This is a genomic window from Mycolicibacter algericus DSM 45454 (assembly GCF_002086455.1).
Taxonomy (GTDB): Bacteria; Actinomycetota; Actinomycetes; order Mycobacteriales; family Mycobacteriaceae; genus Mycobacterium; species Mycobacterium algericum.
Genome location: NZ_MVHC01000003.1, coordinates 1 through 113,554, shown reverse-complemented (window position 1 = coordinate 113,554; position 113,554 = coordinate 1). Strand labels below are relative to the sequence as shown.

Below are 113,554 nucleotides of genomic sequence, written 5' to 3'. Positions count from 1 at the left end.
TCGTGCTGATATGCGGTTGTGACCAGCAAGCGTTCTCGCTTCCGGGCCGACAACAGATACGCTAGGCGCAATGGTCCCGCTCTGGTTCACGCTGTCCGCGCTGTGCTTCGTCGGCGCGGGCGTCTTGCTGTACGTGGACCTCGACCAGCGTCGCGGCCGCAGCCGGCGCCGTAGATCCTGGGCCCGCTCCCAGGGCTTCGACTTCGAACTGGAGTCCACCGAAATCCTGCAGCGCTGGAAGCGCGGCGTGATATCGACGGCAGGCGATGCGCCCGTCCGCAACGTGGTGCTCGGTCAGATCCGCGGCGAGGCCGTCTACATCTTCGACCTGGACGAAGTCGCCACGGTGATCGCACTGCACCGCAAGGTCAGCACCAACGTCGTCGTCGACGTGCGGCTCAAAGGCCTCAAGGAGCCCCGCGAGAACGACATCTGGCTGCTCGGGGCGATCGGCCCGCGGATGGTCTACTCCACCAACCTCGACGCGGCGCGGCGCGCCTGCGACCGGCGGATGGTCACCTTCGCCCACACCGCCCCCGACTGCGCGGAGATCATGTGGAACGAGGCGAACTGGACGTTGGTGAGTATGCCCATCACCAGCACCCGCGCCCAGTGGGACGAGGGGCTGCGCAGCGTACGCCAGTTCAACGACTTGCTGCGGGTACTGCCCCCGACGCCGCGGCGCCAGCCGGTCGAAGCGGCGACCGGGGCAGCCAAGCCGGCGAGCCGACGCAACGGACAACCCAGCCGCCCGCTGGGTTCGGGCGGTGCCGCGGACTCCGCCGAGGACAGCGCGGCCGATCAGGCGTCGTCGCCGTCCCGGGCGTCCGCGCCGCCGGCAGGCAACACCGCCGCGGCCGCCGAGCCGCGGTCGCGGCGCCGCGCCGCCCGTGACGAGCCGTCGGGCATGCTGCACGCCCCGTCACCGGGCGCGGGCCGCAACGGCCGGCAGACAGCGCACTATCAGCGCTGACGTCCGGCTTCGTTACGCTGTGGGGCATGTCGCGTCCTGCCAGACCTACGGCCCTGGTCACCGGGCCTACCTCGGGACTTGGCGAAGGCTATGCGCGCCGTTACGCCGCCGACGGCTATGACCTGGTCCTGGTGGCCCGCGACGCCAAGCGGCTGAAGGCGCTGGCGGCCGAACTGCGCGGCAGTCACGGCGGTGACGTCGAGGTGCTGCCGGCCGATCTGGCCGACGCCGACGACCGGGCCAAGGTCGCCGAACGGCTTCGCGCCGGCGTGCGGGTGCTGGTCAACAACGCCGGTTTCGGCACCTCCGGGGAGTTCTGGACCGCCGACCCCGAGCTGCTGCAATCCCAGCTGGACGTCAACGTCACCGCGGTCATGCAGCTGACCCGCGCGGCACTGCCGGCGATGATCGAGGCCGGCACCGGAACCGTCATCAACGTGGCCAGCGTCGCCGGGCTGCTGTCCGGTCGCGGCTCGACATACTCGGCCTCCAAGGCCTGGGTGGTGTCGTTCACCGAGGGGCTGGCCGGCGGGCTGGCCGGCACCGGGGTCGGCATCCACGTGGTCTGTCCGGGCTATGTGCACACTGAGTTCCACGAGCGCGCCGGCATCGATATGGACACGCTGCCCTCGTTCATGTGGCTGAAGGTCGACGACGTCGTCGCGACCAGCCTGGCCGACATCGCCCGGGGCGACGTGATCAGTGTGCCGGGCCTGCAGTACAAGGCGATCACGACGGTCAGCCGGCTGATTCCGCGCGGGTTGTCGCGGACGCTGACCAAGACTTTCGGGCGGGGCAGTGGGCGTACTTGACAGCGGAGAGCGTGACGAATTGGCCGCGCTGGTCCGCGAACTGTCGGTGGTGCACGGGCGCGTAACGCTGTCGTCGGGCGCCGAAGCCGACTACTACGTCGACCTGCGCCGCTCCACCCTGCACCATCGGGCCGGTGCGCTGATCGGCCGGCTGGTCCGCCAGCTCACCGACGACTGGGAGTACGCGGCGGTCGGCGGCCTGACGCTGGGTGCGGACCCGGTGGCGACCGCCGTCATGCACGCCCCGGGCCGGCCGATCGACGCCTTCGTGGTGCGTAAGTCGGTGAAAGCCCATGGCATGCAACGACTTATCGAAGGAGCGGACGTGGCGGGGCGGTCGGTGCTGGTGGTGGAGGACACCAGCACCACCGGCGGGTCGGCGCTGACCGCGGTGCGTGCGGTGCGCGAGGCCGGTGGGCACGTCGTCGGTGTGGTGACCGTGGTGGACCGTGCCACCGGGGCGGCGGAGGCCATCGAGGCCGAAGGTGTGCCCTACCGCAGCGTGCTCGGCCTGGCCGAGCTGGGACTGGGCTGAGCCGGGTTGTGCGGACTCTGATCGCGGCGGTGCTGGCGCTGGCCGCCGCGTGTGCGGCGGCCTGTTCGGGTTCCGCTGCGAGCGGCCCCTACGGCGCCCAGGGCGCGCGGATCGGCGAGGCGCTGCCGTTGTTGGGCTGGGAGCTGACGCTGACCAACCTGCGCTGGGAGGTCGATCATGTCCTTATCGACGTCAAGGCGCACGTCCCGGATCCGGGCGGCCCGCACGCCGCGGCCGGCGAACTGCGGTTCGGGATCTACGGCACGCCCGCCCGCCCGGTCGAGGCGACCGGCCTGGGAAGCTGCGATGCGCTGGGGCAGCTGACGCCGGCGCCGCTGTCGACCCGCGAACCCGACCGGTTGGACGGCACCGTGTGCCTGGGGCCGCTCAAGGAACGCAGCGCGGTGCGCGGCGTCTACGCCTACTCGCCGGCCGACCGGATCAAGGACACCACGGTGGCCTACCCCGCGGCGTTCCCGGTAGGGCTGCCGCCGATCAACCCCTACGACACCGGTTTGGTGCTCACCCCGCAGGGGGTGGCGGCATACCGGGCCGACGGCGTCCCGCTGGCCCCGAGCGCCCTCGGCGACCCGAAAGCGTTCTCCGGCAACGGATACATGGTGCTGAGCCTGGCTGCCGACGCGGTCGCCGGACAGTACCGCGACGACGCGGACGCCCGCGGCGGGCCGCTGATGCTCGTCGCCGGTCCAGCGACGCCGATGCCCGGGCTGGGGCCGGATTGTCTGGCCTCCGGGTCGTCGGTGCTGATCCTGCCCGAGGCGTCGCTGAACTCGGTGCACGTACCGACGTCGCTGTGCACGCACGGTGAGATCAATGCCGCGGTGCTCTACGCCTCGGTGTCGGTGGTGGGCACCCACGCCGCCGTATGGACCACTTCGTGACCGAGCCGGTGGCCGAACCCGGTCCCACCGAGTGGTTCCCGCCGGCCAACGGCGTCGGGCCGTGGCAGGGTGAGCCGCCCACCGATTCCCGCTACGACCCGGAACTGCTGCGCGATGGTGACCGCCGTAACGTCGTCGACGCCTACCGTTACTGGACCCGCGAGGCGATCATCGCCGACATCGACTCCCGGCGGCACCGGCTGCACGTGGCGATCGAGAACTTCGAGCACGACGCCAACATCGGCTCGGTGGTACGCACTGCCAACGCGTTCGCCGTGGACACCGTGCACATCGTCGGGCGGCGGCGGTGGAACCGGCGCGGCGCCATGGTCACCGACCGCTACCAGCGGCTGCGGCATCACGACCAGGTGGCCGGACTGCTGGAGTTCGCCGCGCAACAGGGCCTGACCGTCGTCGCGGTGGACAACGTCGCCGGGGCGCAGCGGTTGGAGCAGACCGTGCTGCCGAGCGACTGCTTGCTGGTGTTCGGCAGCGAAGGCCCCGGCATCAGCGACGAGATGCGCGCCGGAGCCGGTCTGCTGGTGTCCATCGCCGCGTTCGGCTCGACCCGCAGCATCAACGTCGGGGTGGCGGCCGGCATCGTGATGCACACCTGGATCGCCCGGCATGGCAACCTGGAAAACGCCTGGTAAGAGTCGGGCCTTACTGAGACAGTCCTCGACCGCATGGTGTGCTGACGGCATGGCCGGCAGCACGTTCAGATCTCTGAAGGTCTTCAACTATCGGCTCTGGGCGGGCGGGGCGCTGGTCTCCAACATCGGAATCTGGATGCAGCGCACCGCGCAGGACTGGCTGGTGCTGACCGAGCTCACCGCCCGCAGCGGAACCGCGGTCGGGGTCGTCATGGGCCTGCAATTCGGGCCCCAGCTGCTCCTGCTGCCCTGGACCGGCTATGCCGCCGACCGTTTCGACCGGCGCAAACTGCTGATCGCCACCCAGACGGCGTTGGGCGTCTTGGCGCTCGTCCTCGGCCTGCTCACCGTGAGCGGCCTCGTCCAGCTGTGGCAGGTTTACGTCCTGGCGTTGCTGTCCGGCTGCATCAGCGCGGTCGATATGCCGGCGCGCCAGACGTTCGTCTCCGATCTGGTGGGAGACGACGACCTCTCCAATGCGGTGGCGCTGAATTCCGCGTCGATCAACGCCGCGCGGATGATCGGTCCTGCCGTCGCCGGTGCGCTGATCGCAGCCGTCGGCACGGGTTGGGCGTTTCTCATCAATGCGGCGTCCTTCGGTGCCGTGCTCGCCTCGCTGGCGCTGTTACGGGTGCGAGAGCTCTATCCCAACGCCCGTGCCGTCGGCCCGGCGCGGGGCAATCTCATGGCGGGTTTGCGCTACGTTTGGGCGCGTCCGGATCTGAAGGCGATCCTGTTGATGTTGTTTCTGATCGGTACCTTCGGGCTCAATTTCCCGATCTTCATCTCGACCATGTCGGTCACCGTCTTCCACGGCGGCGCGAACCAATACGGGCTGCTGTCCTCGGTGATGGCGGTCGGCACGCTCGCCGGAGCACTGCTCGCCGCGGGCTGGGAGAGGCCCCGCTTCCGGTCACTGCTCTTCAGCGCGGCGGTCTTGGGTGTCGGCTTCGCATTCGCCGCCGTCGCGCCGGATGTCTGGCTCTTCGGTGTCGCGCTCGCCGTGATCGGGGTGTCCACCCTGACGTTCACCAATGCAACGAACAGCCTGATGCAACTGACCACCGAGCCGGTGATGCGCGGGCGAGTGATGGCGCTGCGGCTGGCCATCGCCGTGGGCACCACGCCGATTGGTGCGCCCCTCATCGGCTGGATAGCCGACGCGTTCAGTCCGCGCTGGGCGCTCGGTGTCGGCGCGTTGTCCGGGTTGGCCGCGACCGCCGTGGCGCTGGCCTACCTCGCGGGTCAGCGTCGTGGCCCGGCTTCTCGGTAGTTGTGGGATGGCGCTGCCCGATGCGGCAGGATCAACCGCTATGGATCTGCTATGGGCCAATCGGGCCGAGAGCGCCGAGGCCGCTGTCACCGCGAGACATCTCAAACCGCTCTGGCACCTCCCGGGCACCCACCTCGGCGTGGTGGCCTGGCCGCCGATCCGCCGGGCGCCGCACTGGCACTACTGGTGGCAGGCGCACCTGCTGGACTGCCTGGTCGACGCGCAACTGCGTGACCCGCAGCCCGAACGCGTGACGTCGATCAAGCGCCAGATCCGCACCCACCGGTTGCGCAACGTGTTCCGCTGGACCAACGCCTACTACGACGACATGGCTTGGCTGGCGCTGGCCATCCAGCGCGCCTGCCGGGTCACGGGGATCGACCGGCACCGCGCGTTGCGCACCCTGACGCGCGAGCTGACCGACTCCTGGATGCCCGAGGCCGGCGGCGGGATCCCGTGGCGCAAGGACGAACAGTTCACCGGGCCGTTTTTCAATGCCCCCGCCAACGGGCCGGCCGGGATCTTCCTGGCGCGTGAACCCGAGTGGCTGCAGCGGGCCCAGCAGATGGGCGACTGGATCGACGCCACCCTGATCGACCCGGAGACCCACCTGGTGTTCGACGGCATCCGGTCCGGGTCGCTGGTGCGCGCCGAATACACCTACTGCCAGGGCGTGGTGCTCGGTCTGGAAACCGAACTGGCGGTGCGCACCGGCGCGCCGCGGCATGCGGAGCGGGTGCAGCGGCTGGTCGCCGCGGTCGACAAGCAAATGGCCCCCGGCGGGGTGCTCAAGGGCGCCGGTGGCGGCGACGGCGGGCTGTTCGCCGGAATCACCGCCCGGTACCTGGCATTGGTCGCCACCGATCTACCGGGGGAGTCCCCCGCCGACACCGAGGCGCGCAGCACCGCGGCCGAACTGGTGCTGAGGTCGGCGAGGTCGGCGTGGGACTACCGGCAGTCGGTGGACGGCCTGCCGCTGTTCGGGGCGTTCTGGGACCGGCCCGCCGACGTACCCCGGGCCGACGGCGCGGTGGCCGCTTCCGTCGCCGGGGCGGTGTACGAATCCGAGGTGCCCGAACGCGACCTGTCGGTGCAGTTGTCGGGCTGGATGCTGATGGAGGCCGCCCACGTCGTGGCTGCCGCCCGCCCGCCTGGCTGACCGGGTGCGGCGCTACTCGGGATTCTGCGTGCTGAGCGCGGACTCATCGTCGGCGGTCTCGGCCGCGCGATTCTGCCGGCGCGCCAGGTAGGCCCTGGTGGCCGAGAAGATCGCCGGCAGCAGCGAGACGAACAGGATCCCGATGATGATCAGTTCCAGGTGGTCGGTGATGCCCGGCACCTTGGTGCCCAGCAGGTAGCCCGTCAGGGTCATCCCGGCCCCCCACAGGATGCCGCCGACGATGTCGAAGGCCAGGTAGACGGGGTAGCGCATATAGGACACGCCGGCGATCGGCGGGACGAAGGTCCGGGCGAACGGCACGAAGCGGGCCAGGATGATCGCCACCGGACCGTACTTTTCGAAGAAGGCATGTGAGTCGGTCACATAGTGCTTCTTGAAAAAGCGGGAGTCCTCCTTCTTGAACAGCGCCGGACCGATACGACGGCCGATGAAATAGCCGCACTGGTCACCCAGCACCGCCACGACCGCCACGGACGGCGCCAGCACCCAGATGTCGGGGTTGCCGGCGGCGGCCAGCAGGCCACCGGTGACCAACAGTGATTCACCCGGCAGCAGCGGAAACAGCAGACCGGTCTCGATGAAGACGATCACCAGGATCGCCGGGAGTACGGCGTGCTCGAATACCCCGCCCTGCCCGATCCAGTACATCGGGTCCAAGATGTGGGGCATCGCCGCCACCGTCATGCTCATGACGCACCAACATACCGGGGGCCGTGAGCCAAACCGGCCCTGAGATACTTGATGTCAGTTTCGGTCAGCCAGGAGGAGAGTTCCATGCCCATCGCCACCCCCGAGGTCTACGCCGAGATGCTGGGCCGCGCCAAGGAGAACGCGTACGCGTTCCCGGCGATCAACTGCACGTCGTCGGAGACCATCAACGCCGCCATCAAGGGTTTCGCCGACGCCGGCAGTGACGGCATCATCCAGTTCTCCACCGGCGGCGCGGAGTTCGGCTCCGGTCTGGGCGTCAAGGACATGGTGACCGGCGCGGTGGCGCTGGCCGAGTTCACCCACGTGATCGCCGCCAAGTACCCGATCAACGTGGCGCTGCACACCGACCACTGCCCGAAGGACAAGCTGGACGGTTTCGTGCGTCCGCTGCTGGCGATCTCGACCGAGCGGGTCAAGGCGGGCAAGGACCCGCTGTTCCAGTCGCACATGTGGGACGGCTCGGCCGTGCCGATCGACGAGAACCTGGCCATCGCCGAGGAGCTGCTGGCCAAGGCGGCGGCCGCCAAGATCATCCTGGAGATCGAGATCGGCGTGGTCGGCGGCGAAGAGGACGGCGTGGAAGCCGAGATCAACGAGAAGCTCTACACCACCCCGGAGGACTTCGAGAAGACCATCGACGCCCTCGGTGTCGGCGACCACGGCGAGTACCTGCTGGCCGCCACGTTCGGCAACGTGCACGGCGTCTACAAGCCCGGCAACGTCAAGCTGCGTCCCGACATCCTGGGTGAGGGCCAGAAGGTGGCGGCGGCCAAGCTGGGCTTGGCGGCCGGCTCCAAGCCGTTCAACTTCGTCTTCCACGGCGGCTCGGGCTCGCTGAAGTCGGAGATCGAAGAGGCGTTGCAGCACGGCGTGGTGAAAATGAATGTCGACACCGACACCCAGTACGCGTTCACCCGCCCGATTGCGGCGCACATGTTCACCAACTACGACGGCGTATTCAAGATCGACGGCGAAGTGGGCAACAAGAAGGTCTACGACCCGCGCAGCTACCTCAAGAAGGCCGAGGCCGCCATGACCGAGCGGGTCATCGAGGCGTGCAACGACCTGCACAGCGCCGGCAAGACCCTGAGCTGAGGCGCCCTACACCAGATCAGCCGCCGTGGGACTGGCAGATCTTCCACTGGTCGTCGCGGAACTGCAGGTCGAAGCTGCGGGTTGAGCGGACCCGCGGCGCGTATGCCATGAACGCGGTGACGTTGGCTTCGGCGTGGCCGTCGTTGACCACGACCTCGTCGATGCTGGCGACCACCGGATACTGCTTGGCCGCCGCGATCCGGCGGTAGGTCTCGTCCCACGCCTTCTGGTCGTAGTTGACGTAGCGGTCGCGGATGTCGCCGCAGGTCAAGCTGCGCAGCGCCGCCAGGTCGCCGTTCTGCATGGCGATGTCGAAGTTCAAGATGGTGCCCCGGACCCGCTCTTCCTGCGAGGCGGCCTGCCGATCGTCGCGGGTCAGCCACAGCGTGCCCAGCACCGCGACCACCGCCAGCACCACGATGACCAGGATCAGCGCCAGCACCCAGCCCCAGCTGCGTGACACGGTGGCGGGCAGTCTGCCGCCCAGTCGCGGCGGAATCTGTTGCGGTATCGCCTTTCCCGCATCACCGGCCTGCCGGGCGATGAGCTCGGTGTCGGCGTCACCCACCGACGGCATGACCTCGGTCGCCCCGTCGAACCCGGGCGCGGTGAACCGTCGCTCCGGCGGTCCGTCCGGGCCGGAATCGGTGGTGGTGGGTGCGGCCTCGGTGGTGATCACCTCGGTGACGGCATCGGCATCGGCGTCGGGGGCATCCGCCGGTGCGGCGTCAGCGGCCTCTGGAATGACCGTGGTGGCGGTGTCGTCCTCCCCGGAGGGGACCGGGTGCACGTCGACGGCCTGATCGGGCTCGGTGGGTTGGATCGGGGGGCCATCGGGAGCGGGATCGTGACCGGATGCGGGCGGAACGGGGGTGTCGTCGCGGTCGGGGCCCGATGGGTTCGGCATAAGCTGCTGCTGTCCTCCCGTTAGCGAATCTGCTGGGCGCCAGCTTACTGAGCGAGGCGGCGCATTGTTGGAGTGGCTGGCCACCGACGGCACGGCAGAATGGGCGATGTGACTTTCTCCGGTGATCTCCTGCGCCCCGATCCGATCCTGCTGCCCGGCGACCCCGACGCCGAGGCCGGCCTGCGTGCCAACCAGGACCCCGCCGTTGTCGCGGCCGGGCATCCGTCGGCCTCGGTGGCGTGGGCGGCGCTGGCGGAAGCGGCATTGGCCGAGGGCAGGGCGGTCACCGCCTACGCCTACGCGCGCACCGGCTACCACCGGGGTCTGGACCAGCTACGCCGCAACGGGTGGAAGGGCTACGGCCCGGTGCCGTACACGCATGAACCCAACCGGGGCTTTTTGCGGTGTGTGGCCGCGCTGGCGCGTGCCGCCGATTCCATCGGGGAGACCGACGAGCGGGCCCGCTGCCTGGCTCTGCTCGACGATTGCGATCCCGGCGCCCGCTCGGAACTGGGGCTGAGCTGACCATGCGATAACGCGCGCAGGTCAGCATCCGATGGGGCAATCGCCGCCCTGCCCGGGCGGTTCCACCTGCACGGTGGCGTGGGTCAGGCCACGGGCTGCCAGCACCGCCCGCGCCTCGCCGAGCACCTGTCCTGGGTCGGCACTGGTGCGCAGATGGGCGGTGGCCATGTCCTGGCCCGGAACCAATGTCCAGACGTGGAGGTCGTGCACGTCGGTGACGCCGTCGACGGCGCACAGTGCCGCCCGCAGTTCGGCGACGTCGATGTGGCCGGGCGACGCCTCGGACAGGATCCGCAGCGCGTCGCGGGCCAGTGCGAACGCCCGCGGCAGCACCCACAGCGCGACGAACACGGCGACCACCACGTCGGCGTAGGGCCACTCGGTGGTGACGGTGACGACACCGGCGATCAGCACCGCGACGTTTCCGACCGTGTCGGCGACCACTTCCATGTAGGCGCCACGCACCGCCAGGCTGCGCTCGATGTGCGACCGCAACAGCAGGATGACCACGATGTTGACCGCCACACCGGCCAGCGCGATGACGATCAGCGGCACGCCCGGCACGTCCGGCGCGGTCCCGATGCGCCGGATCGCCTCGGTCAGGATGAACGTCGCCACTCCGACCAGCAGCACCGCGTTGGCGACCGCCGTGAACACCTCGGCGCGGTGCCAGCCGTAGGTGCGTGACGGTGACGTGCTGCCGCGCCGGGCCAGCATCACCGCGGCGACCCCCATGAACAGCGCGGCCAGGTCGGTGAGCAGGTGCCCGGCGTCGGCCAGCAGTGCGATCGAGTTGATGGAGATCGCGGTGCCCAGCTCGATGACGAAGAACGCGGTCAGGATCGCCGCCCCGATGACCATCCGGGACAGCCGGGCGTCGGTGTGATGGTGATCGTGACCGGTGGCCATGGCTAGCAAATATAGGTCGCGGCGCCGTCGTGGGTGCGGTGCGATCAGAACCAGCTGTTCCAGAACTGCGTCAGGCTCATGCCCCACGACACCAGCAGGCGCGGCACGGCGAACAGGTCGACGAACCAGAGCACCAACCCGAAGAATTTCTGGTTCAGCATCGGTGAGGAGATCAGCAGCACCAGCAGCACCAGCAGGCCCCACTGTGAGAACGGCGCCACCGCCCGCTGGGTGGCCGGGCTCAGATGCGGCTCCAACGCGCCGTAGCCGTCCAGCCCGGGCACCGGCAGCAGGTTCAGCAGCACCGCGGTGACCTGTAGGAAACCCAGGAACGCCAGACCGGAGAAGAACACCGGATGCGCGGGGTCGTAGCACACCCGGGTGGCGCCGAGCAGCAGCCCGGCCAACACCAGGTTGGCCGCCGGGCCGGCCAGGCTCACCAGGCTGCGCCGCAGCGGCGTCATGAACGACGTCTGCACGTACACCGCACCGCCCGGCAGGCCGATGCCACCCAGCGCGATGAACAGCAGCGGCAGCACCAGCGACAACCCCGGGTGGGTGTAGCGCAGCGGGTTGAGGGTCAGATAGCCGCGCATCTCCGCCCCGCGGTCACCGAAGCGCCAAGCGGTGAAGGCGTGGCCGAATTCATGCAGACACAGCGACACCAGCCAGCCGGCGATGACGAACACGAAGACCCCGGCATAGGCCATCGGCCCGATCTCGCCGGCCGCCCGCCAGGCCAGCACGCCGCCGAGCGCGGTCACGGCCACCAGCGCCAGGAAGACCGGGCTGGGCCGTACCGCCTGGCCACGCAGCGGGCGGACGTTCACCGCACGAACCTATCGGACCCCTCGGAGCTACCGGACCAGCAGCCAGTCGTCGACGTGGCGATAGAAGGTGGATCGCTTCACCGTCCGGGTGCCATAGACCCCGTCGCGCACCACCAGCGCACCGGTGGTGCCCAGTTGCGCGGCCCGGCCGGTCACCCAGCGGCGCACCCGCCGTCGCCGCCCCGGCACCCCGGCCCGCAATCCCGGCGCGGCGCCGATCGGTTCGATCAGCACTTCGGCCACGTCGCCGTCGAAGAGCGCGGCGTCGTCGACGATCCCCTCGCCGCGCAGCGTTTCGGCGCCGTCGACCGGTAGCCAGCGACCGGCGCCGGCCAGTGCGGTTCCGGCATCGTCGCGGATCAGCGGCACCGGGCCGGCGGTGCCGTGCCGGGCACGCCGCGCCGCCCACCAGCCGGCAGGCAGCCGGTAGGCCCGGGTGGCGGGGGTGCGCCGCAGCGGCGCGTACCCCAGCTCGACATCCAGCCGGTCGGAGCGCAGCAGCCGAGTCAGCACTCGGGCCAGGTCGGCGTCATCCCCGACCACCACCAACCGGTGGAAGTGTTCGATCGCCGCGGTTACGGCTTCGGCGGCGTCGTCGCTCACGGGCACGGTCGTGAGCCCCCGTAACGGGCGCGGTAAGGACCGCCCGGCAAACAGCAGAACGGCCGCGTCGGGGGCGTTGGTGGCGTTCAACACGCTCCTTGGGAATCGCTTCAGCCCGGCCCGATTGCCCGGCTCCTCCTCGGACTCGTGCCTCGTCCGCATCGTCGCCAGGCTAAGCTCATTCCCCGGCTGGACCACAGTAAGCCAAGACAGTTAGCGAGAAATCCATGCCGGCAATCGTCGTCATCGGCGCCCAGTGGGGTGACGAGGGCAAAGGGAAAGCCACCGACCTACTCGGCGAACGAGTGCAGTGGGTGGTGCGCTACCAGGGCGGCAACAACGCCGGCCACACCGTGGTGCTGCCCACCGGGGAGAACTTCGCGTTGCACCTGATCCCCTCTGGGGTGCTGACGCCGCACGTCACCAACGTCATCGGCAACGGTGTGGTGGTCGATCCCGGGGTGCTGCTCGACGAGCTGGCGGGGTTGGAGCGGCGCGGCGTGGACACCTCGCGGCTGTTGATCTCCGCCGACGCGCACCTGCTGATGCCCTATCACGTCGCCATCGACAAGGTGACCGAGCGGTACATGGGTTCCAAGAAGATCGGCACCACCGGCCGCGGCATCGGGCCCTGCTACCAGGACAAGATCGCCCGCATCGGGATCCGCGTGGCCGATGTGCTCGACGAAGAGTCGCTCGCCCAGAAGATCGAGGCCGCCCTGGAGTTCAAGAACCAGGTGCTGGTCAAGATCTACAACCGCAAGGCGCTGGAGCCGCAGCAGGTGCTCGAGGATCTGCTGGTGCAGGCCGAGGGCTTCAAGCACCGCATCGCCGACACCGCGCTGGCGCTGGGTGCTGCGCTGGACCGCGGCGAGCACGTGCTGCTGGAAGGCTCGCAGGGCACCCTGCTCGACGTCGACCACGGCACGTACCCGTTCGTGACGTCGAGCAACCCCACCGCCGGCGGCGCGGCCGTCGGCTCCGGCGTCGGGCCCACCCGCATCACCACGGTGCTGGGTATCTTGAAGGCCTACACCACCCGGGTGGGCTCGGGGCCGTTCCCCACCGAACTGTTCGATGCCAATGGTGAGTACTTGTCCAAGACCGGCGGCGAGGTCGGGGTGACCACCGGCCGACAACGGCGGTGCGGCTGGTTCGATGCGGTGATCGCGCGCTATGCGACCCGGGTCAACGGCATCACCGACTACTTCCTGACCAAGCTCGACGTGCTGTCCACCCTGGAGACCGTGCCGGTCTGCGTCGGCTACACCGTCGACGGCAAGCGCACCGACGAGTTGCCGATGACCCAGGAGGAATTCGCCCGCGCCGAACCGGTCTACGAAGAACTGCCCGGCTGGTGGGAGGACATCTCCGGCGCCCGCACCTTCGAGGCGCTGCCGGCCAATGCGCGTGACTACGTGTCGCGGCTGGAAGAGATCGCCGGGGCGCAGGTTTCGTGCATCGGGGTGGGACCCGGCCGAGAGCAGACCATCGTGCGTCGCGACGTGGTGCGGGGTCACGTTGTGCACGACATCGTGCAGGACCCCGCGTGAGTGAGCAGCGGCCGGAGGAACTCGACCCCGACTACGCCAGCCACGGCGGGTTCCCGGACTTCGCTGTCGTGGATCCGAGCCCGGGCTTCGCGCGATTCGTCACCACGATGCGGCGGTTGCAGGACCTGGCGGTGTCCACCGCGCCCGACGATGCGACCTGGGACGACGCCGCCGACCGCGCCGAAGCGCTGGTAGGGCTGCTGGAGAAGTTTCCGGCGCCGCAGGCTGTCGCCCCGGCCGGGCGGGCGCCGTCGCTGCCGGGCATGGGCAGCCTGCTGATGCCACCGTGGCGGATCACCCGCTTCGAACCCGACGGGGTGTCCATGGCGGGGCGGTTCAGCCGGTTCCACGTGGGCGGCAATTCCGCGGTGCACGGCGGCGTGCTGCCGCTGCTGTTCGACTGGATGTTCGGGATGGTGGTCCATGCCGCGAACCGCCCGATCAGCAGGACGGCGTTCCTGCATGTCGACTACCGCAACGTCACCCCGATCGACACCCCGCTGGTGGTTCACGGCCGGATCGACAAGGCCGAGGGGCGCAAGGCTTTCATCAGCGCCGAACTGACCGATACCGACGGCACGCTGCTGGCCGAGTCGCAGGGGCTGATGGTGCGATTACTGCCGGGGCAGCCTTAGCGTCGATCGCGAGCGCGGCGGAGCCGGGCGCTGCGGGTCGGCGCAATCAGGCTGAGCTCGGACCCTCGACGGTCATCGCGGCGAACAGCGCCAGGAACGACGCGGCGGGAACCGTGTTGGGGATGCTGTCGCGGACCCGGATGTGGGCGCCCACCGCGAGAATGAAGTACAGCGTCAACGCCGCCGTGGTCAGCCGGGCCAGCGCCGGGAAGCGGCGCGCCGACAGCAGGCCGACCGCCGACGCGACCTTGACGATCGGCAGGATCGGGCGGATCTGCTCGGGACACTCCACGGTGTCGAGAGCCTTGGCGATGTAGGGCACCGGGATGGCGCAGAGCGCGGCGTCGGCGGCCTGGAAGGCGGCCAGCCCGGTGTAGGTCTTCGGCGACGTGAGGGCACTCATGGGACCGACTCTAGGCGCGGACCACCCGAACCGCCCGCGCGGTCAGTCCAGATTCAGCGTCGCCTCTTCCAGATCCAGCCCGTGCAGCAGGGTGCGCAGCACCTGGTCGTCGATACGGCCGATGTCACGCTCGTAGATCAGCGCCGCACGCTCGGCGGCCAGCATCTCCAGCCGCAGCCGGCGAAATGCGGCGGCGGCGGTCTCGTCGCTGTCATCGTTGCCCGGATCCAACCGCCGCAGCCGTTCCCGGGCCGCGTTGCGACGCCGGGTGTTCCAGGTGCGCAGCGCCGCGGCGGCGCGTTCGCTGGCCGGTGACGGCTCGCTGGCCGCCAGCACCTCGTCGAGCCGGTCGGCGGCGGCCAGCGCCGCTTTGTCCTGCGCGGCGGCCGCGGCGATGGCGTCGCTGCGGTCCTCGTCGGTGCGGACCCCCAGCCGCCGGATCAGCCACGGCAGCGTCAGCCCGTGCAGCAGCAGGGTGCCGACGACCACCACGAAGGTCAGAAACACCAGCTGCGGCCGGCCCGGGAACCCCTGCCCGGCCAGCGTCGTCAACGGCACACCGAAGGCGGCCGCCAGCGACACCACACCGCGCATTCCCGCCCACGCCAGGATGAACACCGCCCCGGGAGTTGGCGCCGGCTCGCGTTGCCGAATCCTCGCCGAGAGCATCCGCGGCAGGTAGGAGAACGTCACCACCCACAGCGCGCGCACCAGCAGCGCCGTGATGAACACCGCGACCGATGCGACGGTCAGGGTCGAGAACCGCACGCCGTGCATGTTCTGCACCACCGTGGGCAGCTGCAGGCCGATCAGCAGAAATGCCAGCGACTCCAGCACCAGTTGAACCGCTCGCCACACCGCCTGGTCCTCCAGCCGGGTGGCGTAGTGGGCGCGGGTGAAACGCTGCCCGAGGATCAGGGCGGCGACCACCACCGCGAGCACCCCGGAGCCGTGGACCTCTTCGGCCACCAGATAGATGACGAACGGGGCCACCAGCCCGACCGCGCTCTCCACCAGCGGGTCGGTCAGCCGGTCGCGGATGATCACGATGAGCGCCCCGAAGACCACCCCGACCGCCACGCCGCCGACAGCCGCCAGCACGAAGGTCGCCAGCCCCATGCCCCAACCGGTCGCGGCGCCGATTGCCGCGGCCAGGGCCACTTTGTAGACCGTGAGCGCGGTGGCGTCGTTGAGCAGGCTCTCGCCGCCCAGCAGCGTCATGGTCCGCCGGGGCAGGCCGACCCCGGCGGCCGATAGCGGTGGCCGACACCGCATCCGGCGGGGCCACGACCGCTCCCAGCGTCAGCGCGGCCGCAACGGTGAACTCCGGCACGGTGTAGTAGGCGACCGCGCCGACGGCGACGGTGGTGGCCAGCGGCAGCCCCACCGCCAGCAGCATGATCGAACGCCGGTTGCGGCGCATGTTGATGAAAGAGCTCTCCAGCCCGGCCGACCACAGCAGTGGCGGCAGGATCACGAACAGCACCAGGTCGGGGCGCAACGCGATATCGGGTACCGCCGGGATCAGCCCGACCAACAGGCCGGCGATCACCAGTACCAGCGGCGCGGACAGCTGACGATGCCGAGCGATGGCTGCCACCAGTACCGCGCCCACCAGCGGTCAAGCAGCACCGCGTTCACCGTCGTCACACCCCCCTGCCGTTTTCACCCTTATCCTTGAGCACCATGCAACATTGCCTTGGCGCGGGAGGGTAGGGCAGTTGAACGGGGAGGCCGAGGAGGACCGGGCGTCCGAGACCGGGCGGTTGACCGCTGACGGCCCCGGGCGCACCAGGGTGGCGTTGCTCGGCTCCGGTGAGCTCAGCCGCGAACTGGTGACGGCGCTGCAGCGGCTGGGCGCCGAGGTGATCGCCGTCGACCGTTACGCCGACGCCGCGTTGCACCGGATCGCCGACCGCTCGATGGTGGTCGACCTGAGCGACAATGACGAACTCGCCGCGGCGATCCGGTGGTTGCAGCCGAAGTACGTGGTGGTCGGTTCCGATGTGGTGGCCACCGATGCGCTGACGGCCGTTGTCGACACGGGTTTCACCGAATTGGTGCCGGGCATCCGCGGCGCACGGCTGGCCGCGAACCCGGAGGGGCTGCGGCGCCTGGCGGCCGACGAGCTCGGGCTGCCCACCGCGCCGTTCTGGTTCGCCGGCTCGGTCGAGGAACTTCGGGCGGTGGCAGGGCATGCCGGGTTTCCGATGGTGGTCAAGCCGGTGGTGGGAGCGCTCGGCGAGGGCCGCTCGGTGATGGTGCGCGACAGCGACATCGAACCCGCCTGGCAACGCGCGGTCTCGGCCGCCGGCCCGGGCGCGCACCCGCGGGTGCTGGCCGAGCGGGTGGTGGAGTTCGACAGCGAGGTCACGTTGCTGGCCGCGCATCGCGACGGGGCCGACGGTCCGGCACTGGATTTCTGTGCACCGATCGGGCATCGCAGCGAAGAGGACCCGAATGGTCAACTGACGGTGGAGCTTTGGCAGCCCTATCCGATGACCGCGGTAGCGCTGGACGCGGCCAAATCGGTCGCCGCGCGGGTCGCGCGGGCGCTCGGCGGACGCGGCCTGTTCGGGGTGCAACTGCTGGTTCACGGTGACGAGGTGTACTTCACCGGCGTCGACGTGCGCCCCTACGACGCGGCCCTATTGACGCTGCGCACCCAGCGGCTTTCCGGCTTCGAACTGCAGGCACGAGCGATCCTCGGGCTGGCGATCGACCCCATCATGATCTCGCCCGGCGCGGCACGGCTGATCTACTCGCGGCGGCCGCCGGGAGCGCCCGCCCCCGAGGCCGCGCCCGACAGTGTGGCCGTGGTGGCCGACGCGCTCCGGGTGGCCGAAAGCGATGCGGTGGTGTTCTCCCACCACGAGGGCCACCCTCGCCGGAGGCTGGGTTTGGCACTGGCCACCGGCCCGGATGTGGCGGTCGCCCGCGACCGGGCCGGGCAGGTCGCGGCCGTTCTGGGCAAGCTGTGGCCGTGACCCCCGCGGTGGCGTGAGCCCGCCGCGGGTGCGACACTTCGGCAGGTGAGCTACGCAGGAGACATCACACCCGAGCAGGCCTGGGCGATGCTGCGCGACGACCCCACAGCGACGCTCGTCGACGTGCGCACCGACGCCGAATGGCGCTTCGTGGGTCTGCCGGATCTGGCCGGCCTGGGCCGCGAGGTGGTCTGCGTCGAATGGGTGCACTCCGACGGCAGCCCCAATCTGGACTTCGCTCAAGAGCTGACCGCCCGGGTACCGGCCGGGCCGGCGGTGTTTTTGTGCCGCTCCGGAAACCGCTCCATTCCCGCCGCCGAACTCGCGACCGCGGCCGGTATCGCCCCGTCCTACAACGTGCTGGACGGTTTCGAGGGCCACCTCGACGCGCAGTCCCACCGCGGCGGAACCGGTTGGCGCGCGGTGGGTCTGCCCTGGACGCAGTCGTGAGTGATTCGGGGCCCCGACACTCCGTGCGCGTTCCCAAGCCGTTGCCGGACGGTGTCAGTGCGGCCACCGTCGGGGTGCGCGGTGGCATCCTGCGCTCGCAGTTCGACGAGACCACCGAGGCACTGTTCCTCAGTTCCGGCTACATCTACGATTCCGCGGCCGCCGCCGAGCAGGCGTTCACCGGTGAGGTCGACCGGTTCGTCTACTCGCGGTACGGCAATCCGACCGTGTCGATGTTCGAGGAGCGGCTGCGGCTGATCGAGGGCGCCCCGGCGGCGTTCGCGACCGCCAGTGGCATGGCGGCGGTGTTCGTGGCGCTCGGTGCGCTGCTGGGCGCGGGCGACCGATTGGTGGCCGCGCGCAGCCTGTTCGGTTCGTGTTTCGTGGTCTGCAACGAGATCCTGCCCCGCTGGGGGGTCGAGACCGTCTTCGTCGACGGCGACGACATGGCGCAGTGGGAGCAGGCGCTGACCGACCCCGCCAAGCCCACTAAAGCGGTGTTCTTCGAGACGCCGTCCAACCCGATGCAGGCGCTGGTCGACATCGCCGCGGTCACCGAGCTGGCGCATGCTGCCGGCGCGAAAGTGGTGCTGGACAACGTGTTCGCCACCCCGCTGCTGCAGCAGGGCTTTCCGCTCGGAGTGGATGTGGTGGTGTACTCGGGCACCAAGCACCTCGACGGGCAGGGCAGGGTGCTCGGCGGGGCGATCCTGGGCGACCAGGAGTACATCGACGGTCCGGTGCAGAACCTGATGCGTCACACCGGCCCGGCGATCAGCGCGTTCAACGCCTGGTTGCTGTTGAAAGGTCTTGAAACACTGGCTGTTCGGGTCGACTACGCCAATGCTGCGGCGTTGCGGATCGCTGAGTACCTGGAACAGCACCGCGCGGTGCGCTGGGTGCGGTACCCGTTTCTGCCATCGCACCCGCAGTACGATCTGGCGCGCCGGCAGATGTCGGGCGGGGGAACCGTCATCACCTTCGAGCTCAGAACGCCGCGGGACGCCCCGGATGGCACGGCCAAACAGCGGGCGTTCGAGCTGTTGGACAAGCTGAGGCTGATCGACATCTCCAACAACCTCGGGGATGTGAAATCACTGATCACCCACCCGGCCACCACCACCCACCGAGCGATGGGGCCCGACGGGCGGGCCGCGATCGGGCTCGGTGACGGGGTGGTGCGGATCTCGGTGGGGTTGGAAGGCGTCGACGACCTGATCGCCGACCTGGATCAAGCGCTGGGATAGGTTTCCGGTCAGTCGTTTTCGATCACGCCGGTGGCGTGTTGGGCACGGTCCTCGTAGGCTCGCCGGGCCTCGGTGTCCAACTGCAGGAACACCGTGTTGTTGCCGGTTTTCTTGTTCAGCCAGCGGCGACCGCGATCCGGCAGCAGGGTCGCCAGGATCGCGGTGCGGCGCCCGAAGCTTGGCACCGACACCAGTGTCTTCGGCTTGTCGAGTACCTTGACCACCGCTGCCGCGACGTCTTGGGGCTCGACCGGCTTCTGCGCGGCCGACGGAGTGGTGCCCGAGATCAATTCGGTGTTGGTGAACGTCGGCAGCACCGCGCTCACCGCGACGCGCTGCGGGGCGAACTCGTCGGCCATCGCGGTGGTCAGGCCCACCACCGCAAATTTCGTTCCGGCGTAGAGCACTTGGCCGGGCACCGCCACGATCCCGGCCATCGAGGCGATGTTGATGATGTGGCCGCTTCGGCGTTTGACCATCTCCGGAAGCACCAGCTGGCAGCCGTTGAGCACGCCGTAGAAGTTGACCTCGGTGGCCGACCGGAAGGTCTCCGGCGTCTGCTCGAGGAAGGGGCCGACCGGCATCACGCCGGCATTGTTGATCAATACGTCGATGCGGCCGTCACCGTCGGCGCGGGCCTTGTCCAGGAACATCGAGAACGACTCGCGGTCGGTGACGTCGAGGGGGTGACCGGTGACCGGACTGCCGGCGCCGAGTTGCTTTACCGCCTCGTTGAGCGCATGGGTGTCGCGGTCGCCGATGACGACGCGGGCGCCGCGGCGCAGCAGGGCGGTGGCGGTCGCCAGCCCGATGCCACGGGCGGCGCCGGTGATGGCGATGGTCTTACCGCGGATGTTGTCCACACCGAGGAACTTAACAGGTGTCAAATTCTTCCGTCGCGGATCTCCCGATGTGGACCGCGGACCGGCGGGCCTCAGGCCCAGCGGCCGAGGATCTCGCCGGCGTGCTTACCCAGGCTGACCTGCAACAGCGGGCCGAAGCTGATTCGCCCGATGCCGAGCGGGCCGAACGAGGCCGGGTCGTCCTGGTCTGGTGCGGCGAGCGCGTTGACCGGCTTGGGCAGTCCGGCGGCCAGGGCGCGCAGGGTGTCCGCGTCGTGGCGGCCCACCGGGTAGAGCACGTCGGCACCTGCCTCGGCGCAGTCGGTGAGCCGGGCGATGGCACGGTCGATGCGATCGGCGTCGTCGCCGTCTTTGCGCAGGAACAGGTCGGTGCGGGCGTTGATCACGATGTGGGTGCCCACGGCATCGGCTGCTTGGCGCAGTGCGGCGACGTACTCGGCGTGCTCGGACGCCGAACGCAGCCGCTTGTCCTGGCTGTGCACCGAGTCCTCGATATTGGCCCCGACCACACCGGCGTCCAACAGCCCTTCGACCAGCCGCTGGGGGGACTCGCCGTAGCCGGATTCGATGTCGAGCGACACCGGCACGTCGACGGCCTCGGTGATCTGGCGGACCCTGCCCAGCACCTCGGCGAAGGACATGCCCTCGCCGTCGCTGCGGCCCATCGACTCGGCCACCGGCTTGCTGCCGACCGTCAAGGCGCTGAACCCGGCGTCCACGGCCAGCTTGGCCGACCACACATCCCACACGGTGGGCAGGACGACCGGATTGCCCGGCTGGTGCATCGCCAGGAACGCCGCCGCCCGCTGCCCAAGAACCTCGTGACTCGTCATTTCTCCAACTCTTCCATGTGGTATTTGCTGGCCGACTCTCGGGGCGTGTTTTGCGGCGAACCTTCCATCGATACGTGCCGACGGTCTGTCACCGCCCGCTCGAACTGTGGCATGAACTGTGAACTGCTGCATTGGTCTTCGGCTGAAGTCCGAATTTGTAGATTGAATTCCGTTGTAGCTCTTGGACTATGGGGTTTCGCCCGATCAGTGCATGGGTATAGGCTGGCTGAATTCCGGGCAGGGGGTATGGCAGTCCCGTGATTCACCAAAAGACCTGCAGTGTCGCAGGTCGTCGTTCACGCATGTGGTTTTCGATTCGCACGCAAAGAAAGTGGCACACATGACCGGTCAACGGCTCGCCCGCACGCTGGGCACGGGAGCGGCAGCAGCAGCGTTCATGGCGTTCACAGCCACTCCGTTGGGCGGTGCCCCCGCTGCGCAGGCTGACGAACTGGACTGGATCTTCGACCTGTTCAATCCGGCGGACTGGGCGGCGCCGGCCACCGATACCGCCGTCACCACCTACGACTGGGATGCGCTGATCGACGCCGACGCGGTGTCGGGCTCGGCGGACAGCGGTGCCTTCGACCTCGGCGGCCTATTCGGCAACTTCTCGATCGATGAGAGCACCTACGACATGATCCATACCTTCCAGCAGGGTTGGATCAACAGTGACTTCGGCCAGTTCGTCGACACCGCGATCAACACGCTTTCTGGCCAGTACCTGATCGGTAACGGTACCGACGGAATAGACGGCGGCTCGCTGGCTGAGGCTCAAGGCGGCGACGGCGGTCTGTGGTTCGGTGACGGCGGCGCCGGCGGTACCTCCGCCGAGGGCATCGGTGGCGACGGCGGCGACGCGGGCCTCAGCGGCAACGGTGGCACGGGCGGGGCCGGAGCCGACGGCGGCATCGGTGGTGACGGTGGTGCAGGCGGCACGCTGATGGGCACCGGCGGAGCCGGTGGCACCGGAGGTACCGGCCTGGACGGCGATCTCGGTGGTGATGGCGGCGCCGGTGGTGTCGGCTTGGGCACCATGTTCGGCGAGGGCGGCGTCGGTGGCACCGGCGGCGCCGGCGGCGTGGGGGTCGCGAACGGCACCGGAGGTGACGTCACCGCAGGTAACGGCGGCTCCGGTGGCGTGGGGGGCAGGGGCTCGGACATCGGCGGTAACGGCGGCGTCGGCGGTGCCGGCGGCGAGGCCACCTCCAACGGTTCGGACGGCACCGCGGTCGGCGGCGATGGCGGTGACGGCGGAGACGGCGGGATCGGCGGCCAGACCATGGGCGACGGCGGCGTCGGTGGGGCCGGCGGGGACGCCACGGCCAACGGCTCCGGCGGTAACACCGTCGGCGGTGACGCCGGCGACGGCGGCGACGGTACCGGCACGCCGGCCGGGGCGGTCGGGCCGGTCGGTGGTGACGGCGGTGCCGGTGGAGTCGGTGGCTACGCGCTGTCGCACGGTGAGGGCGGGACCGCGACCGGTGGCACCGGTGGCACCGGGGGAACCGGCGGTGAGGGCGGTACCGGCAACAATGGCGGGGCCGGCGGAGACGGTGGTGACGGGGGCGGCGCCCGGACCACGGGCACCGACGGTCACCCGACCGGCGGCGACGGCGGCGACGGCGGCACCGGTGGGGCCGGCGGCATCGGCGGGCAGGGCGGACCCGGTGGCGACCCCGGTGAGCCCGGGGCGACCAGCGCCAACGGCGGCAGCACCGGGACGCCCGGTTCGCCCGGTCAGCCCGGAGAGCCGGGTCCGGACGGCCCGCCGCCGAACAACCAGGACTGACGGCTCTCAGTCGTTCTGCTGATCCGAGATCACCGCGCGCAGCTGGTATTTCACAACCTTGCCGGACTGGGTGCGGGGTAGGGCGTCGACGAACTCCAGCCGAATGGGCAGTTTGAACGCCGCCAGCTTGTCGCGGGCGAATGCGCGCAGCTCATCCAGCGCCAACGTCGCACCCGGGCGTAGCGCCACCACGGCGGTCACCGCCTCGCCCCACTTCTCGTGCGGAGTGCCCAGCACGGCGACCTCGGCCACGGCCGGATGCCCGTAGAGCACATCTTCGACCTCGGCCGGGTAGACGTTCTCGCCGCCGGAGATCACCATGTCCTTCACCCGGTCGATCACCCAGATGTAGCCCTCGTCATCGGCCTGGCCGATGTCGCCGGTGTGAAACCACCCCTGCGCGTCGATCACCGCGGCGGTGGCTTCGGGATTGCGCCAGTAGCCGGCCATCACCTGCGGGCCGCGCACGCAGATCTCGCCGCGGGTGCCGGCCGGCACCGGGACGTTGTTGGCGTCGACCAGGCGCACATCCGACAATGGCAACACCTGATTGCCCGCGGCGCCGATCTTCACGCCGACCTCGTCGGTGCGCAGCACCAGCGCCAGCGGCGCCGTCTCGGTCAGTCCGTAGCCCTGCGCGAACGGGATGTCCCGCTCGCCGTAGCGGTGAATCAGCGCCTCGGGCACCGGGGCGCCGCCGCAGACGAAGTACCGCACGCTGGACAGGTCGGCCGCGGCGAACTGCGGTAGCTGGGCCATGAACAGGAACATCGCCGGTACCCCGAACATGGTGGTGACCCGGTGCTCGGCGATGAGCTTCAGCGCTTCGGCCGGATCGAAGGCCGGCATCAGCACGATCCGGCCTCCCTTTTGCAGGGTCAACAGGGTGGTGACGTTGAGTCCGCCGATGTGAAACAACGGTGCGCAGACCAGCGACACATCTTGTTGGCTGGTGTCGAACGACAACAGCGCATTGATGTTGTTCCAGAACAGGTTTGCGTGGGTGAGCATGGCGCCCTTGGGCCGCCCGGTGGTGCCCGAGGTGTACATGATCACCGCGATGTCGTCGGGCTCGGGGAACACCGGGTCGGCCAGCGGTGCACGGCCGGCGAGCAGTGCGTCGGCAACCTCCCAGCCCGGCACCGCGGTCAGCGCGATCGCGCGTCGCAGACCCGACTCGGCGCGTATCGGGTCGATCACCGTGGCGCGCTCGGCGTCGGCCAGCAGCGTGTGCACTCCCGCGTCGCCCAGGATGTAGCGGAGTTCGTCGGCGGTGAGCCGCCAGTTCAGCGGTACGAATGCGGCGCCGATCCGGGCGGCGGCGAACAGCGTGACCAGAAAGTCGGGGTGGTTGAGGCCCACATAACCGACCCGATCGCCGCGGCGCATGCCGCCGGCCACCAGTTCGGCTGCCAGACGGTCGATACGGTCCGCGAAGTCCCCATAGGTCCAAGTGTTTTCGCCGAAAGTGATCGCCGGCAGCCGCGGCGTTGCCGCCGCCCGCCTAGCGATCCAGGAGCCGAGGTCGATCGCAGCTGTGGTCACCGGGTGAACGCTAGCTGCGCAGACGTGCGCCGGGGCACGATTCGGCCGGGCCGACGTCCTGGCGCACGGTCGCGGCAATTAACGCTCGGGCTGATTTTTTATGTCGGCCGGCGCCGGCACTTCAGTAAAAGGTGAGAACGGTGAGCGCTTTTATGTGGGTAACGGAATTATTCCCGTTGATTTTAACTGTGAACCATTGTGACGACCGTCTCCATTGCCCTTATCACCTGGGAAAACGCGGGTCGATGTGCGGGCGGTGGCGTGCCGGGTGACGGTAGGTGAACGGCCATTGAACATTGTTATTCCGCGGACTTTTCGGCTCGCGCATTTGGACTTTGAAGCGCTAGGTTCATCCTCGCCGCGCTGACCATTGCCCGGCAGCTGAGGAAGGGCTTCGCAGATGAGCGGTCGCCGGGGTGGCGGTTCGGGTCGAGGGGTAGTCGCGGCGGTGTTGGCGTTGAGTTGCTGCCTGCTGGCCGCGCCGGCCGCGCATGCCGACTTCGACGACCTGCTCGACACCCTGCTCGGCGCCGGTGTCGACGTGGACCCGGGCGCTCTGCCGGCAGATTCGGCCGATATCGGCGACCTCGGTGTCCTGCAGGACCCGCTGAGCCAGCTCGACCAGTTGTTCCACGACTCGCCGAGCTCCGCCGACGGCACTCCCGAGGAGCCCGCCGAGCCGGCCCCCGAAGCGCCGAACGACGACCCGTCCGACTCGACCGCGGGTGGCGAACACAGCAGCGAGAGCGGCGGTTCCAACAACCTGCCGAGCCTGCCGAAGTTCGGCATGCCCGGCAGCGGCTCCGGCGGCAGCGGTGGCGGCCCCGGCGGCGGCAGCGGCGGCGGACCTGGCGGTTCCAGCCCGGGCGCCGCGAAGACCAAGGCCAACACCAGCGGCAGCAACGGCACCGGCGGCGCGCCGGTGACGCCGGCCCCACAGCCGTAAGCCGGGCGCCGGCGGCAGCCGGGCAACTGGCAGGCTGGCCGCGTGCCCGGTTCGATCTGCGACATCCTGCCGTCGGTGGCGGCCGCGCTCGGGGCGCCGGGCGCAACCGATCAGCTCGGCCTGCGCGAACAAATCGGCGAGGTGCGGCGCGTGGCGGTGGTGTTGGTCGACGGGCTGGGCTACCACCTGTTGCCGCAGCTGGCGCAAGACGCCCCGTTGCTGGCCTCGGTACTGGCCGGCACCACCGGGCAGCTGACCGAGCTGGCCTGCACGTTCCCCTCCACCACGCCGACCAGCCTGGTGTCGTTGGGAACCGGTGCGCCGCCGGGAGAACACGGGGTGCTGGGCTTCACGCTCAACGTCCCCGGCACCGACCGGGTGCTCACCCACATCTTCTGGCGAGACGACCCCCCGCCGGCGACCTGGCAGCCGGTGCCGACCTGGTTCGAGCGACTCCGCGACGCCGGCATCGCCGCCCGGGCGGTGCTGCCGGAGATGTTCATCGGCAGCGGGCTCACCGAGGCCGCCTACCGGGGCGCGGAGTTTCGCCCGACCGCCAAAGGCGAGCACTACGCCGCCCGGGTCGCCGCGGAACTGGTGGCGGCGCCCGGCCTGGTCTACGGCTACACCGCGGCGCTCGATCATGCCGCGCACGTCTCGGGCATCGGCTCGCCGCACTGGCAAACCGCGGCCGCCAAGGTCGACGCTCTGCTGCGGCATCTGGTCGAGCAGCTACCGGGTGATGCCGCGCTGGTGGTCACCGCCGATCACGGCGGGCTCAACGTGCCCCACCCCGCCCGGATCGACCTGGATGCCGATCCGCGGCTGCGCGCGGGTATTCGGGTGGTCGCCGGCGAGCCGCGGGTGCGCTACCTGCATACCGAGGCCGGCGCGACCGCGGACGTGCTGGCGGCCTGGACTGAACTGCTGGCCGGGCGGGCCGTGGTTCAAACCCGCGAGCAGGCCGTGGCCGCCGGCCTGTTCGGACCGGTGCGCGAAGAACATCTGGCGCGCATCGGCGACGTCGTCGTCACCTGCACCGGCGACACCGCGATCCTGGCGACCGAGCACGAGCCACCGCAGACGGCGCAACTGGTGGGCTTCCACGGCGGTCTGACCCCGGTGGAGACCGCGATCCCGCTGATCACTCTGCGTTGAGGGTGCCGGGCACTCGCACTTCTGCGCCCTGGATGCAGAGCCAACGGGAGCGGGCTACTCCGAGTCGCCGTACTCGTCGAACCAGTGCGCAAGTTTGCCGCGCCGGCTGACCGCGCGCAGCCGGCGTTCGGCCGACAAGCGGGTCTTGGTGGTGGTGACGATGAGCAGTTCGTCTCCGACGGTGATCCGGGTGTCGGGCTGCGGGACGAAGGTTTCGCCCTTGCGGATGATCAGCGTGATGACGCTCGGGTCGGGCAGCCGCAACTCGAGCACCGAGACGTTGTGCAGCCTCGATTCCGGCTGCACCGTCATCGTCAACAGCTCGGCCTCCAGGACGTCCAGTGGTGCCGCCTCCACCTGGATCTCGCGGGTGGCGTCCCGCGAGATCAGCCCCAGCCAATGCGCGAACAGTCCCAGACTCGGTCCCTGGACCACGGTGTACACCACCACCAGGATGAACACGATGTTGAGCAGTCGGTAGCTGTCCGGCACGCCCTCGACGATCGGGAACGTCGCGAGCACGATCGGAACCGCGCCGCGCAGGCCCGCCCAGGACAGGAAGATCTGTTCGCGCCACGGCACCTTGAACCAGATCAGCGATGCCACCACCGACAGCGGCCGGCTCAGCAACAGCAGCACCGCGCCGATCAGCAGCGCCGGGACCAGTTCCCCGGGCAGCTGGCTGGGGCTCACCAACAGGCCGAGCAACACGAACAGACCGATCTGCGCCAGCCAGCCCAGCCCCTCGGCGAACGAGCGGATGGCCGCGCGGTGCGGCAGGCCGGAGTTCGCCAGCACCACCCCGGCCAGGTAGGCGGCGATGAACCCGCTGCCGTGCACCCAAGCGGCCGCCGCGAACGCCACCATGCCCAGCCCGAACGTCGCCAACGGGTACAGGCCGGATGCCGGAAGGGCGGCACGACGCAGCGTCATCGCCCCGAGCAGCCCGGCAACCAAGCCGATCGCCGACCCCACCGCCAACTCGAAGACGACATCGACGATGGCGTGCACCGGGGCGATCGTCAGCGGTGTGGTGCTCAGCATCAGCACCACGATCGCCGCGGGTGCGTCGTTGAAGCCGGACTCGGCCTCCAGCAGACCGGCCACCCGCCGCGGCAGCGGCAACACGCGCAGGATGGAGAAAACTGCGGCCGCGTCGGTGGGTGAGACGATCGCGCCCAGCAGTAAGGCCAGCTGCCAGCTGATGCCCAGCAGCAGGTGCGCGGCCACCGCGATCACCGCCATGCTGACCACCACACCCACGGTGGCCAGCACCGCCGCCGGCGCGAGCAGCTTGCGGATGTTGGCGAACTTGGTCGTCAAACCACCTTCGACCAGGATCACCGCCAGCGCGGTGGTGCCCAGGTCGCTGGCCAGTTGTACGTCGGAGAAGTCCAGTCCCAGCCCGTCGTTGCCGATCGCCACCCCGACGAACAGGAACAGCAGCAGGCTGGGCAGGCCCACCCGGTCCGCGGCCCGGGTCGCGATGATGCTGGCGAGCAGAACCAGGCCCCCGATCAGCAGGGCCAGGTAGAGCTGCTCCAGGGTCATCTGATTCCCATTCGAACCGGCGGTGGTGGCCGAACCCGCTCGTGTGATTCGCTCAAGGACAGCGGGTTCGTGTTATCTGTCAGTAAATCAGTACTGCCGTCACGACTGTGGTACACCCGGAACAGCCGGGAGCGATGCGGGATGAGGTGAGCGATCATGCGGGTCGGGATCGCCGGTGCCGGCGCTGTCGGGCGGTCGGTGGCGCGGGAACTGATCGGCGACGGCCACCGGGTGCTGCTCATCGAGCGCAACCCGGCGCACTACGAACCCCATTCCGTCCCCGGAGCCGAGTGGCTGCTGGCCGACGCCTGCGAGTTGTCGGCGCTGCAGGAATGTGGCATCGAGATCTGTGATGTGGTGATCGCCGCCACCGGCGACGACAAGGCGAACCTGGCCACCGCGCTGCTGGCCAAGGCCGAGTTCGGGGTGGCCCGGGTGGTGGCCCGGGTCAACAACGCGCGCAACGAGCGGTTGTTCACCGAGGAGTGGGGCATCGACGTGGCGGTCTCCACACCCCGCGCGATGGTCGCCGCGGTGGAAGGCGCCATCGATGTCGGCCACCTGGTGCCGTTGATGGGCTTGCGGCGCGGTCAGGCCAGCCTGACCAAATTGACACTGCCCGAAGACAATCCGCTGATCGGCCGACAAATCTGCGATATCGCGCTGCCCGAGGGCGCGGCCTTGCTCGCGGTGCTGCGCGGCGACTCGGTCATCCTGCCGCGGGCCGCCGAAGCGCTGCGGGCCGGCGACGAGATGCTGTTCGCGTCGGTCAGCGGGATGGATGATCAGGTCCGGGCGGTCGTGCATGGGGTGCCGGCCGGCAGAAGAACGCTTTGACCGCCGTGCCGCCGCGGTGGACAGCCGTGAACACGCCAGCTGCTTCCGGGGATGACGCGGCCAGCCTGGCCGCCGGTGCCGGCGTCATCGCCACGGTGCTGGCCGCGGCGCGGGCCGCGGCGACGTCGCGCGAATTGATCAACGACCCGTTCGCCGCGCCGTTGGTGCACAAGGTCGGCCTGGAGTTCTGCATCCGGGTGGCCGACGGTGATCTGGACATCAGTCGGCTCGGCAGGGACGGCGGATTTCCGCGGCTGGCGGAGTTCTCCGCGGCGCGCACCAACTTCTTCGACGCGTTCGTCACCGACGCCGCGCGCGGCGGGATCCGCCAGGCCGTGATCCTGGGGTCGGGACTGGACACCCGCGCCTACCGGTTGTGGTGGCCGGCCGAGACCACCGTCTACGAGGTGGACCATCCCGCGGTGGTCGACTTCAAGGCCACCACCATGCGCGACTGGGGCTGCGTGCCCAGCGTCAACCGTCGCGCGGTCGGTGTCGATCTGCGCAGTGACTGGCCGGCCGCGCTGCGGCGAGTGGGTTTCGACGCCGCAGCGCCTACCGCGTGGGTCATCGAGGGTCTGCTGGTCTGGTATGTGCCGTCGGATGCCCAGAATCGGCTGCTCGACGGTGTCACCGCGCTCAGCGCCCCGGGTAGCCGGCTCGCCGCCGACCATGCGGTGCCGCCGAGTCGACCGCAGGCGGTGCATCATGAGTCGCTCGTGGAGCGTTGGCGGCGGCGCGGCCTGAGTTTGAGCGGGCCCGGACCGTTCTATTCCGGAGAGCACACCGACGTGGTGCGACACCTGAAGGAAAGCGGCTGGGCAACGGTTGAATCCGGGATCGCCGACCTGTTCTCCGTGGCGCGGCTGCCACGGCTGACCGACCGCGAGCTCGACGGCGCCCCGGCCGTGATCCGTTATGTCGCCGCCACCCGTTCCTAGCCGTCGCCCTCGAGAATTCACACAGCGCTGGATAGCAGCGCGTCCAACACCGAATAATGTTGGCTGCCAGTGTTGTTCGGGACGACGGGCCGGGGCCCCGGCGGGACTCGAGGGCTCACCCTCGGCCGCACCGGGGCCCCGGTTGCACCGTCAGTGTCGCGGCCGGTGTTATCCGGCCATGAATTCGGCGTAGGCCGAAGCCAATTCGGGCGGAAGCACCGTCGTCTGGCACTGCCGTTGCTTCTCACCGATCGGTGCCAGGATGCCACGCAGCTCGTAGTACTCCTGCGGGTTGGCGGTGAAATAGCTGCGCACGTCCGCCGCAGCCTGCGGCCGCGGTGCGCTGATCGCCTGGTTCACCACCGCATTGGCGCCGGGGTGAGTGCTCAGGTACTGCCGAGCCGAACCGGTGACCGAGTCGACGGTGCTCGTCACCGCCGCGTGACTGCAGTCCGGTGCCGCTGCGGCCGACGGTGCGGCGATCAGCGTGGCCGCAGTGGCGCCCAGCACTCCGGCGCCGAGGCCGAGTCGCCGAATCATGGTGACGCCGAGGGGTTTCGACATGGATGTTTCCTTCCGGGTGAATGAAATGCAATTCCCGTCCGGAGCCCAAGGTACGCGCGGGTGTGGGCAGCACCGTGTGTGCTGGAGCACACCCGAATACGCGCTGCGCCAATCGGTTCAGCACCCGCCGGTCAATTTCCGGTAAGCGCGCCGCAGATGCGGGACTAGTCGGTAAGGGCGCTCTTAAACTCCGGGATCAACGCTTATCGGATCGTGACCTTAAGGTTTGCTCGCACGGTCGATTGCGGCCTCGGCGGCCTCCCGGATCGGGCCCCGCCACACGTCGCCGTGACCGGGCGCCAGCACCTCGGTCTCCAGCAACGCCAGTGCCGACAAACTGCGGATGCAGTCCTGCTGGCTGTGGCTGAACAGTGCCGGCAGCAGCTGTGGCCCGGTGTGCGCCAGCACCGGGTGGCCGGTGATCAGCGCGTCCCCGCTGGCCAGCACACCGTCGACCAGATAGGAGCAGTGGCCACGGGTGTGGCCCGGTGTGGGGATGGCGGCCGGCTGGCCGGGCAGGCCGGCGGCGATCTCCCCGGTCAGCGGCTGCGCGGACGGGATGCCCTCGCGGTTCAGGCCACCGTTGCGCAGCACGTGCAGGCTCCACCGTGCCCAACTCGGCCGCCACAGCTGCGGGGCCACCGCCAGCGGCGAGGCCTGCTCCAGATACGCCCGCTTGGCGTGTCCCACTTCGTCGGCGTGGCAGTAGACCGGCGTTCCGTAGGTCTTGGCGAGCCAGATTGCCGCACCGAAGTGGTCGACGTGGGCATGGGTGAGCAGGACCGCGCGCACGTCGGCCGCGTGGTAGCCGAGGGCGCCCAGCGACGCCAGCACGTCGGTGCGGTCGCCGGGATAACCGGCATCGATGAGCAGTACGCCGGTCTCGTCGGTCACCAACAGCCAGTTGACCGCCTCACCACGGGCCAAGTAGACCCGCTCGGTCACCGGAACCACCTCGACCAGCCTCGCACCCATGCCCGTGAGTCTAGGAAGATCGCGGGAGAGTAGAAAAGGTGGACATGGTGGAACTGAAACTCGGATACAAGGCATCGGCGGAGCAGTTTGGACCGCGGGAACTGGTGGAACTCGGCGTGGCCGCCGAGTCTCACGGCATGGACAGCGCCACGGTCAGCGACCACTTCCAACCCTGGCGTCACGAAGGCGGGCACGCCCCGTTCTCGCTGGCCTGGATGACCGCGGTCGGCGAGCGCACCAAGAAGCTCCAGCTGGGCACCTCCGTGCTCACCCCGACGTTCCGGTACAACCCGGCCGTCATCGCGCAGGCCTTCGCCACGATGAGCTGCCTGTATCCCCAGCGGGTCTTCTTGGGGGTGGGCACCGGCGAGGCGTTGAACGAGATCGCCACCGGCTTCATCGGTGAGTGGCCGGCGTTCAAGGAGCGGTTCGCCCGGTTGCGCGAGTCGGTGCGGCTGATGCGCGAGCTGTGGCGGGGCGACCGGGTCGATTTCGACGGCGACTACTACACCCTCAAGGGAGCGTCGATCTACGACGTGCCCGACGGCGGTGTGCCGGTCTACATCGCGGCGGGCGGGCCGACGGTGGCCAAATACGCCGGACGGGCCGGCGACGGCTTCATCTGCACCTCCGGCAAGGGCGAAGAGCTCTACACCGAGAAGCTGATGCCGGCGGTGCGCGAAGGTGCGGCGGCCGCCGAGCGAGACGTCGACGGGATCGACAAGATGATCGAGATCAAGATCTCCTACGACCCGGACCCTGAGTTGGCGCTGAACAACACCCGGTTCTGGGCGCCGCTGTCGCTGACCCCCGAACAGAAGCACTCGATCGACGACCCGATCGAGATGGAGAAGGCCGCCGATGCGCTGCCGATCGAACAGATCGCCAAGCGCTGGATCGTCGCCTCGGATCCCGACGAGGCGGTGGAGCAGGTCGGCCAGTACGTGACGTGGGGCCTGAACCACCTGGTGTTCCACGCCCCCGGACACGACCAGCGGCGTTTCCTGGAGCTGTTCAAGACCGACCTGGAGCCGCGGCTGCGTCGGTTGGCCTGATCGCCCGGCGACCCTGCGGTTCTATGCCGAGTGTGCGGATTGGCACGCGACACGCCGAGACCGGCGTACCAAACCGCACACTCGACGGTCGCACCGGCCGGCGGAAGGGCGGCCGGGGTCAGAAGGTGCTCATCGGCCGCACCGCGTTGGCCATGTCGACCAGCGCGTAGCGGTGCGCCTGCGTCGGCGCCAGCCGGGCCAGGGCGCGCAGCGCCATCTCCACACCCAGCCGGAGCCCGTGTTCGGTGAACGGGAACCCGAGAATGTGGTTCGTGCTCGCCTCGTGCTCGGTCAGCCAGTCCATCGCCGCGCCCAGCACCAGCGCCCGGATCTGCAGCACCCGCGGCTCGGTGTCCGGCAATGCCTCCACGCGGCGGGCGGCGTCGCGGATCTGGGCCTCGGTGATCTCGTTCTTCGACGGCCCGGACAGCAGCGTCACCGCGCTGGTCAAGCGCGCCGTGGTGAAATGCCTTGAGGTGGCCGAGACTTCGTCGAGTGTCCGAACCGCTGCGGTGCGGTCACCCTCGACCGAAAGCGCGCGGGCCAGGCCGAAGGCGGCCGAGATCACGCTGTCGTCGGTGCGCCACACGCTCTCGTAGAACGCGCGTTCGTCCGCGGTGCCGGCCAGCTCGGCGGTGGCGGCCAGCGCCATCTTGGGCGCCAGCTCGCCGGGGAACATGTCGAGCACCTCGGTGAAATCCTTGCGCGCGGCTTCGTAGTCACCGGTGAGCAGCTGGGCCACGCCGCGGAACCACACCAGCCGCCACCGCCAGCCGACCTGCTCGGCAAGGTCGTCGAGCTTGCTGGTCGCCTTGGTGACGTTGCCCAGATCCAGCAGCGCGCGCACCTCCATCAGCGGCAGTCCGATGGACTCCGACAGGTCGATGCCCTCCGATTCCAGCGCGCTGTTGCGCACCGCACGCAGCGAATCCAGCGTCTGCACCGGTTCGCTCAGCTCCATCGACGTCAGCAGCGGCGCGGCGACGTCGCCGGGGTCGATGAGCGGCACCTGCAAGGCGGTGATGATCTCGCGGGCGGTCAGGTTCTGCGAGTGCACATGCCCGTCGAGGTAGACGTCGGTGTGCGCGACCAGCAGGTGCTCGCCGAACGTGGACCGCGACCTGGTGAAGACCGACGACAACCCGGGCCGGGGTATCCCGGTGTCCCTGGCGACCACCTCACGCAGCACGCCCATCAGCTGCGAGGACATCTCCTCCGCGGAGGTGAACCGCCGGCGCGGATCCGGGTCGATGGCACGGCGCAGCAGCCGGTGGTAGGAGTCGTACTTGGCCAGGACCGGGTCGTCGTCGGGTAGGCCGTCGACGTAACGGCCCTCCCGGGTGCGCAGCTTCAGCGTCAGCGCCGCCAGGGTGCGGCCCACGGTGTAGATGTCGGTGGCCACGGTCGGTCCGGTCCGGACGATGTCCGGTGCCTGGTAGCCGGGGGTGCCATAGAGGTATCCGAACGAGTTGATGCGCGACACCGCGCCGAGGTCGATCAGCTTGAGCTGCTCGGCGGTCAGCACGATGTTCTCCGGCTTGAGGTCGTTGTAGACCAGGCCCAGCGAATGCAGATATCCCAACGCCGGAAGGATCTCCAGCATGTAGGCGATGGCCTGGGCCACCGGCAGCCGGCTGTCGCGCCGCTGCTTGAGTGACTGGCCGCCGACGTACTCCATCACGATGTAGCCGACCGGATCGCCGTGCGAATCCGGGTGCTGGACGAAGTTGAAGATCTTCACGATCGACGGGTGGGTCACCTCGGCGAGGAACTGGCGCTCGGCCATCGCGATGGCCTGCGCCTCGGCGTCGCCGGAATGCACCAGGCCCTTGAGCACCACCGGGCGCTCGTTGACGTTGTGATCGACCGCCAGGTAGACCCAGCCCAGGCCGCCGTGCGCCACACAGCCTTTGATCTCGTACTGCCCGGCCACCATGTCTCCGGGTTTGAGTTGCGGCAGAAAGGAATACGGGCTCCCGCAATGCGGGCACCAGCCTTCGGAGGCGCCCTTGACGTCGCCGGTGGACCGGCCCACCGGCCGACCGCAGTTCCAGCAGAAGCGCTTGGCCTCGGCCACCACCGGGTCGGGCATCAGCGCCTCGAGGGGGTTGATCTCGGGAACCCGGGGGATCTCCACCAGGCCGCCGCCGAGCCGCCGCCGCGGCGCCACGGTACGCACCACCGCCGCGACGCGGGAGTCGTCGTCGGCCGAGATCGCCGCGTTCGAACCCTCGCGGGGGCGGAAGATCGCCTGGGTGGACATCGGCCGGCGCACCGACGACGATTCGGCCAGCACGTCGGCCCGCTGGGTGGCCGGGCCGTTATCGTCGAAGTCGTCGAACTCGGCGGCCGAGTGCTCGTCGGCGCCGCGGTCCGAATCGTCGCTTGCCATCAGTCCGAGTACCTCGGTGTAGGCGGCAGCGGTGCCGGTCCCAGCACCGTCAACCACTTGCGGTACAACGTGTTCCAGGTGCCGTCGCGGCGGATGCGTTCCAGGGTGCCGTTGACGAAGCGGACCAGCCCGGTGTTGTCCAGGTTGATCCCGATGCCGTAGGGCTCCTCGTCCATGCTCGGCCCGACGATGTGCAGATAGGGGTCCTGCGACATCAAACCCGCCAGGATCGAGTCGTCGGTGCTGACCGCGTCGACCTGACGCTGCTGCAGCGCGACCAGGCAGTCGGCCCAGTTGACCACCGAGACGATGATCGGCGCCGGGCTGATCTGCCGGATGCGGCGCAACGAGGTGGTGCCCTGCGCGACGCAGACCCGCCTGCCGGACAGATCGCCGGCCTGGCGGATCGAGGAGTCGCGCGGCACCAGCAGCCGCTGATTGGCGACGAGGTAGACCGTCGAGAAGTTCACCAGCTTCCGGCGCCCGCAGGTGATGCTCATGGTCTTGACAACGATATCGACTTCGGACTTCTGCAGCGCCTCAATGCGTTCGGCGGAGGCCAGGATTCGGTACTCGACCTGCGACGGGGTGCCGAAGATGTCGCGCGCCACCTCGCCGGCGATGTCGACGTCGAAGCCGGTGATCTCGCCGGTGATCGGATCGCGGAAGCTGAACAGGTTGCTGCCGATGTCCAGCCCGACGATCAGCCGGCCCCGGTGGCGGATCTTGGCCACTGCGGCGTCGGCTTCGGCCTTGCTGCGGAACGGGTGCAGGCTGGCGGTGGCGTCGCAGTTCTCGGCCGGCTCGGGCTGCCGCGGCGGCTCGGGCGGCAACTCCTGCATGCCGGCCGGAGTGGGCGGCGGCAGTGTCGGCACCGCGGTCGGCATCACGAACTCGGTGCGGCCGCACCCGGTCAACCCCGACAGCACCAGTATCGCGCTCAGTGCGCACACGATCAGTCGGGGCCTGCGCCGGCTCATCATTTGTACTCGTTCAGTCGAGGCCACAGGCCGAGCGCGACGGCGATCGCCGCCCCCAGGCTGAGCACCGCGCCCCCGACCGGGGCCACCGACAGCACCCGGCGGGCGTTGAGGACGTCGTTGCGCAACTGGTTGCGGCTGTGCTGCAGTGCCTTGTCCAGCGCCGCGTCGAGCTGGTCGAACGCCGGAGTGGAGTCATCGCCGCTGCCGCCCAGCGCCACCTGGGTGGCGGCCCGGTAGTTGCCGACGCCGATGTAGGAGTTCATCCGGTCGTTGGCCTGCCGCCATCGGGCCAGCAGCTGCCCGGCGTTGGCCAAGTCGGCCTTGTCGACGGCGTCACCGCGGTCCAGGTAGCCCTCCAGCTGCTGTTGCATCGTGTCGATGCGCTGGTAGAAGGTCTGCTTGCGCGCTTCCTCGTCGCCGCGGCGGATCAGCGACAGGGTCTCATCGGCGCGCGCCTGCTGCGCGGTGATCGCCAGGTTGGTGATCGCCTTGAGGGACTCGGCGCCGGTGTCCTTGGCGTTGCGGCTGCCCGCGGTGGAGATCACCAGGACGGTGCCGACCCAGATCACCATCAGCAGGATCGCCATCCCGCCCGCGACCAGGCCCGGGTTGATCCGGCGCCGGGTGTGCCGTGCCAGCCAGCGGTGCGCGAACGCGCCGAACAGCACGGTGGCCGCCACCACCAGGATCACCGGGGCGGGCACCCGGGTCGACGCGGTGGTCTGGCTGTCCACCGTCGCCGAGGTGGCCTGGTAGAGCCGCTGGGCGTCGGGCAGGATCGTGTGCTGCATCAGCTCGGAGGCTTCCGACAGGTAGGACGAACCGACCGGATCGCCCGACCGGTTGTTGGTCCGGGCCGTCTCGATCAGACCGGTGTAGACGGCCAGTCCGTCATTGATCCGCCCCAGCAGCTGCAGCAGCGGCTCGTCGCTCAGGCCCCCGGACGCCCGGGTCACCGCCACCGCGGCATCGGTGATGGCGTGTTCGTAGCGCTCCCGGACGGCTCGCGGCTCGCCCTGGGCGATGAACGCGGTGGCCGCCGCCGCATCGGCGACCGACAGCGTGATGTAGAGCCGTCCCGCCGCGTAGGCCAGCGGCTCGGTGTGGTCGAGCACCGTGGTCAGGGTGTTCTGCCGGTTGTTGATCGTGGTGGCCGTGGCGAAGGCGCTGATGCCGCCGAGGGTGGCCAAGATGATGCCGATGGCCAGGATCCGCCCCGGGGTGGTGGTGAAGAACCACCAGCGGGGCCGGGCCGATTCGATCGGCGACCGTAACCCCGCCGGCTCCGTTGACGGATGCGCCAACTCAACGGTCACGTCTATTCAGGCTCCATCCTGCGGTTGTTCGCGCCCCCAACGATAATAAAGGGATTCTAAGAGCGCAGCCGTCAGCCGTGCCGACCTGCGCGGTGGTTGTTGCCGAATTGGTCGCGCGATCTCACTACAACCGAGACATTGCTCGCCCGATACGCTTCCAGTCGTGCGTGGTGACGGCGATGGCTGGGCGTTTTCCGACACCGGCGTCCGCTTCTGGGGCCGGCACGGCGCGGCGGGCCTGCTGGTGCGCGCACCGCGGCCCGACGGGACCCGCACCGTGCTGCTGCAGCATCGCGCCTGGTGGAGTCATCAGGGCGGCACGTGGGCGTTGCCCGGCGGCGCCCGCGACAGTCACGAGACCGCCGAGGAGGCCGCGATCCGCGAAGCCCAGGAGGAGGCCGGGCTGCCCGCCGACCGCATCGTCGTGCGCGCGGCCGTGGTCACCGCGTCGGCCAGCGGCACCACCTGGACGTACACCACCGTGCTCGCCGACGCCGACGAACTGCTCCCGGTAGTGCCCAATCGGGAGAGCACCGAGTTGCGCTGGGTGGCCGAACACGAGGTGGCCGCCTTGCCGTTGCACCCGGGATTCGCCGCCAGCTGGCAGTCGCTGCGCGGGTTGCACCTACCGGGCTGAGCCCAGCGTGCGCACACCCGATGGGCAGCCACGTCACCCCGCTAGGCCCCGGTAAGCGCCGCAAGCAGCGCCGAGGCAGCCGCCTGCGGATCATCCGCGGCGGTGATCGCCCGCACCACCACCACCCGGCCGGCGCCGGCCGCCACCACCTGCGGCAGCCGCTCGGCATCGATCCCGCCGATGGCGAACCATGGCTTGTCGGCGCGCTGGTCCACGGCGAACCTCAGCAGCTCCAGACCCGGAGCGGGGCGCCCGGGTTTGGTGGGGGTGGGCCAGCACGGCCCGACGCAGAAGTAGTCGACCGGTTCGGTCAGCGCCGCTCTGACCTGCTGGCCGTCGTGGGTGGACCGGCCGATCAGCACGTCGGGCCCGACGATCTCACGCGCGATCGGCAGCGGCAGATCGTTCTGGCCCAGGTGCAGCACGTCGGCCTCGGCGGCACGGGCGATGTCGGCGCGGTCGTTGACCGCCAGCAGCGCACCGTGTCGGCGGGCGGCGGCGGACAGGATCTCCAACGCCGCCAACTCGTCGCGGGCCTCCAGCGGACCGAACTGCTGCTCGCCGGGCGAACCCTTGTCGCGCAGCTGGATGACATCCACCCCGCCGGCCAGTGCGGCCTCGGCGAATTCGGCCAGGTCCCCCTGTTCCCGGCGGGCGTCGGTGCACAGGTAGAGCCGGGCGTCGACGAGGCGGGTCAGCCGATCTGAGCGTTCGTGCATCCCTCGACGCTAGCGGCTAGCTTGGGGTGTTGACACCGAGGCGGAAGGGAGCAGCACATGCCCGGACCCTCGCTCGGGTCGCTGGCCGTGATCGGCGGCGGTGTCATCGGTCTGTCGGTGGCCAGGCAGGCCGCCCGCGCCGGGTGGTCGGTGCGGGTGCATCGCACCGCGGACCCGGGCGCCTCCTGGGTGGCCGGCGGAATGTTGGCCCCGCACAGTGAGGGCTGGCCGGGGGAGGACCGGCAGCTGCGGCTGGGGCTGCGCTCACTGGAGTTGTGGCACGACTTCCTCGTTCGGCTGCCGGCCGAGGTCGTCACCGCGCGCGAATCGCTGGTGGTGGCCGCCGACCGCGCCGATGTCGCCGACCTGCGCACCGTCGCCGACTGGCTGACCGCACAGGGGCACCCGGTGATCTGGGAATCGGCCGCGCGTGAGGTCGAACCGCTGTTGGCCGCCGGTATCCGGCACGGCTTCCGGGCGCCCACCGAGCTGGCGGTCGACAATCGCGCGGTGGTCACCGCTTTGATCACCGCCTGCGAGGAACTCGAGGTGGCGTGGGCGGGACCGGTGCACGATCTCGCCGAGGTGGCGGCCGACGCGGTGGTGATCGCCAACGGCATCGACGCCCCGGCGCTGTGGCCCGGCCTGGCGATCCGGCCGGTCAAGGGCGAGGTGCTGCGGCTGCGGTGGCGCAAAGGCTGTTTGCCGGTGCCGCAGCGGGTCATTCGGGCCCGGGTGCACGGCCGGCAGGTCTATCTGGTGCCGCGCCCCGACGGCGTGGTGGTGGGAGCCACCCAGTACGAGCACGGCCGGGACACCGCCCCGGTGGTCTCCGGGGTGCGCGACCTGCTCGACGACGCCTGCGCCCTGGTGCCGGCGCTGGGGGAGTACGAGCTGGCGGAATGCGGAGCCGGTCTGCGGCCGATGACACCGGACAACCTGCCGCTGGTACACCGGCTCGACGAACGGACTTATGTCGCCGCCGGCCACGGCCGCAACGGTTTTCTGTTGGCACCATGGACCGCCGAACAGGTTGTGTCCGAACTACTTCCGGTTGGAGTGCAATGATCATCCGCGACGCGACGATGCAGAGGAAGCGATGAGGAGGAGTGGCGCATGATCATCAACGTCAACGAGAAACAGGTCGAAGTGGCCGAGGCGACTACGGTCGCGGCGCTGCTGGCTTCGATGGGCTACCCGGACCGCGGTATCGCGGTGGCGGTGGACCAGGCAGTGCTGCCGCGGTCCCGGTGGGCCACCGCGCTGCGCGACGGCGCCCGACTCGAGGTGGTGACGGCGGTGCAAGGTGGTTGATGCCGCGAAGCTGACCATCGCCGGGCGCGAGTTCAGCTCCCGGCTCATCATGGGAACCGGTGGGGCGCAGAGCCTGACCGCACTCGAAGAGGCGCTGGTGGCATCCGGCACCGAGCTGACCACGGTCGCGATGCGCCGCGTCGATGCCGAGGGCGGCACCGGCATGCTGGATCTGCTCAGCCGGCTGGGCATCACGCCGCTGCCCAACACTGCCGGTTGCCGCAGCGCCGCCGAGGCGGTGCTGACCGCGCAGTTGGCCCGCGAGGCGCTGGGCACCGAGTGGGTCAAGCTGGAGGTGATCGGCGACGAGCGCACGCTGCTGCCTGACGCAGTCGAATTGGTCCGCGCCGCAGAGCAATTGGTGGACGACGGGTTCGTCGTGCTGCCGTACACCAACGATGACCCGGTGCTGGCCCGCCGTCTCGAGGACGCCGGGTGCGCCGCGGTGATGCCGCTGGGATCGCCGATCGGTACCGGGCTGGGTGTCGCCAACCCGCACAGCATCGAGATGATCGTGGCCGGCGCCGGTGTGCCGGTGGTGCTGGACGCCGGTATCGGCACCGCCAGCGATGCCGCGCTGGCCATGGAGCTGGGCTGTGACGCGGTGCTGCTGGCCACCGCGGTCACCCGGGCCGCCGATCCGGTGGCGATGGCCGCGGCGATGGCGGGTGCCGTCACCGCCGGCTATCTGGCCCGCCGAGCCGGCCGCATCCCCAAGCGGTTCTGGGCGCAGGCGTCGTCGCCGGACCTGTGACTCGCTATGTCGCCGTGGGCAGTTCGATGGCGGCCGGCCCGGGAATCCGGCCCGTGGTCCCCGGCGCCCCACGGGCGGCCGGGCGATCGGTGCGCAACTACCCGCACCTGGTCGCGCACGCACTGAGCCTCGACCTGGTCGATGTCACGTTCTCCGGCGCGACGACGGCCAACCTGTTGACCGAACGCCAGCGCGGGGCGCCACCGCAGCTCGACGCGCTCGACGGCTCGGAGACCCTGGTGACCATCACGATCGGCGGCAACGATGTCGGCTACGTGCCGCTGCTGATGGCCGCGGCGTTGCTGCCCCGGGCCGCCCGACTCCTGACGCCGGTCGGCACCCTCTTCGACCAGCGCGAGCGCCAGCGGGCGCTGGACGGCGTCGAATCCTCGCTGCAGGCGGTCGGAGCGGCGGTGCGGAGCCGGGCGCCGCGGGCGCGGGTGCTGTTCGTCGACTACCTGACCTTGCTGCCACCGGCCGGCTTACGGGCGGGGCGGCTGCCCGAACACGTCGTCGAGCTGGCCCGCCACGTCGCAGCCGAACTGGAGCGGCACACCGCCGACGCCGCGGCCGCGACCGGCTGCGAGATCGTGCGTGCCGGGAAGGCCAGTCGCGAACATCACCCGTGGTCGGCGCAGCCGTGGACGGTGGGGGCGCGGCTGCCGCTGCCGTGGCGGCCATGGCCGTTTCACCCCAATGCCGCGGGCATGGCCGCGGTCGCCGAGCTGGTGGTCGCGCGCTGGGCCGAGGCACGGTGAGGCTAGACGGCCCTTGTGCGGTGCTCCCGCCTTCGCCGGGAGCACTCGGCACCCGTCCGGCGGGCCGCCCGAACTCGCTCGCGATGCCCCTCCACTAACGTGGACGCGTGGATTACAAGTCGAAGTTGATGCCCGTCCTCGGCGTTGCGCTGGCCGCTGCGCTGTTCACCGGCGGGTGCAGCAGCAGCGCACCGCGCACCGCCGAGCAGGTACCGGATGCCGCCGCGGCCGCGGAGTTCGCCAAAACCCTGAGTGACAAGGTCACCATCGACGCGATGATGGGGCACCTGCAGAAGCTGCAGGACATCGCCAACGCGAACAAAGACACCCGCGCCGTCGGCACCCCGGGTTACGACGCCAGTGTCGACTACGTCGCCAACACATTGCGCGAGCGCGGTTACGACGTCCAGACTCCGGAGTTCATCGCCCGGGTGTTCAAAGCCGAGACGGGCTCGGTGCGACTCGGCGACAAGACCGTCGAGGCCCGGGCGCTGCAGTACAGCCTCGGAACCCCGCCCGAGGGTGTCACTGGGCCGCTGGTCGCCGCGCCGGCCGACGACAGCCCCGGCTGCAGCGCCGAGGATTACGACGGGCTGACCGTCTCCGGCGCCGTGGTGCTGGTGGACCGCGGAACCTGCCCGTTCAAGGAGAAGATGGCCATCGCCGTCGAGCAGGGCGCGGTGGCGATGGTGGTCGCCGACAGCGTCGACGAGGAGAAGATGGGCGGGACACTGGGGGAGAAGACCGAGGTCAAGATCCCCGTCGTGAGCGTGACGAAGGCCGAGGGTGCGATGCTGCGCGGCGGCCACGGCACCATGACCGTCAAACTCGACGCGCACACCGACGACATCCCCGCCCGCAACGTGATCGCCCAGACCAAGACCGGATCGACCGAGAACGTGGTCATGCTCGGCGCCCACCTGGACAGCGTTCCCGAGGGGCCCGGCATCAACGACAACGGCTCGGGGGTGGCAGCGGTACTGGAAACCGCGCTGCAATTGGGGGATTCACCGCAGGTGAACAACGCGGTGCGGTTCGGGTTCTGGGGCGCCGAAGAGCTGGGCCTGATCGGCTCGCGGAAGTACATCGAGTCACTCGACGTCGAGCAGCTCAAGAACATCGCGCTGTACCTGAACTTCGACATGCTCGCTTCGCCGAACCCGGGCTACTTCACCTACGACGGCGACCAGTCGCTGGACCCGACCAAGCGCGGCCAACCGGTGGTGCCGGAAGGCTCGGCCGGCATCGAGCGGACCCTGGTGGACTACCTCAAGTCCGCCGGCAAGGAACCGCGCGACACCTCCTTCGACGGTCGCTCCGACTACGACGGATTCACCCAGGCCGGCATCCCGTCCGGCGGGCTGTTCTCCGGGGCCGAGGTGAAGAAGTCGGAAGACGAGGCCAAGCTGTGGGGCGGTGCCGCCGATGAACCGTTCGACCCGAACTATCACCAAAAGGGCGACACCATCGACAACATCGACCGCGACGAGCTGGCCGTCAACGGCCGGGGCGTACCCTACGCGGTCGGAATCTACGCCCAGGATCTCAGCGGCCGCAACGGAGTTCCGATCCGGGACGACCGCACCCGTCACGTCGTCACCACGCCGTGATCCGTCCGGCGGGCGCCCTGCTGATGGGTGCCCGCCGCGCCGTGACGCCGGCGCGGACTGCCCGCGGTCGATAGCGGACCCCGACCGGGCTCGGCTCCGGCCGCCGGGACCGGGAGGACGCGCGCGCAGCACCTCGTGCGGCGCCGTTCACCTAGGTGTGTTAATAATGCTCTGAAAGTGACGGAGCTGGCCGGAGTTGTTAAGAGGTGGTTATCACGCTCGGTGCTACGAATGGCCCGGCCGGACGCACGGGTGGCCACATCAGACGGCGCCCGAAAGACCGCAAAGCCCAGATCACGCGTGCGGCTGCGGAGGCGTTCAGTGCACAGGGCTACCACGCGACCAGCATGGAGGCGATTGCCACCAAGGTTGGAATCTCGGCGCCGGCGCTTTACCGGCACTACCCGAGCAAGTACCAGATGTTCGCCGTCGTCGTCGGCGCGCTCGGTCAACAGCTGGAGGACCGTACCGCGTTCATCGACGAGATTCCCGACGCGGAATTGGAACAGGATCCCGGGGCGGTCCTGGACCAGATCATCAACACGCTCATCTCGTCAGCGCTCGACAACCGCGAGGCCGCCGGGCTCTACCGGTGGCAGGGCCGCTACCTGCAGCCTGCCGACAAGGCCACGCTGACGGCGCACATCCATCAGGTCAACCGGCGGGTGCAACGCCCGCTCAACGTGCTGCGTCCGGGATTGACCTCCATCGAGCGGTGGACCCTGTCCGCGGGCCTGCTCAGTATCGCGGGCAGCGTCGTCGGGCACCGGTTGCCGATCTCGGACGACGAGATCAGGCCGCTGATGCTGGACACCGCGCGGGCGCTGGCCGGCGCCGAACTGCCCCAACAGGGTGACGTCGGGGTCAATCGCCCATCGGTGTGGCGTATTTTCACGCCGGACGCCGGGCCGTACGAGGCGTTGCTGCATTCGGCGATCCTGCTGTTCGGTACCAAGGGCTACGCCGAGACCAGCGTCACCGAGATCGCCGACGCCGTGGGCGTCCCCGCCTCCGGCGTCTATCGGTACTTCTCCAGCAAGAGCGACATCTTGACCACGGGCCTACAGCGTGCCGTCGACCGGATCGGCGGGGAGATGTCGGCGATCGCGGGCGTCTTCAATGACCCGCGCGAGGTACTGGCCCGCCTGGTCGAGGCGTTCGTGGCCACCATCTTCGCCAATCCCGAACTGGCGGCGGTCTACGACACCGAGCGGGTCAATCTGGGGCCCGCGGAGCGGGACCTGTTGCGCGATTCGGAGCGCGCCTTCATCGACACCTGGGTGGGGCCACTGACGGCGGTACGGCCGGAGCTGGACGTCCTGCACGCGAGGTTCCTGGTGCACGCCTTGGCGGCGCTGGTGGACGACCTGGGCCGGCTGGACCGGGAAGGACGGTCGTACGGTGACGCAACAGCCACCGCGGCACCGGGTTACGCGCAGGCCGCGCTGCGCAAACTCATGGAGGCCGTCGCGATCGGCGACAACTGACGGGTCTGAAGCCGGATCAGCTTCCGGCTCAGGCGATCTGGTAGTCCTCCAGCGGGAACCGGGAGCCATCCCGCACCGCGTTGCGCACCGTGGTGGGCCGCAGCAAGGTTGCTTCGCCGCTCGGGTTGAAGTAGTAGGACCGTGACCCTGTGCAGCTGCCGGCGTAGAACACCGAGCGGTCCAGCCGCTTGGTCATGTCGTCGAGGAAGCGGGTATTGGCGGCCTCGGTGACTTCGAAGGTCGTCGCGCCGCGGCGCTGCAGCTCGCCGAACAACCGGCCCATGTGGCGCATCTGGTACTCCATCGTGTTGAAGAACGACAGGCCGCAGAACGCGTACGGGCTGGCCAGGCTCAGGAAGTTCGGAAAGGCCGGAATGGACACGCCCTGGTAGGCCTGGAACCGGTTCTCTCGCCACCACTTTCCCAGGTTGCGGCCGTCGCGTCCGACGATCTCGATCGCCGGGAAGTTGGCCTCCCACAGGTCGAAGCCGGTGGCCAGCACCAGGGTGTCGATCACGCTCTTGCGGCCGTCGACGGTGACGATCCCGTCCGGTTCGACGCGTTCGATCCCGGCCGTCTCCAGGTGCACGTGCGGCTTGTTGAAGCTGCGGTAGTAGTCGTTGGACCAGCTGGGCCGTTTACAACCGATGTCGTAGCTCGGGGTGAGCTTGGCCCGCAGTTCCTTGTCGCGGATCGAGATGAACCGGTGGATCTTGCACAGGTCCATCGCGCCGATCGAAAGCCGGCGGAAGTACGGAAAGTTGAGCACCCCGACGAACGTCATGAACTCCAGCAGGCTGTCGGTCACCCACCGCAGCGCCCGCTGGGCGAGCGGAACCCGCGCGAACAGTCGCTGCACGACGGGGGAGAACCCGAAGTCCAGTTTGGGTGCCACCCAGATCGGGGTGCGCTGGTAGACCGTGAGGTCGCCGACCGTCTTGGCCAGCTCCGGGATCAGCTGCACCGCGGTGGCGCCGGTGCCGATCAAGCCGACCGCCCGACCGTTGAAGTCGTGGTGAGCGTCCCACGCGGTGGTGTGCACCACCTTGCCGGCGAAGTCGGCGATGCCCGGGATGTCCGGGGTGTGGGGTTGCGACAGGAAACCGGTCGCGGTGATCAGGTACCGGGCGCTCAGCGTGGCGCCGTCGGCCAGGCTCACCTGCCAGCGCTGGGCTTCCTCGTCCCAGCGGGCGCCCTCGACGGTTGTGTTGAACCGCATGTGGCGGCGCACGTCGTACTTGTCGGCGACGTGCTCGGCGTAGCGCTTGAGCTCCGAACCGGTGGCGAACAGCCGCGTCCAGTGCGGGTTGGGCTCGAACCAGTACGAGTAGGTGGTCGAGGGGATGTCGACGGCCAGGCCGGGGTAGCGGTTGACGTGCCACGTTCCGCCCAGATCGTCCTCGCGCTCGAGCAGGACCATGTTGTCGTAGCCGAGCTTCTTCAGCTCGATCGCCGCACCCATCCCGCCGAAACCCGCGCCCACGATGACGACGTCGAACAGCTCGCTACTCATGAAAATCACGGTACCTGACTCACCGGTAACCAGCGAAGCTCACCGGCGGGTCTCAGCTCAGCAGTCGCAGGGCGGCGTCGACGGCCAGCGCCGGCACGTCCAGGGCCTTGGTGGCCAGATCATGGCGGGCACCGCTGATCTCGACGACGTCGTGCCGGGCCGGGATCAACGCGGCTGCGGCGTGAACCTCGGGCAGCGTCCCGAACGGATCCGAGCTGCCGTGGGTGAACACGGTGGGCACGCCGATGCCGGGCAGGTGTTCGGTACGGCGGCGCTCCGGCTTACCGGGCGGATGCAGCGGGTAGGAGAACAACGCCAGCAGGTCTACCGGCACGCCGCCGCCGGCCACCACCATCGAGGTCTGCCGGCCGCCGTAGGAATGACCGCCGGCGATCAGCGGACCGTCTGCCAAGCCGCGCGCGTACCCGATCGCCGCGGCGATGCCGTCCCGGTCGCCGGCCCCCGAACCCGACGGCGGGCCCTTCGGGCGGCGCCGGCGAAATGGCAGGTCGTAACGGATCGCCAGAAAGCCGCGTCGTGCCCATTCCTCGCAAATCCGCTGCAACATCGGCGAATCCCGGTTTCCGCCGGCGCCGTGGGTCAGTAATACGACGCCGGCCGGGCCGCTCGCTGGGGTGTGGGCTACCCCGGCGATCTCGTCGAGGCTCATCGGGTCAACCGGAACAGCGGCGACACCGGGCCGTGCCCGTGGCCCAGCGGGTAGGCGGCGCGCAGGCACTCGGTGACCCAGCCCTTGGCGAACGCCACCGCGTCGGGGACGGTGAACCCGTGCGCCAGCGCGCACGCGGTGGCCGCGGCCAGCGTGTCACCGGCGCCGTGGTCGTCGGAGGTGGCCACGCGGGGCCCGGGGAACTCCCGGAAGACGGTGCCGTCGAAAAGCAGATCGGGGCTGTGCCGCGCCGACGGCAGGTGTCCGCCTTTGACCAGTACCCACTGCGGACCGAGGGCGTGCAGCGCCCGGGCGGCCGTCCGCTGGGTCTCGACGTCGACCACCTCGACGCCGACCAGCAGTCGCACCTCGTGCAGGTTGGGCGTCACCAGCGTCGCCAGCGGAAACAGATTGTCGCGCATAGCATCCAGTGCTGACGACGCCAGCAGCGCATCACCGTGCATGGACGCCGACACCGGATCGACCACCAGCGGCACCCTCAGCCCTAGTTCCCGCCAGGTCGCCGACACTGCTGTGATGATCTGCGCCGACGCCAGCATCCCGGTCTTGGCGGCCTGGATTCCGATGTCGGGCACCACCGTTTCGATCTGGGCGGCGACGGTGTCGGCGGGGACCTCGTGAAAGCTCTTGACGCCGACGGTGTTCTGCACCGTCACCGCCGTCACCGCGACGCAGGCGTGGACACCGAGCATCGCGCAGGTGCGCATGTCGGCCTGAATGCCGGCGCCGCCGCCGGAATCCGACCCGGCGATGGTCAAGACGCGCGCCGGGGTCGATCCGGGCGGCGCCGGCGGCAGGAACTCCACTGTGCTGGATGAGTGGCGACCCGCTTCCCCCGGCTCCGCCGCGCTTGCGATCACCACTAGGTGGAGATCGGAAGGTACACCCGGTTGCCGTGCTCGGCGAACTCGGCTGACTTCTCCTCCATGCCCTTGGCGATCGCGGCGTCGATGTCCTCCTGGGTTTGTAACCCGTGCTCGTCTGCGTAGTCGCGAACGTCCTGGCTGATCCGCATCGAGCAGAACTTCGGACCGCACATCGAGCAGAAGTGCGCGGACTTGGCCGGCTCGGCGGGCAGCGTCTCGTCGTGGTACTCGCGCGCGGTGTCCGGGTCCAGTGACAACGCAAACTGGTCATACCAGCGGAACTCGAAGCGCGCCTTGGACAATGCGTTGTCGCGGTCCTGCGCATGCGGGTGGCCTTTGGCCAGGTCGGCGGCGTGCGCGGCGATCTTGTAGGCGATCACCCCGTCCTTGACGTCCTTGCGGTCCGGCAGCCCGAGGTGCTCCTTGGGCGTCACGTAGCACAGCATCGCGGTACCGGCCTGGGCGATGATCGCCGCGCCGATCGCCGAGGTGATGTGGTCGTAGGCCGGTGCGATGTCGGTGGCCAGCGGTCCGAGCGTGTAGAACGGCGCCTCGTCGCACCACTCCTCCTCCAGCCGCACGTTCTCCACGATCTTGTGCATCGGGACGTGCCCCGGGCCTTCGATCATCACTTGGGCGCCACGGGATTTGGCGATCTTGGTCAGCTCGCCCAGGGTGCGCAGCTCGGCGAACTGCGCCTCGTCGTTGGCATCGGCGATGGAACCGGGCCGCAGCCCGTCGCCGAGGGAGAAGGTCACGTCGTAGCTGGCCAGGATGTCGGCCAGCTCTTCGAAGTTGGTGTAGAGGAACGACTCCCGGTGGCGCGACAGGCACCACGACGCCATGATCGAGCCACCGCGTGACACGATGCCGGTGACCCGCTTGGCGGTCAGCGGCACGTAGCGCAACAGCACCCCGGCGTGCACGGTCATGTAGTCGACGCCCTGCTCGCACTGTTCGATCACGGTGTCGCGGTACAACTCCCAGCTCAGCTTGGTCGGGTCGCCGTTGACCTTCTCCAGCGCCTGGTAGATCGGCACCGTGCCGACCGGCACCGGGGAGTTGCGCAGGATCCACTCCCGGGTCTCGTGGATGTCCTTGCCGGTGGACAGGTCCATGATGTTGTCGGCACCCCAGCGGGTGGCCCACACCATCTTGTCGACCTCTTCGCCGATCGAGCTGGTCACCGCGGAGTTGCCGATGTTGGCGTTGATCTTCACTTTGAACGCCTTGCCGATGATCATCGGCTCCAGCTCGGGATGGTTGTGGTTGGCGGGGATCACCGCGCGGCCGCGGGCCACCTCGTCGCGAACCAGCTCGGCGGGGAAACCTTCGCGGGCGGCGATGAAGGCCATTTCGGCGGTGATCTCACCGGCCTGCGCGCGCTGCAACTGGGTGCCGCGGTCTCGCACCACGCCCGGCCGGGCCGGCAGGCCGCGGTGTAGGTCGATCACCGCGTCGGTGTCGGTGTACGGGCCGGAGGTGTCATAGAGGTCGAAGTGCTCGCCGTTGGTCAGGTTGACCCGCCGGAACGGCACTTTCATCACCGCGCCCCCGGGGGCTTCGATCTCGCGGTAAATCTTCTCGCTGTAGGGGATCGGCCCGGTGGTCACCTGCGGCTCGATGACGACATCAGTCATTTTCTTCCTCTCCCTCGCCGGAATTACCCGGTCAGGTTCGTACGGTCGACGGCCCCGGCCGTCCTCTCAGCGCACAGGTTGCGCTCCCGCGGTGTGGATTTTCCGTACTGCGATCACTGCACTGCCACGCTAGCGCAGTGTGACGCCCGACGTAAGGCGCCGACCAGGGCGCCGACGCCGCCGATTAGGCACCCGATCCTTTGCATAGCTAATATATGCGCTTTGGGTCGGAGAACCGCGGGAGATGACGATGACGGCGCGCGTCGAGGGGGTGAGCGTCGACTCCGGTGCTGTCGCGGCCGGCGGTCGCCGGTTGCGCTACGGCCGCGATCACCCGCGCTACAAGTGGATAGCACTGTCCAACACCACGCTGGGTGTGCTGCTGGCCACCGTCAACGGCTCGATCGTGCTGATCTCATTGCCGGCGATCTTCCGCGGCATCGGGCTGAACCCGCTGGATCCGGCGAACGTGAGCTACCTGCTGTGGATGCTGATGGGCTACCTGTTGGTGTCGGCTGTGCTGGTGGTGTTCTTCGGCCGGCTCGGCGACATGTTCGGCCGGGTGCGCATCTACAACGCCGGCTTCGTGGTGTTCACGGTGGCGGCGATCGCGCTGTCGATCGATCCGTTCGACCTCGGCGCCGGCGCCCGGTGGCTGATCGGCTGGCGGGTGGTGCAGGGCGTCGGCGGGGCGATGCTGTTCGCGTCCTCGGCGGCGATCATCACCGACGCCTTCCCGGCCAATCAGCGTGGCATGGCGCTGGGGGTCAACCAGGTGGCGGCGGTCGCCGGCTCCTTCGTCGGCCTGCTGATCGGCGGGCTGTTGTCGGAGTGGGATTGGCGGGCGGTGTTCTGGGTCGGGGTGCCGATCGGGGTGCTGGGCACCGTCTGGTCGATGCGTTCGCTGCACGAACTCGGCGAGCGTGCACCGGCCAAGCTGGACTGGGCGGGAACGGTGACGCTGGGTCTGGGGCTGACCGTGGTGCTGACCGCGATCACCTACAGCATTCAGCCGCATGGTGATTCGCCGACTAGTTGGACAAGTCCGGTGGTGCTGGGTTCGCTGGCGCTGGGGGTGGCGCTGCTGGCGCTGTTCTGCGTCATCGAACTGCAGGTCGCCGCGCCGCTGCTCGATGTGCGGCTGTTCAAGATCCCGGCGTTCGGCATGGCCAACGCGGCCGGGCTACTGGCGGCGATCGGGCGCGGCGGCATGCAGTTCATGCTGATCATCTGGCTGCAGGGGATCTGGTTGCCGCTGCACGGCTACAGCTTCGAATCCACCCCGCTGTGGTCGGGCATCTACCTGCTGCCGATGACGGTGGGCTTCCTGTTGGCCGGTCCGGTGGCCGGGTCGCTGTCCGACCGGCACGGCGCCCGCCCGTTCGCCGTCGGTGGGATGGCGCTGATGGCGGTGACGTTCGTGGCGCTGGTGCTGCTTCCGGTCGACTTCGACTATCGGATCTTCGCGGCGCTGGTCTTCCTCAACGGACTCGGCGGCGGGATTTTCACCGCGCCCAACACGGCTGTGGTCATGTCCAGCGTCCCGGCCGCGCAGCGCGGTGCCGCCTCGGGTGTGCGGGCCACGTTCTTCAACGCCGGCACGTCATTGTCGATCGGTATCTTCTTCTCCCTCATGGTGATCGGCCTGGCGAACACGTTGCCGGAGGCGATGGGTGCGGGGTTGCAGCAGCGGGGAGTGCCCGCCGAGGTCGCCGAACAGGTGGCCAACACCCCGCCGGTGGGCAGCCTGTTCGCGGCGTTTCTGGGTTACAACCCGATCGGCGAATTGCTGGGGCCCTCCGGTGCGCTGGACCATCCCGGTGTCGACGCCCAGATGTTGACCGGGCACAGCTTCTTCCCGCAACTGATCTCCGGGCCGTTCCATACCGGGTTGGCGGTGGTGTTCGCCGCCGCGGCGGTGATGATGGTGCTCGGTGCGCTGACGTCGTGGGCGGCGCCGGGGCGTTACGCCGGCGAGCCGGTGAAGTGGTCCGACGGCACCCCGGGCGCCCGAGGAACCCGTGCGACGGTGCACTTCGACGATGCCGCCGGGTCGTGACCGAACCGTGTGGAAACCGGTGGGTGAGTTGAATTGACCCGGGCGCATTCCTGATGCACTATGGACCATGCAAGCACCTCGTTAGGTGAGGCGTCTGCACGGACACAGGCCACTGACCCCGAACGTCGAAAGACGCCCCGGGTCAGGACAGCTCCTCCCGGCTTAAGGGTTGAGCCCAAGTGGCTTCCGGCTCGCAAATCTGAGCGGGCGGGACACGCCGTGCAGTGTCGAAGCTCTGACGAGAGGGGTGCGGTCTTCCGACAGTCGTCGGAGCTGCCTCCAAAGCCTGCGGTGAAACCGGCACGCCGACGCGTGCCCGCGACCGAGAGGAGGTGAGGGACGCATGAGTTCCGGTGATAGTCCGAGCCGATATCTGACTTCTGTTCCGTCCCCATCCGAACGGTCGCATACCGCCTCCAGTTGAGCCCCGATTCCGGCCTCCAGCTGAGCGCGTAGCGGCGTTACGCGACTAGGAGGCCATCATCATGGTTGCAATCGCCTACACCGACATCCAGGCGCCGGCCCCGCGTGCCGTCAGCACGGCGAAGAAGGTGGACACCCGCCGGGGTGCACCGGCCGCGCCCGCCTCAGACCCGGTGGTCGACATGGCCACCCGGCTGCTCAGTGGCCCCCTGCACCAGATGTATGCACTCTTGTGGCGCGTCGGGGTGCTGACCGTCGACCACTGAGTCGACCGAGGCCGCGGACAGACGTCTTCGCTAGGCGTCTTCCATGGCCTCGCCGAGTTGCTCGAGTACCTCGCTGCGGTGGTTGTTGGCCAGAATGTGGCCGGCGGCCACCGCAGCGGCTACCGGCCAGTCGATGATCTCGAACGCGGCCAGCAGCGCCAGCCCGCCGTAGTAGGCCAGCTGCTCGGGTCGCGGCACCGTCACCTTGCCGAACAGCGGCAATTCGACCGCGAAGCCCTCGGCATCCCGGATGTGGGCCACCGCTTCCCGCTGGGATGCGCTGCGCCGCGTCTTGTCCGCCATCATGAGCCTCCTGGTGGCGACGGGTCGCCGGATGATCGGGCCGCGGCCGTTCCGCGACGAGAGCCGGTGTCCCCATTGTGCACAAGCCGCAGCCGTGGCGCGGAGTGGCCGTCGGAGGTCGGGGTGCCGTCCGGCTGGCGCGGCACGGGCACCATGAACTGGGTGGGCTTGTCCGCGGACTCCTGCAAGCCGGACAGCAGCCTCGGCACCACGGCCGCGCCGGCGGTGGCCACCGTCGCCGCCCCCAGCGCCTGAGCCCAGCCCAGCGGACCCAGCGGAGTGCAGCCCAGCAGCTGGCTGACGCCCGGGATGGAGATCAACGTCCCCATCGCGGCGAGCGAGCCGACCGCGGTCGCCACCACCAGCGGGTCATGCGAGTCCAGCAGCGTCTGGCCCAGCTGGGCGGCGACCAGCGACACCAGCGCGACCGTGGAGGCCCGCTGTTGGCGGCCGGTCATCGAGGCCAGCGCCCAGGCGCCCACCGCGGCCGACGCGGTCGTCACCCCGCGCACCGCCACCGCGCGCCACAGCGCGTCGGGATCCGGGCCACGCGCCGTGGCGGCCGCCGAGTCGTTCAGTTCACTGACCGCCAGCGCGGTCGCCGGCAGTGCGTCGGTGAGCATGTTCACCAGCAGCAGCTGGCGGGCGTTGAGCGGTGAGCGCCCGGTGAGCGCGCTGCCGATGATCGCGAACGCCACCTCGCCGGCGTTGCCGCCCAGCAGCACCCCGACCGCTGCCTGCACCCGCTGCCACAGTTCCCGGCCCTCGTCCAACGCGTCGAGCAGGGTGTGGATCCGGCCATCGAGCAATACCACGTCGGCGGCGGTGCTGGCGGCCTCGCTGCCGTGGGCGACGACCGCGATCCCGACGGTGGCGGCGCGGATGGCCGCGGCATCGTTGGCGCCGTCACCGACCATCGCCGACACCTTGCCGGTGCGCTCCAAGGTCTGCACGATCTGCACCTTGTTCTCCGGTGACATCCGGGCGAACACCACCCGCTCGGCTACCGCGACTTCCTGGCCCTTGCGGGACAACGCATCCCACTCCGCGCCGCTGATCACCTGATCGGCGCTGATCGGTAGGCCGAGCTCCCGGGCGATCGCGGTGGCGGTGACCGGGTGGTCGCCGGTGATGAGCCGCACCGGGATCTGCCAGCGGTCCAGGTCGGCCAGCAGGGCGGCGGCCTCCGGCCGGGGTGTGTCGGCGATACCGATCAACCCGACGAACGTCAGCCCGTCGCCGCAGAACTGGCCGATGTCCTCCGGATCCGGATCCTCACCCAGGGCGGTGACCTGCGCTGCGGAGAGTTCCCGCCGGGCGACGGCGATCACCCGCAGCCCCTCGCCGGCCATACCCAGCACCGTCTTGCGGATCGCCGGGTCCCCGCCGCAGGCGGGCCCGACAACCTCCGGCGCACCCTTGACGGCCAACTCGGCGCCGACGATCGTCGCCGAGTAGCTGCGGCCGGACCGGAACGGCAGATGGGCGACCTCGCCGCGATCGGGATCCACCACGCCGGCAGCCGTCGCGGCCTCGATGATCGCGGCATCGGTGGCGTGCACCTGCCGGCCGTTGGTGGCCGGGGCGGCCTGCGCCGCGAACGCCAGCACCTCATCGGTGCTGTACCCCGACGCAGGTGTCAGCTGTGTCACCCGCAGCCGGTTCTGGCTCAGCGTCCCGGTCTTGTCGAAGCACACCACGTCGACGCGGCCGAGCGCCTCCACCGAGCGCGGCACCCGAACCAGCACACCGGATTTGGTCAGCCGCCTGGCGGACGCCTGCTGCGCCAGGGTGGCCACCAGCGGCAGGCCCTCCGGGATCGCCGCGACGGCGATGGCGATGCCGGAGGCCACCGACTGTCGCAACCCGATCCGCCGCAGCACGCCCAAACCGGTCACCAGGGTGCCCCCGGCCAGGCTGATCCGCCAGGCCTTGCTGGTCAGCAGGCTCAGCTGGTGCTGCAATCCGACCGCCGACTGCTCGCCGGCGACCAGGTCGGCGGCGCGGCGACTGTAGGTGTCGGCACCCACGGCGGTCACCAGCGCCAGGGCGGTACCGGTGATGACCGTGGTGCCCGCATAGATCATGCATTCGCGCTCGGCCAGGTCCGCTCCCGGCGTGGCCTCGACCTGCTTGACCACCGACAGCGACTCGCCGGTCAGCGACGACTCGTCGACCTCGAGATCGTCGGCGTCGATCAAGCGCCCGTCGGCGGGCACCACCTCGTGCGCCCGCACCTCGATCACGTCACCGAGACGCAACTCCTCGGCGGGGACCTCGCAGTAGCCGCCATCGGGCAGTAGCCGGCGCGCCGGCGGAACCTGTTCGTTCAACAGCACATTGAGCCGCCGCTCGGCCACCAGGCGCTGCGCGGCCGCCAGCATCGCGTTGCCGCCCAGCACCGAGCCGACCAGTACCGCGTCGACCGGTGAACCGAGCACCGCGCTGGCGGCGGCTCCCAGCGCCAGCACCGGCGTGATCGGGTCGGACAGCTCGCTGCGGACTGCCTGCGCGAACTGCCAGATCATCCGCGGCGGTGCGCTGCGCTGGGCGCCGCGACGGGCCAGGTCGACCGCCGCCAGCGCGGCCGCCGCAGCAGGGGCGTGTTGGTCCCCGGCCGGGATCTCCGGCTCGGGCGGCGGCAGCATCGCGCGCACCTGGTCCACCGACATGGCATGCCACTCGTGCACCGCCGCCGGCCGTGGCATCGGGGCGTCCACGGCGCGCCTGGCCAGCCAGTAGCCGGACAGTGCGCCGGCCGCCGCGCCGGTGGTCACCGGGCCCGGTCCCTGGCCGCGCACTCCCGGCAGCATCAACAGCGCGCCCAATGTCGACGCACCGGTGGCGATCTCGACGCCACGGCGGCTGGCGGATCGGGCCGCCGGCAAAGCGTGCAATACCCGCCACGCCGCGCCCAGGTCGCTCAGCAACACATCGGCGCACCACGGCGGGGCGCCCGCCTGCCCCGGCAGCACGCCCAGCGCCACGTCGGCCGCGGCCAGGGCCCCGACGGCCGCCGTCGACAGCACCGCGACGTCATGACCGTCGGCCTGGTAAGCGGTCACCGCGGCGGTCAGCGCCTCGTCCACCGCCGCACCGTCGAGCGGGCGGATGTCGTCGAAGACCGGCCGCAACTCGCCGAGCGCCTCGGCTTCGACGGTGACCACCTCGACGTCGGCGTGTCGGGCCTCGGTCACCACTGCGGCGGCCAGTGGCAGCAGTGCGGGCTGGAACGAGGCCTGCACCCCGGGGCGCTGACCGATCCGGTGCCAGCCCGGTTCGAGTCCGGCGTCATCCAGCCGGGCCTGGGCCTGTGCCCACACCGCCCGCAGTTCGTCGTCGTCGGCGCCGCGCACCTGCATCACCCGCAGGGTTTTGCCGCACAGCACCCGCGGGTCGATGACCACGGTGTCTACCCGGTCGAGCTCACGCAGACTGCTCGGGCGCAGCACCACCGCGCCGTGCTGGTTGGCCAGTCCGCGTCCGAAGGTGGCGGCGAACGACTCGCGTGCGGCGCGGGTGCCCTTGGGTGCGGCCACCGCCGCGGCGGTGCCGGCGAGGTCGGGGCTGCCGGTCGCGGCGCCGATCACCCCTGCTCCGATCGCCTGCATCAAGGCGCTGCGGCTCAGGTGGCGTTCGACCGGACCCGGCGGCCGGGGAACCGGCCGTGGTGGGATGAGCACCGGCGGATGGTCGGCGTAGTCGGCGAGCTCCGGTTCCCGCCGGCGCCAGGCGCGCTCGGCGGCACGTTCTTCGCCGGCGCGCATCGCCTCCACCGACAGGTCCACCGCCAGCGCGGTGGGCGCCTGGTTGAGCGTGTGCACGCCCGCGCCGGCCAGCGACAACAGGGCGTCGGTCGCCTGCTTGCCGATGCTGTCCTCGAGCAGTCGCCGCAGCCGCGGCTGGTAGTCGACGACGACGACGCCGGCCTCCAAGCCCAGCGGCAGCACCGGCAACCGCAACAGCCGACCGACCGTCGCCATGCCCAGGCCGGCGACGTTGGCGCCGAGGGTGAGGGCGCGCAGCGCCTGCGTCATGCCATCGCCGGGCAGGGTGGCCGGTGGGCGTCCGCGCCGGGTCGGCCGGCGGTTCAGCGAGGCTCGACGAAGGAGAGGTGAAGCTGGGACCGCCGCATGAACCCGACGGTGCTGGGCCTCGGTGTCGCTGACCACCCGGCACAGCTCACGCAACGAGACCCCGCCGCCGCCGGCGTCAGGGTCCAGCCCGACCACCAGCCGGGACAGTGGGTGATTCAAGCGGACCGAGGTGACCCCGGGCAATGCCCGGGCCGCGCTGAGCACGGCAGTCGCCAGTTCGTCCCCGGCCGGCCCATTGAGCCCGCGCACCTCGACCCAGGCCCGGCCCTCGCCGCGGAAGCACCGCCGGGACAACGCCCAGCCGTTATCGCCACTCGGCAGGGCAGCGCCCGCGATGCCGGTCGCGGTCTGAACAGACGCGTCGACCAATGCGGAGGTCAGCTGGACACCGAAGTTTGCCGCGCGCAGCGGAAGAGAGTGCCTGACGGCACGACCTAAATCCACGCGGGCCCGTTCAGTGGCGCGCGCGAGCGCTGCTGCTGCCGCTACGGGCCGGTCGCGCTGCCGCCTTCTTCGGCTGCGAGCTGCGCCGCGTGGTCGACGAGCCCGACGGCTTCGTCGACTTCGCCGATTTCACCGACTTCAACGGCCGGGCCGTCGCGGTCGAAGCGGCCGGCGCCTTCGCCGACGACTTCGCCGAAGGCTGCGCCGGCGGCGCGCCGTTATCGGAGCGGTTCAGCTGCTTGAGCACCAGGGCGGTGCCGCCCACCGCCACCAGCAGTGGCCACTCGACCAATCCGGTGACGCCGAGGGCGCCCAGGGTCAGTGCGGCCGCGGGGGTCGAGTGGCTGCCGGTGCTCAGGCCGCGCTGCGCGCCGCTCGCCGCCCCCTTCAAGCCACCGATTACCCCGTTGAGTGCGGCCCCGCCGACTGCGCCGGCCGCCTCGGTTGTCATGGTCGCCGCGCGAGTCGCCGCTCCGGCCACCTTCCGTACCGTCCCTGCGACGGCGTTCATGGGTATTCCCTGCCCTTCAAACGAGGCAAATTGGTTAACCCGATCCATCCTATGCGAATTTCGGGTGAACCCGCGGAATCCACAACGAATTCATATAACCCGAGGTTTCGGAGCCGGCTGGATATCCACCAGCACCGGCGCGTGATCGCTGGGCGACTTGCCCTTGCGTTCCTCCCGGACGATCTCGGCGTGCGCGACGCGGGTGGCCAGCGCGGGCGAGCCCAGGATGAAGTCGATTCGCATGCCCTGCTTCTTGGGGAACCGTAGTTGGGTGTAGTCCCAATAGGTGTAGACACCGGGGCCCGGCGTGAACGGTCGCACCACGTCGAGGTACTGCGCCTCGGTCAGCGCGTGAAACGCCCGGCGCTCGGGCTCCGAGACGTGGGTCGCGCCGTCGAAGAACTCCATGCTCCACACGTCGTCGTCCTGCGGGGCGATATTCCAGTCGCCCGTCAACGCGATCGGCGCCGAGGGATCGTCACGCAGCCAGCCTTCGGCGGTATCGCGCAACGCGGCAAGCCATTCCAGCTTGTAGGTGTAGTGCGGGTCGTTCAGGGCGCGGCCATTGGGCACATACAGACTCCACACCCGGACTCCGCCGCAGCTGGCGCCCAGCGCGCGAGCCTCGACCGTCGGGTCGGCGTCCGCCTTGGCCCAGGTGGGTTGCCCGGGAAACCCGATCTCGACGGCGTCCAGACCGACCCGGGAGGCGATCGCCACCCCGTTCCACTGGTTGTGGCCGACATGTGCCACCTCGTAGCCGAGTTCGTGAAACGGCAAGGTGGGGAACTGCGCGTCGGTGCACTTGGTCTCCTGCATCGTCAGCACGTCGACGTCGGCGCGGGCCAGCCAGTCGGTAACCCGGCCCACGCGTGTGCGGATGGAGTTGACGTTCCAGGTGGCCAGTCGCAGCGCAGTCACGCAGTCACCCTAGATCGACGGCGGCTACCCGCGGCGCCTGACTTCGTCGCGGTTGCGATCGCCGCTACCGCAGCATCCGGGCGTCGAGGTAGCGGGTGCGGTGCTGACCGGCGAACCCGATCGCCTCGCAGAACGCGAAGGCGCCGGCGTCATCGCTCGGTACCTGCGCGTAACCGCGGGCGACCCCCCGCTCGGCGCCCCAGGCATGCAGTGCGGTGCAGATCGCCCGCCCGTGGCCTTGCCGGCGCCTGCCCTCGGCCACGCGCAGGGCGGTCACCCCCAGCCAGCGGGTGCCGTCCGGGGCCTCGGTCGCCGCGCCGCGCCCGACCGCCACCCCGGGTATCGAGGCGAACACCAGCTCACCGTCGACCACCGCGGTCAGCGGCCCCACCGGGTCGTCGGCGGGCCAGTCAGGGCCGGGCCGGTCGGTCAGCGTCACCTGCTCGGGCATCGTCTCGAGAGTCGACGACCCGGCGGTCAACTCGCACACCAAGGTGCGGATCTCCAACCGTGCGGGGATGTCTTCCGGCAGTCGCAGCAGCCGCTCCGGGACCGCCAGGGTCGGGGCCAGATCCCGTCGGGCATACCAGTCGATGATCGCCGGGATGGTACTGGTGTGGGCGAACATGTCCAGGGGCACAGCCGAATTCGTCGCCAATGCGGTACCGGGCCCGGCCCGCAGCAACCAGCCGTCGAGCCACTGGTGTTCGCTGCCCGGCCAGGCCAGCGCGGCAGCGTGCTCCACGGCGCGGATCGCTGAGTTCTTCACCGGCCGATCGGTGAGCCGGCGCACGTACAGCACGTCGGCGTGCCGGCAATCGTGGACCACCCCGTCCGACGAGCGGACCCGCACCACCGTCCCGGCCGCCTCCAGGTGCCCCACCACGTCGCCCATCGGCGGCTCCGAACCGGGCGGCCGCAGATAGCGCAGGCTCACCCGGGTGCCGACCGGGGGCAGCTCGACAGGTGGCCGGTTCATCACCGGACCCTCAGTGACCGAACGGATCGGGCACGTCGCCTGGCATCCAGGACAGGCCGGGCACGCCCCAGCCGTTGGACTTCACCGTCCGCTTCGCCGCTCGGGCGTGACGGCCCACCAGCATGTCCAGATACAGCAGGCCGTCCAGATGCCCGGTCTCGTGCTGCAGCATCCTCGCGAACAAACCGGTGCCCTCCAGTGTGACCGGGTTGCCGTCGGCGTCCAGGCCGGTGACGCGGGCCCATTCCGCGCGGCCGGTCGGGAACGACTCACCGGGCACCGACAGGCAGCCCTCGTCGTCGTCATCGGGGTCGGGCATGGTCTCGGGCCGTTCGGAGGTCTCCAACACCGGGTTGACCACCACGCCGCGGCGCCGCGTGGTCGAGCGGCGGTCATCGGCGCAGTCATAGACGAAGACCCGCAGCCCCACACCGATCTGATTGGCGGCCAAGCCGACGCCGTTGGCGGCGTCCATCGTGGCGTACATCGTGGTGATCAACTCGGCCAGGTCGGCCGGCAGCGAGCCGTCATCGGCGACGGGGACCGGGCTGGTCGGGGTGTGCAGGACGGGATCGCCGACAATGCGGATGGGTACGACGGCCATGACCGAAAAGCTTAAGTGCCCGCCGCCGGCACAGTGCAGCGGCCACGGCGACTCGCGGGGCCGGCTCCCGGTTCAACACCGTGTGCCGTGATTGAATATTCGCTCAGGACAGGCCGCCGAAAACGCAACGAACGTTCGACCAAAGAACTTTCCGGAAGGGTCCAGGAAACGATATGGACGGCGCCATGGCGCAAGCGAATCGATCAGGGGACGATTCGGAACCCACTGACGGCTTGAGCCGTCGCGAACACGACATCCTGTCCTTCGAGCGGGACTGGTGGAAGTACGCCGGCGCCAAGGAAGAGGCCATCAAGGAGCGGTTCTCGCTGTCGGCAACCCGCTACTACCAGGTGCTCAACGCTCTCGTCGACCGGCCTGAGGCGCTGGCCGCCGACCCGATGCTGGTCAAACGGCTGCGCAGGCTGCGATCGAGTCGGCAGAAGGCGCGCGCCGCGCGGCGTCTCGGGTTCGATATCACTTGAGTCGCCCGGAACCCCTGATTGCTGGGGGTTTAGAGGTCGTGGCCTGCTCGTCGATACAGTGGGCGCAATGAGCGACCACGTTCCCGACTCCTCCAGACTCCCGCTGCGGGCCATGGTGATGGTCCTGCTGTTTTTGGGCACCATCTTCCTGCTGGTCGGATTTCAGGCGCTCGGATCGTCCGGCAACGACGACGACACCGGCCACTCGCCGGCGTCGAAACCCGTGACCACCACCTCCGCGGCGGCCACCACCGACCGCCCCGCCCACCGGTCCGAGGTGCGCGTCTACAACATCTCTGAGCAGGCGGGCCTGGCCGGGCACACCGCGGAAGTGCTGCGGGAAGCCGGCTGGAATGTGACCGACGTCGGCAACCTCGAGCTGCCCGAGGTCACCGAGACCACCGTCTACTTCGGTGACGGCCCGGGTGAGCACGACTCGGCCAACGCCGTGGCCGAGGTGCTGCACGCGGCCGCACAGCCACGCATCCCCGACGTGGCCGAGCAGCCACCGGGCGTGATCGTGGTGGTCGCGGGTTAAGCTCCTCGCATGGTCAAAGGTCACCGCAGAGTTGTTGCCGCCGCTGTCTTCGCCGCCCCGGTTGTGCTGTTGGCGGCGTGCAGCCCCAACGAGCCGCCCTCCGACGTGCCGGGCACCACGCCGGCCATCTGGACCGGGTCGCCGGCGCCGTCCGGCGCGGCGAGCGAGCCGGGCGAGTCGGGCGGTTCCGACAACCTGGTGGCGCGCCTGACGACCGTCGACGGCGGCCAGGTCGCCACCGCGACGTTCGAGTTCAGCAAGGCCGGCGGGAAAGAATTCGCCACGATCACCGTGGAGACCACCAGCACCGGCGTGCTGACGCCGGGCTTCCACGGCATGCACATCCACGGCGTGGGTAAGTGCGAAGCCGACTCGGTCGCGCCCGGCGGCGGCGCACCCGGCGCCTTCCTGTCGGCCGGTGGGCACTTCCAGGCGCCCGGCCACAACGAGCACCCGCAGAGCGGCGACCTGACCTCGCTGCAGGTCCGCTCCGACGGCAGCGCGCTGCTGGTGACCACCACCGATGCGTTCACCCGGCAGGAATTGCTGGACGGCGAGGGGACGTCGTTGATCATCCACGCCGACGACGACAATTTCGCCAACATCCCGGCGGACCGCTACACCCAGGTCAACGGCACGCCAGGCCCGGACCAGACCACGCTGACCACCGGAGACGCCGGCAAACGAGTTGCGTGTGGTGTCATCGGCGCCGGATAGCCTGCCGAACAACAGGGCTTCGTCCAAAGCCCGAATCGAGTTCGCCCACTGCGCCCGACCCACCCTCGGTGTGGAGTGGGAGTTCGCACTGGTCGACGCGGCGACCCGCGACCTGAGCAACGAAGCCAGCGCAGTGCTGGCAGAGCTCGGCGAAAACCCGCGCGTGCACAACGAATTGCTGCGCAACACCGTCGAACTCGTCACCGGCATCTGTGACAGCACCGGCGAGGCGATCGAGGATCTGCGCCAAACGCTGGCGGCCACCCGGCCCATCGTGCACAGCCGGGGCATGGAACTGTTCGGCGCCGGAACCCATCCGTTTGCGCAGTGGTCGGCGCAGAAACTGACCGACGCGCCGCGCTACGCCGAGCTGATCAAGCGCACCCAGTGGTGGGGCCGGCAGATGATGATCTGGGGAGTGCACGTCCACGTCGGAATCTCTTCGGCCTACAAGGTCATGCCGATCATCTCGTCGCTGCTGCTGTACTACCCGCACCTGCTGGCGTTGTCGGCGTCGTCGCCGTGGTGGGCCGGCGAGGACACCGGCTACGCCAGCAACCGGGCGATGATGTTTCAGCAGCTGCCCACCGCGGGATTGCCGTTCCAGTTCCAGACCTGGTCGGAGTTCGAGGGCTTCGTCTACGACCAGAAGAAGACCGGGATCATCGACCACATCAACGAGATTCGTTGGGACATCAGGCCATCCCCGCACCTGGGCACCATCGAGGTACGAGTCTGCGACGGGGTGTCCAACCTGCGCGAACTGGGCTCGCTGGTCGCGCTGACCCACTGCCTGATCGTCGACCTGGACCGGCGGCTGGACGCCGACCAATCGCTGCCCACCATGCCGCCGTGGCACGTGCAGGAGAACAAGTGGCGCGCGGCGCGTTACGGGCTGGACGCCGAGATCATCCTCGACGCCGACAGCAACGAGCGCCTGGTCACCGAGGACCTCGACGAGCTGCTCAACCGGCTGGAGCCGATCGCGGCGCGACTCCACTGTGCCGACGAACTGGCCGGCGTCGCCGACATCTATCGAACCGGTGCGTCCTACCAGCGGCAGCGCCGGGTCGCCGAGGAGCACGACGGCGATCTGCGCGCTGTCGTCGACGCGCTGGTCGCCGAACTGGACATCGAGTGATGGAACTGCCGATGTTCCCGCTGGAGTGGGTGCTGCTGCCCGGCGAGGAACTGTCGCTGCGGATCTTCGAGAGGCGCTACACCGTGCTGGTCGGGGACCTGATGCACAGCGGCGATCCGCGGTTCGGGGTGGTGCTCATCGCCCGCGGCCGCGAAGTGGGCGGTGGCGAGCAGCGCAACGACATCGGCGCGATGGCGGCCATCACCGACTGCACCGAGCTCGGCGGCGGCCGCTACGCGCTGCGGTGCCTGACCGGCGAGCGGATCCGGGTCAGCCAGTGGCTCCCCGACGACCCCTATCCGCGGGCCGACATCGAGGTATGGCGCGACGAGCCGGGGGAACCGGTGAGCGACAGGCAGTTCGGGGAGTTGGAAGAACGCATCGTCGCGCTGCACAAGCGGATGGCGGTGGCCCGCCGGCGGTGGGTGACGGCCGGGCGCGACGCCATGCTGGGCGGCCGCCGGCTGCGCTCGCTGGACCCGGTGCAGCGGCTGTACTCGCTGGCCTGCCGGGTCCCGATGGGCGAGGCCGACCGCTACGCGGTGCTGGCGGCGCCGTCGCTGTCCGACCGGCTAACGGCACTGTACGAGGCGATCGAGACCGTCTCGGCCCGAGTCGAATTCGATATTCCTCGTTGATCCTCCCCTTGGCGCGAGCGTGCGTGTTTGCACACGACACGCCGCTTCCTGACGTGCAACTGCGCACGCTCGCGACCAGAGGGCCGGCGCTATTTCAGGCAGCTGCCCGCATCGACGGTGAGCGGAAGCCCGGTGACGTAACGGGACTCGTCTGAGGCCAGAAACAACACGGCGTTGCTGATGTCGACCGGGTCCACCCAGCCGATCGGCAGCACGTGCATCAGCTGCGCCACCACGGCCATGTCGTCTGGGCCGGGGTTCTCCAGGTCGGGGCGGAACAGCTTCATCGTGCCCTCGTTCATGAACAGCGGGGTGTTCACGTTGGTGGGGTGAACCGAGTTGACCCGGATGAAGTGCTGGCCGAGTTCGACGGCGAACGTGCGCATCAAGCCGACCACACCGTGCTTGGCCGCGATGTAGTGACCGGTGTGGGGGTAGGCTTTGAGACCGCCCACCGAGCTGGTCAAGATGATCGACCCGCCGTTGCCGCCGGCGATCAGATGCGGCACACCGGCTTTGACGGTCTTCCAGACACCGGACAGGTTGACGTCGATCATGTCCTGCCAGTCGGCTTCGCTGGTCTTGTCCAAGGTGTCGCCGCCGTTGCCGATCCCGGCGTTGGCCGCGATGATGTCCAGCCGGCCCAACTGCTCGACACCGCTGTCGACCGCGGCCTTGAGCGCGTCGAAGTCCCGCACGTCGACCTGTGCCGTCACGATACGGCGGTCCAGTCCCTTGACCAGGTCGGCGGTCTCGGCGAGGTCGTCGGGGGTGGCTGCGGGGATCTCCTTGCTACTGCTGATCCGGGCGCACACATCTACGGCGATGATGTCGGCACCTTCCTGCGCCAGTCGCACCGCGTGGCTGCGGCCCTGTCCGCGGGCCGCGCCGGTGATGAGCGCGACCTTTCCTTCGACTCGTCCAGCCATGTCTGCACCTCCGTCTGTTGTTGGTCGATCGATCAGCAAGGCTGGCACCAAGCCGCGACGTTGTCAACAGTGGGTGCAGCGGGTGGGCGCCGGCGGCTCAGGCGGGATCGGTCAGCCGGCCGAGCTGTCGCTCGACGAGGGCGCGCAGCTCGTGGTGGCCGTAGGTGACGTCGACGGCCTCCTCGTTGCACAGGCTGCGTGCGGTCTGCGCGATCAGCATGGCTATCGCGACAGGTGGATACTCGTCGAGGTCGACACCCTTGGCGCGCAGTGCCACCGTGACCGCGGCGGTCTCGATGTCGCGGACCCGCTCGGCGTAGGCCTTGAGTTCGGTCCGGATCGCCTTGCGATGGTTGGCCAACGCCATGAACTCGGTATTCAGGCTGGTCACGCGGGCATCGCTATTGATGGCCCATAGCATCTGGAGCGGATCGTCGTCGGTGAGCGCGGCGCGCATCCGATCAAGTGCGACGTCGGCGCCGGTGCGCAGCACCTCGACGAAAAGGTCGTCCATGGTGGGGAAGTAGTAGTAGACCAGGGCCTGTTTCACCCCGGCCTCGGCGGCCACCCGCCGGGACGTCGCAGCGGCATAGCCCTCGTTTCGCATGATGCGGGCGGTCGCTTCGATCAGCCGTCGCCGGGTGGCGCCATCGGTCGATTTCGCCTTGCGCGGGGCCGCCATTCACCGCGTCCCGAGGTGGTGATCGCTTGACCGCCCGTCGTCGCACATGGTAGGCATGGGACATTCTAGCAATTTGATCGATCGATCAGCGCGACGAGGTCGTGATACGAGCGAAAGGGCGCATCGCGTGATGACGGATCTCGCGGCGGTGGACTACTTCTCCGACGAAGGCGTAACTCAGGATCCCTATCCCTATTACGAATACCTCCGCTCGAACGGGCCCGTCTTCGCCGAGCCGCATCACGGCGTCGTCGCCGTCACCGGCTACGAGGAGGTGCACGCCGCGTTCAAGGACCACGACTCCTTCTCGGCCGTCAACGCGATCGGTGGGCCCTTCCCGCCGCTGCCGTTCGAACCCGAGGGCGACGACATCACCGAGCAGATCGAGGCGCATCGGCATCTGTTTCCGATCTTCGAGCACGTGGTCGTCCAGGATCCGCCGGCGCACGAGCGGACCCGCGCGCTGCTGGGCCGGATCCTGACCCCGGTTCGGCTCAAAGAGAACGAGGACTTCATCTGGCGGCTGGCCGACCTGCAGCTCGATGAGTTCATCGCCACCGGCCGCTGCGAGTTCCTGATGGACTACGCCAAACCCTTTGCGACGCTGGCGATCGCCGACCTGCTCGGCGTCCCCGATAACGATCGCGCGGAGTTCCGCCGCGCTCTTGGAGCCGGTGAGCGCCCGGGTGCCCGAGTTGGCGCCCTCGATGGCGAGCCGGTGGGCCTGAACCCGTTGGACTACCTCGACGACAAGTTCAACGGCTACATCTCCGACCGGCGGCGCAATCCCCGGGCCGATGTGCTGACGATGCTCGCCGAGGCCACCTATCCCGACGGGGCGATACCGGAGGTGATGGAGGTGGTGCGTCCGGCGACCTTCCTGTTCGGCGCCGGGCAGGAGACCGTCACCAAACTGCTCGGGACGATGGTGCAGGTGCTCGGCGAGCAGCCCGAGCTGCAGCAGCGGCTGCGCGAGAACCGCGATCTGATCCCGCGGTTCATCGAGGAATCCCTGCGCATCCAGAGCCCGACCAAGATCGACTTCCGGCTGGCGCGTAAGACCACCACGCTGGCCGGCGTGCCGATCAAGGCCGGCACCGTGCTGATGTTGTGTCTGGGGGCGGCCAACCGGGACCCGCGGAAGTTCGAGAACCCGGATGAATTCAACTTGGACCGCAAGAACGTTCGCGAGCACATCGCCTTCGGCCGCGGCATTCACACCTGCCCCGGCGCACCGCTGGTCCGGGTCGAGGGGCGGATCACCGCCAACCGGATGCTGGACCGGATGCGCGACATCAGGATCAGCGAGGAGCACCACGGCCCGGCCGGCGACCGGCACTACCGCTACGAGCCCACGTTCCTGCTGCGCGGGCTGACCGCGCTGCACATCGAGTTCGACCCGGTCGAACAGTAGGCCGTCCTCGCCGCAACGCGTCATCGGAAAGGCCAGCAATGACTCTCAGCTCTGTGTTGGATGAAGTGCGTCTGCGTCCCGGCGCGGGCGAGGTGATCCCGATCGTCGATCCGGCAACCGAGGAGCAGATCGGCGAATTCAACGACGGCGGCGCCGAGGCCGTCAACGACGCGGTTGCTCGGGCCCGGGCCTCCTTTGATTCGGGTGTCTGGAGCGCGATGCCGGCCCGCGACCGCGCCAAGATCCTGTGGCGCATCGCGGATCTGATCGATGAACATGCCGATGAGCTGGCCCAGATCGATTCGATCAACACCGGGATGCCGCTGATGCAGGCGCAGATGATCGTGCCAACCTGCGCCGAGATCTTCCGCTACTACGCCGGCTGGTGCACCAAACTCAACGGTGAGGCGCACCAGGTGCAGATGAGCGGTGGCATCTCCGGCGCGCATGCCGACCTGCACGCCTACACCCTCAAGGAGCCCTACGGGGTGGTCGGCCTGATCTTCCCCTGGAACGGCCCGGTCTTCAACGCCTGTACCAAGCTGGCGCCGGCGCTGGCCGCCGGGTGTAGCAGTGTGGCCAAACCTGCTGAGGAGACGCCACTTTCGGCGCTGGTCCTGGTACGGCTGCTCAGCGAGGCCGGGGTTCCCGACGGCGTCGTCAACCTGGTCACCGGTTACGGGCACACCGCGGGAGCAGCGCTGGTCGATCACCCCGGCGTGCAGAAGATCGCGTTCACCGGTTCCACCGAGGTCGGCAAGCGGATCGTGGCGGCGTCGGCCGGAAACCTCAAGCGGGTCAGCCTCGAGCTGGGCGGCAAGTCACCGGTGCTGATCTATGACGACGCGGACCTGGACACCGCCATCACGATGGCCGCAATGGGCATCTTCATCCACTCCGGGCAGGGGTGCATCTGCGGGTCACGAATTTTCGTGCAGCGCGGTGTCTACGACCAGGTGGTCGACGGTATTGCCATGGTGGCCAACAACCTTCAGCTGGGTGGTCCGCGAGATGAGGGCGCCATGATCGGCCCGCTGATCAGCGAGAAGCAGCTCAACCGGGTGATGGGATTCATCGAGGAGGGCAAGCGCGACCACGTCGACGTCATCACCGGTGGGCACCGGCTGGATCGCCGTGGCTATTTCGTGCACCCGACCGTGCTAGCCAATGTGGATCCCGGGATGCGGCTCTACCAGCAGGAGATCTTCGGGCCGGTGGTGACGGTGCTGCCCTTCGACGACGACGAGGAAGCCGTCGCGCTGGCGAACGACTCCGAGTACGGCCTGGCCGCCACCGCCTGGACCCGCGACCTGAGCCGCGCCCACCGGCTGGCCAAGCGGCTGGAGGCCGGAACCGTCTCGCTGAACTGCCAGATGGTCTTCGACCACTCGGTGCCGTTCGGCGGCTACAAACAGTCCGGCTGGGGTCACGAGTGGGGCCGAGACGGCGTTGAGAGCTTCCTGCAGACCAAGTCGGTGTACACGCAGCTGTGAGTGTTGCCCGAGCCCCTGCCCACCCCGAGAGTGAACTCGGTGGGCAGGACCTCAGTTCATGCCGATGCGAATGTTTTTGATCTGCAGAAACTCATGGAGCCCGTCGGCGCCTCCGGTGCGCCCGAATCCACTCTGCTTGTAACCGCCGTAGGGGCCCTGCGGTGAGATACTGCTGATGGTATTGATCCAGACCGAGCCGGCTTCCAGCTGCCGGGAGATCCGGTGGGCGCGCAGCAGATCGCGGGTGTGGACGAACGCGTTTAGTCCGTAGCGGGTGCCGTTGGCCAGTGCGACGGCTTCGGCGTCGTCGCGGAACCTCATCACTGACACGACGGGACCAAACGTTTCGGTCTGGGCCAGCGGCGAGGAGTTGTCGACGCCGCCGAATACCGTCGGCTCGATGTAGTAGCCCGATGAGAGCTCACCGCCGAGCCGCCGGCCGCCGGCAAGAAGCTCCCCACTGCCATCAGTGGCTGCCCGCCCGATCACGTCCAGGATGCGGTCGGTGGCGGCCTGGCTGATCACCGGACCGAACATCACCGTGGGATCGAGCGGATCGCCCACCTTGGCACGGCCGACCGCCGCCAGGAACTTCTCGACGAAGTTGTCGTAGACCGACTCGTGCACCAGCACTCGGCTGGCGCAGGCGCAGCTCTGGCCGGACTGCATCAAGGGACCCTGATGCGCGGCAAGCTGTGCCGCAGCGTCGAGGTCGGCGTCGGCGAAGACGATACTGGCCGACTTGCCGCCGAGTTCGGTGACGACCGGGGTGAGGTTGACGGCGGCGGCCTGCAGCACGCTGCGGGCGGTGTTTTCGCCTCCCGTGAAATGGATCTTGCGAATGCCGGGATGGCGCACCAGCGCGTCACCGCCGGCTGCGGCGGCGGGCATCACGCTGACTAGCCCGGGCGGCATGCCCGCCTCCAGACACAGTTCACCGAAGCGCAGCGCGGCTAGTGGCGCGAGCTCGGAGGGCTTGAACACCACCGCGTTGCCTGCTGCAAGCGCGGGTGCAACGCACGATCCGGCGACCACCAGCGCGCCGTTCCAAGGGGCGATAACACCCACCACACCGTACGGTTCGCGTTCGATCAGGTTGACGTCGAAGGATTCGCTCACCGGCGTGCTGGAGCCGTGCGGCTTGTCGGCGTAGCCCGCGAAGTGGCGTAGGAATCGCTCGAGCAGAATTGCGTTCCCGGCGAACGAGATCGGTACCGCATAGTCTTGGACGTTCAGCGCGGCCAATTCGCCGAGATGCTGGTGCACCACGTCGGCCAAGTCGATCAGCAGGTCGCGGCGTCGGTCGACGGTCAGCGCAATCCATTCTCGCTGCGCCTCTTGCGCTGCGGCCACGGCCTGGTGAATCTCCGCTGCGCCGGCCAGTGTCACAGTGGCGTTCGGTCGGCCGGTGGCCGGATAGATGTGGTCGTGCGTGACGGGCGGCGTCATGCATTGCCTTCCTCAGCCCACTCCCGCGTGACGCGCTGCTTCTGCTCCTCGATCACGTCGAGCAGTCGCGACGCCTTGGGCCAGCCGTAGTAGGCACCGAACTGCAAAGCGGCCTCGTCGATTTCGTCGAAGGACACGTCGCGGCTCTTCAGCGCGGCGTAGACGTGACTGAGGATCGGATACGGCGCGTCCTGGAACGCCACACAGGCGACCGTGATCAGCCGCCGCTGCTTCATGCCCAGCCCGGGCCGTAGCCACATCTCGCCGAAGACGAAGTTCAAGATCCCCGCACCCGAGTACGGGTCGTCGCGGGTCGGCACGTAGGGCAGGCAGTTGACGTCGCGGAAGGCCTGCTCGCCGGCGAGCAGCCGGGACTCAGGATCGCTCGGGGTGGTCAGCGGCAGCAGCGGTGTCGACGGCGGTACCGGCTCACCGCGCTCGGTGTGGATGCGCTGCCACTGCTCGTCGACGATCATGTTGAACAGTGACGCCTTCGGCCAGCCGGAGTACACCGCGAAATGCAATACAGTTTCCCGCATTTCGTCGATGGTGACGTCGCCGCTGTGCAATGCCGCGTAGATGTGTTCGCGCAGCGGCTCCTCGGTGTCGGCTGCGGCCAGGCAGGGCAGCGCGATGAACCATCGGTCGCGGCGACTCAATCCCGGACGCTGCCAGATCTCGCCGAACACGAAGTCGAGCAGGGTCGCGGCGGGAGCGGCGGTGGCTGGGATCGGGAGGGTCATCAACTCGGCGAATGCGCGCGCTCCGCGCCCCGCCTCACCGGAGGGTGGCACCGGCATCCACCTTGAACTCCAGCCCGGTCACGTGCCGCGACTCGTCGGAGACCAGGAACAGCACCGCGTTGCTGACATCGCGGGCCTCGGTCATGATGATCGGCAACGCGTTGGCGAAGATCGGGCCGAGGTCGGCGCGCTCGCCGTGCAGCAGGGCGTGCAGCGCATCCGGCCGCATCCCGGTCTCCACCCCGGTGGGGTGCACCGTGTTGACCCGGACATTCACTGCCGCAAGCTCATTGGCCAGTGCACGGCTCATACCGACCACCCCGTGTTTGGAGGCGGTGTAGGGCGTGTGCAGCGGGCTGCCCTTCAGTCCGGCCACCGAACTGACGTTGATCAGGCTGCCGCCGTGGGAGACCAGGTGCGGCAGCGCCGCCGCGCAGGTGTTCCACGCCCCGATCAGATTGACGTCGACTACCGTGCGCCACTGCTCGGAGGTGGTGGTGTCCCAGGTCCCACCGGTGATCACGCCGGCGTTGGCGACCGAGGCGTCCAGACCGCCCAGCTCCGCCACCCCGTCGTCGACCGCGGTCCGCAGCGCGGCGGCATCGCGGACATCCACCACGCGCGTGACCGCACGGCGACCCTGTTCTTCGACCAGCCGGGCGGTCTCCTCGAGGTCTTCGGCTGCAGCCAGCGGATAGTCGATCTCCGGCAGCGACGCGCAGATGTCGACCAGGATGAGGTCGGCACCCTCCTCGGCCAGCCGCACGGCGTGGCTGCGACCCATGCCTCGCGCGGCGCCGGTGACCAGCACCCGCTTGCCCGCTACCCGCCCGCTCATAGCTTGTTGCAGAAGCCGGCGTCGACGGGGAAGGTGACCCCGGTGACGTAGCGGGCAGCGTCGGAGACCAGGTAGGCGATCGCGGCGCTGATGTCTTCGGGTTCGAGCATGCCGACCGGCATCGGATTCTGCAGATGCGGGCCGCCGTCGGGGTAGTTCTCCAGGAACGAGGTCATGGCCGGGTTCACCGCCATCATGGTGTTGACCGCGGTCGGGTGCACGGTGTTGACCCGGATGCTGTGCGGGGCAAGGGCGTTGGCCAGTGTTCGCATCAAACCGACTATGCCGTGCTTGGACGCCGCGTAGCCCAGGCCGCCGCCTTGCAGCCCGCCGAAACCCTTGAGCCCGGCGGTCGAGCTGGTGAACACGATCGACCCGCCCCGGTCACCGGCGATCAAGTGGCCAATGGCGGCTTTGGCGGTGTGGAACGAGCCGACCAGGTTGACGTCGAGCACGTCGGTCCACATCTGCAGGTCTTCCTCGTCGGTCAGCTCGCGAAACGCCATGGCGGCGATGCCGGCGTTGGCGCAGACGATGTCGAGCCGGCCGAAGTGCTCGACACCGGCGTCCAGTGCCGCCTTCAGCGCTGCGAAGTCGCGGACGTCGGCGACCGAGCCGATCATCTTGCCGCCCTGCGCCTCCACCAAGGCGACCGTCTCGTCCAGCTCGTCGCGGGAGCCCATCGGATAGCCGTTGGAGGCGATGTCGGCGCAGATGTCCACGCCGATGATGTCGGCGCCGTCGGCGGCCAGGCGCACCGCGTGGCTGCGGCCCTGCCCGCGCGCCGCCCCGGTGATGAATGCGACTTTTCCGTCCAGAGAACCCATGCCGGTACGGTAACCTGGTTACTCAACGACGGCAAGGGGGTGAATCGATGTCTGGCCCGGAGGATCGGATCCTCGGCATCGTCGTCGAGATCCTCGAAACGCAGGGCTACGACGCGGTTCAACTCCGCGAGGTCGCCCGTCGCGCCCGGGTGTCGCTGGCCACCATCTACAAGCGGTATGTCACCCGCGACGAGCTCATTCTCGCCGCGCTGGACAGCTGGATGGCGGAGAACCGTTACTCCGGCGTCGACGCGTATGCGCCAGAGCCCGCCGAGCCGTTGTACCCGGCGCTGATGCGGTTGTACCGCACCATCTTCGAGCCGTGGGAGCGCCACCCGGCCATGCTGACGGCCTATGTGCGGGCCCGGTCCGCGCCCGGCGGTGACACGCTGGTCCGCCGCGGACTCGACGTCGTGGGGCCGGCGATGCGGGCGGCGCTCTCCGAGGTCGACGAAGCCTTCATCGCCGACCTGGATGTCATCATCTCCAACCTGGTGTACGGGTTGTCCGCGCGCTTCGCCGCCGGCGAGCTTGCGATAACCGATATCCTGCCCGCCCTGGACCGGGCGGTCTACCGGCTCACCAGCGGATACGAGGCGGGGCTGGCCGAGGGGTCCTGACGCCACCGATCAGCGTGCGTAAACCCGGTGATTCGCATGGTGTGTCGGCCGGGAACACGCACGCTGGGGCATGGACGGGCTAGCGGTTGTCGGCGAAGGAGCGCAGCGCCTCGATCTGCGCGGGATCCAGGGACGGCCGCACGGTTTCGCGGGCGGCGGCCACGTCGGCCTTCGTGACGTCGGCGGCGTCGATGGACCGGCGCATCGCGGTCAGCGCCGCCTCGCGCAGCAGCGCCACACAGTCCGCGGCGCTATAGCCGTCCAGGTCGGCGGCCAGCGCGTCAAGGTCGACGTCGTCGTGCAGCGGCACGGATTTGCCGGCCACCCGCAGGATCTGGCGGCGGGCGTCGGCGTCCGGCGGCTCGACGAACACCAGCTTCTCCAGCCGGCCCGGCCGGGTCAGCGCCGGATCGATCAGCTCCGGCCGGTTGGTGGCCCCGACCACCACCACGTCGCGCAGTGGGTTGACGCCGTCGAGTTCGGTCAGCAGCGCGGCCACCACCCGGTCGGTCACCCCGGAATCGAAGCTCTGTCCCCGCCGTGGCGCCAGCGCGTCGATCTCGTCGAGGAACACCAGTGACGGCGCGGAATCACGGGCGCGCTGGAACAGGTCCCGCACCGCCCGCTCGCTGCTGCCCACCCACTTGTCCATCAGCTCGGCGCCCTTGACCGCGTGCACGCTGACCCGCCCGGAGCCGGCCAGGGCGCGCACCACGAACGTCTTGCCGCACCCCGGCGGGCCGTAGAGCAGCACGCCGTGCGGGGGGTCGACACCGAGCCGGGTGAAGGTGTCCGGGTGCTGCAACGGCCACAGGATCGCCTCGGTCAGCGCCTGTTTGGTGGCCGCCATGTCTCCCACGTCATCGAGGGTGATCGAGCCGACCGAGACCTCCGCGGCCGCCGAACGCGACAGCGGACGGATCACACTGAGCGCCCCGATCAGGTCCTGCTGGGTGAGCGTGGGCGTCTCGTCGTTGTCACTAGCCCGCGACGCCGCCCGGAGCGCCGCCTCCCGGACCAGCGCGGCAAGATCAGCCGCCACGAAACCCGGTGTGCGGTCAGCGATCTCACTCAGTGTCAGGTCCGTCGTGGGAACCGAGATCAGCAGGGTGGCCAGCAGCGCGGCCCGGGTCGCGCCGTCGGGCAGGCTCAGCCGGATCTCCCGGTCGCACAGCTCCGGCGCCCGCAGTCGCGGATCGACCCGGTCGGGAAGCGCCGAGGTGGCGATGAACGCCACTCCCTCGGTGGCCACGGCGGTGCGCAGTTCAGCCAGGATCAACGTCGCGACCGGCTCCGGCGGTTCGGGCAGCAGGGTGTCCACGTCGGCGATCAGCAGCACGCCGCCGCCGTCGCGGACCTTCGCCACCGCCGAGCGCACCGCGGCCAGCCGGTCGTCGGCGGCCAGCGCACCGATCTCCGGCCCGTCCAGTTCGAGCAGCCGTCGGCCCTCGCACACCGCCCGCACCAGCGTCGTCTTGCCGACCCCGGCCGGCCCCGAGACCAGCACCCCGAGGTTGGTTCCGGCGTTGAGTGTCTTGAGCAGCTGCGGCTCGTCGAGGGCCAGCTTGAGCCATTCGGCGAGTTTGGCGGCCTGGGCCTCGCAGCCCTTGAGTTCGTCGATGGCGATCCGGGCCGGACGCACCCGCGCGGCGGCCGACGGCTTCGCCGTGACCGCGGTGCCGTTGCCCCAGGTCACCAGTGAATTCGGTTGCACGCTCACCGGTCCGGCGGGATCGACACCGGTCACGGTGAGCAGCTCGGAGGTCCAGCTGATCCCGACCGCCGACGCCAGCGCGGTGGTCGCCGCCGAGGTCGAGGTGCCCGGTCCCAGGTCGCGGGGCAGCAGCGACACCGCGTCGCCGACGGTGAGCACCTTGCCCAGCAGCGCCTGGCGCAGCGTGTTCGGTGACAGACTCTGCGAGGCCAGTGCCGAGCCGCTCAACGTCACCGATCGGGCGCCGTAAACGGTCACCGCGGCCACCACCACCTCGGTGCCGTCGCGCAGCCCGGCATTGGACAGCGTGACGTCGTCGAGCAGCACCACCCCGGTTGGGGCATCCGGCCCGGCCAGCCCGGCCACTGCCGACGTCGTGCGAGAACCGGTCAGCGACACCGCGTCCCACTCCCGGATGCCCAGGGCGGCAATCGCTTCGGCGTGCAGCCGGACCACTCCACGGCGGGCGTCGACCGCGGAGGTGTTGAGCCGGGCGATCAGCGTCAGGTGGCGGGAGGAGGTCCGGGAGCCATCGCCGTCCCGATGCTCTTCAATAGAACCCATGCGGTCATTATCGGCATACCGCCGCTCACTGTTGCCGGCGATCGGCGCGGTCACGCTGCTGGCGATACCGGTGCCGTCTCGCGCCGATACGGCGAATCCGCTGGCCGAGCTGGTTGACGCCGCCGCCGGCCGCCTCCAGGTCGCCGACGATGTGGCGGCGGTCAAATGGCGGACCGGCGGAGCCATCGAGGACCCGGTCCGGGTGCAGCAGCAACTGGCGAAACTGGCCGACGATGCCGCCCGTAACGACCTCGACCCCGCCTACGTGCAGCGGATCTTCGGCGACCAGATCGCCGCCACCGAAGCCGTCGAGCACCACCGGTTCGCGCAGTGGAAACTGGACCCGGCCACCGCGCCGGCGAGCGCCCCCGAGCTGGCGGAATCACGTGCCCGCATCGACGGATTCAACCGCGAGATGCTCACCCAGATCGGGCTGCGGCGGCAGCAGCTGCATTCGCCGGAGTGCGCCGCCCTGCTCGACGAGGCGGTCCGGGAGGTCAGCGCCGCGCGCCGACTAGGCGAGTTCGAACACGGCGCACTGACATCGGCGACCCGCGAGTACTGCTCCGAATAGCTCAGCGACCCGGTTTGCGCAACCGCAGCCGGGCCATCGATTGCCCGCTGGGCCGGCGGATGCCCAACGGGCGGCGTCCCGGCTGCGACCGGCGGATCTCCCGGCGCGCGGCCCGGCGTTCCCGGGGAGCGTGCTCCCAGGCCTCCGGATGCGCAGCCACCCAGCGCTGGCTGCGGACCGAGAACGGAATGGTGCACAGGTAGGCCACGATCAGCACCAGCACCAGCACATACGGGAACAGGAACGCCGCGGCGGCCACCAGCGCCAGCACCGCCAGCAGCACCGCCGCCAGATGCGGCGGCACCGAGACGGCATGCATCTTGCGCATCGGGATCCGGCTGACCAGCAGCATCGACGTGCCCACCACCCAGGCGCAGGTGAACCACTGCGACGTCCACCAGCCGTCGCCGAACTGCAGTTTCGCGGCCAGCAGGCCCATCAGCGTGATCGCTCCGGCCGGGGCGGGCATCCCGACGAAGAACTCGCGGGTGTAGGCCGGCAGGGTGGCGTCGTCGAGCAACGCGTTGAACCGGGCCAGCCGCAGCACCACGCACACCGCATACAGCAGCACCACGATCCAGCCCGCCGGCTGCGTCGACAGCAGCGACACGTAGATCACGATCGCGGGCGCCACCCCGAAGTCGACGGCGTCGGCCAGCGAATCGATCTCGGCGCCCATCCGCGACTCGGCGTCGAGGATGCGGGCCACCCGGCCGTCCAGACCGTCGAGGATGGCGGCCGCGGCGATCAGTGCCATCGCGACGTGCACCTGGCCGTCCAGTGCGTACTTGATCGAGGTCAGGCCGGCGCAGATGGCCAGCACCGTCATCGAACTGGGCAGGATGTGCAGGCCGACCGGGCCCCGGGTGCGGGTCGTCGGGTGGACCGGACGGGCGGAACTCGTCATGGCAGCTGGGCCAGCACCGTCTCACCGGCGACCATGCGCTGCCCGACGCCGACCAGCGGCTGCGTCCCGACCGGCAGGTAGGTGTCCAGCCGCGACCCGAACCGGATCAGCCCGTAGGTGTCACCGATCGCCAGATGGTCACCGGGCCGGGCGTCGCAGACGATGCGCCGTGCCAGCAGCCCGGCGATCTGCACGGCGATCACCTCGGCGCCCTCGGCGGTGCGGATCCGCACACTGTTGCGCTCGTTGTCCTCGCTGGCCTCGGTGCGGTCCGCAGACCCGAACCGGCCGGCCCGGTGCAGCACGTCGAGCACCTCACCGCCGACCGGAGCCCGCTGCACGTGCGCGTCGAACACCGACATGAAGATGCTGACCCGCGGCAGCGGAGTGTCGGGCAGATCCAGTTCCGGCGGCGGGGTCGCGGTGTCGACCAGGCAGACCATGCCGTCGGCGGGTGCCACCACCACACCGGGGCGCGTCGGCGGTACCCGGCGGGGATGCCGGAAGAACCCGGCGCTGGCACCCGCGGCCAGCAGCCCGGCGCCGCGAACCCAGCGCTGCTTGCGGCCCACCGCCGCCACACCCAGGCCGCCGGCGACGAACGGCAAGCCGGCGTGGTGCATCGGCGGCACCGTTGAGCGCACGAGATCGATCAGGTGTCGCAGACCGCCGGGATCATCTGCTGCGCGGGGTCGTCTGGCCATCCGGCCATCTTAGAAGCTGTCGTGTTGATGCGGCTGAATCGCCGGGCTCACCCGGTCAGGTCCCAGACCTCCACCGGGGTTCCCACCGCCAGTTCGGTCACCTCGTCGGCGATGTCCAGCAGGCAGTTCGCCGACGCCAGATAACGCAGATGGTGTGAGGCCGGCGGCCCGTAGTTGGTGACCGCCCCGGTTTCGTAGTCGAGCAGGCCGCGCCGGAACTGCCGCCGGCCCGCCGGTGATGTCAGCTTCTCGCTGAGGACGGCGGTGCGGCGCGGCCGCTCCGGGATGGGCAGGTCCATCGCCCGGCGCAACGCGGGGCGGACGAACACCTCGAAGGACACCTGCGCACTGACCGGGTTGCCGGGCAGCGTGACGATGGCCGCCTCGCCGACGCGGCCGATCCCCTGCGGCATGCCCGGCTGCATCGCGACCTTGACGAAATCCACGCCCTGATCGCCGTCGCGGCCGAAGACGTCCTTGACCACCTCGTAGGCGCCCGCGCTGACCCCGCCGCTGGTGATGATCAGATCCACCGCGCCGTCGGCCACGCCGTAACGGTCGAGCACCGCGGTGAACTCGGCGGTGTCGTCGGCGACGGTGACCGCGCCCACCACCTCGGCCGCGGCGTCGCGCACCGCGGCGGCCAGCATCACCCCGTTGGACTCGTAGATCTGTCCGGGTTCCAGCGGGGTGCCGGGTTTGATCAGTTCGGTACCGGTGGAGATCACCAGCACTCGTTGGCGGGGCCGCACCGTCAACTGGGCCAAGCCCAGTGCCGCGGCCAGACCCACCGCCGGCGGAGTGACGACCTGCCCGGCCCACAGCACGGTGGCGCCCTGCGTGACGTCGCCGCCGGCACGGCGGATGTGGCGTCCCCGGGCGATCGCGGCACTGATCGCCACCACGTCCACTGCGCCGTCGGTGGCCTCGACGGGAACCACCCCGTCGGCCCCGAACGGAACGGGCGCACCGGTCATGATGCGATGCGCGGTACCGGGTTCCAGCGTGGGCACGTCGGTGCGGCCGGCCGGAATGTCTTCGGCCACGGGCAGCCGCACCGGGTTGTCGGCTGTCGCCGCGGCCACGTCGTCGGCACGTACCGCGTAGCCGTCCATGCCGGAGTTGTCGAAGACCGGCAATGAGATCGGCGCGGTCACCTCCGCGGCCAGCACCAGCCCCTCGGCGTCGGGGAGCGCAACGGTGACCGGCGGACGCGGATGGATCAGCTCGGCGACGGCCCGCTGGTGCTCCTCGACAGATCGCATGACGACAGTCTGACTCAGACCGCGACGGTGATTCCTGTCAGTTCCTGGGAGACCGCCGACAGCCGCTGTTCTGCCCGCGAAGGTGACAGCGCCGCGGCGCTGGGTCATTCTCTGTTGCATGGCGCCCAACGCAAACCCATCCGCGGTGATCACCCTGGTCGACCCCGCCAACCCGCCCAGCTCCCGCGCGCCATTGGTGTGGGCGCTGGTCGGCGCGGTGCCCTGGCTGGTGCTGGCAGTGCTGCAACTGGGGTGGGCGGTCGCCGACGAGCGGCTGGCCTGGTTGCACGCCGCCGCCTGGGCGGTCACGGTGCTGGGGCTGCTGGTGTCGGCGGGCGTGGCACCGCTGTGGCGCTATCGCGTACACCGGTGGGACATCAGTGATCAAGCGGTCTACACCCGCACCGGCTGGCTGGTGCAGGAACGCCGGATCGCGCCGATCTCCCGGATCCAGACCGTCGACACCTACCGTGGGCCGCTGGACCGGCTGCTCGGGTTGGCCAATGTCCGAGTCACCACCGCGTCGTCGGCCGGGGCGGTGCACATCGTGGCGCTCGATGCCCCCGTTGCCGACCGCGTGGTGGCGCAGCTGACCGATATCGCCGCGCTGGGCGCCGGGGACGCCACGTGAGTCCCGCGCCGGCCTGGCAGCGGCTGAGCCCGCGGATGCTGCTGGTGCATCCGCTGCACGAAGCGCTGCGCGAGTTACCGCTGCTGATCGCGGTGGTGGTGTTCGGCTCGGCGACCGACAACTCCGTCTGGGTGCTCGCCGTGGTGGGGGTGATCGCGGTGGTCGGGGTGACACGCTGGTTCACCACCACCTACCGAATCGAGCCCGACTCCGAAGCCGGCCGGGTCCAGCTGCGCTCCGGGTTGTTGCGCCGGAAGGTACTTTCGGTGCCGCGCAACAGGATTCGCTCAGTGGAGACCGATGCTCGACTGCTGCACCGGATGCTCGGGTTGACGGTACTTCGGGTCAGCACCGGCCAGCAGGCCGCCGGGGACACCATGTTCGAGCTGGACGCAGTCGAGAGCAACCAGGTGCCGCAGCTGCGTCGAATCCTGCTGGCGCACACCGGTCAGCCGGCTCGAACCGATGCCGGGACGGTTGCCGCCCGTACCACGGTGTTGGCCCGGTGGCGCCCGTCGTGGCTGCGTTACAGCGCGTTGAGTCTGTCCGGGCTGGTGACCATCGGCGCCGCGGTGGGCGCGCTGTATCAGAGCGGCGCCGGGGAGGCATTGCGGGGTTCGGCGCTGCACCGGTCCTGGCTGGCGGCCGCCGAGCGGTTCGGGTCGCAACAGACGGCCGCGGCGATCGCCGGTCTGGTGCTGCTGGCGGCGATCCTGCTGGCGGTGCTGCGCTCGGCGCTGACGTACGGAAACCTGGTGTTGTCCCGCCGTTCCGGGGCGGCAGGCGATGTGCTGGAGTTGAGCCACGGATTGCTGCGGGTGCGACACCACAGCTACGACATGCGCCGGCTGCGCGGCGGCACGTTGCGGGCGCCCCTGCTGGTGCGGCTGTTCGGGGGCGCCCGGCTGGACGCGGCGATGACCGGTGTCACCGGGGCGGGCGAATCCTCCGTGCTGCTGCCCCCCTGCCCGCGGGCGACCGCTGAACAGGTGCTGACCGGGCTGGTCGCCGACCCGGTGGTGGTCACCGGGCCGCTGCGCAGGCACGGCCCGGCGGCGGTCCGCCGGCGCTGGACGCGCGCGATGCTGCTGCCGCTGGTTGCCGGCACGGGGTTGGCCGTGGCGGCGGCGGTCGACGGTGTGCCGCTGTGGTACTGGACGGCGTGGGCGGCACTGACGCTGGGCGCGGCGCTGCTGGCCGCCGATCGGGCCCGCGCGCTGGGGCATCGCGTCGACCCGCGGTGGTTGTCGGCCCGCACCGGCAGCTGGGAGCAGCGCCGTTACTGCATCGCCACCGCCGGCATCATCGGCTGGACCGTGCGCCAGAGCTGGTTTCAGCGTCGCGCCGGGGTGGCCACCCTGATCGCGGCCACCGCCGCCGGGGTCAAGGCCTATCGGGTGATCGACGTGCCGGAGGCGTTGGCGTGGTCGGTGGCCGCTACCGCCTCGCCCTGGGTGGCGCACAGCAAATGGGCGCGATAGCCCGAGTTCCGGCCGGTCGGCGGCGTGACGAGCGGACCGGTCGGGTAGGCGCGCGTCGGCGGGATCGCGCGATGGGTGCCGCCGCGTCCGTCGGGGCTTTTTTGGCCTTCGGGACGGCGCCGTTGGCAGCCGCGCCTGCCGCGAGTGCGGACTTCGATGACTTGCTTGCCGATCTGTTTGATCTGAGTGCGTGGGGCAACCTGTCGGATCACTTCGACCACTTGTTCACCTCGGATTGGGAGGTGCCGGGGTCAGGCGATGCCGCGGACCTGGCGCAGCTGTGGGACACCCACTTCTACATGCCGTTGCACGACAGTTTGCAGGCCTGGATCAATTCGGATTTCGGTGAGCAGGTCAATGGCGTGATCAACCAGATGTTCGCGCCGTTCACCGAGGGTTTTTGCGGGATAATCTGCAACGGGCTCGATGGCACCGAGGCCGATCCGGACGGGCAGACCGGTGGACTGTTCTTCGGCGATGGTGGTGACGGTGGCCACGCTGGCGAGTGGTGGGGCACCGCCGGCACCGCCGGTCAGCCCTGACCCGCGGGTTGCATTTTCTCCGGCGAGCAGTCGCGAAGGCCCCCATTTCACACCGGAAATGGGGGCTTTCGCGTCTGGCCGCGCAGGGGGACTACAACTGCCGCACGGCCTCGATGCGCGCCCGCAGCTGATCCGACGTCGCCGCCGCCACCGGCGGGCCGCCGCAGATCCGGCGCAACTCGTTGTGGATCCAGCCGTGCGGCTTGCCCAGCCGATGATGCGCCGCCGACACGAGCGCGTTGAGCTCGTGCCGCAGCGCCCGCAGCTGTCCATGGGTGGTCACCGGCACCGGAGCAACCCCGCCGGCCACCTTGCTGCGCCGGTCCAGCTGCTCTTCTTGCCTGCGCCGTAACAGGTCTCGCATCTGGTCGGCGTCCAGCAGCCCGGGGATGCCCAGGTAGTCGGCCTCTTCCTCGCTGCCCGCGGGAGTGGCGGTGCCGAACGAGGCGCCGTCGAAGATCACTTGATCCAGCTCGGCGTCGGCGCCGAGCGATTCGAAGGTGTTCTCCAGCTCGGACGGTTCGTCGCGCCGACGCTGCGCCTCGGCGAACTCGTCGCGTTCGGACTCCCGGTGCGGCTTCCCCAGCACGTGATTGCGCTGCGCTTCGAGCTCACTGGCCAGCTGCAGCAGCGACGGCACCGACGGCAAGAAGATGCTGGCGGTCTCTCCCGGGCGCCGCGAGCGAACGAACCGGCCGATCGCCTGCGCGAAGAACAACGGGGTGGATGCGCTGGTGGCGTACACGCCGACGGCCAGCCGTGGCACGTCGACACCCTCGGAGACCATCCGCACCGCCACCAGCCAGCGACTGGTGGCCGTGGCGAACTGGGCGATCTTGTCCGAGGCGCCCGCGTCGTCGGAGAGCACCACGGTGGGGGCCTCACCGGTCAACGTGGTCAGCAGCTTGGCGTAGGCGCGGGCCGCCTTCTGATCCGAGGCGATCACCATGCCGCCGGCGTCGGGCACGTGCTGGCGCTTCTGCCGCAGCCGGGTGTCGGCCGCCGCGATCACCGCCGGCATCCACTCCCCATTCGGGTCCAGCGCGGTGCGCCACGCCCGGGCGGTGTGTTCGGCGGTCAGCGGTTCGCCGAGCCGCGCCGAGTACTCCTCACCGGCGCTGTCACGCCAGCGGGCCTCGCCCGAGTAGGCCATGAACACCACCGGGCGCACCACACCGTCGGCCAGCGCCTCGGGGTAGCCGTAGCTGTCGTCGGCCACCGATCGCAGATGGCCGCTGCCGTCGGGCTCGTAATTGACGAACGGGATGGGACTGTCGTCGCTGCGGAACGGGGTGCCGGTCAGCGCCAGCCGGCGGGCGGCATCGGAGAACGCCTCCCGGATGCCGTCGCCCCAGCTCTTGGCGTCGCCGCCATGGTGGATCTCGTCGAAGATCACCAGGGTTTTCGCGGCCTCGGTGCGCACCCGGTGCCGGGTGGGATGGCTGGCGACCTGGGCGTAGGTGACCACGACCCCGTGGTACTCCGAGCTGGTCTGCGCATCGGAGTTGCTGAAGCGCGGATCCAGCGCGAGGCCGTGTTCGGCGGCGGCGGTGGCCCACTGCACCTTGAGGTGGTCGGTGGGCACCACGATCGTGATGCGCTCGACGGTGCGGTCGGCCAGCAGCTCGGCGACGATCCGCAACGCGAACGTCGTCTTGCCGGCGCCGGGGGTGGCCACCATCAGAAAATCCCGGGGCTTGGCGGTCAGATACCGCACCAGAGCCCGGCGTTGCCAGCCCCGCAACGCACGGGTGCTGGGCGCTGCGTCAGCCCGCACCCGGTCTCCTATCTGATCGAGATGCAGTCTAGGGCAAGCCGATAGCATCGCGGACGTGTCCACCCCGGGCGAGCCGGAATCCGTCCGCGTTGAGCGTCTGCTCGACGCGCAGACGAAAGCCGCCGCGTTGTTCGACGAAATCGCGCGCCGCAATCTGGTGCGCGCCGGCGTCGGCGAACGCCAGCTGTCCGATGAGATCCGGGATCTGGCCGCCGACATGTTCGGGGTAACGCGGCACTGGCATAAGCGGGTGGTGCGCGCCGGGGAGAACACCCTGCAGCCGTTCCACGCCGACCCGCCGGACCGCGTCATGACCGACGATGACATCGCCTACCTCGACCTGGGTCCGATCTTTCAGGAGTGGGAAGCCGACTTCGGTCGCACCTACGTGCTCGGCGACGACCCGGACAAGCACGCACTGCGCGACGCCCTGCCCGGGGTGTGGCAGGCCGGGCGGGCGTTCTTCGACCACCACAGCGACATCACCGGGGCGCAGCTCTATGAGCATGTCGTCGGACTGGCCCGGGAGCGCGGCTTCGAGTTCGGCGCCCCGATCGCCGGGCATCTGGTGGGAGAGTTCCCGCACAAGAAGATCTCCGGTGACGACACCCGGTTCTACATCACGCTCGGATCCGATGAGCCGATGCGACGTACCGACCACACCGGCCGGGTGTGTCACTGGATCCTTGAGGTGCACCTGGTGAACCCGGACCGCGGATTCGGCGGCTTCTACGAGGAACTGCTGGACGTGCGGTGAGTCCGGGTCAGACCGGATAGACCACCCCGGTCAGCTCTTCGGAAACGGCCCAGAGCCGGCGCTGCAGCTCGACATCGTGAGATTTGCGGCTCGACGCCACCACCTTGGGGTGACCGCGCCCCTGGGTGAGGCCGTCCGGACCGAAGTACTGCCCACCGAGCGCCTGCGGGTCGGTGGCCGCGCGCAGCGTCGGGAGAGCGCCCATGTCTGCGCCTTGAAACATCGGTTTGATCAGCGGATAGGCGACCGCGGCCCAGCGTGGCAGGTGCCGCATCAGCTCGGTGTTGGAGCCGCCGGGGTGCGCGGCCAGCGCGATCGTCGTCGCACGTGGGGCGAGCCGTCGCTGCAGTTCATAGGTGAACAGCAGGTTGGCGAGCTTGGACTGCCCGTAGGCTTCGACCCGGTTGTAACGGCGTTCCCACTGCAGGTCATCGAAGTGGATGTCGGCGCGCAGCCGGTGCCCGAGGCTGCTGACGGTTACCACCCGGGAACCGGCGACCGGCAGCAGCCGGTCCAGCAGCAAGCCGGTGAAGGCGAAATGGCCCAGGTGGTTGGTGCCGAACTGCAGCTCGAAGCCGTCCTTGGTCGTCGACTTGGGCGGGTACATCACCCCGGCGTTGTTGATCAGCAGATCGATGCGGTCGTGGCCGGACCGCAACTGCTCGGCGGCGGCGCGGATGGAATCCAACGAGCCGAGGTCGAGTTCCTGCAACGCAACGCTGGCACCGGGGCTGCGCTGCCGGATGAGGGTCTCGGCGTCCCTGCCCTTGTCGAGGTTGCGCACCGCCAGAACCACGTGAGCGCCCCGCGCTGCCAGGCCGGCGGCGGTCTCGAAGCCGAGACCGGTGTTGGCCCCGGTGACGACGGCGACGCGACCGGCCTGGTCAGGGATGTCGGCGGTTGTCCACTTGGCCACGAGGCCCTCCTGAGCTGCGGTAAGGTAAACGGGGCGGACGCTCCGGTTGGTTGCAACTATACGGAGCGGACGCCCCGCTTTGTCAACCGATGAGGATCTCAGGTGGCTCAACCCGCACGCCCGTTGCGAGCCGACGCGGCCCGCAACCGCGCTCGCGTGCTGGAGGTCGCCTATGAGACCTTTGCGGCTGAAGGGCTGTCAGTGCCGGTCGATGAGATCGCGCGCCGCGCCGGAGTCGGGTCCGGGACCGTCTACCGGCATTTCCCGACCAAGGAGGAGCTGTTTCGGGCGGTCGTCAACGACCGTATGCAGCACGTCGTCGACGAAGGGCGGGCCCTGCTGGAATCCGATGATCCCGGCATAGCGATCTACACGTTCCTGCGCTCGATCGTGCTGCAGTGGGGCGCGACGGATCGTGGCCTGGCCGAGGCGCTGGCCGGTGTGGGCATCGAGATCGGACAAGCTGCGCCCGAGTCGGAGGAAGCCTTCCTGGCGGTACTCGAAGCGTTGTTGCGTGCAGGACAGCTGGCGGGCACGGTGCGACACGACCTCGGGGTGCGCGAGGTCAAGGCGATCCTGGTCGGATGCCAGGCCATGCAGTCCTACAGCTCCGCAGTGGCCGAGCGCGTCACCGACGTTGTCATGGACGGTCTACGGGCGCCGCGATAGTCGGCCGCCGTGCCGGATTGCCGGGTCCCGCAGCTCCTTGCACTCTCAAGGGGCGAGTGCTAAGAATGACGTTGGCACTCGCGACCGGCGAGTGCTAGGTCGGGACGGTGAGGTACGGGCCGCACCTGCGGAGCACACCCAACGCCGTCCGTCGCGGGCACTGACCCGACCGACAAGACGTGCACCCCCTAACCGGAGGAATCACTTCGCAATGGCTAAGCAAATTGCGTATGACGAAGAGGCCCGTCGCGGCCTCGAGCGGGGCCTCAACGCCCTCGCTGACGCGGTCAAGGTGACGCTGGGTCCCAAGGGCCGCAACGTCGTCCTGGAGAAGAAGTGGGGCGCCCCCACGATCACCAACGATGGTGTGTCCATCGCCAAGGAGATCGAGCTGGAGGACCCCTACGAGAAGATCGGCGCCGAGCTGGTCAAAGAGGTCGCCAAGAAGACCGACGATGTCGCCGGTGACGGCACCACCACCGCCACCGTGCTGGCCCAGGCGCTGGTCAAGGAAGGCCTGCGCAACGTGGCCGCCGGCGCCAACCCGCTGGCCCTCAAGCGCGGCATCGAGAAGGCCGTCGAGAAGGTCTCCGAGACCCTGCTGAAGGACGCCAAGGAGGTCGAGACCAAGGAGCAGATCGCGGCGACCGCCGGGATCTCCGCGGGTGACCAGTCCATCGGTGACCTGATCGCCGAGGCGATGGACAAGGTCGGCAACGAGGGTGTCATCACCGTCGAGGAGGCGCAGACCTTCGGCCTGAGCCTGGAGCTGACCGAGGGCATGCGCTTCGACAAGGGCTACATCTCGGGCTACTTCGTCACCGACGCCGACCGTCAGGAAGCGGTCCTGGAGGACCCCTACATTCTGCTGGTCAGCTCCAAGGTGTCGACCGTCAAGGACTTGCTGCCCCTGCTGGAGAAGGTCATCCAGGGCGGCAAGCCGCTGCTGATCATCGCCGAGGACGTTGAGGGTGAGGCGCTTTCCACCCTGGTCGTCAACAAGATCCGCGGCACCTTCAAGTCGGTGGCCGTCAAGGCCCCGGGCTTCGGTGACCGCCGCAAGGCGATGCTGCAGGACATGGCGATCCTCACCGGTGGCCAGGTCATCAGCGAAGAGGTCGGTCTGTCGCTGGAGACCGCCGACATCGCGCTGCTGGGCAAGGCCCGCAAGGTCGTGGTGACCAAGGACGAGACCACCATCGTCGAGGGCGCCGGTGACTCCGACGCCATCGCCGGTCGGGTGTCGCAGATCCGCGCCGAGATCGAGAACAGCGACTCCGACTACGACCGGGAGAAGCTGCAGGAGCGGCTGGCCAAGCTGGCCGGCGGTGTTGCGGTCATCAAGGCCGGGGCAGCCACCGAGGTGGAGCTCAAGGAGCGCAAGCACCGCATCGAGGACGCGGTGCGTAACGCCAAGGCCGCCGTGGAGGAGGGCATCGTCGCCGGTGGTGGCGTGACCCTGCTGCAGGTGGCACCGTCGCTGGACGAGCTGAAGCTCGCCGGTGACGAGGCGACCGGCGCCAACATCGTCAAGGTGGCGCTGGAAGCTCCGCTCAAGCAGATCGCCTTCAACGCCGGCCTGGAGCCGGGCGTGGTGGCCGAGAAGGTGCGCAACTCGCCCGCCGGTACCGGTCTCAACGCCGCCACCGGTGAGTACGAGGACCTGCTGAAGGCCGGCGTTGCCGACCCGGTGAAGGTGACCCGTTCGGCGCTGCAGAACGCAGCCTCGATCGCGGCGCTGTTCCTGACCACCGAGGCCGTTGTCGCCGACAAGCCGGAGAAGGCGGCCGCACCCGCGGGCGACCCGACCGGTGGCATGGGCGGCATGGACTTCTAAGTCTGGTTGCACGACGAGGCCCGGTCCCCTTCGGGGGGCCGGGCCTTCGTCGTCCATGTTGACGCTGCGCTCATGGCGCAAAAGTGCGAGTGGGGTGCGCCCTGAGCTCAGCATCAGCGAGGATGGCGAGATGGAAATCCTGCTGCTGGGCACCGGCAGCGCCGACGGCTGGCCGAATCCGTTCTGCCGCTGCGCCTCCTGTCGATCGGCGACCGTGGTTCGCGGGCAGACCGCCGCGCTGGTCGACGACGTTCTGCTGCTGGACTGCGGGCCGGAGGCGCCGCGGGCCGCCGCACGCTTCGGCCGATCGCTGGCTTCGGTGCGCCACATCCTGTTCACCCACGGCCACTGGGACCACGTCGGGCCGATGGCGCTGTTGATGCGGCACTGGACCGGGGCGAATGCGCCCTTGGCGGTGGTCGGACCGGCCAGTGCCCTCGAGCAGTGCCGGGACTGGGTGGGCCCCGACGACCCGGTCCGCTTCGTCGAGGTGGCGCCGGGTGACGACGTGGATCTCGGAGACTATCGGGTTCGGGTGCTGGCCGCCGCGCACGGGACTGACCTCGGCGGTGATGCGGTGCTCTACGACCTGGAAACCGTTGGCGGCCGGATCTTCTGGGCCACCGACACCGGTCCGCTTCCGGCCGAGACGCAGGCCGCGATCGCCGGTGCCGGCTTCGACGCGGTATTCCTGGAGGAGACGTTCGGCAACTACGCCGGCCACGGCACCGAGCATCACGACTTGCCCGCGTTCACGGCAACCGTGGTCGCGATGCGAAGCTCGGGCGCCGTTGTCGACACCACCGACGTCGTCGCCGTGCACCTGAGCCACCACAATCCGATCGAGCCGGAACTGACCGGGGTACTGTCGAATTCGGGCGCACGACCGGGACGCGACGGTGAGGTGGTGCGAGTGGGTGCAGCCGGTACCTCGACGCGCAGCCTGGTGTTGGGCGGGGCGCGATCCGGCAAGTCGGCCCACGCCGAGGCGCTGTTGGCCGCCGAGTCGGCGGTGACCTACCTGGCTACCGGGGGGGTGCGAGAGGGTGATCCCGAGTGGGCAGAGCGGGTTCGGCTGCACCGGGCACGGCGTCCGGCTTCGTGGCGCACCATCGAGGGCAGCGACGCCGCCGAGCAGCTGCGTACGGCCGAAAACCCTTTATTACTGGACTGTTTGGGCACCTGGCTGACCGCGCGGATGGATCTGCACGGGGTCTGGGACGGCGGTGCGCTGGACGGTGTGCACGGCGACATCGACGAGCTGCTGGCGGCTTGGCGGGCCTGTCCGGCGCGGGCTGTGGCGGTCAGCAACGAGGTCGGCAGCGGGGTGGTGCCGGCCACCGCCTCGGGGCGGTTGTTCCGCGACCTGCTGGGGGTGCTCAACGCGCGGATCGCCGCCGAATCCGACGACGTGGTGCTGATGGTGGCAGGCCGGCCGCTCAGGCTTCCTGCGCAGTGAGCTTCAAGTCCACACAGTCGCTGTAGCAAGGGGTTTCACCCGGCGACTCCGGGGTGGCGACCCGAATCAGCACCGCGCGCGTAGCAGAGATCGCCACGGCGGCCAGCTCACCGGCATCGGAGACCTCGGCGGTGCCGTCGACGATCACGGTGTAGCCACCCGGGACCGGCGGCGGCCACATCACCGTCACCTCGCTGCTACGCGCCAGGTTCGCCCGACTGCGCCGGCCACCGAGCGCGCCGATGCGCACGATCTTCCCGTCAAGTGTCGGCATCACCGGTACCGGGTGCGGGCGGTTCTCCGCGTCGACGGTGATCAGGTAGGCGTAGTCGTAGCCCAGCAGCTTCTCGGCGAGCCGGTTGAAATCCACGTTGGAAGCCATGTGGACCAGGCTAGTCCAGTCGGCTGTCAATCCGCCTTGAGCTGCACGCAGTCATGCACGGTGCCGACCGCCCGGCCGTCCTCGAACACCGGCCTATGCAGCAGCGCCTTGGTCGGTGCCACCAGCACCGGGCCGGCCGGGTCGTCGGGCAGCTCAGCGTAGCCGTCGACGACCAGGGAGTACTCGGTCACTTCACGTGCGGGCCAGACCAGGGTGACGCCGGCGCGGGCCGACATGTTCTCCCGGCCGTGTGCGCCGACCGGACCGACATTCAGCCTGGCGCCGTCGAAGGTCGGGGTGATCGCGGTGGTGCGCACCCGGTCGTCGTCGCCGACGGTCACCAGGAAGGCGAAGGGATAACCGGGCAGCAGCTCGGCCAGTCGGGCGAGGTCGACGGATCTGGCCATGTCACCCAAGATAGGCCTATGGAATTTCGCTACCTGGGCAACTCCGGCCTACAGATCTCCGAGATCACCTACGGCAACTGGCTCACCCACGGCTCGCAGGTCGAGAACGACGTCGCCACCGCGTGTGTGCACGCCGCGCTGGACTGCGGTATCACCACCTTCGACACCGCCGACGTCTACGCCAACGGCGCCGCCGAGGAGGTGCTCGGCGCAGCGCTGAAAGGCCGTCGCCGTGAATCGCTGGAGATCTTCACCAAGGTCTACTGGCCGGTCGGCCCGGCCCCGTTGGGCAAGAACGACACCGGCCTGTCGCGCAAGCACATGATGGAGGCCATCGACTCCTCGCTGCGCCGGCTGGGCACCGACTACGTCGACCTGTACCAGGCGCACCGCTATGACTCCTTCACCCCGCTGGAGGAGACCATGCAGGCGTTCGCCGACATCGTGCGGGCGGGCAAGGCGCTCTACATCGGGGTCAGTGAGTGGGCACCCGACCAGATCCGCCAAGCCCACGGGCTGGCCCGCCAGCTCGGGATCTCACTGATCTCCAGCCAGCCGCAGTACTCCATGCTGTGGCGGATCATCGAGCCCGAGGTGGTCCCGGTCTGTCGGGAGTTGGGCCTGAGCCAGATCGTCTGGTCGCCGATGGCCCAGGGCGTGTTGTCGGGCAAGTACCAGCCCGGTCAGCCCCCGCCAGCCGGTTCACGCGCCACCGACGAGAAGGGCGGGGCGAACTTCGTCAAACGTTTCATGACCGACGACGTGCTGACCCGGGTACAGCAGTTGCGTCCGATCGCCGAGGAACTGGACCTGACGACGGCGCAGTTGGCGATCGCCTGGGTGCTGCAGAACGACAATGTCGCCGCGGCGCTGGTCGGGGCGTCGCGCCCGGAGCAGGTGACCGAGAACGTCAAGGCGTCCGGGGTGCGGATTCCCGCCGAGCTGCTGTCCCGCGTCGACGGGGTGCTGGGCGACGCGGTGACCACCGACCCGGCGCTGGTGGCCAAGTCCACCCCGCCGAATCGACTGCTGTAGTTCGACCGCCTCACCCCTTCCCGCCCACCGTGCGGTTTTATACGCAACACGCCGTGGTCGGCGTATCAAGACGCACATTCGGGCGGTGCAACACCGACCACCTGTGGATGGCCGTCGGCCAATGACGGCGATTCCTGCCATCCTCCGGTCATGCAGACTCCGCAGTGGCCGTTTCGGGCGGCGGAAGTCCTTGAGTCCGGCGCTCTCACCTTCCGTGAACTCCGCCGCTTTCATGAGGCCATCTACCCGGGGGTGTGGATTCCGCGGGATGCCGACCTGTCCCCGAAGCAACGTGCGATGGCGGCGTGGCTGTGGTCGCGCCGCCGAGGCGTCATCGCCGGTTTGTCTGCGGCTGCGCTGTTGGGCGCCAAGTGGATTGAGCCGGACGCACCGGCCGAGCTGGTCCACACGAACCGGCGCCCACCGGAGCTGATCCGGGTGCACTCCGACCTGCTGCTGTCCGGTGAGACGCACGAACTCGACGGAGTGCCGCTGACCACGGCCGCGCGCACCGCATTCGATATCGGCCGACGGCTTCCGCTCACGCAGGGCGTGCAGCGTATCGATGCATTGATGCACGCCACCGATGTCAAGGTGGTCGACATTCAGGCCGTCATAGCAGGACACCGCGGCGTACGCGGACTGCAGCAGTTGACTGACACCCTGCGGTTCGTCGACGCCGGCGCCGAGTCCCTGTACGAGTCACGGGCTCGGCTCGCCCTGGTACAAGCGGGATTCCCAACACCGCAGACTCAGATACCGGTCTACGACGACTACGGCAGAGTGTTCGCACGCATCGACATGGGTTGGCCGGACTACCTGGTCGGGGTCGATTTCGAGGGCGCGCACCACTGGACCGATCCCGGGCAGCGTGCATGGGACGCCGAACGGTCCGTCCTGATCGCCGAACGCGGTTGGGTCGACTTCAGGCTGGCCGCCGCGACGCTGCACAATCGGCCGCGGCTCTTCCTGGACCGGGTGGGAGCGGCGTTGATCGATCGTGGCTGCCCGAAAACGTGGTGAGCGTGCGATGTTATACGCAGCATGCGGCGTTTTGCGTATAAAACCGCACGGTGGGCCGGAAGGGGTGAGGCGGCGGCGGAGCTCAGGCCGGCGCCGGCTGACGGCCGCGCACCAGCTTGCCGGGCCGGGCCGCGGTGGGCTTGCCGTGCTCGGCGATGATCTCACCGGCGACGATCGTCGCCACATAGCCGTCGGCGGTCTGGTCGAGCCGACGTCCGCCGGCGGGCAGGTCGTAGGTGATGACCGGCTTGTGCAGCCGTAGGTTCTGGTGATCGATCACGTTGAGGTCCGCCTTGTAGCCCACTGCGATCCGCCCCCGGTCCCCGAGACCGGCGACGCGGGCCGGCGTCGACGTCAGCTCGCGGACCGCCTCGGGAACGCTCAACCGACCGGACCCGCGATCACGTGCCCAATGGGTTAATACATAGGTGGGAAAACTTGAGTCGCAGATCATTCCGTAGTGGGCGCCACCGTCGCCCAGACCCAACACCACGTCCTCGCGATGCATCAGGGTGCCCACGGTGTCCAGCGAGTTGTCCCGAAAGTTCGCCAGCGCGTCCAGCAGGATCGCGTGCCCGTCGTCGTCGAGCAACCGGTCGTAGGCCTCCTCGAGCGGGGAGACGCCACGGGCGCGCGCCCGTGCCGCGATGCTCTTCGATGGATCCGGTTCGTAATCGGCGTCATCGCCGAGCGGGTACGTCCACTCCCACGACTGGGCGAGGTAGGCGATCGGGTTGGTCGGTGCGATGCTGGCCCGATCCGCCAGAATCCGCTGCCGGACATCTGGTTTGCGCATCTCGGCGACCCGCTCCGCCAACGGTAGACCGGCGATCTCCCGGTAGCTGGGGTACAGCACGAACGGGTTGATGCTCAGGTCGAGTCCGACCATGAGTCCGATCGGCCGGGGGAAGACCTGGGCGGTGATCGCGGCGCCGGAACCGTTGGCCTTCTCCACCATGGTGAGGGCGTCCTGCCACACCGGTTCACCGGCGTTGCCGATCAACAGTGTGAAGGTGACCGGCAGACCTGCATCGGTGGCCGCGTCGAAAACCTGCTGCAGCACCGGCTGATACGCGCCATCGGGCAGGTCGGGGACGAACTGGATCAGGCCGCCGCCGCCGTCGGCGATGCCGCGGCCGATCTCCAGGATCTCGTCGTAAGCGGCGCCGTAACTGGGGATCTGGGAGCCGGTCCGGGTGCGATGGGTGACCAGCCGCGACGACGAGAATCCCAGCGCTCCGGCCTCGGCGGCCTCTTGCGCGAGTTCGCGCATCCGCGCCAGATCCGCCGGTGTGGCCGGTTCGCGGTCGACGCCGCGCTGTCCCATCACGTAGACCCGCAGCGGCGAATGTGGCAGAAACGCCGCCACATCGATGTCCCGCTGCTGCGAATCGACGGTATCCATGAACTGCGGGAACGTCTCCCACGTCCACGGCAGACCGTCGGTCATCACCACGCCGGGGATGTCCTCGACACCGGCCATCAAGTCGACCAGCACCTCGTGGTCGGCGATGCGGCACGGCGCGAAACCCACCCCGCAGTTACCCATCAGCGCCGTCGTCACGCCGTGTGACGACGACGGATTGAGCCGATCCGACCAGATCGACTGCCCGTCATAGTGGGTGTGCAGGTCGACGAAACCCGGTGTCACCAGCAGCCCTGCCGCATCGATCACGTGCTCGGCGTCGCCGCTGACCGTGCCGACCTCGACGATGAGACCATCGCGGACCGCAACGTCACCGACGTACGTCTGGCCGCCCAGCCCGTCGACGATCATGCCGTTGCGGATGACGAGCTCAGCGACGTGCGTCATCTACACAATCTACGACCGTATCGGTACCTCATGCCAGGGCATTTCCGTGATCGATCGCCAAAACGGCTCGGCCCTGCAGTCTCGGGTCGTGGCTATAGTGAGTGGTTGGAGCAACCCTGAGGCCTGCAAGGGATTGGAGGGGCAAACCGATGGTCGCCATGGAGCGTCTCGACTCGGATGGTGTCCGGGAGCTGTCCCAACGGACCGACAAACTCGGCGTGCTGTCCGTGAGCCTGAACGCCGATCCGAGTGGGGACCCGAACCTGCAAGCCGCCAACATCGACCTGAAGAACCGTTTCCGGGAATTGCAGCGCCGGATTGCCGCGGAGACCGATGACAGCGGCGAGACCGGCGCGGCGTTGGAACGAATCTGGCCGCGAGTAGCCGAGCTGGCCGACCCGGCGGCCGCCGGCCGAAGCCGAATCCTGTTCGCCGGCCTGGAAGGTGACTGGGTTCTGCGACTGCAGAGCGCGTTGCCGGTCGCCAGTCGAGTGGTATTGGACGATCGCCCGTTCATCCACCCGCTGCTCGAGGTGATCGATGAGGGCCGGCCGGCGGGTGTGGTCCTGGTTTCTGCCGAGGAGGCTCGACTGCTCGAGTGGCGCGTCGGGTCGCTTCAGCCGCTGAGCCGAATCGAGCAGCAATACATCCAGGCGGCGCACGAGCGTGCCGGGCACCTCGGTGGCGGCCCGCAAGGGCAGTTCAACACGCCGATGCGAGAACAGCGGCAATCGCGCGAGCAGGATCGGGCACACCGTTTCCTGGATCAGGTGACGACGGTGGCGGCCGGGCTGGCCGCTGAGCGCGGCTGGGAGCGAATCCTGGTCAGCGGTGGGGACCGCTGGAGTGAGCCGACCGTCGCGAAGTTTCCGCAAGCGTTGCGCGACCGGATATTCGTCGATTCCCGAGTCCTCGGTGGGCTCGATGATGCTGCGCTGCAGGCCGCCGTGACCGACTGGGCCCATGAGCAGCACGCCGAGCGGGAACGACAACTGCTGGACAGTGTCGGCGAGGGCGCCGGGGCCGGACACGCCGTCGCGCTGGGACTCTCGGAGGTGGCCGCGGCACTGAACGCCGGTCGGGTCGCACACCTGATATATGACCCGGATGTCCGTTACACCGGCATGGTGGGCGCCAATGGCTCCCTTTACGGTGGCGAGGAGGTCGGCCCGGACGGGCGCCCGGGAGAACCGGAGCCCCGGTTGACCGAGCGCCTGGTCGAGCGGGCATTGCAGACCGGGGCCCGGATCAGCCCCATCGAAGGGGCGGCCGACGGACGGCTGCGCGATGCTGCGGGTATTGCGGCGCTGCTGCGCTGGTGATGCCCGGAAGGCCTGGCAATGCCGGGAAGGAGTCGACGATGAGCCCGACGTCATCCCGGAGGCTCCCATGACCGATGCCGCGTTACAGGGTCTGCTCCGCGACGCGTTCACGCGGCTGGTCGAACACGCCGATGAAGTCACCGAAGATCTCACCGATGCGGTGGCCACCTACCGGCCGACTCCGGAGGCCAACAGCATCGCCTGGCTGCTCTGGCACAGCGCCCGGGTGCAGGACATCCAGGTCGCTCAGGTCGCCGGCGTCGAACAGGTGTGGACCCGGGACGGTTGGGTGGACCGGTTCGGACTCGATCTGCCGCGCGACGACAGCGGGTACGGCCACAGTGCGGCCGACGTCGCCAAGGTCCACGCCCCGGCGCAGCTGCTGGCGGGCTACTACCGCGCGGTGCATGAGCTGACCCTGCGCTACGTCGACGGCGTCACCGCCGACGAGCTGGCCCGGGTCGTCGATACGCACTGGGACCCGCCGGTGACCGCCGGGGTGCGGCTGGTCAGCGTCCTCGATGACTGCGCCCAGCACCTGGGGCAGGCGGCGTACCTGCGGGGCTTGAAAGGGTAAGCACCGGGCTGGACTTGACACCTGTCGAGGCGGGTGCGACCCGGATCACAGCCGCGACTAGCATGGCGGCATGACCGCCACCACGCCCGCCCCCGCCCTGTCCGGCACCGACACCGTGCGCAACCCCGCCACCGGGGAGGCTGCCGGTGAGGTCCGCTGGACCGATCCGTCCGACGTCGAAGCGATCGCCGCCGGACTGCGTACCGCCCAGCGCGAATGGGAGGGACGCGGCGCCAAGGGCCGGGCCAAAGTCCTGGCCCGCTACGCGGTGTGGCTCGGCGAGCACCGGGACGAGATCGAGAAGATGCTGATCGCCGAGACCGGCAAGTCCAGCACCGACGCCGCACAAGAGGTACCGCTGCTGATCATGATCCTGTCCTACGTCATCAAGGTCGTGGACAAGGCGATGGCCCCGGAGTCCCGGCCGGCAGCGCTGCCGCTGATGGCGATCAAGAAGATCGCGGTGCACTACCGGCCGCGCCCGGTCGTCGGGGTGATCGCACCGTGGAACTACCCGGTCGCCAACGCGTTGATGGATGCGATCGGTGCGCTGGCGGCTGGTTGCGCGGTGCTGCTCAAGCCGTCCGAGCAGACCCCGCTCACCGCCGAACTGCTGCGCGAGGGCTGGCAGCAGGCCGGCGGCCCCGACGTGTTCGCGGTGGTCCAGGGCGCGCGCGAAGTGGCCGAAGCGGTCATCGACAACTCCGACTACGTGCAGTTCACCGGTTCGACGGCCACCGGGCGCAAGGTGGCCGAGCGGGCCGCGCAGCGCCTGGTGCCGTTCAGCCTCGAGCTGGGTGGCAAAGACCCGATGATCGTGTGCGAAGACGCCGACATCGACCTGGCCGCACACGCCGCGGTGTGGGGCGCGATGTTCAACGCGGGACAGACCTGCGTTTCGGTCGAGCGGGTGTACGTGCTCGAACCCGTCTACGACAAGTTCGTCGCAGCGGTCGTCCGCGACGTGCAGGCGCTGCAGATGGGCGCCGGCGAGGGCACCCACTTCGGGGCGCTGATCAACGATCAGCAATTGGCGGTCACCGAACGGCATGTCAAAGAGGCGCTGGCCGCCGGAGCACGCGCGCTGACCGGCGGTGAACGCCCAGGCGGATCGGGCAGTTTCTACCCGCCCACCGTCTTGGTCGACGTCGACCACTCGATGGCCTGCATGACCGAGGAGACATTCGGCCCGACGCTGCCGATCATGAAGGTCGGCAGCGTCGAGGAGGCCATCCGGCTTTCCAACGACAGCCCCTACGGGCTGAGCGCCTCGGTGTTCTCCGGTGACGTGGCACGGGCCAAAGACATTGCGATCCAGCTGGATTGCGGGGCGGTGAACATCAACGACGTGATCGCCAACCTGATGTGCACGACGGCGCCGATGGGCGGCTGGAAGACCTCGGGTATCGGTGCGCGGTTCGGCGGTCTCGACGGGATCCGCAAGTTCTGCCGGCAGGAGGCGGTCGTGTCGCCGCGCACCAGCGTCGGTGCGGGTGGGAACTACTACCACAACTCGCTCAAGGCGCTGGCCCGGATGAACGCCCTGATGACCCGGATGGCGCTGGCGCGTCCGCGCCGCACGGCCAAATAGTGCGCTTCCTGACGGCCGCGCTGTTCTGGTTGCTGGCCACGGTGACATTGGCGGTGACGCTGCCGACGGCCTGGGCGCAGTGCAACCTCGTCGACGCCGACGGCTACGCGCGGCTGGCACAGCGGGCCGCGGCCCAGCCGGCCCTGCAGGATGCGGTCGCCGCCGAGCTCAGCTCCCAGGCGGTTCGACTGATCCGTGCGCAAGGCTTCCCCATCAACCCCGCCCCGGTGCGGGAGGCCGCCGCCGAATACACCGCCGGCCCGTCGTTTCCGGCACAGTTCGTGAAGCTCAACCGCGATGGGCATGATTGGCTGCTCAGTGGCGACGACACCGGCCCGTGGGAGATCGACGTGGTGCCGATGTTGCGGGACAAGGCGTTTGCGCAGCTGTTGGGCGACTACAACGTCGCACTGCCGGCGTCGATGACCGTCCCGCTGACGCCGACGTCCACCGAGGTGACGCGGCCCGGCGGATTGCACCGATTCGCGGTGTGGGGGCCGTCGCTGAGTTTGGTGCTGGTGGCGCTGACCGGGTTGTGTGCGGCCTTGACGATCGCCGCGGCGCGGCATCGTGGCAGGGCGTTGGCGAGCCTGGGCGTTTCGGGGCTGCTGGTGGGCGCGGCGGGCTGGTCGGGGATCGAGGTGGCGCGGCGCTACCTGAACCAGGTACTCAACCAGGCGACTGGTGACATCCGCCGCATCGCCGACGCGGTGGCCGATGTGGCCGAAGCCAGCCTGCACCAGTGGCTCAATGTGACCCTGGCGGCCGGAGCGGTCATGGTGCTGGTCGGGGTGGCCGTCGCGCTGCTGGGGGCGATGCGCCGATAGGGCCGCGCCGTTTGGCCTCCCTGCGCCGCGGGTACGCCGACAGGCATGACTTCGGCCGCACCGCCGCCGCTGAGCGCAATCGCATTGATCTGCACGCTCAAGGGCCGCGACGCCCCGTCAAGCAGCGATCTGATCGCGGACCAGTTGCTGGGGCAGCTGCGTTCCGGGGGCGTCGAATGCGAAAAGGTTCGCTGCGTCGACCTGTCGCTGCTGCCCGGCGTGGAAGCCGACATGGGGGAGGGCGACGACTGGCCGGCCCTGCTGGCGAAGATCAAGTCGGCGAACATTCTTGTCATGTCGACGCCGACCTGGGTCGGCCACATGTCCAGCGTCGCGCAACGCGTCCTGGAGCGACTCGACGCCGAGCTCTCCGATCAGGACCACGCCGGCCGGCCCAGGATGGTCGGCAAGGTGGCACTCGCCGCCGTCGTCGGCAACGAGGACGGGGCACACAAGATCGTCGCCGATCTGTTCCAGGCGCTCAACGACATCGGGTTCTCGATACCCGCCCAGGGCTGCACGTACTGGAACGGCGAAGCCATGCAGGGCGTGGACTACCTGGAGTTGGACCAAACCCCGGAGGCGGTGGCCACCACGACCGCGGCAGCGGCGCGCAATGCGGCGCACCTTGCCGAAGTGCTGCGGCAAAGCCCGTACCCGCCGTATGCCGGGCCGGACTGAGGTTTGACACGGCCGTTGTGGCGCTGTGAATCGCCGCGCCGTCTCGGGACGTCAGCCTCGCCCGCCCAGCATCCGCCACAGGAACGAGAAGCTCAGCGCCGACTTGAACGCCGCCTGCGCGTTGTCGGCCGCTCCGCCGTGGCCGCCCTCGATGTTCTCGTAGTACCAGACCTTCTTGCCGAGCTCCTCCAGCGCCGCGGTCATCTTGCGGGCGTGCCCGGGATGAACCCGGTCGTCACGGGTGGAGGTGGTGATCAGCACCGGGGGGTAGTCCGCCGAAGCCGAAATATTCTGGTACGGCGAGTATTCGCCGATGAACGCCCAGTCGTCGGGGTTGTCCGGGTCGCCGTACTCAGCCATCCAGGAGGCGCCGGCCAGCAGCAGGTGGTAGCGGCGCATATCCAGCAGCGGCACTTGGCAGACCAGCGCCCCGAACTGCTGCGGGTAGGCGGTGAGCATGATGCCCATCAGCAGTCCGCCGTTGCTGCCGCCGACCGCGCCGAGCTGCGCCACCGTGGTGATGCCGCGGCCCACCAGATCGGCTGCCACCGCGGCGAAGTCCTCGGCCACCAGGTGCCGGCCCTCCCGCATCGCCTGGGTGTGCCAGCCCGGCCCGTATTCGCCGCCGCCGCGGATGTTGGCCAGCACGTAGGTGCCGCCGCGGGCCAGCCACAGCCGGCCCAGCACCCCGTCGTAGCCGGGGGTGCGGGCCACCTCGAAGCCGCCGTAGCCGCCCAGCAGTGTCGGGCCGGTCGCGTCTTGCGGGCGGACCACGAAATACGGGATCGCGGTACCGTCCTTGGACGTGGCGAAGTGCTGACTGACCTCCAGTCCCTCGGCATCGAAAAAGGCCGGAGCGGACTTGATCTCGGTCAGCGGCCCGTCCACCGGGCCGTGCAGCAACCGCGACGGACTGTTGAACCCGCTGGAGTCCAAGAAGATCTCGTCACCGGTGTCGTCGGCGGCCGCGATCACCGTGTTGGTGTTGGCCGGTACCTCGGCGACCGGGCGGCGCTGCCAATCAACCGGGCTGACCACCTCCACCCGGCTGGCCACATCGTGCAGCGTGACCAGCACCAGTCGGTCACGGGTCCAGGCGTAGTGGTGCAGCGCGGTGTGCGCGTCGGGCTCGAAGACCACACTCAACTGTGCTGTGCCCGCCAAGAATTCGTCGTAGTCGGCCGCCAGCAACGAGCCCGCAGCATACGAGGCGGTGCCGGTGTCCCAGTCGGTGCGCAGCTCGATGAGGATCCACTGTCGATGCACCGATACTGACGCGTCGGTGGGTGCGTCGATGCGGATCAGCTCTTGGCCGCCGGGGCCGCCGCGTAGCTCGTAGACTTCGTCATTGAAGAAGTCGACGGCCCGCGAGACCAGGGTCCGCTCGAACCCCGGCGTGCGATCGCGCCCGGCGCCCACCACCACATCGGTCGCTTCCCCGGCGAACAGCGTCTCGGCGTCGGCGAGCGGCTGTCCGCGGCGCCACCGCTTGACGATTCGCGGATACCCGGAGTCGGTGAGTGAATCCGGACCGAAGTCGGTGCCCACCAGCACCGTGTCCTCGTCCTCCCAGCCGATCCGCGACTTGGCCTCGGGCAGCTGGAATCCGCCGGCAGCAGGGGGGACGAATTCCCTGGTGGCCATGTCGAATTCCCGCACCACCGCCGCATCCGAGCCGCCGGGGGACAGCGAGACCAGCGCCCGGGTGAGTTCGGGTTCGATCACGTTGGCGCCGACCCACACCCAGTTCCGGTCGTCGACTCGACTCAACTCGTCGACGTCGATGATGACGTCCCACTCCGGGGCGCCGCTGCGGTAGCTGTCGAGCGTGGTGCGCCGCCACAGTCCGCGCGGATTGGCGGCATCACGCCAGAAGTTGTAGAGGTGATCGCCGCGCCGCCGCACGTACGGGATGCGGGCATCGGTGTCGAGCACCTCCAACGCCGCCGTGCGCATCGCCTCGAAATCGTCACCCGCGAACTCGTCGACGGTGGGAGCGTTGTGGGCGCGCACCCAGTCCAGCGCATCGTCACCGGTGACGTCTTCGAGCCACAGGTACGGGTCGGTCGTCGGGTCGTCAGCCATGACCGCCATTGTGACTGCGGCGGTAATGTGAGGTGCACAACACCGTCAAGGCAGAGGGAATCACTGATGACCGTCTTCGCACGTCCGGGCAGCGCGGCGGCGCTGATGAGCTTTGAGTCGCGCTACGGCAACTTCATCGGCGGGCAGTGGGTGGCGCCGGTCGGTGGTGAGTATTTCGAGAACATCACCCCGGTCACCGGTCAGGTGTTCTGTGAGGTCGCGCGTTCGACCGCGGCTGATGTCGAGCTGGCTTTGGATGCCGCGCATGTGGCGGCGCCGGCGTGGGGTAAGACGTCGCCGGCCGAGCGGGCGGTGGTGCTCAACGCGATTGCCGATCGCATCGACGCGCATCGCGAACAGCTCGCGGTGGCCGAGGTGTGGGACAACGGCAAGCCGATCCGGGAGGCGCTGGCCGCCGATATCCCGCTGGCGGCCGATCATTTCCGCTACTTCGCGGCGGCGATCCGCACCCAGGAGGGGGCGTTGAGCCAGCTCGACGATGACACCGTGGCCTATCACTTCCACGAGCCGCTGGGGGTGGTGGGCCAGATCATCCCGTGGAACTTCCCGCTGCTGATGGCCGCCTGGAAGCTGGCCCCGGCATTGGCGGCCGGCAATGCGGTGGTGCTCAAGCCGGCCGAGCAGACCCCGGCCTCGATCCTGTACCTGCTGAGCCTGATCGGTGAGCTGCTGCCGGCCGGGGTGGTCAACGTGGTCAACGGTTTCGGGGTCGAGGCCGGCAAGCCGCTGGCGTCGAGCAACCGGATCGCCAAGATCGGCTTCACCGGTGAGACCACCACGGGGCGGCTGATCATGCAGTACGCCAGTCACAACATCATCCCGGTCACTTTGGAGCTGGGCGGCAAGAGCCCCAACATCTTCTTCGCCGACGTGCTGGCCGCCGCTGACGACTTCTGCGACAAGGCACTGGAAGGGTTTGCGGGATTCGCCCTCAACCAGGGCGAGGTGTGCACGTGTCCGTCGCGGGCGTTGATCCAGGCCGAGATCTACGACGAGTTTCTGGAGTTGGCCGCGATCCGCACCAAGGCGATCCGCCAAGGCGACCCGTTGGATCCGGCCACCATGATCGGGGCACAGGCCTCCAATGACCAGCTGGAGAAGATCCTGTCCTACATCGAGATCGGCAAGGCCGAAGGCGCCAAGGTCATCACCGGCGGCCAGCGCGCCGAGTTGGGTGGGGAACTGTCCGGCGGTTACTACGTGCAGCCGACGATCTTCGCCGGCCACAACAACATGCGGATCTTCCAGGAGGAGATCTTCGGCCCGGTGGTCTCGGTGGGCTCGTTCAGCGACTACGGCGACGCCATCGCCCAGGCCAACGACACCCTCTACGGGCTGGCCGCCGGGGTGTGGAGCCGCGACGGCAACACCGCCTACCGGGCCGGCCGTGACATTGCGGCCGGCCGGGTCTGGGTCAACTGCTACCACGCCTACCCCGCGCACGCCGCGTTCGGCGGCTACAAGCAGTCCGGGATCGGCCGGGAGAACCACAAGATGGTGCTCGATCACTACCAGCAGACCAAGAACCTGCTGGTGTCCTACTCGGAGACCGCGACGGGATTGTTCTGATGGGCGCACCGGAGCGGGTGCGGATCACCGAGGCGGCAGCCGAACTGCTGGCACGGCTGGTGGCCCGGCACGGTCCGGTGATGTTCCATCAGTCCGGCGGCTGCTGCGACGGCTCGGCGCCGATGTGTTACCCCGACGGCGACTTCATCGTCGGTGACCACGACGTGCTGCTTGGTGTGCTCGACGTCGCCGGCGGCGGGGTGCCGGTGTGGATCTCCGGGCCGCAGTTCGGGGCCTGGAAGCACACCCAGCTGATCATCGATGTGGTGCCCGGCCGCGGCGCCGGGTTCAGCCTGGAGGCGCCGGAGGGGCTGCGGTTCCTGTCCCGGGCGCGCGCCTTCACCGACCACGAGAACGCCGCCCTGGAGGAAGTCCCGGTGATCACCGGGTCGTTACCGCGCTGAGCGGGGTTGCGGTCGTAGAATCTGCTGGTGTGATTCCGCTGCCGCGCCCCTGGTTGTTGAGCAGCATCATGCTGGTCGGAGCCACCGCCGGTGTACTGGCCGGGATCGGGGCGACCCTGCTGGTCACCGCGCCGCTGCGCCCGGATGTCGTGATCGCGCTGGTGCTCGTCGCGCCGACCGTCGCCGGGCTGGTCCTGGTGTTCGCCTCGTCGCGCCGCTGGGTAACCGGACTGGGTGCGTTTCTCCTCGCGCTCGGTCTCGGCTGGTTCGGGGCGCTGGCGGCGATTCAGGCGGTCTCGGGTGTCTGAGACCACCGACACCGGGGCGCTGCCGATGACCGAGCCGCACATGGCGCCCATCTTCGACACCGGCCCGCATCCGGCGCCGCTGCCCGGGCTGTCCGGCGAGCTCGAACCGCAACCGGGGCTCGAGGCCCGGCCGGAACCGGAGCCGATCGGGCCCGAGTCGAAGGCCGGGCCGGCCCCGGCCAAACCGCCCAAGCCGGTCGTGGTGGAGGGGCAGTACCGCTTCCTGAAGTGGTGGCAGTTCGCGTTGGTGCTGGTGGGGGTGTGGATTCCGGCGGCCGGGATCGGGCTGGGGCTGTTCTCGTGGTGGTATGCGCTGGCCGACAAGACCCCGGCGGTGTTCGTCGTGGTGGTCTACGCGGCCGTGTGCGTGGTGGCCGGGCTGATCGTGGCGATGGTGGGAGAGAAGCCGCTGTTGTCGGCGGTCGCGCTCGCGCTGATGTCGGCGGTGTTCGCCTCGGCGGTCGCCGCGGCACCGCTGTACGGCCACTACTTCTGCCAGCACGTGGACCGCTGCGTCGGCGGAATCATCCCGTACTGAACGGATTGGCCAGCCGGACGCCTTCGATCAGCTGCCCGTCGCTGAGATCTTCGGTCCACAAGGTGTCGCACCGCAGTTCGGCGGCGCTGCGCACGATCATCGCGTCCCAGAAGGAGAGCTGGTATCGAGTTGACCACGACGTCGCGGCGATCACGTCGTCGGCCAGTGGTGAGTGCACCCGCCATCGTGACAAGCTCCGGAGCCTATCGGCAGCCGATTCCGGGGTGATCGGTTTGGCGACCTTACGCGTCACGTTGACGTAGAACTCCTGCAGCACCTGGACGCTGAGCGCACCCAGGCGGTCGCGCCACAGCCGGTCCACCAGCACGCGAGCCGCCTCGTGCCGCTCACCGGCGGTCGCGTCGTAGGCGTACAGCAAGACATTGGTGTCGACGAACTCCATGATCAGCGCTCGTGAAGATCGTCCCGGGACCAGGTGATCGGTCCGACCTGCAGGCCGGCGACGCCGCTCATCATCCGCCTCTCGAGGTCGGCCACGTCGTCATAGTCCGCCACCTCGCCGACAAGTTGCTCGAGCAATCGCGCGACCAGACTCGACACCGACATGTCGCGTTGTGCCGCCAACACCTTTGCGCGACGAACCAGCTCCGCCGGCATGGTCAGCGTGATGTTCTTCGATGCCATGTGTTTCAGTGTAGCGCGGAAACACAGACATTCCGCGGGTGTGGTTTGACGTGCCCACCGCCGCTGCGAGGGAACCGCGCGGCCCGATAGGGTGAGCGGGTGACCCACTATGACGTCGTAGTCCTCGGAGCCGGTCCCGGTGGTTATGTCGCGGCCATTCGCGCCGCCCAGCTGGGCTTGAACACCGCCATCGTCGAACCCAAATACTGGGGCGGGGTCTGTCTGAACGTCGGTTGTATCCCGTCGAAAGCGCTGCTGCGCAACGCCGAACTGGCGCACATCTTCAACCGCGAGGCCAAGACCTTCGGGATCAGCGGCGAGGTGAGCTTCGACTACGGCGCGGCATTCGACCGCAGCCGCAAGGTCGCCGACGGCCGGGTCGCGGGGGTGCACTTCTTGATGAAGAAGAACAAGATCACCGAGATCCACGGCTACGGCCGGTTCACCGACGCCAACACCCTGGCAGTCGAACTCAACGACGGCGGAACCGAGAACGTCACCTTCGCTCATGCGATCATCGCGACCGGGTCCAGCACCCGGCTGGTGCCGGGCACCTCGCTGTCGGACAACGTCGTCACCTACGAGGAGCTGATCCTGAGCCGGGAGCTGCCGGGCTCGATCATCATCGCCGGGGGCGGCGCTATCGGCATGGAGTTCTCCTACGTGCTGGCCAACTACGGCGTGGACGTCACGGTGGTGGAGTTTCTGCCCCGGGCGCTGCCCAACGAGGACGCCGACGTCTCCAAGGAGATCGAGAAGCAGTTCAAGAAGCTGGGGGTGAAGATCCGCACCGGCACCAAGGTCGAGTCCATCGTGGATAACGGGGCCGGCGGGTCGGTCACGGTCACCGTCAGCAAAGACGGCCAGAGCGAGGAGCTCAAGGCCGACAAGGTGTTGCAGGCCATCGGTTTTGCTCCCAACGTCGACGGCTACGGCCTGGATGCCGCGGGGGTGGCGCTCACCGAGCGGCGCGCCATCGGTATCGGGGAGTACATGCAGACCTCGGTGGGCCACATCTACGCCATCGGCGACGTCACCGGCCTGCTGCAGTTGGCCCATGTCGCCGAGGCGCAGGCCGTGGTGGCCGCCGAAACCATCGGCGGCGCCGAGACGATGCCGCTCGGTGACTACCGGATGATGCCGCGCGCCACCTTCTGCCAGCCGCAGGTGGCCAGCTTCGGCCTCACCGAGGAACAGGCCCGCGCCGATGGCTACGACGTGAAGGTGGCCAAGTTCCCGTTCACCGCCAACGGCAAGGCGCACGGCGCCGGTGACCCGAGCGGGTTCGTGAAGCTGATCGCCGACGCCCGCTACGGCGAACTGCTCGGCGGGCACCTGGTCGGCCACGACGTCTCCGAGCTGCTGCCGGAACTGACCCTGGCGCAGAAGTGGGACCTGACCGCCAACGAGTTGGCCCGCAACGTTCACACCCACCCGACGATGTCCGAGGCGCTGCAGGAGTGCTTCCACGGCCTGATCGGCCACATGATCAACTTCTGACGCCTAGTTCCCCTTGGCGAGCGTGAACTGGGCGACGTAACTGATGTTGCGCTGGAAGAAGTCCGCGCAGCCCAACAGGTACTTCACGTACCGGTCGTAGACCTCCGGTGAGGTCGCCGCGATCGCCTGCTCGCGGGCGGCCTGCAGCCGGGTCGCCCAGGTGTCCAGGGTCCGCACGTAATCCGGCGTCAGGTCGTGGCGGTCGGCCACCGAAAACCCTGCGGCGGCGGAGTATACGATGACATCGTCGTCGCACGGCACCGAGCCGCCGGGAAAGATCTCTTTGGCGATGAAGCGCATGAATCGCAGGTCTGTCATCGTGATCGGGATGCCCATTTCCGGCCAGCGCTTCAGTGGGTGGCCCATGATGGTCTGCAGGACCATCCGCCCGTCGCGCGGCATCAGCCGGTGGCACAGCTCGAAGAACGCGGCGTAGCGCTCTTTGGGGAAGGCCTCGAAGGCCTCGATGGACACGATGCGGTCGACCGGCTCGTCGAACTCCTCCCAGCCGCGCAGCAGGATCCGGCGCGAGCGGTCGGTGTCGACGTCGTCCAGCAGGCGCTGGCCGAGGCTGCATTGGTTTCTGCTTAACGTCAATCCCACGACATCGACGTCGTAGGTTTCGATGGCCCGACGCATCGCCGATCCCCACCCGCAGCCGACGTCGAGCAGCGTCATCCCCGGTGCCAGGTCCAGCTTGGCCAGCGCGAGATCGATCTTGGCGAGCTGCGCCTCTTCCAGCGACATGTCCTCGCGCTCGAAGTAGGCGCAACTGTAGGTCCGGGTCGGATCCTGGAACACGCCGAAGAAATCGTTCGAGATGTCGTAGTGAGCCTGCACGTCCTCATAGGCAACCGCCATCTTGGGTGCGCTCGACGTCGGGTCGGCCATCTACTTGACCTCCTGTCCTCCTGGATCGGGGTGCCCGCGTGAAAGCCCGGCTAAGCAGCGGCCTTCTCGCAGGTGAACTGCACGACATCGGTGTAACCCTGGCGGAACAGGTCTGCGCAGCCGGTCAGGTACTTGTGGAACCGCTGGTAGACCGCATCGGAGGTGATGGCGATGGCCTCGTCCTTGTTGGCCTCGAGGTTTGCCGCCCAGGTGTCCAGGGTGCGGACGTAGTGCGGCTGCAGATGCTGCTCGCGGGTGATGCTGTAGCCGGCGTTCCTGGCGTGCTCGGTGACCTGTGCAGCCAACGGCAGACGCCCGCCGGGATAGATCTCGTCCATGATGAATTTGATGAACCGCACCCGCGACATCGTCAGCGGTAGCTTCTTGGCCCGGATCTCGTCGTCACTCGGGATGATGATGCTGTGTAGCAGCATCACGCCGTCGTCGGGCATCCAGTTGAAGGTGTTCTTGAAGTAGTCGTCGTAGTTGTTGAAGCCGAAATGTTCGAATGCGCCGATCGACACGATGCGGTCGACCTGGCCGTCGAATTCCTCCCACGGCTGCAACCGCACCTCCATCCGGCGCTTGCTCGTCGATTTCGCGAACAGGTTCGCTTCGATGTGCTGCTTCTGGTTCTCCGAGAGCGTCAGACCGATGACGTTGACGTCGTACTTCTCGACCGCCCGCATGATCGTCGAGCCCCAGCCGCAGCCGATGTCGAGCAACGTCATCCCGGGTTTCAGGCCCAGCTTGCCCAAGGACAAGTCGACCTTGGCCCGCTGCGCTTCCTGCAGCGTCATGTCGTCGCGCTCGAAATATGCGCAGCTGTAGGTCTGCGACGGGTCCTGCCACAGCTTGAAGAAGTCATTGGAGATGTCGTAGTGAAACTGCACTTCGTCTTTGTCGGAGCCGCGCGTCTGAGCCGCGGACTTCGAGAGCCACTTGGACTGTGCGCTGGATCCTGCGTTTGTTGAATCTGCCACTGTTGGTCCTGCCGGACGAGACCTGAGGTCGGGACGATGCATCCTGGTGGCTCAACACTTGTGTTGACACTACGCTTCGCAAGCCGGAGTGCACCCTGAATTTTCGGCGCGGCGTACCCGTCCGTTCGGCGATCGGCGTCGTATACCGCGGGTCAGGCCGCGAGAAGTAGGTAAACCGCGCACCCGACCAGCATCCCGGTCAGGTTCGCACCGGCGTTGACGACGTCGTTTCCCACCCACCGCCACCCGGCGGACGGCTCGGTGGGGCGCCCGCAGTGCAGCGCGTCCTCCACCGTGGCCCCGCAGGATTCGCAGCGGAAGCGGGCCTGCGCGGTGGCGCCGATCACGGTGTCCACCAGCGAGCCGGCGATGCCGGCTGCCAACCCGACCGGCACCATCGCCGGCCCGCCGAACAGGGCGCCGAACGCACCCACCAGCAACGCGCCCAGCACCGTTGCGGCCGAACCCAGCGGTGACACCGCGCCGGACGTGCCCTTGGGAACCCGGCCCCGCGTCCGCAGCGACAGCGGCTCGCGGCCGGAGAACCGCCCGATCTCCGATGCCCACGAGTCGGCGATGCCGGCGGCGATACCGCCGATGGACACCGCGTACCACAGCGGGTCCCGGGTGAACGCGAACCCGACCACCGGGACCAGCACCGGAAGACCCGCGTTGACCGCCACCTGACTCATACCGCGCATGCTCGAGGCACGGCCGGGCCGGCGGTAGGCGGTGAGGACGCTGGTCAGCGAGAAGAACACCGCGGCCGGGATGATCCAGGCCCAGCCGCCCAGGCCGACGGCGACGCCGGCGATCAGGCCGCCGCAGAGCGCCCCGGGCAGATCCAGCCAGCGCATCCGGATCATGAACGGCACGATGGCGCAGCCGAATACCACCGCGGCCAGCCAGCGCAGCGCATCATCGGTCGACAGGTCACGCGCGACGTGCAACAGCAGCGCCACCCACGGCGTGATCAGCAGGTTGTCCGCCGCCGGTACCACCAGCAGCTCCACGGCCGCCGTCGACACCGCGACGAACAGCGAAACCGTCACCGCCATAAACGAATTCAGTTCAAGGGCCGCCAGGCAGAACGTCAGGGAGACTGCGAAGGCGATCGCCACGAACGCCACCGAGCCCTCCAGGGTGCGCACCCCGCCACCGGCCGCCACGCGGTGTCTGCCGAACCGGTCCCCGACCAGGGCCGCACCCGCATCGGCCAGCCCCAGCACCACGACCCCGGTCGCGATCGCTACCCGGTCCGGCCAGAACGCCAGCACCGCGATCAAGGCGCCGCCGGCGAACCCGACCAGCCCGTAGTCGCGGGAGCGGGTGCCGTCGAACACACCCGGCACCGGAACCAGGCCACGCTCCACGATGAACGCCAAGGCCACCGTCGCGGCGGCCAGCACACCCGCCACCACCGCTTTGTTGGTCAGCTCGAACGCGGCCGCGGCGGCGAACAGCCCGCACAACGCGTGCGGGATCTTACGGGTGACCAGCGGTCCGGCGCCTCGCCGCAGCAGCATCCGCCCGACCACGATCAGCACCGCGGCGATCGCCAGCGTTCCGCCCCCGGCGACGGCCAGATCGTGCCAAACGGTGTCCGCCACGTAGTGCTACTCGTCGAAGTCCAGCGGCACCCGCAGCGCGCTCAGGGTGGCGGCCAGTGCGTCGTATTGGGACGTCAGCATCACGAATTCGATCAGCCGCGGACGATCCAGATGCTTCGACAACTCCGCCCAGGTGGCATCGGAGAGGGTGCGGGTGCCGACGAGTTCGTCGATCGCGGTCAGCATGGCGCGCTGGCGGGCGGTGAGCTCGTCGAAACGGGGGCCACCGGGGCCTTCGAAGATGCGCGCCTGGGTGTCGTCGTCGAGGCCGGCTGCACGGCCCATTCGGCGATGGTGCTGCAGTTCGTACTGGCTGTCACGCAGGTGGCCGACCCGCAGGATCACGAACTCGGTGTCGCGGGTGGACAGCTTGCCGCCCCGCATCAGCATCCCGCCGAACGGCAGCCAGGACCACATCAATCGCCGGTGCTGGCCGAGCGTGGTGAACAGGTGCGCTCGGGGCACCTGCTGACGGCGGGCGATGACTTTGCAGACCAGCCAGTTGGCGAGACCGAGGTCGCGCAGGCCGGGGGCTTCGGGGATGCGAGAGTTCACCGCTGTTGCTTTACCAGATAGCACATCATTATTGATTAACCTCTCTGACCTGTATTCGTCGTGGTTCCACCTGCGATTCTGCAGATGAAGTATTGGGTAAGGATTGGTACTAAAAGGCCAGGTGAAGTAACCTCAATCTGGCACAAATCTGGCACGGATGGCCTGTGCCGGATCGCCCGGCTGGGAGAGAGGCGAAGGCGATGGCCAAGGGTCGATTCGGCGGTGTGCGGCAGCTTCGGAGTGGACGTTGGCAGGCTCGCTACATCCACCAGGGGCGCGAGCACAAAGGCCCGACCACCTTCCTGACGTCCGGCGACGCTCATGACTGGCTGGCCCAGCAGCAGGTCAACATCAACGAGGGGATTTGGCAATCGCCCGGACAGGCGGCCGCCAAGAAGCGCGCTGCAGGCAAGAAGATCACCTTCAAAGACTATGCCGAGCAGTGGCTGATCAAACGGCGCACTCGCCGGGGGGAGCTGTCCGCCAAGACCCGAGCGGAGAACCGGCGGATCATCAGTCGCTACCTGTTGGCGCTCCACAACATTCCGGTGGCCGCGATCACCCGCGAGGACATCGAGGATTGGTATGCCGGGCAGAACCATTCCCACCGGACCCAGGTGGCCCGTAGCTACTCTCTGCTGTCCACGATCCTGAAGTCAGCGACAGAAGAAGGCCTGTTGCCCGCCAACCCCTGTGTGATACCGGGTGCGAGCTACGTGGAGTCCCCAGCGCACGAGATCGAGGTGATCGATCCGAAGACCCTCGACGAGCTGGTAGGAACCCTCCCGGAGCGACTCCGCGTCCTACCACTGCTGGCCTTCTGGTGTGCGCTGCGCTTTGGTGAACTGACCGAGTTGCGTCGCAGCGACATTGATCTGGCCGGTGAAGTAATCCGTATCCGGCGGGCCGTGATCTGGACCGCCGAGACCGGCTATGTCGTCAAGGCGCCCAAGACCCGGGCCGGGCTTCGCGACGTTCCGATACCCCCGCACCTCATCGAGGATTTGCGAACGCACCTGGACGCAGCCGTGGAGAAGGACGCCAAGGCGCTGCTATTTCCAGCCCCTCAGGGCGGGCACCTGGGGCAGGCGACATGGCGCCACTATTGGAACAAGGCCAGGGTGGCTGTCGGTCACCCCACCTTGCGGCTACATGATCTGCGGCACTCTGGACTGACCGCGCTGGCCCACGTCGGGGCGACTACCAAGGAGCTGATGGACGTGGCCGGTCACAGCAGTCCAGCGGCTGCTCTGCGGTATCAGCACAGCGTTGATCCGCGCAAACGGGAGCTGGCGCAACGCATGTCCAAGCTCCGGGATATGTGATCGTGGTCACTAGCCTTTCGAGCAATGGCGTGTACCCAATAAACGGCGAACCTGATTTTCCTGCAATTCTATTTTAGTTCTATATCAGTTCTACATCCAGGTATCAATTTTTCATTAATAGAAATACCTATCTCGGCAGTGAATGTCGAGTTCTATTGGGGTAGCATGACATTCATCGCCGAAAGTCAGGTGCGGTAAGGAAATGTCGAGACCTCTGGATGTTTTAGAGGCATACAAGCGAAGCTCGAAGCGGCGATAGCTGCTGCCCAAAGAGAAGGGATTAATCGATGGCTACTAACCCCCCAACCAGCAACGAATACGTCAGTGCCGAATACCTCGCGCAGTACCTCAACGTCCACAAGCGCACCATCCAGAACTTCGCCCGCAGGGGGGCATTCAAGACCTATCGACTGGGGCCGAAGTTGGTGCGCCACAACCTGGCTGAGGTCCTCGCAGCCATGGCGGATCAGTGAGCCCAGGTGGGATGAGCTGCACTACCGGTGACGGACGGCACACGAATCCGCGACACTGTCGACTTCGCACGGCTGAACACGCTGCGGGACTTCGGTGTCTCGCTATCGGATGACTCCAAGCTCCGAGGATGTGGTCGCACGTTTAGGCGAGGGTCTGCAGGGTCGTCACGCGAAGTGCTGGAAGGTGTCCGGGCGTGCCGCCGGAAGTGGCTCTGTCCGAGGTGTGGCTACAGAGCGGTACGCGACGAGTCTGAGCGATTGGAGAAGCTGCTTCTTGAGTGGACTACGGGCGAGGGTGCCGTGGGCCTCCTGACCCTCACTCAGCGCCATCAACTCGGTGACGGACTCGCCGACTTGTGGGATCGCCTCGAGGCTGGATGGGCCGCTATCACTCGAGGTTCGGGCTGGCGCACCGACCAGAATGCTTTCGGGCTTCGCGGATACATCCGAGTGACCGAAGTTGTTCACCACCCCAGCACTGGCTGGAATGTCCACTTTCACGTCCTCCTACTCCTGGACTATCTCCTCGACGAGGGTGACCTGGACCGGCTGAAAACCTCACTGGCCGACCGCTACTGCCGCGGCATTGAGAGCCATGGGGGGCAAGTCGCCCTGCGTGCCCAGAGTCTGCAGCTGATGAGGGCGGGCACTGAGCGGTATGTCGCCTGGTACCACTGCAAGGGGACTGGACCGTTGTGGACCAGGGATGGTTCCCGGAGCCCGATCGCAATCTTGTCGGATCTCGAGACTAACGGTGAAGGGCTGGAGCTCTGGCAGGAATTCACCGCAGCCGTGACGGATCAGAGGCGTGTGAAGTTCAGCGCCTCCAAGAATATTGACGCGCTCCGGCCCCGCTGTGGGCGCATACCTTATTGATTTATTAGGGAATTCGTTCAACCCCTCCTAGTGCGGCTACAGGCGCGCGTCGTGATCAAAGATGAGATACGCCGTGGTTAAACGCGCTTTCCGGCCGTCCAGGACGAAGGCGATATCTAGGACAGATCTAGTTCTGAGATAGAAAATCTGCCAGTAAGTGCAATGCGGTCCGCGCAAAGCCTACTGATGTGGCGGTAGTTGAAGCAGGTCCCCCTCGAGCTCACGCCCTGGGGGTTGCAGCCTCAGTTGACCGGCCGGGGGCATCCATGTGGACGTGTTTCCGGTCTGCGGTATGTCTGGCCCGAATGGAAGGCTTCAGGTACTTTTTATGCAACTGTAATCCGGGGTTGGCAGTTCGATCGACTCCACTTTCCGAGTTGTCGCAGGCCAGTGGCCGTGCGGTGACCTATCCCCAAAGTTGAGGAGCATGCGCATGACTGGTCGCCGTAACGTCGAGCAGGGTCGTACGTCGCGGCGGAATCGGCTCCCAGCTCGTGCCCTCGGTGCTTGCAGTGCAGTGAGCGTGTTCCTCTCATTCGGGATGGCGCCGCCGACTACGCCAGCGGCGAATGCTGACGTCGACGACGTGATCATCGATACGGTGGCGTCGCTGTTCGAGTCCTCGACGTGGTCTGACCCTGAAGCACTCGACTCCGCCTGGGAAGCCCTGATCCTCCAGGACAACTGGGATGCCTTGTTGGTGAACCTGGGCGACCCGAACTTTGGTGCAGTCCTGTTCAACGAGTTCATCTACACCCCGCTGCACACCTCCTTCGACACCTGGCTCGACAGCTCTGACGGGCAAGCGTTCGCCACCTTCCTCAACTCGATATCGGGCCAGTACCTGATCGGTGACGGCACCAACGGGACCGCCGAGAACCCCAATGGTGGCAATGCGGGGTTGCTATTCGGGGACGGTGGCGAGGGTTGGGGTTACAGCGGCAGCGGCGGCAACGCCGGGTGGTTCTTCGGTAACGGCGGCAACGCCGGGGCGGCCGAAGCAGCAGGTACCGATTCGCTGGTCACCACCTTTGCGGCCGAAGATTCGGGGCCGATCGACGGGGCCCCCGGTGTGGGTGGCAATGCCGCATTCCTGTTCGGCAACGGAGGTAACGGCACCAATGGCGGTGATGGCCTGTACGGCGGCAACGGCGGAGCCGGTGGCGCTGGTGGGGCTGGCGGCATTTTCTTCGGCAACGGTGGTAATGGCGGCAACGGCGGGGCCGGTGGTGATGGCACCGCGCTGCATCTCGACGGTGGCGCAGGCGGTGCCGGTGGTGTCGGTGGTAGCGGTGGGCTCTTATTTGGCGCTGGTGGCGCAGGCGGCACTGGCGGTAGGGGCGGTGCCGGTTTCACTGGCGTGGCGGGCGCTGCGGGCGCGAACGGCGGCACTGGCGGTAATGGCGGTGCGGGCGGAACTGGTGGAGTTGGTGGCCAAGGCGGACTGCTGTTCGGCAGCGGCGGCTCCGGTGGCAACGGCGGGCTTGGCGGTGATGGGGCCAGTGGGGGCCGGGGCGGTGACGGCTCCAGCCCTGGTGGAAGCGGCGGCAATGGTGGCACCGGCGGCAACGCCGGAGCTGCGGGGGTAGGCGGTGCCGCGGGACTGGGCGGTCTTTTCGCTGGTGCGGGAACCCGCGGTGTAAACGGCGGCCACGGAGTTGCTGGGGATGGCGGCAACGGAGGTGATGGGGCTACTGGCATTGCGGGCACATTCGCCGATGGAGGCACCGGCAGGGGTGGCACCGGCGGTAACGGCGGTAACGGAGGTTTCGGGGGCCAGGGCAGTTCGCCCGCAGATGCAGGCAAGAACGGCAGCAATGGTTCAGGAGGCATGGGCGGAGCGGGTGCTTCCGGGACCGCTCAACATCCCGACGGCGGTGCCGGTGGCGACGGTGGCCGGGGCGGAACGGTCGGTGAAGGGGGGCGCGGCGGCGATGGGGGACGCGGCGGCGATGCCGACCCATATTCAAATGGCCGTGGCGGCGACGGCGGTTTTGGGGGATCGGGTGTTACCACCGCGGACGGTGTAGGGACTGACGGCGGTAATGGTGGCCAAGGCGGTAACGGTGGACTAAATGGCGATGGCGGCATCGGCGGTCGCGGTGGTGCAGGCGGCGACGGAGTCCGTCAGCCGGGCGGATCTGGCGGTCGAGGAGGCGACGGCGGAGCTGGTGGTTCGGAATCAGGCAACGGCGGGCGCGGCGGTATTGGGGGGAATGGCGGCAGCACTACCTTGAGCGGTTCAGGTGGCGTCGGCGGGGACGGGGGCGACGGG

General features: G+C 68.9%; 108 protein-coding genes, 2 pseudogenes and 2 riboswitches. Of the genes and pseudogenes, 61 read left to right on the top strand and 49 right to left on the bottom strand.

All coding sequences use genetic code 11. The features are described 5' to 3' along the window. The first annotated feature begins 70 nt into the window (after positions 1-70). Genes ttfA through BST10_RS04055 form a run of 7 tightly spaced genes read left to right on the top strand, consistent with a single transcriptional unit; the run spans position 71 to position 6,307 of the window. Positions 71-973, top strand: a complete 903-nt coding sequence (gene ttfA, locus BST10_RS04085; protein ID WP_083036468.1) for a trehalose monomycolate transport factor TtfA — start codon at positions 71-73, stop codon at positions 971-973. Between the two features lie 26 nt (positions 974-999). After that, complete coding sequence (locus tag BST10_RS04080) at positions 1,000-1,785, top strand: SDR family NAD(P)-dependent oxidoreductase (RefSeq protein WP_041316805.1); 786 nt, start codon at positions 1,000-1,002, stop codon at positions 1,783-1,785. Continuing rightward, entirely contained in the window at positions 1,772-2,320 is a 549-nt protein-coding gene (pyrE, locus tag BST10_RS04075; RefSeq protein WP_083036467.1) for an orotate phosphoribosyltransferase, read from the top strand. Before BST10_RS04080 ends, pyrE begins: the two co-directional genes overlap by 14 nt. Positions 2,321-2,328: 8 nt before the next feature. Next, positions 2,329-3,222: a hypothetical protein gene (locus BST10_RS04070; protein ID WP_083036466.1), complete on the top strand. Its 894-nt coding sequence runs from the start codon at positions 2,329-2,331 to the stop codon at positions 3,220-3,222. Then, positions 3,207-3,875 (top strand): TrmH family RNA methyltransferase, encoded by a 669-nt coding sequence (locus BST10_RS04065; RefSeq protein WP_013827295.1) that lies wholly within the window; start codon positions 3,207-3,209, stop codon positions 3,873-3,875. The genes BST10_RS04070 and BST10_RS04065 overlap by 16 nt, the downstream gene beginning before the upstream one ends. 49 nt (positions 3,876-3,924) lie before the next feature. Then, positions 3,925-5,148, top strand: coding sequence for an MFS transporter (locus BST10_RS04060; RefSeq protein WP_083036465.1), 1,224 nt, complete (start codon positions 3,925-3,927; stop codon positions 5,146-5,148). Between the two features lie 40 nt (positions 5,149-5,188). After that, positions 5,189-6,307: a glycoside hydrolase family 76 protein gene (locus BST10_RS04055; RefSeq protein WP_083036464.1), complete on the top strand. Its 1,119-nt coding sequence runs from the start codon at positions 5,189-5,191 to the stop codon at positions 6,305-6,307. 12 nt (positions 6,308-6,319) lie between these two features. Here BST10_RS04055 and BST10_RS04050 read toward each other — a convergent pair whose 3' ends face one another. Next, positions 6,320-7,018 carry a DedA family protein gene (locus tag BST10_RS04050; protein ID WP_013827298.1) on the bottom strand — a complete coding sequence of 233 codons (699 nt, stop codon included), beginning with the start codon at positions 7,016-7,018 and terminating at the stop codon, positions 6,320-6,322. A gap of 84 nt (positions 7,019-7,102) precedes the next feature. Between BST10_RS04050 and fbaA the strand changes: the two genes are divergently transcribed. Then, positions 7,103-8,134: a class II fructose-bisphosphate aldolase gene (gene fbaA / locus BST10_RS04045; RefSeq protein ID WP_083036463.1), complete on the top strand. Its 1,032-nt coding sequence runs from the start codon at positions 7,103-7,105 to the stop codon at positions 8,132-8,134. Between the two features lie 16 nt (positions 8,135-8,150). Here the strand turns inward: fbaA and BST10_RS04040 are convergent, their stop codons facing one another. Further along, positions 8,151-9,041 (bottom strand): Rv0361 family membrane protein, encoded by an 891-nt coding sequence (locus BST10_RS04040; RefSeq protein WP_083036462.1) that lies wholly within the window; start codon positions 9,039-9,041, stop codon positions 8,151-8,153. A gap of 108 nt (positions 9,042-9,149) precedes the next feature. Here BST10_RS04040 and BST10_RS04035 point away from each other — a divergent pair, with 108 nt between their 5' ends. Further along, on the top strand, positions 9,150-9,566 hold the full coding sequence (locus tag BST10_RS04035) for a DUF3151 domain-containing protein (protein ID WP_083036729.1): 417 nt from the start codon (positions 9,150-9,152) through the stop codon (positions 9,564-9,566). Positions 9,567-9,587: 21 nt separating this feature from the next. On the opposite strand, the gene BST10_RS04030 is transcribed toward BST10_RS04035, so the two are convergent. The 3 genes from BST10_RS04030 to BST10_RS04020 are packed head-to-tail and all read right to left on the bottom strand — an operon-like array spanning position 9,588 to position 12,001. Then, on the bottom strand, positions 9,588-10,475 hold the full coding sequence (locus BST10_RS04030) for a cation diffusion facilitator family transporter (RefSeq protein ID WP_083036461.1): 888 nt from the start codon (positions 10,473-10,475) through the stop codon (positions 9,588-9,590). Between the two features lie 44 nt (positions 10,476-10,519). Continuing rightward, complete coding sequence (locus BST10_RS04025) at positions 10,520-11,305, bottom strand: site-2 protease family protein (RefSeq protein ID WP_013827303.1); 786 nt, start codon at positions 11,303-11,305, stop codon at positions 10,520-10,522. A gap of 27 nt (positions 11,306-11,332) precedes the next feature. Next, complete coding sequence (locus tag BST10_RS04020) at positions 11,333-12,001, bottom strand: peptidase M50 (protein ID WP_083036460.1); 669 nt, start codon at positions 11,999-12,001, stop codon at positions 11,333-11,335. Between the two features lie 134 nt (positions 12,002-12,135). On the opposite strand from BST10_RS04020, the gene BST10_RS04015 reads away from it, so the two are divergent. Beyond that, a complete protein-coding gene (locus BST10_RS04015) occupies positions 12,136-13,461 on the top strand; it encodes an adenylosuccinate synthase (RefSeq protein ID WP_083036459.1) in 1,326 nt (441 codons plus the stop codon). Next, entirely contained in the window at positions 13,458-14,096 is a 639-nt protein-coding gene (locus tag BST10_RS04010) for a PaaI family thioesterase (protein WP_013827306.1), read from the top strand. The genes BST10_RS04015 and BST10_RS04010 overlap by 4 nt, the downstream gene beginning before the upstream one ends. Positions 14,097-14,142: 46 nt before the next feature. Here the strand turns inward: BST10_RS04010 and BST10_RS04005 are convergent, their stop codons facing one another. Next, positions 14,143-14,499, bottom strand: a complete 357-nt coding sequence (locus BST10_RS04005; RefSeq protein ID WP_013827307.1) for a DoxX family protein — start codon at positions 14,497-14,499, stop codon at positions 14,143-14,145. A 42-nt stretch (positions 14,500-14,541) separates the two neighbouring features. After that, positions 14,542-16,117 (bottom strand): annotated as a pseudogene (locus tag BST10_RS04000) (Na+/H+ antiporter). Positions 16,118-16,220: 103 nt separating this feature from the next. Between BST10_RS04000 and purT the strand changes: the two are divergent. Genes purT through BST10_RS03985 form a run of 3 tightly spaced genes read left to right on the top strand, consistent with a single transcriptional unit; the run spans position 16,221 to position 19,183 of the window. Next, positions 16,221-17,486 (top strand): formate-dependent phosphoribosylglycinamide formyltransferase, encoded by a 1,266-nt coding sequence (purT, locus tag BST10_RS03995; RefSeq protein WP_083036458.1) that lies wholly within the window; start codon positions 16,221-16,223, stop codon positions 17,484-17,486. Positions 17,487-17,531: 45 nt separating this feature from the next. After that, a complete protein-coding gene (locus BST10_RS03990) occupies positions 17,532-17,936 on the top strand; it encodes a rhodanese-like domain-containing protein (RefSeq protein WP_083036457.1) in 405 nt (134 codons plus the stop codon). Next, positions 17,933-19,183, top strand: a complete 1,251-nt coding sequence (locus tag BST10_RS03985) for an O-succinylhomoserine sulfhydrylase (RefSeq protein WP_083036456.1) — start codon at positions 17,933-17,935, stop codon at positions 19,181-19,183. The genes BST10_RS03990 and BST10_RS03985 overlap by 4 nt, the downstream gene beginning before the upstream one ends. An 8-nt stretch (positions 19,184-19,191) precedes the next feature. On the opposite strand, the gene BST10_RS03980 is transcribed toward BST10_RS03985, so the two are convergent. Beyond that, positions 19,192-20,046 (bottom strand): SDR family oxidoreductase, encoded by an 855-nt coding sequence (locus BST10_RS03980; RefSeq protein WP_083036455.1) that lies wholly within the window; start codon positions 20,044-20,046, stop codon positions 19,192-19,194. A 71-nt stretch (positions 20,047-20,117) separates the two neighbouring features. After that, positions 20,118-20,879, bottom strand: a complete 762-nt coding sequence (locus BST10_RS03975; RefSeq protein WP_083036454.1) for an isocitrate lyase/PEP mutase family protein — start codon at positions 20,877-20,879, stop codon at positions 20,118-20,120. Positions 20,880-21,219: 340 nt separating this feature from the next. On the opposite strand from BST10_RS03975, the gene BST10_RS24115 reads away from it, so the two are divergent. Continuing rightward, positions 21,220-22,671 carry a PGRS repeat-containing protein gene (locus BST10_RS24115; RefSeq protein WP_109559388.1) on the top strand — a complete coding sequence of 484 codons (1,452 nt, stop codon included), beginning with the start codon at positions 21,220-21,222 and terminating at the stop codon, positions 22,669-22,671. Positions 22,672-22,677: 6 nt separating this feature from the next. On the opposite strand, the gene BST10_RS03965 is transcribed toward BST10_RS24115, so the two are convergent. Then, positions 22,678-24,216, bottom strand: a complete 1,539-nt coding sequence (locus BST10_RS03965; RefSeq protein WP_083036453.1) for an acyl-CoA synthetase — start codon at positions 24,214-24,216, stop codon at positions 22,678-22,680. Between the two features lie 400 nt (positions 24,217-24,616). Here BST10_RS03965 and BST10_RS03960 point away from each other — a divergent pair, with 400 nt between their 5' ends. Together BST10_RS03960 and BST10_RS03955 are read left to right on the top strand one after the other, a co-directional pair. Continuing rightward, positions 24,617-25,162 (top strand): hypothetical protein, encoded by a 546-nt coding sequence (locus BST10_RS03960; protein WP_235673682.1) that lies wholly within the window; start codon positions 24,617-24,619, stop codon positions 25,160-25,162. Between the two features lie 42 nt (positions 25,163-25,204). Then, positions 25,205-26,320 carry an alkaline phosphatase family protein gene (locus tag BST10_RS03955; RefSeq protein WP_083036451.1) on the top strand — a complete coding sequence of 372 codons (1,116 nt, stop codon included), beginning with the start codon at positions 25,205-25,207 and terminating at the stop codon, positions 26,318-26,320. A gap of 54 nt (positions 26,321-26,374) precedes the next feature. Here BST10_RS03955 and BST10_RS03950 read toward each other — a convergent pair whose 3' ends face one another. Then, on the bottom strand, positions 26,375-27,871 hold the full coding sequence (locus BST10_RS03950) for a potassium/proton antiporter (RefSeq protein ID WP_083036450.1): 1,497 nt from the start codon (positions 27,869-27,871) through the stop codon (positions 26,375-26,377). A 156-nt stretch (positions 27,872-28,027) separates the two neighbouring features. On the opposite strand from BST10_RS03950, the gene BST10_RS03945 reads away from it, so the two are divergent. Both BST10_RS03945 and BST10_RS03940 read left to right on the top strand, forming a co-directional pair. Continuing rightward, positions 28,028-28,708: a potassium channel family protein gene (locus BST10_RS03945; RefSeq protein ID WP_083036449.1), complete on the top strand. Its 681-nt coding sequence runs from the start codon at positions 28,028-28,030 to the stop codon at positions 28,706-28,708. A gap of 26 nt (positions 28,709-28,734) precedes the next feature. After that, positions 28,735-29,649 (top strand): SAM-dependent methyltransferase, encoded by a 915-nt coding sequence (locus BST10_RS03940; protein ID WP_083036448.1) that lies wholly within the window; start codon positions 28,735-28,737, stop codon positions 29,647-29,649. 168 nt (positions 29,650-29,817) lie between these two features. Here BST10_RS03940 and BST10_RS03935 read toward each other — a convergent pair whose 3' ends face one another. After that, positions 29,818-30,213, bottom strand: a complete 396-nt coding sequence (locus BST10_RS03935) for a heme-binding protein (protein WP_083036447.1) — start codon at positions 30,211-30,213, stop codon at positions 29,818-29,820. Positions 30,214-30,432: 219 nt separating this feature from the next. Further along, entirely contained in the window at positions 30,433-31,176 is a 744-nt protein-coding gene (locus BST10_RS03930; RefSeq protein WP_205277499.1) for an MBL fold metallo-hydrolase, read from the bottom strand. A gap of 56 nt (positions 31,177-31,232) precedes the next feature. Between BST10_RS03930 and fgd the strand changes: the two genes are divergently transcribed. Continuing rightward, positions 31,233-32,243 (top strand): glucose-6-phosphate dehydrogenase (coenzyme-F420), encoded by a 1,011-nt coding sequence (fgd, locus tag BST10_RS03925; protein WP_013827322.1) that lies wholly within the window; start codon positions 31,233-31,235, stop codon positions 32,241-32,243. 118 nt (positions 32,244-32,361) lie between these two features. Here fgd and BST10_RS03920 read toward each other — a convergent pair whose 3' ends face one another. The 3 genes from BST10_RS03920 to glnX are packed head-to-tail and all read right to left on the bottom strand — an operon-like array spanning position 32,362 to position 36,934. Continuing rightward, entirely contained in the window at positions 32,362-34,635 is a 2,274-nt protein-coding gene (locus BST10_RS03920; RefSeq protein WP_083036723.1) for a serine/threonine-protein kinase PknG, read from the bottom strand. Further along, entirely contained in the window at positions 34,635-35,615 is a 981-nt protein-coding gene (locus BST10_RS03915) for a glutamate ABC transporter substrate-binding protein (RefSeq protein WP_083036445.1), read from the bottom strand. Before BST10_RS03915 ends, BST10_RS03920 begins: the two co-directional genes overlap by 1 nt. Beyond that, positions 35,615-36,934, bottom strand: coding sequence for a protein kinase G-activating protein GlnX (gene glnX, locus BST10_RS03910; RefSeq protein ID WP_083036444.1), 1,320 nt, complete (start codon positions 36,932-36,934; stop codon positions 35,615-35,617). Before glnX ends, BST10_RS03915 begins: the two co-directional genes overlap by 1 nt. A gap of 163 nt (positions 36,935-37,097) precedes the next feature. On the opposite strand from glnX, the gene BST10_RS03905 reads away from it, so the two are divergent. Next, positions 37,098-37,571, top strand: coding sequence for an NUDIX hydrolase (locus tag BST10_RS03905; protein WP_013827326.1), 474 nt, complete (start codon positions 37,098-37,100; stop codon positions 37,569-37,571). A 41-nt stretch (positions 37,572-37,612) separates the two neighbouring features. On the opposite strand, the gene thiE is transcribed toward BST10_RS03905, so the two are convergent. After that, positions 37,613-38,290 carry a thiamine phosphate synthase gene (gene thiE, locus BST10_RS03900; RefSeq protein WP_083036443.1) on the bottom strand — a complete coding sequence of 226 codons (678 nt, stop codon included), beginning with the start codon at positions 38,288-38,290 and terminating at the stop codon, positions 37,613-37,615. A gap of 57 nt (positions 38,291-38,347) precedes the next feature. Here thiE and thiO point away from each other — a divergent pair, with 57 nt between their 5' ends. The 6 genes from thiO to BST10_RS03870 all read left to right on the top strand — a co-directional run bounded on the left by thiO (position 38,348) and on the right by BST10_RS03870 (position 44,213). Further along, positions 38,348-39,358: a glycine oxidase ThiO gene (gene thiO / locus BST10_RS03895; RefSeq protein WP_083036442.1), complete on the top strand. Its 1,011-nt coding sequence runs from the start codon at positions 38,348-38,350 to the stop codon at positions 39,356-39,358. A 48-nt stretch (positions 39,359-39,406) separates the two neighbouring features. Then, positions 39,407-39,604, top strand: coding sequence for a sulfur carrier protein ThiS (thiS, locus tag BST10_RS03890; RefSeq protein WP_083036441.1), 198 nt, complete (start codon positions 39,407-39,409; stop codon positions 39,602-39,604). Between the two features lie 49 nt (positions 39,605-39,653). Then, positions 39,654-40,358, top strand: coding sequence for a thiazole synthase (thiG, locus tag BST10_RS03885; protein WP_235673758.1), 705 nt, complete (start codon positions 39,654-39,656; stop codon positions 40,356-40,358). Beyond that, on the top strand, positions 40,355-41,116 hold the full coding sequence (locus tag BST10_RS03880) for an SGNH/GDSL hydrolase family protein (protein ID WP_083036439.1): 762 nt from the start codon (positions 40,355-40,357) through the stop codon (positions 41,114-41,116). Before thiG ends, BST10_RS03880 begins: the two co-directional genes overlap by 4 nt. A 128-nt stretch (positions 41,117-41,244) precedes the next feature. Further along, a complete protein-coding gene (locus BST10_RS03875) occupies positions 41,245-42,726 on the top strand; it encodes a M28 family metallopeptidase (protein ID WP_083036720.1) in 1,482 nt (493 codons plus the stop codon). Positions 42,727-42,932: 206 nt separating this feature from the next. Then, positions 42,933-44,213: a TetR/AcrR family transcriptional regulator gene (locus BST10_RS03870; protein ID WP_163762403.1), complete on the top strand. Its 1,281-nt coding sequence runs from the start codon at positions 42,933-42,935 to the stop codon at positions 44,211-44,213. Positions 44,214-44,241: 28 nt separating this feature from the next. Here BST10_RS03870 and BST10_RS03865 read toward each other — a convergent pair whose 3' ends face one another. The 4 genes from BST10_RS03865 to thiC form a co-directional block, all read right to left on the bottom strand. Beyond that, positions 44,242-45,726: a flavin-containing monooxygenase gene (locus BST10_RS03865; protein ID WP_083036438.1), complete on the bottom strand. Its 1,485-nt coding sequence runs from the start codon at positions 45,724-45,726 to the stop codon at positions 44,242-44,244. 52 nt (positions 45,727-45,778) lie between these two features. Then, positions 45,779-46,396 (bottom strand): alpha/beta hydrolase family protein, encoded by a 618-nt coding sequence (locus BST10_RS03860; protein ID WP_083036437.1) that lies wholly within the window; start codon positions 46,394-46,396, stop codon positions 45,779-45,781. Continuing rightward, entirely contained in the window at positions 46,393-47,223 is an 831-nt protein-coding gene (gene thiD / locus BST10_RS03855; RefSeq protein ID WP_083036715.1) for a bifunctional hydroxymethylpyrimidine kinase/phosphomethylpyrimidine kinase, read from the bottom strand. Before thiD ends, BST10_RS03860 begins: the two co-directional genes overlap by 4 nt. Positions 47,224-47,279: 56 nt before the next feature. After that, positions 47,280-48,923: a phosphomethylpyrimidine synthase ThiC gene (thiC, locus tag BST10_RS03850; protein ID WP_083036436.1), complete on the bottom strand. Its 1,644-nt coding sequence runs from the start codon at positions 48,921-48,923 to the stop codon at positions 47,280-47,282. Beyond that, positions 48,917-49,023, bottom strand: a riboswitch (TPP riboswitch). Its footprint overlaps the gene before it by 7 nt. A gap of 150 nt (positions 49,024-49,173) precedes the next feature. Between thiC and BST10_RS03845 the strand changes: the two genes are divergently transcribed. Further along, on the top strand, positions 49,174-50,982 hold the full coding sequence (locus BST10_RS03845) for an MFS transporter (protein ID WP_083036714.1): 1,809 nt from the start codon (positions 49,174-49,176) through the stop codon (positions 50,980-50,982). 70 nt (positions 50,983-51,052) lie between these two features. Beyond that, positions 51,053-51,236, top strand: a riboswitch (M-box (ykoK) riboswitch). Positions 51,237-51,467: 231 nt separating this feature from the next. Continuing rightward, complete coding sequence (locus BST10_RS03840) at positions 51,468-51,671, top strand: Rv1535 family protein (RefSeq protein ID WP_083036435.1); 204 nt, start codon at positions 51,468-51,470, stop codon at positions 51,669-51,671. A gap of 30 nt (positions 51,672-51,701) precedes the next feature. Here BST10_RS03840 and BST10_RS03835 read toward each other — a convergent pair whose 3' ends face one another. The 6 genes from BST10_RS03835 to BST10_RS03810 form a co-directional block, all read right to left on the bottom strand. Further along, positions 51,702-51,977 carry a hypothetical protein gene (locus tag BST10_RS03835; RefSeq protein WP_083036434.1) on the bottom strand — a complete coding sequence of 92 codons (276 nt, stop codon included), beginning with the start codon at positions 51,975-51,977 and terminating at the stop codon, positions 51,702-51,704. Next, positions 51,974-56,515: a cation-translocating P-type ATPase gene (locus BST10_RS03830; protein WP_205277447.1), complete on the bottom strand. Its 4,542-nt coding sequence runs from the start codon at positions 56,513-56,515 to the stop codon at positions 51,974-51,976. The genes BST10_RS03835 and BST10_RS03830 overlap by 4 nt, the downstream gene beginning before the upstream one ends. A 10-nt stretch (positions 56,516-56,525) precedes the next feature. Beyond that, complete coding sequence (locus BST10_RS03825) at positions 56,526-57,026, bottom strand: hypothetical protein (protein WP_083036433.1); 501 nt, start codon at positions 57,024-57,026, stop codon at positions 56,526-56,528. A gap of 90 nt (positions 57,027-57,116) precedes the next feature. Further along, a complete protein-coding gene (locus BST10_RS03820) occupies positions 57,117-57,938 on the bottom strand; it encodes an exodeoxyribonuclease III (RefSeq protein ID WP_083036712.1) in 822 nt (273 codons plus the stop codon). 73 nt (positions 57,939-58,011) lie between these two features. After that, positions 58,012-58,926, bottom strand: coding sequence for an N-acetylglutamate synthase, CG3035 family (locus BST10_RS03815; protein ID WP_083036432.1), 915 nt, complete (start codon positions 58,924-58,926; stop codon positions 58,012-58,014). A gap of 10 nt (positions 58,927-58,936) precedes the next feature. Next, on the bottom strand, positions 58,937-59,530 hold the full coding sequence (locus BST10_RS03810; RefSeq protein ID WP_083036431.1) for a peptide deformylase: 594 nt from the start codon (positions 59,528-59,530) through the stop codon (positions 58,937-58,939). A gap of 173 nt (positions 59,531-59,703) precedes the next feature. Here BST10_RS03810 and BST10_RS03805 point away from each other — a divergent pair, with 173 nt between their 5' ends. The 5 genes from BST10_RS03805 to BST10_RS03785 all read left to right on the top strand — a co-directional run bounded on the left by BST10_RS03805 (position 59,704) and on the right by BST10_RS03785 (position 63,046). After that, on the top strand, positions 59,704-60,012 hold the full coding sequence (locus BST10_RS03805; RefSeq protein ID WP_013827346.1) for a nucleoid-associated protein NapA: 309 nt from the start codon (positions 59,704-59,706) through the stop codon (positions 60,010-60,012). A gap of 67 nt (positions 60,013-60,079) precedes the next feature. Further along, positions 60,080-60,550 carry a LytR C-terminal domain-containing protein gene (locus BST10_RS03800; protein ID WP_041316859.1) on the top strand — a complete coding sequence of 157 codons (471 nt, stop codon included), beginning with the start codon at positions 60,080-60,082 and terminating at the stop codon, positions 60,548-60,550. Between the two features lie 9 nt (positions 60,551-60,559). Further along, positions 60,560-61,267: a superoxide dismutase[Cu-Zn] gene (gene sodC / locus BST10_RS03795; RefSeq protein ID WP_041316863.1), complete on the top strand. Its 708-nt coding sequence runs from the start codon at positions 60,560-60,562 to the stop codon at positions 61,265-61,267. A gap of 1 nt (position 61,268) precedes the next feature. After that, positions 61,269-62,408: a glutamate--cysteine ligase gene (locus BST10_RS03790; RefSeq protein ID WP_085975749.1), complete on the top strand. Its 1,140-nt coding sequence runs from the start codon at positions 61,269-61,271 to the stop codon at positions 62,406-62,408. Beyond that, entirely contained in the window at positions 62,408-63,046 is a 639-nt protein-coding gene (locus tag BST10_RS03785; protein WP_083036430.1) for an LON peptidase substrate-binding domain-containing protein, read from the top strand. The genes BST10_RS03790 and BST10_RS03785 overlap by 1 nt, the downstream gene beginning before the upstream one ends. A gap of 89 nt (positions 63,047-63,135) precedes the next feature. Here the strand turns inward: BST10_RS03785 and BST10_RS03780 are convergent, their stop codons facing one another. Together BST10_RS03780 and BST10_RS03775 are read right to left on the bottom strand one after the other, a co-directional pair. Continuing rightward, the gene (locus BST10_RS03780) at positions 63,136-63,975 is read right to left on the bottom strand and encodes a mycofactocin-coupled SDR family oxidoreductase (protein WP_083036429.1); all 840 of its coding nucleotides are present in this window, start codon (positions 63,973-63,975) and stop codon (positions 63,136-63,138) included. Positions 63,976-64,072: 97 nt separating this feature from the next. After that, positions 64,073-64,657, bottom strand: a complete 585-nt coding sequence (locus BST10_RS03775; protein ID WP_083036428.1) for a TetR/AcrR family transcriptional regulator — start codon at positions 64,655-64,657, stop codon at positions 64,073-64,075. Between the two features lie 130 nt (positions 64,658-64,787). On the opposite strand from BST10_RS03775, the gene BST10_RS03770 reads away from it, so the two are divergent. Together BST10_RS03770 and BST10_RS03765 are read left to right on the top strand one after the other, a co-directional pair. Then, positions 64,788-66,071: a cytochrome P450 gene (locus BST10_RS03770; RefSeq protein ID WP_083036427.1), complete on the top strand. Its 1,284-nt coding sequence runs from the start codon at positions 64,788-64,790 to the stop codon at positions 66,069-66,071. Between the two features lie 38 nt (positions 66,072-66,109). Beyond that, the gene (locus BST10_RS03765) at positions 66,110-67,564 is read left to right on the top strand and encodes an aldehyde dehydrogenase family protein (protein WP_083036426.1); all 1,455 of its coding nucleotides are present in this window, start codon (positions 66,110-66,112) and stop codon (positions 67,562-67,564) included. 51 nt (positions 67,565-67,615) lie between these two features. Here the strand turns inward: BST10_RS03765 and BST10_RS03760 are convergent, their stop codons facing one another. Genes BST10_RS03760 through BST10_RS03745 form a run of 4 tightly spaced genes read right to left on the bottom strand, consistent with a single transcriptional unit; the run spans position 67,616 to position 71,421 of the window. Beyond that, positions 67,616-69,013 (bottom strand): aldehyde dehydrogenase family protein, encoded by a 1,398-nt coding sequence (locus tag BST10_RS03760; protein WP_083036425.1) that lies wholly within the window; start codon positions 69,011-69,013, stop codon positions 67,616-67,618. Next, positions 69,010-69,813: a carboxymuconolactone decarboxylase family protein gene (locus BST10_RS03755; RefSeq protein WP_019735858.1), complete on the bottom strand. Its 804-nt coding sequence runs from the start codon at positions 69,811-69,813 to the stop codon at positions 69,010-69,012. The genes BST10_RS03760 and BST10_RS03755 overlap by 4 nt, the downstream gene beginning before the upstream one ends. Further along, positions 69,791-70,594: a mycofactocin-coupled SDR family oxidoreductase gene (locus BST10_RS03750; RefSeq protein ID WP_019735859.1), complete on the bottom strand. Its 804-nt coding sequence runs from the start codon at positions 70,592-70,594 to the stop codon at positions 69,791-69,793. The genes BST10_RS03755 and BST10_RS03750 overlap by 23 nt, the downstream gene beginning before the upstream one ends. Then, positions 70,591-71,421, bottom strand: a complete 831-nt coding sequence (locus BST10_RS03745) for a mycofactocin-coupled SDR family oxidoreductase (RefSeq protein ID WP_013827358.1) — start codon at positions 71,419-71,421, stop codon at positions 70,591-70,593. The genes BST10_RS03750 and BST10_RS03745 overlap by 4 nt, the downstream gene beginning before the upstream one ends. Positions 71,422-71,468: 47 nt before the next feature. Between BST10_RS03745 and BST10_RS03740 the strand changes: the two genes are divergently transcribed. Further along, positions 71,469-72,041: a TetR/AcrR family transcriptional regulator gene (locus tag BST10_RS03740; protein WP_083036424.1), complete on the top strand. Its 573-nt coding sequence runs from the start codon at positions 71,469-71,471 to the stop codon at positions 72,039-72,041. Between the two features lie 79 nt (positions 72,042-72,120). On the opposite strand, the gene BST10_RS03735 is transcribed toward BST10_RS03740, so the two are convergent. After that, positions 72,121-74,319, bottom strand: coding sequence for an AAA family ATPase (locus BST10_RS03735; protein ID WP_083036423.1), 2,199 nt, complete (start codon positions 74,317-74,319; stop codon positions 72,121-72,123). Here BST10_RS03735 and BST10_RS03730 point away from each other — a divergent pair. Further along, a complete protein-coding gene (locus BST10_RS03730) occupies positions 74,318-74,893 on the top strand; it encodes a chorismate mutase (protein WP_019735863.1) in 576 nt (191 codons plus the stop codon). The genes BST10_RS03735 and BST10_RS03730 overlap by 2 nt on opposite strands. A gap of 1 nt (position 74,894) precedes the next feature. Here BST10_RS03730 and pssA read toward each other — a convergent pair whose 3' ends face one another. Genes pssA through moeA form a run of 3 tightly spaced genes read right to left on the bottom strand, consistent with a single transcriptional unit; the run spans position 74,895 to position 77,769 of the window. Further along, complete coding sequence (pssA, locus tag BST10_RS03725; protein ID WP_013827362.1) at positions 74,895-75,800, bottom strand: CDP-diacylglycerol--serine O-phosphatidyltransferase; 906 nt, start codon at positions 75,798-75,800, stop codon at positions 74,895-74,897. Then, the gene (locus BST10_RS03720) at positions 75,797-76,504 is read right to left on the bottom strand and encodes a phosphatidylserine decarboxylase (protein WP_081465462.1); all 708 of its coding nucleotides are present in this window, start codon (positions 76,502-76,504) and stop codon (positions 75,797-75,799) included. The genes pssA and BST10_RS03720 overlap by 4 nt, the downstream gene beginning before the upstream one ends. Before the next feature lie 47 nt (positions 76,505-76,551). After that, on the bottom strand, positions 76,552-77,769 hold the full coding sequence (gene moeA, locus BST10_RS03715) for a molybdopterin molybdotransferase MoeA (RefSeq protein ID WP_083036422.1): 1,218 nt from the start codon (positions 77,767-77,769) through the stop codon (positions 76,552-76,554). Positions 77,770-77,887: 118 nt separating this feature from the next. On the opposite strand from moeA, the gene BST10_RS03710 reads away from it, so the two are divergent. From BST10_RS03710 to BST10_RS03700, 3 genes are all read left to right on the top strand, one after another. Next, positions 77,888-78,400 carry a PH domain-containing protein gene (locus BST10_RS03710; RefSeq protein ID WP_205277448.1) on the top strand — a complete coding sequence of 171 codons (513 nt, stop codon included), beginning with the start codon at positions 77,888-77,890 and terminating at the stop codon, positions 78,398-78,400. Between the two features lie 35 nt (positions 78,401-78,435). Beyond that, complete coding sequence (locus BST10_RS03705; protein WP_083036711.1) at positions 78,436-79,881, top strand: PH domain-containing protein; 1,446 nt, start codon at positions 78,436-78,438, stop codon at positions 79,879-79,881. 71 nt (positions 79,882-79,952) lie between these two features. After that, positions 79,953-80,423 (top strand): hypothetical protein, encoded by a 471-nt coding sequence (locus BST10_RS03700; RefSeq protein ID WP_083036421.1) that lies wholly within the window; start codon positions 79,953-79,955, stop codon positions 80,421-80,423. 91 nt (positions 80,424-80,514) lie between these two features. On the opposite strand, the gene BST10_RS03695 is transcribed toward BST10_RS03700, so the two are convergent. Continuing rightward, a complete protein-coding gene (locus tag BST10_RS03695; protein ID WP_083036420.1) occupies positions 80,515-82,200 on the bottom strand; it encodes a DEAD/DEAH box helicase in 1,686 nt (561 codons plus the stop codon). A 55-nt stretch (positions 82,201-82,255) separates the two neighbouring features. On the opposite strand from BST10_RS03695, the gene BST10_RS03690 reads away from it, so the two are divergent. Next, positions 82,256-82,957, top strand: coding sequence for a M24 family metallopeptidase (locus tag BST10_RS03690; RefSeq protein WP_013827369.1), 702 nt, complete (start codon positions 82,256-82,258; stop codon positions 82,955-82,957). Between the two features lie 7 nt (positions 82,958-82,964). Here BST10_RS03690 and BST10_RS03685 read toward each other — a convergent pair whose 3' ends face one another. Then, complete coding sequence (locus BST10_RS03685) at positions 82,965-83,873, bottom strand: SDR family NAD(P)-dependent oxidoreductase (protein WP_083036419.1); 909 nt, start codon at positions 83,871-83,873, stop codon at positions 82,965-82,967. Positions 83,874-83,975: 102 nt separating this feature from the next. Here BST10_RS03685 and BST10_RS03680 point away from each other — a divergent pair, with 102 nt between their 5' ends. The 3 genes from BST10_RS03680 to BST10_RS03670 all read left to right on the top strand — a co-directional run bounded on the left by BST10_RS03680 (position 83,976) and on the right by BST10_RS03670 (position 87,838). Then, complete coding sequence (locus BST10_RS03680) at positions 83,976-84,542, top strand: TetR/AcrR family transcriptional regulator (protein ID WP_083036418.1); 567 nt, start codon at positions 83,976-83,978, stop codon at positions 84,540-84,542. A gap of 211 nt (positions 84,543-84,753) precedes the next feature. Next, entirely contained in the window at positions 84,754-86,379 is a 1,626-nt protein-coding gene (groL, locus tag BST10_RS03675) for a chaperonin GroEL (RefSeq protein ID WP_013827373.1), read from the top strand. A 130-nt stretch (positions 86,380-86,509) separates the two neighbouring features. Beyond that, positions 86,510-87,838: a bifunctional adenosylcobinamide kinase/adenosylcobinamide-phosphate guanylyltransferase gene (locus BST10_RS03670; protein ID WP_083036710.1), complete on the top strand. Its 1,329-nt coding sequence runs from the start codon at positions 86,510-86,512 to the stop codon at positions 87,836-87,838. On the opposite strand, the gene BST10_RS03665 is transcribed toward BST10_RS03670, so the two are convergent. Then, positions 87,819-88,220: a pyridoxamine 5'-phosphate oxidase family protein gene (locus BST10_RS03665; RefSeq protein WP_083036417.1), complete on the bottom strand. Its 402-nt coding sequence runs from the start codon at positions 88,218-88,220 to the stop codon at positions 87,819-87,821. The genes BST10_RS03670 and BST10_RS03665 overlap by 20 nt on opposite strands. 26 nt (positions 88,221-88,246) lie before the next feature. Then, positions 88,247-88,627 (bottom strand): hypothetical protein, encoded by a 381-nt coding sequence (locus tag BST10_RS03660; RefSeq protein WP_083036416.1) that lies wholly within the window; start codon positions 88,625-88,627, stop codon positions 88,247-88,249. A gap of 18 nt (positions 88,628-88,645) precedes the next feature. Between BST10_RS03660 and BST10_RS03655 the strand changes: the two genes are divergently transcribed. Further along, on the top strand, positions 88,646-89,662 hold the full coding sequence (locus BST10_RS03655) for an aldo/keto reductase family protein (RefSeq protein WP_083036415.1): 1,017 nt from the start codon (positions 88,646-88,648) through the stop codon (positions 89,660-89,662). Positions 89,663-89,812: 150 nt separating this feature from the next. Beyond that, positions 89,813-90,685, top strand: coding sequence for a hypothetical protein (locus BST10_RS03650; protein WP_083036414.1), 873 nt, complete (start codon positions 89,813-89,815; stop codon positions 90,683-90,685). 82 nt (positions 90,686-90,767) lie between these two features. On the opposite strand, the gene BST10_RS03645 is transcribed toward BST10_RS03650, so the two are convergent. After that, complete coding sequence (locus tag BST10_RS03645; protein ID WP_013827379.1) at positions 90,768-92,498, bottom strand: N-acyl-D-amino-acid deacylase family protein; 1,731 nt, start codon at positions 92,496-92,498, stop codon at positions 90,768-90,770. A 149-nt stretch (positions 92,499-92,647) separates the two neighbouring features. On the opposite strand from BST10_RS03645, the gene BST10_RS03640 reads away from it, so the two are divergent. From BST10_RS03640 to BST10_RS03620, 5 genes are all read left to right on the top strand, one after another. Next, a complete protein-coding gene (locus BST10_RS03640) occupies positions 92,648-93,820 on the top strand; it encodes an MSMEG_1130 family ribosome hibernation factor (protein WP_013827380.1) in 1,173 nt (390 codons plus the stop codon). A gap of 67 nt (positions 93,821-93,887) precedes the next feature. Beyond that, positions 93,888-94,397, top strand: a complete 510-nt coding sequence (locus BST10_RS03635; RefSeq protein WP_083036413.1) for a mycothiol transferase — start codon at positions 93,888-93,890, stop codon at positions 94,395-94,397. A 70-nt stretch (positions 94,398-94,467) separates the two neighbouring features. Beyond that, positions 94,468-95,988: an aldehyde dehydrogenase family protein gene (locus tag BST10_RS03630; RefSeq protein ID WP_013827382.1), complete on the top strand. Its 1,521-nt coding sequence runs from the start codon at positions 94,468-94,470 to the stop codon at positions 95,986-95,988. After that, positions 95,988-96,815, top strand: coding sequence for a hypothetical protein (locus BST10_RS03625; protein WP_013827383.1), 828 nt, complete (start codon positions 95,988-95,990; stop codon positions 96,813-96,815). Before BST10_RS03630 ends, BST10_RS03625 begins: the two co-directional genes overlap by 1 nt. A gap of 45 nt (positions 96,816-96,860) precedes the next feature. Further along, positions 96,861-97,496: a flavodoxin family protein gene (locus BST10_RS03620; RefSeq protein ID WP_083036412.1), complete on the top strand. Its 636-nt coding sequence runs from the start codon at positions 96,861-96,863 to the stop codon at positions 97,494-97,496. Positions 97,497-97,547: 51 nt separating this feature from the next. Here the strand turns inward: BST10_RS03620 and BST10_RS03615 are convergent, their stop codons facing one another. Continuing rightward, entirely contained in the window at positions 97,548-99,590 is a 2,043-nt protein-coding gene (locus tag BST10_RS03615; RefSeq protein ID WP_109559385.1) for a prolyl oligopeptidase family serine peptidase, read from the bottom strand. A 57-nt stretch (positions 99,591-99,647) separates the two neighbouring features. Here BST10_RS03615 and exaC point away from each other — a divergent pair, with 57 nt between their 5' ends. The 4 genes from exaC to BST10_RS03595 are packed head-to-tail and all read left to right on the top strand — an operon-like array spanning position 99,648 to position 102,421. Further along, positions 99,648-101,171: an acetaldehyde dehydrogenase ExaC gene (exaC, locus tag BST10_RS03610; protein ID WP_083036411.1), complete on the top strand. Its 1,524-nt coding sequence runs from the start codon at positions 99,648-99,650 to the stop codon at positions 101,169-101,171. Beyond that, the gene (locus BST10_RS03605) at positions 101,171-101,575 is read left to right on the top strand and encodes a DUF779 domain-containing protein (RefSeq protein ID WP_013827387.1); all 405 of its coding nucleotides are present in this window, start codon (positions 101,171-101,173) and stop codon (positions 101,573-101,575) included. The genes exaC and BST10_RS03605 overlap by 1 nt, the downstream gene beginning before the upstream one ends. A 29-nt stretch (positions 101,576-101,604) precedes the next feature. Beyond that, entirely contained in the window at positions 101,605-101,883 is a 279-nt protein-coding gene (locus tag BST10_RS03600) for a putative holin (RefSeq protein ID WP_083036410.1), read from the top strand. Further along, a complete protein-coding gene (locus BST10_RS03595) occupies positions 101,876-102,421 on the top strand; it encodes a hypothetical protein (protein ID WP_013827389.1) in 546 nt (181 codons plus the stop codon). Before BST10_RS03600 ends, BST10_RS03595 begins: the two co-directional genes overlap by 8 nt. Here BST10_RS03595 and BST10_RS03590 read toward each other — a convergent pair. Further along, on the bottom strand, positions 102,408-102,824 hold the full coding sequence (locus BST10_RS03590; protein ID WP_083036409.1) for a PIN domain-containing protein: 417 nt from the start codon (positions 102,822-102,824) through the stop codon (positions 102,408-102,410). The genes BST10_RS03595 and BST10_RS03590 overlap by 14 nt on opposite strands. A 2-nt stretch (positions 102,825-102,826) precedes the next feature. Then, complete coding sequence (locus tag BST10_RS03585; RefSeq protein ID WP_013827391.1) at positions 102,827-103,066, bottom strand: DUF6364 family protein; 240 nt, start codon at positions 103,064-103,066, stop codon at positions 102,827-102,829. Positions 103,067-103,165: 99 nt separating this feature from the next. Here BST10_RS03585 and lpdA point away from each other — a divergent pair, with 99 nt between their 5' ends. Further along, a complete protein-coding gene (lpdA, locus tag BST10_RS03580; protein WP_013827392.1) occupies positions 103,166-104,566 on the top strand; it encodes a dihydrolipoyl dehydrogenase in 1,401 nt (466 codons plus the stop codon). Between the two features lie 3 nt (positions 104,567-104,569). Here lpdA and BST10_RS03575 read toward each other — a convergent pair whose 3' ends face one another. From BST10_RS03575 to BST10_RS03560, 4 genes are all read right to left on the bottom strand, one after another. Beyond that, complete coding sequence (locus BST10_RS03575; RefSeq protein WP_083036408.1) at positions 104,570-105,457, bottom strand: cyclopropane mycolic acid synthase family methyltransferase; 888 nt, start codon at positions 105,455-105,457, stop codon at positions 104,570-104,572. Positions 105,458-105,507: 50 nt separating this feature from the next. Beyond that, complete coding sequence (locus BST10_RS03570) at positions 105,508-106,440, bottom strand: cyclopropane mycolic acid synthase family methyltransferase (RefSeq protein ID WP_235673683.1); 933 nt, start codon at positions 106,438-106,440, stop codon at positions 105,508-105,510. 152 nt (positions 106,441-106,592) lie between these two features. Then, positions 106,593-108,050: a DUF92 domain-containing protein gene (locus tag BST10_RS03565; protein WP_083036406.1), complete on the bottom strand. Its 1,458-nt coding sequence runs from the start codon at positions 108,048-108,050 to the stop codon at positions 106,593-106,595. A gap of 6 nt (positions 108,051-108,056) precedes the next feature. Continuing rightward, positions 108,057-108,605 (bottom strand): carboxymuconolactone decarboxylase family protein, encoded by a 549-nt coding sequence (locus BST10_RS03560; RefSeq protein WP_013827396.1) that lies wholly within the window; start codon positions 108,603-108,605, stop codon positions 108,057-108,059. Positions 108,606-108,805: 200 nt separating this feature from the next. Between BST10_RS03560 and BST10_RS03555 the strand changes: the two genes are divergently transcribed. The 4 genes and pseudogenes from BST10_RS03555 to BST10_RS23175 form a co-directional block, all read left to right on the top strand. After that, a complete protein-coding gene (locus BST10_RS03555; protein ID WP_083036405.1) occupies positions 108,806-109,930 on the top strand; it encodes a tyrosine-type recombinase/integrase in 1,125 nt (374 codons plus the stop codon). Positions 109,931-110,217: 287 nt separating this feature from the next. After that, the gene (locus tag BST10_RS03550; RefSeq protein WP_083036404.1) at positions 110,218-110,403 is read left to right on the top strand and encodes a helix-turn-helix transcriptional regulator; all 186 of its coding nucleotides are present in this window, start codon (positions 110,218-110,220) and stop codon (positions 110,401-110,403) included. A 27-nt stretch (positions 110,404-110,430) separates the two neighbouring features. Beyond that, positions 110,431-111,279, top strand: a complete 849-nt coding sequence (locus BST10_RS24330) for a protein rep (protein WP_163762404.1) — start codon at positions 110,431-110,433, stop codon at positions 111,277-111,279. Between the two features lie 517 nt (positions 111,280-111,796). After that, a pseudogene (locus BST10_RS23175) lies at positions 111,797-113,554 on the top strand (PGRS repeat-containing protein); the annotation flags it as partial.

Bases quoted from the DNA above. Each gene is read 5' to 3' on its own strand.
- BST10_RS03865 (WP_083036438.1), bottom strand. From the start codon at position 45,726: ATGAGTAGCGAGCTGTTCGACGTCGTCATCGTGGGCGCGGGTTTCGGC.
- thiC (WP_083036436.1), bottom strand. From the start codon at position 48,923: ATGACTGATGTCGTCATCGAGCCGCAGGTGACCACCGGGCCGATCCCC.
- BST10_RS03620 (WP_083036412.1), top strand. From the start codon at position 96,861: ATGACTTCGGCCGCACCGCCGCCGCTGAGCGCAATCGCATTGATCTGC.
- BST10_RS04055 (WP_083036464.1), top strand. From the start codon at position 5,189: ATGGATCTGCTATGGGCCAATCGGGCCGAGAGCGCCGAGGCCGCTGTC.
- ttfA (WP_083036468.1), top strand. From the start codon at position 71: ATGGTCCCGCTCTGGTTCACGCTGTCCGCGCTGTGCTTCGTCGGCGCG.
- thiO (WP_083036442.1), top strand. From the start codon at position 38,348: ATGCCCGGACCCTCGCTCGGGTCGCTGGCCGTGATCGGCGGCGGTGTC.
- BST10_RS03920 (WP_083036723.1), bottom strand. From the start codon at position 34,635: ATGGCAAGCGACGATTCGGACCGCGGCGCCGACGAGCACTCGGCCGCC.
- BST10_RS03825 (WP_083036433.1), bottom strand. From the start codon at position 57,026: ATGAACGCCGTCGCAGGGACGGTACGGAAGGTGGCCGGAGCGGCGACT.
- BST10_RS03615 (WP_109559385.1), bottom strand. From the start codon at position 99,590: ATGGCGGTCATGGCTGACGACCCGACGACCGACCCGTACCTGTGGCTC.
- BST10_RS03605 (WP_013827387.1), top strand. From the start codon at position 101,171: ATGGGCGCACCGGAGCGGGTGCGGATCACCGAGGCGGCAGCCGAACTG.
- BST10_RS03810 (WP_083036431.1), bottom strand. From the start codon at position 59,530: ATGGCCGTCGTACCCATCCGCATTGTCGGCGATCCCGTCCTGCACACC.
- BST10_RS03945 (WP_083036449.1), top strand. From the start codon at position 28,028: ATGCGGGTCGGGATCGCCGGTGCCGGCGCTGTCGGGCGGTCGGTGGCG.
- BST10_RS03705 (WP_083036711.1), top strand. From the start codon at position 78,436: ATGCTGCTGGTGCATCCGCTGCACGAAGCGCTGCGCGAGTTACCGCTG.
- BST10_RS03760 (WP_083036425.1), bottom strand. From the start codon at position 69,013: ATGACGCCGCCCGTCACGCACGACCACATCTATCCGGCCACCGGCCGA.
- BST10_RS03585 (WP_013827391.1), bottom strand. From the start codon at position 103,066: ATGGCATCGAAGAACATCACGCTGACCATGCCGGCGGAGCTGGTTCGT.
- BST10_RS04065 (WP_013827295.1), top strand. From the start codon at position 3,207: ATGGACCACTTCGTGACCGAGCCGGTGGCCGAACCCGGTCCCACCGAG.
- fbaA (WP_083036463.1), top strand. From the start codon at position 7,103: ATGCCCATCGCCACCCCCGAGGTCTACGCCGAGATGCTGGGCCGCGCC.
- moeA (WP_083036422.1), bottom strand. From the start codon at position 77,769: ATGCGATCTGTCGAGGAGCACCAGCGGGCCGTCGCCGAGCTGATCCAT.
- BST10_RS03630 (WP_013827382.1), top strand. From the start codon at position 94,468: ATGACCGCCACCACGCCCGCCCCCGCCCTGTCCGGCACCGACACCGTG.
- thiE (WP_083036443.1), bottom strand. From the start codon at position 38,290: ATGCACGAACGCTCAGATCGGCTGACCCGCCTCGTCGACGCCCGGCTC.
- BST10_RS03720 (WP_081465462.1), bottom strand. From the start codon at position 76,504: ATGGCCAGACGACCCCGCGCAGCAGATGATCCCGGCGGTCTGCGACAC.
- fgd (WP_013827322.1), top strand. From the start codon at position 31,233: ATGGTGGAACTGAAACTCGGATACAAGGCATCGGCGGAGCAGTTTGGA.
- groL (WP_013827373.1), top strand. From the start codon at position 84,754: ATGGCTAAGCAAATTGCGTATGACGAAGAGGCCCGTCGCGGCCTCGAG.
- BST10_RS03765 (WP_083036426.1), top strand. From the start codon at position 66,110: ATGACTCTCAGCTCTGTGTTGGATGAAGTGCGTCTGCGTCCCGGCGCG.
- BST10_RS03555 (WP_083036405.1), top strand. From the start codon at position 108,806: ATGGCCAAGGGTCGATTCGGCGGTGTGCGGCAGCTTCGGAGTGGACGT.
- BST10_RS04040 (WP_083036462.1), bottom strand. From the start codon at position 9,041: ATGCCGAACCCATCGGGCCCCGACCGCGACGACACCCCCGTTCCGCCC.
- BST10_RS03735 (WP_083036423.1), bottom strand. From the start codon at position 74,319: ATGGGTTCTATTGAAGAGCATCGGGACGGCGATGGCTCCCGGACCTCC.
- BST10_RS03840 (WP_083036435.1), top strand. From the start codon at position 51,468: ATGGTTGCAATCGCCTACACCGACATCCAGGCGCCGGCCCCGCGTGCC.
- BST10_RS03730 (WP_019735863.1), top strand. From the start codon at position 74,318: ATGCGGTCATTATCGGCATACCGCCGCTCACTGTTGCCGGCGATCGGC.
- BST10_RS03915 (WP_083036445.1), bottom strand. From the start codon at position 35,615: ATGAGCCGGCGCAGGCCCCGACTGATCGTGTGCGCACTGAGCGCGATA.
- BST10_RS24115 (WP_109559388.1), top strand. From the start codon at position 21,220: ATGACCGGTCAACGGCTCGCCCGCACGCTGGGCACGGGAGCGGCAGCA.
- BST10_RS03845 (WP_083036714.1), top strand. From the start codon at position 49,174: ATGACGGCGCGCGTCGAGGGGGTGAGCGTCGACTCCGGTGCTGTCGCG.
- BST10_RS04015 (WP_083036459.1), top strand. From the start codon at position 12,136: ATGCCGGCAATCGTCGTCATCGGCGCCCAGTGGGGTGACGAGGGCAAA.
- BST10_RS03770 (WP_083036427.1), top strand. From the start codon at position 64,788: ATGACGGATCTCGCGGCGGTGGACTACTTCTCCGACGAAGGCGTAACT.
- BST10_RS03590 (WP_083036409.1), bottom strand. From the start codon at position 102,824: ATGGAGTTCGTCGACACCAATGTCTTGCTGTACGCCTACGACGCGACC.
- BST10_RS03635 (WP_083036413.1), top strand. From the start codon at position 93,888: ATGACCGATGCCGCGTTACAGGGTCTGCTCCGCGACGCGTTCACGCGG.
- BST10_RS03815 (WP_083036432.1), bottom strand. From the start codon at position 58,926: ATGAACCGGCCACCTGTCGAGCTGCCCCCGGTCGGCACCCGGGTGAGC.
- thiG (WP_235673758.1), top strand. From the start codon at position 39,654: ATGGGAACCGGTGGGGCGCAGAGCCTGACCGCACTCGAAGAGGCGCTG.
- BST10_RS03805 (WP_013827346.1), top strand. From the start codon at position 59,704: ATGGACGGCGCCATGGCGCAAGCGAATCGATCAGGGGACGATTCGGAA.
- BST10_RS03650 (WP_083036414.1), top strand. From the start codon at position 89,813: ATGCAGACTCCGCAGTGGCCGTTTCGGGCGGCGGAAGTCCTTGAGTCC.
- BST10_RS03740 (WP_083036424.1), top strand. From the start codon at position 71,469: ATGTCTGGCCCGGAGGATCGGATCCTCGGCATCGTCGTCGAGATCCTC.
- BST10_RS04080 (WP_041316805.1), top strand. From the start codon at position 1,000: ATGTCGCGTCCTGCCAGACCTACGGCCCTGGTCACCGGGCCTACCTCG.
- BST10_RS03710 (WP_205277448.1), top strand. From the start codon at position 77,888: ATGGCGCCCAACGCAAACCCATCCGCGGTGATCACCCTGGTCGACCCC.
- BST10_RS03780 (WP_083036429.1), bottom strand. From the start codon at position 63,975: ATGGCTGGACGAGTCGAAGGAAAGGTCGCGCTCATCACCGGCGCGGCC.
- BST10_RS04030 (WP_083036461.1), bottom strand. From the start codon at position 10,475: ATGGCCACCGGTCACGATCACCATCACACCGACGCCCGGCTGTCCCGG.
- pssA (WP_013827362.1), bottom strand. From the start codon at position 75,800: ATGACGAGTTCCGCCCGTCCGGTCCACCCGACGACCCGCACCCGGGGC.
- BST10_RS03670 (WP_083036710.1), top strand. From the start codon at position 86,510: ATGGAAATCCTGCTGCTGGGCACCGGCAGCGCCGACGGCTGGCCGAAT.
- BST10_RS03775 (WP_083036428.1), bottom strand. From the start codon at position 64,657: ATGGCGGCCCCGCGCAAGGCGAAATCGACCGATGGCGCCACCCGGCGA.
- BST10_RS03550 (WP_083036404.1), top strand. From the start codon at position 110,218: ATGGCTACTAACCCCCCAACCAGCAACGAATACGTCAGTGCCGAATAC.
- BST10_RS03835 (WP_083036434.1), bottom strand. From the start codon at position 51,977: ATGATGGCGGACAAGACGCGGCGCAGCGCATCCCAGCGGGAAGCGGTG.
- BST10_RS03950 (WP_083036450.1), bottom strand. From the start codon at position 27,871: ATGACCCTGGAGCAGCTCTACCTGGCCCTGCTGATCGGGGGCCTGGTT.
- BST10_RS03700 (WP_083036421.1), top strand. From the start codon at position 79,953: ATGGGTGCCGCCGCGTCCGTCGGGGCTTTTTTGGCCTTCGGGACGGCG.
- BST10_RS03665 (WP_083036417.1), bottom strand. From the start codon at position 88,220: ATGGCTTCCAACGTGGATTTCAACCGGCTCGCCGAGAAGCTGCTGGGC.
- BST10_RS03655 (WP_083036415.1), top strand. From the start codon at position 88,646: ATGGAATTTCGCTACCTGGGCAACTCCGGCCTACAGATCTCCGAGATC.
- BST10_RS03745 (WP_013827358.1), bottom strand. From the start codon at position 71,421: ATGGGTTCTCTGGACGGAAAAGTCGCATTCATCACCGGGGCGGCGCGC.
- BST10_RS03575 (WP_083036408.1), bottom strand. From the start codon at position 105,457: ATGGCCGACCCGACGTCGAGCGCACCCAAGATGGCGGTTGCCTATGAG.
- BST10_RS03660 (WP_083036416.1), bottom strand. From the start codon at position 88,627: ATGGCCAGATCCGTCGACCTCGCCCGACTGGCCGAGCTGCTGCCCGGT.
- BST10_RS04060 (WP_083036465.1), top strand. From the start codon at position 3,925: ATGGCCGGCAGCACGTTCAGATCTCTGAAGGTCTTCAACTATCGGCTC.
- BST10_RS03935 (WP_083036447.1), bottom strand. From the start codon at position 30,213: ATGTCGAAACCCCTCGGCGTCACCATGATTCGGCGACTCGGCCTCGGC.
- sodC (WP_041316863.1), top strand. From the start codon at position 60,560: ATGGTCAAAGGTCACCGCAGAGTTGTTGCCGCCGCTGTCTTCGCCGCC.
- BST10_RS03785 (WP_083036430.1), top strand. From the start codon at position 62,408: ATGGAACTGCCGATGTTCCCGCTGGAGTGGGTGCTGCTGCCCGGCGAG.
- BST10_RS03640 (WP_013827380.1), top strand. From the start codon at position 92,648: ATGGTCGCCATGGAGCGTCTCGACTCGGATGGTGTCCGGGAGCTGTCC.
- BST10_RS03800 (WP_041316859.1), top strand. From the start codon at position 60,080: ATGAGCGACCACGTTCCCGACTCCTCCAGACTCCCGCTGCGGGCCATG.
- BST10_RS03860 (WP_083036437.1), bottom strand. From the start codon at position 46,396: ATGAGCCTCGACGAGATCGCCGGGGTAGCCCACACCCCAGCGAGCGGC.
- BST10_RS03750 (WP_019735859.1), bottom strand. From the start codon at position 70,594: ATGAGCGGGCGGGTAGCGGGCAAGCGGGTGCTGGTCACCGGCGCCGCG.
- BST10_RS03755 (WP_019735858.1), bottom strand. From the start codon at position 69,813: ATGCCGGTGCCACCCTCCGGTGAGGCGGGGCGCGGAGCGCGCGCATTC.
- thiS (WP_083036441.1), top strand. From the start codon at position 39,407: ATGATCATCAACGTCAACGAGAAACAGGTCGAAGTGGCCGAGGCGACT.
- BST10_RS03875 (WP_083036720.1), top strand. From the start codon at position 41,245: ATGCCCGTCCTCGGCGTTGCGCTGGCCGCTGCGCTGTTCACCGGCGGG.
- BST10_RS04050 (WP_013827298.1), bottom strand. From the start codon at position 7,018: ATGAGCATGACGGTGGCGGCGATGCCCCACATCTTGGACCCGATGTAC.
- BST10_RS04005 (WP_013827307.1), bottom strand. From the start codon at position 14,499: ATGAGTGCCCTCACGTCGCCGAAGACCTACACCGGGCTGGCCGCCTTC.
- exaC (WP_083036411.1), top strand. From the start codon at position 99,648: ATGACCGTCTTCGCACGTCCGGGCAGCGCGGCGGCGCTGATGAGCTTT.
- BST10_RS03960 (WP_235673682.1), top strand. From the start codon at position 24,617: ATGAGCGGTCGCCGGGGTGGCGGTTCGGGTCGAGGGGTAGTCGCGGCG.
- BST10_RS03975 (WP_083036454.1), bottom strand. From the start codon at position 20,879: ATGACGAGTCACGAGGTTCTTGGGCAGCGGGCGGCGGCGTTCCTGGCG.
- BST10_RS03645 (WP_013827379.1), bottom strand. From the start codon at position 92,498: ATGACGCACGTCGCTGAGCTCGTCATCCGCAACGGCATGATCGTCGAC.